At 72.0% G+C, this 113,215-nt stretch carries 102 protein-coding genes and 1 pseudogene (1 of these 103 running past the window's edge); 44 read left to right on the forward strand and 59 right to left on the reverse strand.

The genetic code is table 11. The annotated features are described in order from the left end of the window. Positions 1–10, reverse strand: the beginning of a protein-coding gene (locus tag AS97_RS04695) for an FAD-linked oxidase C-terminal domain-containing protein (protein WP_247204767.1). It extends 1,322 nt beyond the left edge of the window; the window shows 10 of its 1,332 coding nt (coding positions 1–10); it begins with the start codon at positions 8–10; the stop codon falls past the left edge of the window. 250 nt (positions 11–260) lie between these two features. Between AS97_RS04695 and AS97_RS04700 the strand changes: the two genes are divergently transcribed. Beyond that, positions 261–734, forward strand: coding sequence for a nuclear transport factor 2 family protein (locus tag AS97_RS04700; protein ID WP_059144797.1), 474 nt, complete (start codon positions 261–263; stop codon positions 732–734). A gap of 44 nt (positions 735–778) precedes the next feature. Beyond that, positions 779–1,333, forward strand: a complete 555-nt coding sequence (locus tag AS97_RS04705) for a TetR/AcrR family transcriptional regulator (protein WP_185929652.1) — start codon at positions 779–781, stop codon at positions 1,331–1,333. 11 nt (positions 1,334–1,344) lie between these two features. Here AS97_RS04705 and AS97_RS04710 read toward each other — a convergent pair whose 3' ends face one another. Together AS97_RS04710 and AS97_RS48450 are read right to left on the reverse strand one after the other, a co-directional pair. Next, complete coding sequence (locus AS97_RS04710; RefSeq protein WP_125755408.1) at positions 1,345–2,853, reverse strand: cryptochrome/photolyase family protein; 1,509 nt, start codon at positions 2,851–2,853, stop codon at positions 1,345–1,347. A 142-nt stretch (positions 2,854–2,995) separates the two neighbouring features. Continuing rightward, positions 2,996–3,124, reverse strand: coding sequence for a hypothetical protein (locus AS97_RS48450; RefSeq protein WP_260612961.1), 129 nt, complete (start codon positions 3,122–3,124; stop codon positions 2,996–2,998). A 338-nt stretch (positions 3,125–3,462) separates the two neighbouring features. Between AS97_RS48450 and AS97_RS04720 the strand changes: the two genes are divergently transcribed. The 3 genes from AS97_RS04720 to AS97_RS04730 all read left to right on the forward strand — a co-directional run bounded on the left by AS97_RS04720 (position 3,463) and on the right by AS97_RS04730 (position 6,500). After that, on the forward strand, positions 3,463–4,512 hold the full coding sequence (locus AS97_RS04720) for a histidine kinase (RefSeq protein WP_247204768.1): 1,050 nt from the start codon (positions 3,463–3,465) through the stop codon (positions 4,510–4,512). Further along, a complete protein-coding gene (locus AS97_RS04725) occupies positions 4,509–5,219 on the forward strand; it encodes a response regulator transcription factor (protein WP_059144801.1) in 711 nt (236 codons plus the stop codon). Before AS97_RS04720 ends, AS97_RS04725 begins: the two co-directional genes overlap by 4 nt. A gap of 117 nt (positions 5,220–5,336) precedes the next feature. Next, positions 5,337–6,500 carry a serine hydrolase domain-containing protein gene (locus AS97_RS04730; RefSeq protein ID WP_125755406.1) on the forward strand — a complete coding sequence of 388 codons (1,164 nt, stop codon included), beginning with the start codon at positions 5,337–5,339 and terminating at the stop codon, positions 6,498–6,500. A gap of 109 nt (positions 6,501–6,609) precedes the next feature. On the opposite strand, the gene AS97_RS04735 is transcribed toward AS97_RS04730, so the two are convergent. The 6 genes from AS97_RS04735 to AS97_RS04760 form a co-directional block, all read right to left on the reverse strand. After that, positions 6,610–9,141 carry an FtsX family ABC transporter permease gene (locus tag AS97_RS04735; RefSeq protein ID WP_125755404.1) on the reverse strand — a complete coding sequence of 844 codons (2,532 nt, stop codon included), beginning with the start codon at positions 9,139–9,141 and terminating at the stop codon, positions 6,610–6,612. 149 nt (positions 9,142–9,290) lie between these two features. Next, entirely contained in the window at positions 9,291–10,058 is a 768-nt protein-coding gene (locus AS97_RS04740; RefSeq protein WP_210567140.1) for an ABC transporter ATP-binding protein, read from the reverse strand. Positions 10,059–10,248: 190 nt separating this feature from the next. After that, the gene (locus AS97_RS04745) at positions 10,249–10,899 is read right to left on the reverse strand and encodes a response regulator transcription factor (RefSeq protein ID WP_059144804.1); all 651 of its coding nucleotides are present in this window, start codon (positions 10,897–10,899) and stop codon (positions 10,249–10,251) included. Beyond that, positions 10,896–12,191 (reverse strand): histidine kinase, encoded by a 1,296-nt coding sequence (locus AS97_RS04750; RefSeq protein WP_125755400.1) that lies wholly within the window; start codon positions 12,189–12,191, stop codon positions 10,896–10,898. Before AS97_RS04750 ends, AS97_RS04745 begins: the two co-directional genes overlap by 4 nt. Before the next feature lie 18 nt (positions 12,192–12,209). Next, complete coding sequence (locus AS97_RS04755; protein WP_210564383.1) at positions 12,210–12,452, reverse strand: hypothetical protein; 243 nt, start codon at positions 12,450–12,452, stop codon at positions 12,210–12,212. Positions 12,453–12,522: 70 nt separating this feature from the next. Beyond that, complete coding sequence (locus AS97_RS04760) at positions 12,523–13,503, reverse strand: hypothetical protein (protein ID WP_210564384.1); 981 nt, start codon at positions 13,501–13,503, stop codon at positions 12,523–12,525. Between the two features lie 576 nt (positions 13,504–14,079). Here AS97_RS04760 and AS97_RS04765 point away from each other — a divergent pair. Beyond that, positions 14,080–15,366 (forward strand): cytochrome P450, encoded by a 1,287-nt coding sequence (locus AS97_RS04765; RefSeq protein WP_079059428.1) that lies wholly within the window; start codon positions 14,080–14,082, stop codon positions 15,364–15,366. Positions 15,367–15,421: 55 nt separating this feature from the next. On the opposite strand, the gene AS97_RS04770 is transcribed toward AS97_RS04765, so the two are convergent. Further along, the gene (locus tag AS97_RS04770) at positions 15,422–15,637 is read right to left on the reverse strand and encodes a 4-oxalocrotonate tautomerase family protein (RefSeq protein ID WP_210564385.1); all 216 of its coding nucleotides are present in this window, start codon (positions 15,635–15,637) and stop codon (positions 15,422–15,424) included. A gap of 62 nt (positions 15,638–15,699) precedes the next feature. After that, a complete protein-coding gene (locus AS97_RS04775; protein WP_210564386.1) occupies positions 15,700–16,113 on the reverse strand; it encodes an SDR family oxidoreductase in 414 nt (137 codons plus the stop codon). 186 nt (positions 16,114–16,299) lie between these two features. Between AS97_RS04775 and AS97_RS04780 the strand changes: the two genes are divergently transcribed. Both AS97_RS04780 and AS97_RS04785 read left to right on the forward strand, forming a co-directional pair. Continuing rightward, the gene (locus AS97_RS04780; protein ID WP_210564387.1) at positions 16,300–17,172 is read left to right on the forward strand and encodes a helix-turn-helix transcriptional regulator; all 873 of its coding nucleotides are present in this window, start codon (positions 16,300–16,302) and stop codon (positions 17,170–17,172) included. Positions 17,173–17,375: 203 nt separating this feature from the next. Continuing rightward, entirely contained in the window at positions 17,376–18,257 is an 882-nt protein-coding gene (locus tag AS97_RS04785) for an aldo/keto reductase (protein WP_059144810.1), read from the forward strand. A gap of 82 nt (positions 18,258–18,339) precedes the next feature. Here the strand turns inward: AS97_RS04785 and AS97_RS04790 are convergent, their stop codons facing one another. The 3 genes from AS97_RS04790 to AS97_RS04800 form a co-directional block, all read right to left on the reverse strand. Continuing rightward, positions 18,340–19,005, reverse strand: coding sequence for an SDR family NAD(P)-dependent oxidoreductase (locus tag AS97_RS04790; RefSeq protein ID WP_125755392.1), 666 nt, complete (start codon positions 19,003–19,005; stop codon positions 18,340–18,342). Positions 19,006–19,105: 100 nt separating this feature from the next. Next, positions 19,106–19,483 (reverse strand): DUF2255 family protein, encoded by a 378-nt coding sequence (locus tag AS97_RS04795; protein ID WP_059144812.1) that lies wholly within the window; start codon positions 19,481–19,483, stop codon positions 19,106–19,108. A gap of 128 nt (positions 19,484–19,611) precedes the next feature. Next, positions 19,612–20,205, reverse strand: coding sequence for a TetR/AcrR family transcriptional regulator (locus tag AS97_RS04800; protein ID WP_247204238.1), 594 nt, complete (start codon positions 20,203–20,205; stop codon positions 19,612–19,614). A gap of 136 nt (positions 20,206–20,341) precedes the next feature. Here AS97_RS04800 and AS97_RS04805 point away from each other — a divergent pair, with 136 nt between their 5' ends. From AS97_RS04805 to AS97_RS04815, 3 genes are all read left to right on the forward strand, one after another. Further along, positions 20,342–21,112, forward strand: coding sequence for an SDR family oxidoreductase (locus tag AS97_RS04805; protein WP_059144814.1), 771 nt, complete (start codon positions 20,342–20,344; stop codon positions 21,110–21,112). 322 nt (positions 21,113–21,434) lie between these two features. Beyond that, complete coding sequence (locus AS97_RS04810) at positions 21,435–22,043, forward strand: 3'-5' exonuclease (RefSeq protein ID WP_059144815.1); 609 nt, start codon at positions 21,435–21,437, stop codon at positions 22,041–22,043. Positions 22,044–22,170: 127 nt separating this feature from the next. Next, positions 22,171–22,926, forward strand: a complete 756-nt coding sequence (locus AS97_RS04815) for a dienelactone hydrolase family protein (RefSeq protein WP_086706176.1) — start codon at positions 22,171–22,173, stop codon at positions 22,924–22,926. A 54-nt stretch (positions 22,927–22,980) separates the two neighbouring features. On the opposite strand, the gene AS97_RS04820 is transcribed toward AS97_RS04815, so the two are convergent. Together AS97_RS04820 and AS97_RS04825 are read right to left on the reverse strand one after the other, a co-directional pair. Further along, positions 22,981–23,883, reverse strand: coding sequence for a serine hydrolase (locus AS97_RS04820; protein ID WP_086706175.1), 903 nt, complete (start codon positions 23,881–23,883; stop codon positions 22,981–22,983). Continuing rightward, the gene (locus AS97_RS04825; protein WP_125755388.1) at positions 23,880–24,782 is read right to left on the reverse strand and encodes a LysR family transcriptional regulator; all 903 of its coding nucleotides are present in this window, start codon (positions 24,780–24,782) and stop codon (positions 23,880–23,882) included. The genes AS97_RS04820 and AS97_RS04825 overlap by 4 nt, the downstream gene beginning before the upstream one ends. A 171-nt stretch (positions 24,783–24,953) precedes the next feature. Here AS97_RS04825 and bla point away from each other — a divergent pair, with 171 nt between their 5' ends. Beyond that, positions 24,954–25,913, forward strand: a complete 960-nt coding sequence (gene bla / locus AS97_RS04830) for a class A beta-lactamase (protein ID WP_125755386.1) — start codon at positions 24,954–24,956, stop codon at positions 25,911–25,913. A gap of 48 nt (positions 25,914–25,961) precedes the next feature. On the opposite strand, the gene AS97_RS04835 is transcribed toward bla, so the two are convergent. After that, positions 25,962–26,714: a sulfite exporter TauE/SafE family protein gene (locus AS97_RS04835; RefSeq protein WP_079059429.1), complete on the reverse strand. Its 753-nt coding sequence runs from the start codon at positions 26,712–26,714 to the stop codon at positions 25,962–25,964. A 93-nt stretch (positions 26,715–26,807) separates the two neighbouring features. Here AS97_RS04835 and AS97_RS48905 point away from each other — a divergent pair. Next, a pseudogene (locus AS97_RS48905) lies at positions 26,808–27,019 on the forward strand (LysR family transcriptional regulator); the annotation flags it as partial. 90 nt (positions 27,020–27,109) lie between these two features. On the opposite strand, the gene AS97_RS04845 reads toward AS97_RS48905, so the two are convergent. After that, a complete protein-coding gene (locus AS97_RS04845) occupies positions 27,110–27,568 on the reverse strand; it encodes an Rrf2 family transcriptional regulator (protein WP_236669552.1) in 459 nt (152 codons plus the stop codon). 168 nt (positions 27,569–27,736) lie between these two features. On the opposite strand from AS97_RS04845, the gene AS97_RS04850 reads away from it, so the two are divergent. From AS97_RS04850 to AS97_RS04885, 8 genes are all read left to right on the forward strand, one after another. Then, positions 27,737–28,855: an NADH:flavin oxidoreductase gene (locus tag AS97_RS04850; RefSeq protein WP_125755383.1), complete on the forward strand. Its 1,119-nt coding sequence runs from the start codon at positions 27,737–27,739 to the stop codon at positions 28,853–28,855. Positions 28,856–29,115: 260 nt separating this feature from the next. After that, positions 29,116–29,505: a TraR/DksA C4-type zinc finger protein gene (locus AS97_RS04855; protein ID WP_086706172.1), complete on the forward strand. Its 390-nt coding sequence runs from the start codon at positions 29,116–29,118 to the stop codon at positions 29,503–29,505. Positions 29,506–29,737: 232 nt separating this feature from the next. Continuing rightward, a complete protein-coding gene (locus AS97_RS04860) occupies positions 29,738–30,682 on the forward strand; it encodes a CPBP family glutamic-type intramembrane protease (RefSeq protein ID WP_210564388.1) in 945 nt (314 codons plus the stop codon). 380 nt (positions 30,683–31,062) lie between these two features. Then, positions 31,063–31,998 carry a serine hydrolase gene (locus AS97_RS04865; RefSeq protein WP_059144825.1) on the forward strand — a complete coding sequence of 312 codons (936 nt, stop codon included), beginning with the start codon at positions 31,063–31,065 and terminating at the stop codon, positions 31,996–31,998. A gap of 350 nt (positions 31,999–32,348) precedes the next feature. Continuing rightward, positions 32,349–33,311, forward strand: coding sequence for an alpha/beta hydrolase fold domain-containing protein (locus AS97_RS04870; protein WP_059144826.1), 963 nt, complete (start codon positions 32,349–32,351; stop codon positions 33,309–33,311). A 163-nt stretch (positions 33,312–33,474) separates the two neighbouring features. After that, positions 33,475–34,128 (forward strand): inositol monophosphatase family protein, encoded by a 654-nt coding sequence (locus tag AS97_RS48455; protein WP_125755377.1) that lies wholly within the window; start codon positions 33,475–33,477, stop codon positions 34,126–34,128. A 102-nt stretch (positions 34,129–34,230) separates the two neighbouring features. Then, positions 34,231–35,757: an LCP family protein gene (locus AS97_RS04880; RefSeq protein WP_210564389.1), complete on the forward strand. Its 1,527-nt coding sequence runs from the start codon at positions 34,231–34,233 to the stop codon at positions 35,755–35,757. 118 nt (positions 35,758–35,875) lie between these two features. After that, positions 35,876–36,142, forward strand: a complete 267-nt coding sequence (locus tag AS97_RS04885) for a GlsB/YeaQ/YmgE family stress response membrane protein (protein ID WP_059144828.1) — start codon at positions 35,876–35,878, stop codon at positions 36,140–36,142. An 18-nt stretch (positions 36,143–36,160) separates the two neighbouring features. Here the strand turns inward: AS97_RS04885 and AS97_RS04890 are convergent, their stop codons facing one another. Continuing rightward, positions 36,161–36,973 (reverse strand): helix-turn-helix transcriptional regulator, encoded by an 813-nt coding sequence (locus AS97_RS04890; RefSeq protein ID WP_210564390.1) that lies wholly within the window; start codon positions 36,971–36,973, stop codon positions 36,161–36,163. 71 nt (positions 36,974–37,044) lie between these two features. On the opposite strand from AS97_RS04890, the gene AS97_RS04895 reads away from it, so the two are divergent. Next, positions 37,045–37,761 (forward strand): SDR family oxidoreductase, encoded by a 717-nt coding sequence (locus AS97_RS04895; protein ID WP_059144830.1) that lies wholly within the window; start codon positions 37,045–37,047, stop codon positions 37,759–37,761. 75 nt (positions 37,762–37,836) lie between these two features. On the opposite strand, the gene AS97_RS04900 is transcribed toward AS97_RS04895, so the two are convergent. From AS97_RS04900 to AS97_RS04910, 3 genes are all read right to left on the reverse strand, one after another. Next, a complete protein-coding gene (locus AS97_RS04900; protein ID WP_210564391.1) occupies positions 37,837–39,462 on the reverse strand; it encodes an MDR family MFS transporter in 1,626 nt (541 codons plus the stop codon). 152 nt (positions 39,463–39,614) lie between these two features. Further along, positions 39,615–40,829, reverse strand: coding sequence for a glycosyltransferase (locus AS97_RS04905; protein ID WP_210564392.1), 1,215 nt, complete (start codon positions 40,827–40,829; stop codon positions 39,615–39,617). A 64-nt stretch (positions 40,830–40,893) separates the two neighbouring features. Next, positions 40,894–42,207: a UDP-glucose/GDP-mannose dehydrogenase family protein gene (locus tag AS97_RS04910; protein ID WP_125755369.1), complete on the reverse strand. Its 1,314-nt coding sequence runs from the start codon at positions 42,205–42,207 to the stop codon at positions 40,894–40,896. Positions 42,208–42,470: 263 nt separating this feature from the next. Between AS97_RS04910 and AS97_RS04915 the strand changes: the two genes are divergently transcribed. Next, positions 42,471–43,100, forward strand: coding sequence for a TetR/AcrR family transcriptional regulator (locus AS97_RS04915; RefSeq protein ID WP_236670437.1), 630 nt, complete (start codon positions 42,471–42,473; stop codon positions 43,098–43,100). A gap of 46 nt (positions 43,101–43,146) precedes the next feature. On the opposite strand, the gene AS97_RS04920 is transcribed toward AS97_RS04915, so the two are convergent. The 21 genes from AS97_RS04920 to AS97_RS05020 all read right to left on the reverse strand — a co-directional run bounded on the left by AS97_RS04920 (position 43,147) and on the right by AS97_RS05020 (position 74,471). Next, positions 43,147–44,019, reverse strand: coding sequence for a peptidoglycan-binding protein (locus AS97_RS04920; RefSeq protein WP_059144835.1), 873 nt, complete (start codon positions 44,017–44,019; stop codon positions 43,147–43,149). Between the two features lie 77 nt (positions 44,020–44,096). Further along, a complete protein-coding gene (locus tag AS97_RS04925; protein WP_059144836.1) occupies positions 44,097–45,632 on the reverse strand; it encodes a DUF6519 domain-containing protein in 1,536 nt (511 codons plus the stop codon). Between the two features lie 82 nt (positions 45,633–45,714). Then, on the reverse strand, positions 45,715–47,892 hold the full coding sequence (locus tag AS97_RS04930; protein ID WP_210564393.1) for a hypothetical protein: 2,178 nt from the start codon (positions 47,890–47,892) through the stop codon (positions 45,715–45,717). Next, the gene (locus tag AS97_RS04935; protein WP_210564394.1) at positions 47,889–51,812 is read right to left on the reverse strand and encodes a putative baseplate assembly protein; all 3,924 of its coding nucleotides are present in this window, start codon (positions 51,810–51,812) and stop codon (positions 47,889–47,891) included. Before AS97_RS04935 ends, AS97_RS04930 begins: the two co-directional genes overlap by 4 nt. After that, a complete protein-coding gene (locus tag AS97_RS04940) occupies positions 51,809–55,018 on the reverse strand; it encodes a putative baseplate assembly protein (protein WP_210564395.1) in 3,210 nt (1,069 codons plus the stop codon). Before AS97_RS04940 ends, AS97_RS04935 begins: the two co-directional genes overlap by 4 nt. After that, positions 55,015–55,413 (reverse strand): GPW/gp25 family protein, encoded by a 399-nt coding sequence (locus AS97_RS04945; protein WP_059144840.1) that lies wholly within the window; start codon positions 55,411–55,413, stop codon positions 55,015–55,017. Before AS97_RS04945 ends, AS97_RS04940 begins: the two co-directional genes overlap by 4 nt. Beyond that, positions 55,410–55,754, reverse strand: coding sequence for a DUF4280 domain-containing protein (locus tag AS97_RS04950; protein ID WP_059144841.1), 345 nt, complete (start codon positions 55,752–55,754; stop codon positions 55,410–55,412). Before AS97_RS04950 ends, AS97_RS04945 begins: the two co-directional genes overlap by 4 nt. 36 nt (positions 55,755–55,790) lie before the next feature. Then, complete coding sequence (locus AS97_RS04955) at positions 55,791–56,324, reverse strand: phage baseplate assembly protein V (protein ID WP_210564396.1); 534 nt, start codon at positions 56,322–56,324, stop codon at positions 55,791–55,793. A 21-nt stretch (positions 56,325–56,345) separates the two neighbouring features. Beyond that, a complete protein-coding gene (locus AS97_RS04960) occupies positions 56,346–57,485 on the reverse strand; it encodes a hypothetical protein (RefSeq protein WP_059144861.1) in 1,140 nt (379 codons plus the stop codon). Continuing rightward, a complete protein-coding gene (locus AS97_RS04965; protein ID WP_059144843.1) occupies positions 57,475–57,852 on the reverse strand; it encodes a hypothetical protein in 378 nt (125 codons plus the stop codon). The genes AS97_RS04960 and AS97_RS04965 overlap by 11 nt, the downstream gene beginning before the upstream one ends. Positions 57,853–57,855: 3 nt before the next feature. Next, positions 57,856–58,542, reverse strand: coding sequence for a hypothetical protein (locus AS97_RS04970; RefSeq protein ID WP_059144844.1), 687 nt, complete (start codon positions 58,540–58,542; stop codon positions 57,856–57,858). Further along, on the reverse strand, positions 58,539–59,210 hold the full coding sequence (locus tag AS97_RS04975; protein WP_210564397.1) for a hypothetical protein: 672 nt from the start codon (positions 59,208–59,210) through the stop codon (positions 58,539–58,541). Before AS97_RS04975 ends, AS97_RS04970 begins: the two co-directional genes overlap by 4 nt. A 22-nt stretch (positions 59,211–59,232) precedes the next feature. Then, a complete protein-coding gene (locus AS97_RS04980) occupies positions 59,233–65,862 on the reverse strand; it encodes a DUF4157 domain-containing protein (protein ID WP_247204239.1) in 6,630 nt (2,209 codons plus the stop codon). Continuing rightward, positions 65,859–66,152 (reverse strand): hypothetical protein, encoded by a 294-nt coding sequence (locus tag AS97_RS04985; protein ID WP_059144846.1) that lies wholly within the window; start codon positions 66,150–66,152, stop codon positions 65,859–65,861. Before AS97_RS04985 ends, AS97_RS04980 begins: the two co-directional genes overlap by 4 nt. After that, positions 66,143–68,350 carry an ATP-binding protein gene (locus tag AS97_RS04990; protein WP_210564398.1) on the reverse strand — a complete coding sequence of 736 codons (2,208 nt, stop codon included), beginning with the start codon at positions 68,348–68,350 and terminating at the stop codon, positions 66,143–66,145. Before AS97_RS04990 ends, AS97_RS04985 begins: the two co-directional genes overlap by 10 nt. An 8-nt stretch (positions 68,351–68,358) precedes the next feature. Next, entirely contained in the window at positions 68,359–69,291 is a 933-nt protein-coding gene (locus AS97_RS04995; protein WP_210564399.1) for a DUF4255 domain-containing protein, read from the reverse strand. Positions 69,292–69,295: 4 nt separating this feature from the next. Continuing rightward, positions 69,296–70,039 carry a hypothetical protein gene (locus tag AS97_RS05000; protein WP_210564400.1) on the reverse strand — a complete coding sequence of 248 codons (744 nt, stop codon included), beginning with the start codon at positions 70,037–70,039 and terminating at the stop codon, positions 69,296–69,298. Further along, a complete protein-coding gene (locus AS97_RS05005) occupies positions 70,032–70,964 on the reverse strand; it encodes a hypothetical protein (RefSeq protein ID WP_086710761.1) in 933 nt (310 codons plus the stop codon). The genes AS97_RS05000 and AS97_RS05005 overlap by 8 nt, the downstream gene beginning before the upstream one ends. A gap of 24 nt (positions 70,965–70,988) precedes the next feature. Continuing rightward, the gene (locus AS97_RS05010; protein WP_059144851.1) at positions 70,989–71,513 is read right to left on the reverse strand and encodes a phage tail protein; all 525 of its coding nucleotides are present in this window, start codon (positions 71,511–71,513) and stop codon (positions 70,989–70,991) included. Between the two features lie 7 nt (positions 71,514–71,520). Beyond that, entirely contained in the window at positions 71,521–73,368 is a 1,848-nt protein-coding gene (locus tag AS97_RS05015) for a phage tail sheath C-terminal domain-containing protein (RefSeq protein WP_210564401.1), read from the reverse strand. A gap of 530 nt (positions 73,369–73,898) precedes the next feature. Further along, positions 73,899–74,471, reverse strand: a complete 573-nt coding sequence (locus AS97_RS05020; RefSeq protein ID WP_059144853.1) for a DUF6817 domain-containing protein — start codon at positions 74,469–74,471, stop codon at positions 73,899–73,901. Between the two features lie 180 nt (positions 74,472–74,651). On the opposite strand from AS97_RS05020, the gene AS97_RS05025 reads away from it, so the two are divergent. From AS97_RS05025 to AS97_RS05045, 5 genes are all read left to right on the forward strand, one after another. Then, entirely contained in the window at positions 74,652–75,581 is a 930-nt protein-coding gene (locus AS97_RS05025) for a LysR family transcriptional regulator (protein WP_210564402.1), read from the forward strand. A 238-nt stretch (positions 75,582–75,819) separates the two neighbouring features. Then, on the forward strand, positions 75,820–76,851 hold the full coding sequence (locus AS97_RS05030; protein WP_059144855.1) for a sporulation protein: 1,032 nt from the start codon (positions 75,820–75,822) through the stop codon (positions 76,849–76,851). 207 nt (positions 76,852–77,058) lie between these two features. Further along, positions 77,059–77,568, forward strand: a complete 510-nt coding sequence (locus tag AS97_RS05035; RefSeq protein WP_059143828.1) for a DinB family protein — start codon at positions 77,059–77,061, stop codon at positions 77,566–77,568. 404 nt (positions 77,569–77,972) lie between these two features. Continuing rightward, complete coding sequence (locus AS97_RS05040) at positions 77,973–78,506, forward strand: hypothetical protein (protein WP_210564403.1); 534 nt, start codon at positions 77,973–77,975, stop codon at positions 78,504–78,506. Further along, entirely contained in the window at positions 78,503–79,342 is an 840-nt protein-coding gene (locus AS97_RS05045; RefSeq protein WP_059143831.1) for an MBL fold metallo-hydrolase, read from the forward strand. The genes AS97_RS05040 and AS97_RS05045 overlap by 4 nt, the downstream gene beginning before the upstream one ends. Positions 79,343–79,366: 24 nt before the next feature. Here the strand turns inward: AS97_RS05045 and AS97_RS05050 are convergent, their stop codons facing one another. Continuing rightward, positions 79,367–79,909 carry a hypothetical protein gene (locus tag AS97_RS05050; protein ID WP_059143832.1) on the reverse strand — a complete coding sequence of 181 codons (543 nt, stop codon included), beginning with the start codon at positions 79,907–79,909 and terminating at the stop codon, positions 79,367–79,369. A 185-nt stretch (positions 79,910–80,094) separates the two neighbouring features. Here AS97_RS05050 and AS97_RS05055 point away from each other — a divergent pair, with 185 nt between their 5' ends. Together AS97_RS05055 and AS97_RS05060 are read left to right on the forward strand one after the other, a co-directional pair. After that, positions 80,095–81,015, forward strand: coding sequence for a glycosyltransferase (locus AS97_RS05055; RefSeq protein WP_210564404.1), 921 nt, complete (start codon positions 80,095–80,097; stop codon positions 81,013–81,015). Then, positions 81,005–81,316, forward strand: coding sequence for a hypothetical protein (locus tag AS97_RS05060; protein WP_210564405.1), 312 nt, complete (start codon positions 81,005–81,007; stop codon positions 81,314–81,316). The genes AS97_RS05055 and AS97_RS05060 overlap by 11 nt, the downstream gene beginning before the upstream one ends. A gap of 117 nt (positions 81,317–81,433) precedes the next feature. On the opposite strand, the gene AS97_RS05065 is transcribed toward AS97_RS05060, so the two are convergent. Both AS97_RS05065 and AS97_RS05070 read right to left on the reverse strand, forming a co-directional pair. After that, positions 81,434–82,699 (reverse strand): APC family permease, encoded by a 1,266-nt coding sequence (locus AS97_RS05065; RefSeq protein WP_059143834.1) that lies wholly within the window; start codon positions 82,697–82,699, stop codon positions 81,434–81,436. 3 nt (positions 82,700–82,702) lie between these two features. Further along, entirely contained in the window at positions 82,703–83,089 is a 387-nt protein-coding gene (locus AS97_RS05070) for a metalloregulator ArsR/SmtB family transcription factor (RefSeq protein WP_059143835.1), read from the reverse strand. Between the two features lie 104 nt (positions 83,090–83,193). Between AS97_RS05070 and AS97_RS05075 the strand changes: the two genes are divergently transcribed. Together AS97_RS05075 and AS97_RS05080 are read left to right on the forward strand one after the other, a co-directional pair. Then, positions 83,194–85,239: a heavy metal translocating P-type ATPase gene (locus tag AS97_RS05075; protein WP_210564406.1), complete on the forward strand. Its 2,046-nt coding sequence runs from the start codon at positions 83,194–83,196 to the stop codon at positions 85,237–85,239. Positions 85,240–85,294: 55 nt separating this feature from the next. Beyond that, positions 85,295–85,654 carry a metalloregulator ArsR/SmtB family transcription factor gene (locus tag AS97_RS05080; RefSeq protein WP_059143837.1) on the forward strand — a complete coding sequence of 120 codons (360 nt, stop codon included), beginning with the start codon at positions 85,295–85,297 and terminating at the stop codon, positions 85,652–85,654. 55 nt (positions 85,655–85,709) lie between these two features. Here the strand turns inward: AS97_RS05080 and AS97_RS05085 are convergent, their stop codons facing one another. From AS97_RS05085 to rpmG, 5 genes are all read right to left on the reverse strand, one after another. After that, positions 85,710–86,720 (reverse strand): cation diffusion facilitator family transporter, encoded by a 1,011-nt coding sequence (locus tag AS97_RS05085; protein WP_086710755.1) that lies wholly within the window; start codon positions 86,718–86,720, stop codon positions 85,710–85,712. A gap of 265 nt (positions 86,721–86,985) precedes the next feature. Next, positions 86,986–87,228, reverse strand: coding sequence for a 30S ribosomal protein S18 (rpsR, locus tag AS97_RS05090; RefSeq protein ID WP_059143839.1), 243 nt, complete (start codon positions 87,226–87,228; stop codon positions 86,986–86,988). A 45-nt stretch (positions 87,229–87,273) separates the two neighbouring features. Continuing rightward, positions 87,274–88,440, reverse strand: a complete 1,167-nt coding sequence (locus tag AS97_RS05095) for a GTP-binding protein (protein WP_210564407.1) — start codon at positions 88,438–88,440, stop codon at positions 87,274–87,276. After that, positions 88,437–88,694: a type B 50S ribosomal protein L31 gene (locus AS97_RS05100; RefSeq protein ID WP_059143841.1), complete on the reverse strand. Its 258-nt coding sequence runs from the start codon at positions 88,692–88,694 to the stop codon at positions 88,437–88,439. Before AS97_RS05100 ends, AS97_RS05095 begins: the two co-directional genes overlap by 4 nt. A gap of 5 nt (positions 88,695–88,699) precedes the next feature. Next, the gene (rpmG, locus tag AS97_RS05105; RefSeq protein WP_059143937.1) at positions 88,700–88,864 is read right to left on the reverse strand and encodes a 50S ribosomal protein L33; all 165 of its coding nucleotides are present in this window, start codon (positions 88,862–88,864) and stop codon (positions 88,700–88,702) included. Positions 88,865–88,953: 89 nt separating this feature from the next. On the opposite strand from rpmG, the gene rpmB reads away from it, so the two are divergent. Next, positions 88,954–89,190 (forward strand): 50S ribosomal protein L28, encoded by a 237-nt coding sequence (gene rpmB, locus AS97_RS05110; RefSeq protein WP_059143842.1) that lies wholly within the window; start codon positions 88,954–88,956, stop codon positions 89,188–89,190. Beyond that, on the forward strand, positions 89,190–89,495 hold the full coding sequence (gene rpsN, locus AS97_RS05115) for a 30S ribosomal protein S14 (RefSeq protein WP_059143843.1): 306 nt from the start codon (positions 89,190–89,192) through the stop codon (positions 89,493–89,495). Before rpmB ends, rpsN begins: the two co-directional genes overlap by 1 nt. Positions 89,496–89,643: 148 nt before the next feature. Here the strand turns inward: rpsN and AS97_RS05120 are convergent, their stop codons facing one another. After that, positions 89,644–90,696, reverse strand: coding sequence for an enoyl-CoA hydratase/isomerase family protein (locus AS97_RS05120; RefSeq protein ID WP_125758683.1), 1,053 nt, complete (start codon positions 90,694–90,696; stop codon positions 89,644–89,646). 178 nt (positions 90,697–90,874) lie between these two features. On the opposite strand from AS97_RS05120, the gene AS97_RS05125 reads away from it, so the two are divergent. From AS97_RS05125 to AS97_RS05140, 4 genes are all read left to right on the forward strand, one after another. Continuing rightward, positions 90,875–91,246, forward strand: a complete 372-nt coding sequence (locus tag AS97_RS05125; RefSeq protein WP_059143844.1) for a VOC family protein — start codon at positions 90,875–90,877, stop codon at positions 91,244–91,246. A gap of 108 nt (positions 91,247–91,354) precedes the next feature. Next, positions 91,355–92,809, forward strand: a complete 1,455-nt coding sequence (locus AS97_RS05130; RefSeq protein ID WP_059143845.1) for a serine hydrolase domain-containing protein — start codon at positions 91,355–91,357, stop codon at positions 92,807–92,809. 125 nt (positions 92,810–92,934) lie between these two features. Beyond that, positions 92,935–94,461 (forward strand): FAD-dependent oxidoreductase, encoded by a 1,527-nt coding sequence (locus tag AS97_RS05135; protein WP_210564408.1) that lies wholly within the window; start codon positions 92,935–92,937, stop codon positions 94,459–94,461. Between the two features lie 152 nt (positions 94,462–94,613). Beyond that, positions 94,614–94,862 carry a DUF5133 domain-containing protein gene (locus AS97_RS05140; RefSeq protein WP_059143846.1) on the forward strand — a complete coding sequence of 83 codons (249 nt, stop codon included), beginning with the start codon at positions 94,614–94,616 and terminating at the stop codon, positions 94,860–94,862. A 40-nt stretch (positions 94,863–94,902) separates the two neighbouring features. Here AS97_RS05140 and AS97_RS05145 read toward each other — a convergent pair whose 3' ends face one another. Next, positions 94,903–95,805, reverse strand: coding sequence for a DUF1396 domain-containing protein (locus AS97_RS05145; RefSeq protein WP_210564409.1), 903 nt, complete (start codon positions 95,803–95,805; stop codon positions 94,903–94,905). A gap of 241 nt (positions 95,806–96,046) precedes the next feature. Here AS97_RS05145 and AS97_RS05150 point away from each other — a divergent pair, with 241 nt between their 5' ends. Together AS97_RS05150 and AS97_RS05155 are read left to right on the forward strand one after the other, a co-directional pair. Continuing rightward, positions 96,047–98,506: a SpoIIE family protein phosphatase gene (locus tag AS97_RS05150; protein WP_210564410.1), complete on the forward strand. Its 2,460-nt coding sequence runs from the start codon at positions 96,047–96,049 to the stop codon at positions 98,504–98,506. A 158-nt stretch (positions 98,507–98,664) separates the two neighbouring features. Then, positions 98,665–99,969, forward strand: coding sequence for a GAF domain-containing protein (locus AS97_RS05155; protein ID WP_125761399.1), 1,305 nt, complete (start codon positions 98,665–98,667; stop codon positions 99,967–99,969). Positions 99,970–100,063: 94 nt separating this feature from the next. On the opposite strand, the gene aspA is transcribed toward AS97_RS05155, so the two are convergent. The 4 genes from aspA to AS97_RS05175 form a co-directional block, all read right to left on the reverse strand. Then, positions 100,064–101,470 carry an aspartate ammonia-lyase gene (gene aspA / locus AS97_RS05160; protein ID WP_210564411.1) on the reverse strand — a complete coding sequence of 469 codons (1,407 nt, stop codon included), beginning with the start codon at positions 101,468–101,470 and terminating at the stop codon, positions 100,064–100,066. Positions 101,471–101,511: 41 nt separating this feature from the next. Continuing rightward, positions 101,512–102,546, reverse strand: a complete 1,035-nt coding sequence (locus tag AS97_RS05165) for an asparaginase (RefSeq protein ID WP_210567141.1) — start codon at positions 102,544–102,546, stop codon at positions 101,512–101,514. A gap of 147 nt (positions 102,547–102,693) precedes the next feature. Then, complete coding sequence (locus AS97_RS05170) at positions 102,694–104,133, reverse strand: amino acid permease (protein WP_210564412.1); 1,440 nt, start codon at positions 104,131–104,133, stop codon at positions 102,694–102,696. Continuing rightward, positions 104,130–104,885, reverse strand: a complete 756-nt coding sequence (locus AS97_RS05175) for a FadR/GntR family transcriptional regulator (RefSeq protein ID WP_079059333.1) — start codon at positions 104,883–104,885, stop codon at positions 104,130–104,132. Before AS97_RS05175 ends, AS97_RS05170 begins: the two co-directional genes overlap by 4 nt. A 183-nt stretch (positions 104,886–105,068) precedes the next feature. On the opposite strand from AS97_RS05175, the gene AS97_RS05180 reads away from it, so the two are divergent. From AS97_RS05180 to lnt, 3 genes are all read left to right on the forward strand, one after another. Continuing rightward, positions 105,069–106,082: a sugar ABC transporter substrate-binding protein gene (locus AS97_RS05180; protein ID WP_210564413.1), complete on the forward strand. Its 1,014-nt coding sequence runs from the start codon at positions 105,069–105,071 to the stop codon at positions 106,080–106,082. A 125-nt stretch (positions 106,083–106,207) separates the two neighbouring features. Then, positions 106,208–108,649 carry a SpoIIE family protein phosphatase gene (locus AS97_RS05185; RefSeq protein WP_210564414.1) on the forward strand — a complete coding sequence of 814 codons (2,442 nt, stop codon included), beginning with the start codon at positions 106,208–106,210 and terminating at the stop codon, positions 108,647–108,649. A gap of 155 nt (positions 108,650–108,804) precedes the next feature. After that, positions 108,805–110,328 carry an apolipoprotein N-acyltransferase gene (lnt, locus tag AS97_RS05190; RefSeq protein ID WP_059143941.1) on the forward strand — a complete coding sequence of 508 codons (1,524 nt, stop codon included), beginning with the start codon at positions 108,805–108,807 and terminating at the stop codon, positions 110,326–110,328. Here the strand turns inward: lnt and AS97_RS05195 are convergent. Both AS97_RS05195 and AS97_RS05200 read right to left on the reverse strand, forming a co-directional pair. Then, the gene (locus AS97_RS05195) at positions 110,240–111,205 is read right to left on the reverse strand and encodes a Gfo/Idh/MocA family oxidoreductase (RefSeq protein WP_210564415.1); all 966 of its coding nucleotides are present in this window, start codon (positions 111,203–111,205) and stop codon (positions 110,240–110,242) included. The two genes, lnt and AS97_RS05195, sit on opposite strands and share 89 nt — an antisense overlap. Positions 111,206–111,227: 22 nt before the next feature. After that, positions 111,228–112,427, reverse strand: coding sequence for an FAD-dependent monooxygenase (locus tag AS97_RS05200; RefSeq protein ID WP_210564416.1), 1,200 nt, complete (start codon positions 112,425–112,427; stop codon positions 111,228–111,230). An 85-nt stretch (positions 112,428–112,512) separates the two neighbouring features. Here AS97_RS05200 and AS97_RS05205 point away from each other — a divergent pair, with 85 nt between their 5' ends. Then, positions 112,513–113,175, forward strand: a complete 663-nt coding sequence (locus tag AS97_RS05205; RefSeq protein ID WP_236669489.1) for a TetR/AcrR family transcriptional regulator — start codon at positions 112,513–112,515, stop codon at positions 113,173–113,175. Positions 113,176–113,215: the final 40 nt, after the last annotated feature.

Below are 113,215 nucleotides of genomic sequence, written 5' to 3' on the forward strand. Positions count from 1 at the left end.
CCTCGACCATGCGGCCGTCCGGCAGCTCCTGCCGCAGATCATCGATCAACACGCCCGGTCCCCTGCCTCGTCGTCGAGCACGGTGCTTCCGCTAGCACGGTACCCGCCCCCCGAGAATGTCTGATCACCACCCCCGCCACCAGGGAGGCCGCAGGCCGGTCCTTGCGCGAGAACCATCGTTCTCCTACACTCGCACCAGAAGGGGAGAATGTTCGTTCTCCCTTTCCCCGCCCCGCTCCAACGACCCACAAGGAGACGCTGTGACCGACGCCCCACGTCCTCCGTTCCCCCCGTTCACCCGGGAGACCGCAGTCCAGAAGGTCCGTCTGGCCGAAGACGGCTGGAACTCCCGCGACCCGGAGAAGGTCGCCCTGGCCTACACCGTCGACTCGCGCTGGCGGAACCGCGCGGAGTTCGTCACCGGGCGCGACGAGATCATCGCCTTCCTCACCCGCAAATGGGCGCGCGAGCTGGACTACCGGCTCATCAAGGAGCTGTGGGCCCACGACGGCAACCGCATCGCCGTGCGCTTCGCCTACGAATGCCACGACGACTCCGGCAACTGGTTCCGCTCCTACGGCAACGAGAACTGGGAATTCGACGACGCCGGTCTGATGCGGCTGCGCTACGCGTGCATCAACGACCTCCCGATCAAGGAGTCGGAGCGTCTCTACCACTGGCCGCTCGGACGCCGCCCCGACGACCACCCCGGGCTGAGCGACCTCGGCCTCTGACCGACCGGCACCCTGACCGACCGGCGCACCAGGAGAGCGGCGAAATGATCAGTCCCGAGACCGCGGAGCTCCGGATCCTCGACGCGGCCGAAACCCTGTTCTACGGACGGGGGCTCCAGGCCGTGGGCATGGACGAGATCCGTTCCGCCTCCGGCGTCTCCCTCAAACGGCTGTACCAACTCTTCCCGTCCAAAGGGGAGCTCATACAGGCCTATCTGCGGCGGCGCGACATCCGCTGGCGTCAGAGGCTGGCCGCGTACGCCGATTCCCAGGACACACCTGAGGAACGCATCCTCGCGGTCTTCGACTGGCTCCACGAGTGGTTCGGCGAGCCGGACTTCCGGGGTTGCGCCTTCAGCAACTCCTTCGGGGAGCTCGGCGCCACCTCCTCGCCCGTGGCCGAGACGGCACGCGCCCACAAGGAGGCGTTCTTCGGCTACCTCGCCGAGCTGACGGCGGCCGCGGGCAAACCGGCCCCGCTCTCCGGCCACTTGGCACTTCTCGCCGAAGGCGCCATCACCACCGCCGCCATCACCGGCAGCCCCGAACCCGCGCACCAGGCGAAGGAAGCAGCACGCGTCCTGCTGGCGGCGGCCTGACGCCATCCCCCTCATGGCGGTGCGGCGCCCCGCGCCTGTGCCGTCGCGAGCACCTCGGGCAGATCGGCCAGCCGGTCCAGGCCCCGAACCGCCCTGGCCATGCGGTGGTTGCCGGAGAGCGGGCCGCGATGGCGGTGCAGGAAGGACCAGTAGCCGGTGGTGTAGGGGCAGGCGCGCTCGCCGGTGCGGTCCCTCGGGCGGTAGGCGCAGGGGCCGCACAGGTCGCTCATCCGGTCGATGTACGCTCCGCCGGAGGTGTACGGCTTGGTGGTCATCAGGCCGCCGTCGGCGTACTGGGACATCCCCACGACGTTCGGCAGCATCACCCAGTCATATCCATCGACGAAGCAGCGGTGGAACCAGTCCGTGACCGCCGCCGGGTCCCAGCCGTCCTGGAGCGCGCGGCTGCCGAGCACCATCAGCCGGGGGATGTGGTGGGTCCATCCGGTGTCCCGGACCTGTTTCAGCGCGTGGCGCAGGCAGCGGGCGGTGACCGCGTCGGCGTCGAGGTCGAGGAACCAGCGAGGCAGCGGCTCGGTGTGGCCGAGGGCGTTGTGGCCACGGTAGTCGGGGCCGAACCACCAGTAGACGTGCCAGATGTACTCGCGCCATCCGGCGATCTGCCGGATGAACCCCTCGACGCTGTTCAGGGGCGCGTCGCCGGCGCGCCACGCCCGCTCGGCCCGGTCCACGCACTCGGCCGGGTGCAGCAGCCCGAGGTTCAACGGTGCCGAGAGCAGGCTGTGGCTCAGCACGGGATCCGCCGCGAGCATCGCGTCCTCGTACGGGCCGAACCACGGCAGCCGGTGTGCGATGAAGTGGCGCAGGGATGCCAGTGCCTCCCGGCGGGTGGCGGGGAAGCACCGTGGGCCGTCGCGTCCGACGAAGGACACCCGGCCCTCGCGCTCCCAACGGTCCAGATCGTGCCGGACCTCGTCGTCGATCTCATCCTCCTCGGGGCGCCACGGGTCGGGTGCTCCGAGGGTGCGGGCGCCGTGGGGCGGGGGCTCCCGGTTCTCCCGGTCCAGGTTCCAGCGACCGCCGGCGGGCTGATCGCCGTCCATGAGCAGCTCGTGTTCACGGCGCACCCAGCGGTAGAAGTCCTCCATCCGCATCCGCCCCGGGGCGCGCTGCTCGGCCCATGTGGCAAAGGCGTCCCCCGGCGTCAGAAAGCCCCTGGCGGGCAGCACATGGACCTGGGCGAGCGACTCGACCAGGCCCAGCGCGGCGTGGGACGTCGGCCGGCAGACGGTCACCGGCTCGCGCCCGGCGGCCTCGGCCAGCCCCTCGCGGTACGTCCGCGCCCGTACGTACCGCACGCGGTCGCCGAGTTCGGCCGCGCGGTGCCGCATCGCGGACAGCAGGAGATGGGCCTTGGCGCGGTGGAAGCGACGACGGCGCAGCACCGCCCAGGACTCGATCATGATGAGCGGGGCCCGCGGATCGGGGCCCTGGTGGCGGTGGTCGATGAAGTGCGGGCCGAGTTGATCGCCGAAGAGCCAGTGCGGGCGTACGGCCATCGTGCGAACTCCTGGGAGGCGGCGGAAGGACGGGCTCCTGGCGGCGGGAGAATGGCGCCCGCCGCGGGCGGCCCGGCGGACCGGGCGCGGCGGACGCCCTCAGGCTATGCGCCACTTCCGCCCGATCCGCCCGCGACGCGCCTCAGTCCGCCTTGAGGGCCGTGAGGACGTTCAGCCGGTCCGCGCGGCGGGCGGGCCAGAGTCCCGCCACGACGCCGACGAGCGCGGCGCCCGTGGGGGCCATGGCGATGCGGCCCCAGAGGATGACCATCTCGTACCCCTGAATGCTGTCGGAGGCGAGCCTTCCGCAACTGGACGAGGGGGCTCTGGCCGAGGGCGCGCTGGAGGGACCACCGTACCGTTTCGCGGTCACCGTCCTTGGTGGACACCAGCACCGAGGTGTCCTCGATCTCCTTCAGATGGGGCTGGAGAGTGGCCGGCGGCATCATGGTGGCCGGGAGGAATTCGTCACGCGTCCTGCGGGCGGCGGCATAACGGATACCATCCTGTTTTGTGCGGGGGTGGTGGGAGCGGGGCCGGTCGCTGGGAGCAGCCCATCCTCAGGCCGTTGACCTGGGGATCGCGCTCCTGGTCCAGGCGGCCATGACGATGCCGTTCGTGGTGCCGCGGTCACCCGATCTGGAGCCGGCGACCTGGCCCGCCTACGGGCTGACCACGCTCACCGTCGTCCCCCTGATCTGGCGTCGGCGCGCTCCCCTCGCCGTGCTGATCGCCATCATCGCGACGAGCGCGCTGTACAAGCTGGCCGTGGAAGGCCCCGGACAGCCGCTGCCCTACACCGGGCTCGTCATCGTCCATACGGTCGCCGTTCTCTCACCGCCGTGGAAGCGGCTGGTCACCGCGGGGCTGCTGGCGGTTGCCGTGCCGGTGTCGGTGTGGCTGAACACCCGGACGGCGCGCGAGCTCACCTTCTCCCTCTTCGTGTTCGCGGCGGCCTATGTCTTCGGTCGGCTGACCGATGCCCGGCAGCGGGCGAACCGGATCGAGGCGGAGCGGGCCGCCGCCCGCGAACGGGCCAGGATCGCACGGGAGATGCACGACATCCTCTCCCATGCGGTGAGCCTGATGATCGTGCAGGCGGAGGCCGGTCCGGTGGCCGTGCGGACGGCTCCGGAGCGGGCCGAGGCCGCCTTCGACGCCATCTCCACGACGGGCCGGGAGGCGATGGTCCAGCTGCGCCGGATGCTGGGAGTGCTGCGCACGGGCGACGAGCCGGGCCGCGCCCCGCGTGAGCCGCAGCCGGGCCTGGCCGGTCTGTCCGATCTTCTCGACCGGGTACGGGCGAGTGGCCTCGAAGTCGTGTACGAGTCGGCGGGGGCCGTACGGCCGCTGCCGGACGCCACCGGGGCGGCCGTCTTCCGGGTCGTCCAGGAGGCACTGACCAACGTGGTCAAGCACGCGGGAGCCCGTACCGTCTCCGTTCACCTCACCTATGGTGAGGGCGTCGTGGACATCCGGGTGCTGGACGACGGGCGCGGACCACAGCCCGGTTCCGGTGGCGGCCACGGTCTGATCGGCGTCCGCGAGCGGGCCGCGGCGCACGGCGGTACGGCGGTCACCGGGCCGGGCCCGGACGGCCGGGGCTTCGAGGTAGGGGTCCGCCTCCCCGTACTCTCCCCGGCGGAGGTGGCGCGTTGACGATCCGTGTGGTGGTGGCCGACGACCAGGAGCTGGTGCGCAGCGGCTTCTCCATGATCCTTGACGCCCAGCCGGACATCGAGGTGATCGCGGAGGCGGGCGACGGGGCCGAGGCCGTCGAGGCGGTGCGGCGGCACGCGCCCGATGTGGCGCTGCTCGACATCCGGATGCCGGGTATGGACGGCATCGAGGCATGCCGCGAGATCGGTGCGGACGGCGCCTGCCGGACGGTGATGCTGACGACCTTCGACTCCGACGAGTATGTGTACGAAGCGCTGCACGCGGGCGCGAGCGGCTTCCTGCTGAAGGATGTGCGCAGGGACGACCTGGTGCACGCGGTACGGGTGGTGGCGCGGGGCGACTCGCTGCTCGCGCCGTCGGTGGCCCGGCGTCTGGTGGAGCAGTACACCCGGGCGACCACCCGGCCACGGCGGCCCGATCCCCGCCTGGACATGCTGACCGCACGGGAGCGGGAGACACTGCTGCTGCTCGCGCGCGGCCTGTCGAACGCCGAGATCGCGGCTGAGCTGGTCGTCAGCGATCACACGGTCAAGACGCATGTCGGCAATGTGCTCGCCAAGCTGGGGCTGCGGGACCGGATCCAGGCGGTGATCTGCGCGTACGAGACGGGCCTGATCACGGCCGGAGACCCCCTGCCCGGGGGAGCGTCCCGGCCCGGTTCCTCCCCCGCGTCGGCGAGGGACTGACACCCGGAACACGCTCGCGCGGGCGATCCGCGGCAGACCGCCGGTCACCAGGATGGAGCCATCGGGAACAACGGCTCATACGGCGCTCATATCGCGCCCCTGTCACTGGAGTTGACCATGCAGGGCACCAGACGCACGCTGCTGGCCGCAGCGCTTGTCCTGGGCGTCGTGGCGGGCCCGGCGGTACCGCCGGCCCTCGCGGCCACCTCGTCCGCGGCGGACCCCACGCGGTCCGGGATCCCGGCGCTGGAAGCCGCCATCGCGGGTCTGCCGACACGGGACGCGACGGCCGCGCTGGTACGGGTCGGGGGCTCCGAGGGCGTCTGGAGAGGCGGTTCGGGTGTGCACGACCTGAGGACCAACCGGCCGGCCGATCCGGCGGGCCGGTTCCGCGCCGGTTCCGTGACCAAGGTCTTCACGGCCGCGGTCGCCCTGCAGCTGGCCACCGAGGGCACGCTCGACCTGGACCGCAGCGCCCGTTCATATCTGCCGGAGCTGATCCCGGCGTCGTACCGGAAGGTCACCGTCCGGCAGTTGCTCAATCACACGCACGGCATCCCGGCCCCTGACTTCCCCGGGGACACGGTCGAGGAGTGGTACGCCGACCGCTTCCGGATCCATGACCCCGAGGACATGGTCCGCTCGGCGACCTCGAAGAAGCGCGAGTTCCGGCCCGGCGAGAAGCAGCACTATCTGAACATCGGCTACACCATCGCCGCTCTGGTCATCGAACGGGTCTCGGGCGACTCGTACGAGCACCAGGTGGCCCGCCGGATCCTGAAGCCGCTGGGGCTGCGCGGCACCTGTCTCCCGGGGGCCGATCCGCGCATCCTCGGCCCGCACAACCACGGCTACCAGACAATGCGGCTGGACGACGGCACGACCGGTCTGCGCGATGTGTCGGTGTGGGGGGCGACGGACGGCTGGGCGGCCGGTGACCTCATCTCGACCACGGCGGACCTGGAGCGGTTCACCAGGGCCCTGTTCCAGGGACACGTGGTGCGCGGCCCGCTGCTGCGCGAGATGTTCACCCTGCCGAAAGTGGCGGACTGGGGAACCGGCGACCCCGCCGCGTACTCGGCCGGCCTCTCGATGAAGAAGCTGGGCGGCCGTGAGGTGTGGGGCAAGACGGGCGGCCGCTGGGGCTACAACGCCGGCATCGCCTCCACCCGCGACGGCTCGCGCACCCTGGTCTACAGCGTCAACTCCACGGACGCCAAAGGCCAGGAGATGAACGAGGTGGCGCGGAACATCATGGTGGCCGCCTACGGCAACCCCTGAGCACTCAGGCGGGCAACCGCCGAGCGCTCGGGGGAAGGCGCCGGGTGGCACCCGTGGCGGTGGCGGCACCGGTCCGACCGCCGCCCGGGTCCAGGCCGTCCCGCGTGCCTCAGTCCGCCTTGAGGGCCGTGAGGACGTTCAGCCGGGCCGCCCGGCGGGCGGGCCAGAGTCCCGCCACGACGCCGACGAGCGCGGCGCCCGCGAGGGCCACGGCGATGCGGCCCCAGGGGATGACCATCTCGTACCCCTGGATGCTGTCGGAGACGAGCCGGCCCGCGGCCCAGCCGAGGAAGATGCCCGCGCCGATGCCCAGAAGAGCCCCGAACAGCGAGATGAGGACGGACTCCAGGTGGATCATCCGCTTGGCCTGCTCGGGCTGGAGCCCCACCGCGCGCAGCATCCCGATCTCACGGGTGCGCTCGAACACGGACATCGCGAGGGTGTTGACGACTCCCAGGACGGCGATCACCACGGCCATGGCCAGCAGCCCGTACAGGACGTTGAGGAGCAGGGTGATGGCCTCGCCGCCGGCGGACTCGGCCAGGTCGTCGGTGTTCCGCAGCTGGATGAGGGGGTTCTGGTCGAGGGCGCGCCGGAGGGACCGGCGTACCGTCTCGCCGTCGCCGTCCTTGGTGTGCACCAGGACCGAGGTGTCCTCGATCTCCTTCAGATGGGGCTGGAGGGTGGCCAGGGGCATCATGGTGGCCGGGAGGAATTCGTCGTCGCGGTAGATGCCGCCGATCCGCAGGGTGCCCCCGCTGCCGTCGCCGTAGACCACCGGCACCCGCTGTCCCATGGTCCATCCGTGGATGTCGGCCGTGGAGGTGTCGATCAGCAGGTTCTTGCCGCCGTCCGCGCCCAGTGCCGCGAGCGACCCCGATGCGAAGCTCGGGTCGAGGAGGTCGCCGATGCTCCGGGGGTCCACACCGGTCAGGTTCACCTCGTCGCCGCTGATCCGGACGGCGCTCTGGCGCTGTGGGCTGGAGGAGGTCACGGCCGTGGACTTCGCCAGGGTGTCATGGACCGACGCGGGCAGGTGGCCGCTGCTCCTCGACGAAATCTCGAAGTCGGCCGTGACGGTGTTCTCCGCCCGCTGGTGCAGCGATGTCGTGGCGGACACCGCGACCACCGTGAGGCCGGTGACCATGGACAGCCCGATCATCAGGGCCGAGGCCGTGGAGGCGGTGCGCCGGGGGTTGCGCCGGGCGTTGCGCGGGGCCAGCGTGCCCGGGACACCGAAGCGGCGCAGCAGGGGCCCGGCCAGGGCGATGGCCGGGCCGGAGAGCGCCGGGGTCACCACGATGATGCCGATGAGCAGCAGAACGGCCGGGAAGAGGACGGTGGTCCGGCCCCGCTCACCGCTGGACGCGGTGTACAGCACGCCGAGCACACCGATCACGATCAGGGCGACACCGATGGCGTTGCGCCTGCGGAGGCTGCGGATCGGCGGGGGTGTGTGGAGCGCGGACATGGCGGCCACGGGAGGCACGGCGGCGGCGCGGCGGGCGGGCAGATAGGCGGCGAGCATGGTGACGACGACGCCCACCAGGAACGAGACCAGTACGGTGCCCGGGGCGACGACCAGCGGCCCGTCGGGGAAGCCGGATCCGGTGGACGCGAACAGCTGCCGGATGCCCATGGCCACGCCGATACCGAGGAGGAACCCCGCGGCCCCCGCGCACAGCCCCAGCAGGGCGGCCTCGATGAGGACGGAGCGGGTCACCTGGCGGCGCTCGGCGCCGACGGCCCGTATCAGGGCCATCTCCTGCGAGCGCTGGGTGACCAGCATGGTGAAGGTGTTGCCGATGACGAAGATGCCGACGAACAGGGCGATGGCCGCGAAGACGAGCAGCACCTGGCTGAGCCCTTTGGCCCCTTCGGCGGCATCGGCCTGCTGCTGCGCGCGCAGTTGGGCCCCCGTGTTGATCTCGGAGTTCTCGGGCAGCAGGTCGCGCGTCTCGGCCGCGAGCTGCTCCTCGGAGGTGCCGCGCTCGGCCTCGAGGGAGACTCCGTCGTACTGGCCGGGCTTCAACAACAGCTTCTGCGCGGTCGCGTCGTCGAAGAACACCGAGGTGCCGCCGGAGCCGGAGGTGTCGTCGGTGCGGACGATGCCGACGAGTCTCTTGTGCAGCACCGGTCCGTCGACGGCCAGCCGGACGGTGTCGCCGACCTGGTAGCCGCCCTGGTCGGCGGTGCTGGTGTCCACCAGCACCTCGTCGGGCCCGGCGGGAGCGCGTCCGACGGTCAGCGGGTGGCGGTTGTCCTTGCCGTCGGCCTGGGGGAAGTAGTTGCCCGCCATGGTCACGTCGTCCTCGCCGAGAGGGTGGCCGTCCTTCGCGGCCACGGCGGCGGACCCTTCGACGGAGCCGGTCACGGACGCCACGCCGGGCAGCCGTTGCAGACGCCGCAGCGTGTCCTCCCCCACGGTTCCGGGCTCGCCGGCCTTCTCGTCGAACGGCGGGGTGGCCTGGACCGAGACATTGCGCAGGGTGGTGAGGTAGCGCTCCTTGTAGGCGTTGCCGACGGTGTCGGTGAAGACGAGGGTGCCCACGACGAAGGCAACGCCGAGCAGAACGGCGAGCATGGTCATCAGCAGGCGGGCTTTGTGCGCGAGGACGTTGCGCAAGGCGGTGCGGAACACGGGCGGCCTTCCGGGAGGGTGCCGGGTGAGGGGTGCTCGGGGAGCGGGGAGCGGGGAGCGGGGCGCGCGTCAGGCGCGGAGCGTCTGCGTCAGGCGTGGTGAGCGGACGTCAGGCGCCGGGCGCCTGTGTCAGGAGCGGGGCCCGGACGTCAGACCTGGTGCGCCGGCGTCAGGCGTCCCATTCGCTCCAGGACGGCCTCGGCGGTGGGCGCGCGGAGTTCGTCGACGATGCGCCCGTCGGCGAGGAAGACGACACGGTCCGCGTAGGAGGCGGCGACGGGGTCGTGGGTGACCATGACGACGGTCTGACCCAGCGCGCTCGTGGAGCCGCGCAGGAACTCGAGGATCTCGGCCCCGCTGCGGGAGTCCAGGTTGCCGGTGGGCTCGTCGGCGAAGACGATGTCGGGCCGCCCGGCCAGCGCGCGGGCGATGGCGACGCGCTGCTGCTGGCCGCCGGAGAGCTGGCCGGGCCGGTGGTAGAGCCGGTCGGCCAGGCCGACGGTCTGGATGATGCTCTCCAGCCAGGCCCGTTCCGGCTTACGGCCGGCGATGTCCATGGGGAGGGTGATGTTCTCCACGGCGCTCAGGGTGGGCAGCAGGTTGAACGCCTGGAAGACGAAGCCGATGCGGTCGCGGCGCAGCCGGGTGAGCTGACGGTCGTTCAGGGAGCCGATCTCCGTGTCGCCGAGGCGGACCGATCCGAAGGACAGCGAGTCGAGACCGGCCATGCAGTGCATCAAGGTGGACTTCCCCGACCCGGACGGACCCATGATCGCCGTGAACTGGCTCCGGACGAAGCCGACCGTGACCGTGTCGAGGGCCACCACACGGGTGTCCCCCGTGCCGTACACCTTCGTCAGGTCGGTGGCGTGGGCCGCGTAGCTCTCCGGGGCGGAAGGGGGCAGGTTTGCGTGCATGCCGATCCTCGGTGGACGCTCGGTGGATTGCCCCTCGTGGCAGAGGGTGCCGCCGCTGATGGCGACGTCCATGAGCCTCCCGCCCGGCCACCCTCGTGCGGATCCCCCGAACATCCGGTACCGCATCCTCCGATCGGGGGAGATCGCGGCGGGACGGCCCTTCCGGCCGGACACTCCTACGGCGGGACCGCTATTCGGCACGCCCCGTGCGGAACGCCCAGGCCGCGACCTCGACCCTGTTGCGCAGGCCCAGCTTCGCCTGGACCGACCCCAGATGGGTCTTGACCGTGCTGGGCGCGATGTACAGCTCGGCGGCGATCTCCGGGTTGGTCAGTCCACGGGCGATGCCCTGGATGACCTCCTCCTCGCGGTCGGTCAGCGGATCGGTCGGCTCGGACGCGCCGCGTCGCCGCGCCTTGGTGAAGTGCTGCAGCAGACGGAGGGTGATCTGCGGGGCGACCATGGCGTCCCCGCGGACGGCCGCCCGGACGGCCTCGGTCAGCAGCGCAGGACCGGCGTCCTTGAGGAGGAAGCCCGACGCTCCGTTCGACAGCGCCGTATACACATATTCGTCGAGGTCGAAGGTGGTGACCACGACCACTTTCGGCGCTCCTGGATGACCGCTGCCGGCCAGTCGGCGGGTGACCTCCAGACCGTCGGGCGGAGGCATCCGGATGTCCACGAGGCAGACGTCCGGCCTCGTCTCGCGGGCCAGCGACAGGGCCGAGGCCCCGTCGGCGGCCTCGGCCACCACCTCCATGTCGGACTCGGCCGACAGCACCATGCGGAACCCGGCCCGCACCAGGTGCTGATCGTCCGCGACCAGGATGCGTATGGTCATGTCGTCCTGCCCTCCCGTAGCCGCAACCCGGATCGTACGGCGTGCCGCCCGCGCGCACGGGCGTTCCGTGAAGCCTCGTCGGGGTGCAGCGGCACGGAGGCGTGGACACGCCACCCGCCCTCGGGGCGGTGCCCCGCTTCGAAGGCGCCGCCGAGCAGCTCGATCCGCTCCCGCATGCCCATGATGCCGAAGCCGCCGCCGAGCCGGCCGAGGCTGCCGCGGTGTCCGGACGGTGAGCCTTGTCCGTCGTCCTCGACGACCAGTTCGGCGTGTCGCGCCGCGACCCGGGCGGACACGTCCACCGACCGCGCTCCGCGCGCATAGCGCTGGGCGTTGGTCAGGGCTTCCTGCAGGACGCGGCTCAGCCCGCCGGTGACCTCCGTGGGGACGTCCTCCGGCAGGTCCCGTCCGAGGTCCAGCCGGATCGGCAGCCCCGTCGCCCGTGCCTCGTCCACGATGCGGGTCAGCACCTCGCCGAGGTTCTCGGGATGCCTCGGGGTCTCGTCACCGCGCATCGAACCGACCAGACGCCGCATCGACGTCAGCGCCTCGCCGCCCGCGTTCTCGACGGCCTCGAGCATCTCGTTCAGAATCCGCGGGTCGGGGGTGCCCCGGCCGGTGACATGGCGCACGGCCTGTAGCTGCACCACGATCGCGGTCACCTGATGGGCCACGGTGTCGTGCAGGTCGCGGGCGAGCGCGAGCCGTTCCTCCTGCCGGACGAGCTGTCCGGTGCGTTCCTGCTGGATGTCGTAGAGGCGCAGTACCAGGCCGCAGACGAAGGCCAGGGCCAGGGCCAGCACGGTGCTGCCGGAGATGTCGCCGGGATCCGAGTCCCGCAGCAGCGGGACGGAGAACACGCTGATGCCCAGGGCCGCCACGACCACCGGTGCCCACCTGGGCGTGCAGCGGCGCACCGCCACGGCGAGGAGGACCAGCAGGCCCATGAGTTCGCTGCCGCTGCTCTCGCTGGTCACCATGTTCACCGGCAGCAGGTGGTAGGCAACCGTGGCCACGAAGGTGCCGGCGCAAGCCACCAGCGCGGCCCGCGGGACCCAGCGGGAATCGCGCATCACGGCCAGCACGGCCATCGCCCCGGCCAGGGCTCCGGAGCAGACCGGCACCCAGTCCCCGACGAATGCCTCCGTGTCGAAGGTCGGGTCGAAGACGATCCGCTCCGTCACGTCCTCATAGACGGAGAAGAGGGACAACAGCGCCAGCGCCGAGATCAGGATCCGCCCCGGCCAAGGTCGGTATCCGGCACGGCGGCCGGAGGACACAGCTATTCGCACCCGCGCCACCCTACGCACCTATGGCGGCGATTGCCGCCCGCCTGCCGCGCGCGGGTCGGTGGGCATGGGCGCGGGCCGGGCGTCGCGCACCCGCTCCGGTGTCCAGTACGAGGGGTCCGGCGGATCGGCCCGGTGGGTCCGCGGGGTGTCCGGGGCGGGGGGATCGACGGCGTCCTGGCCCCGGGCGGTGACGGCGAGGGCCGCGACGATGCCGGTTGCCGCGATCGCCGCGGTGAGGAGGGCTGCAGTGAGCGGGCGCATGGCGTTCTCTCCCGATGCCGGAGGCCGGGACCCGTGGGTGCGAGGGCCCCGGCCGAATGCGGTGTGATGCTCAGCCGTTGGCGGTGTTGTCGTAGATCGTCTGGATCTTGTTGTCGAAGTAGGGGCTGTCGATATAGGCGGGCGGATCGGTCCGGGTGCTGGTGACCCCGATCTCGGTCCCCAGTCCCGTGGTCTCGTTGTAGTCCCGCAGCCAGGGGCCGCCGCTGGCGCCCTCGACCATGGTGCACCCGTTCTGCACCCGGGAGCCGTCCTGCCAGGTGCCGATGTTCTGGCACACGTAGGGCACCTCGCCGTCGTAGCCGAAGGCGGCCGGGTAGCCCCAGACGGTCACGGTGTTGACGTACCCGTAGTTGTAGCCGAGCCCCATGCCGCCGACGGTGTTGACCAGCTTGCTGGAACCGTTGTCCCAGACGTTGGCCACGCCGATGTCGTAGTTCAGGTCACTGCTGTTGATCCAGCCGTTGAACGAGGTGAGCGTCTTGGCGGACCAGGTTCCGTACGGCCGGGAGCCGTTGTAATAGGCGGGAACGAACACCCAGTTGGTCGCCCAGGTGCCGCCGGCGCCACCGTGGACGCAGTGCCCGGCGGTGAACACCATGTTCTTCGTGGGATTGTTGACCGCCGCGGCGGAACAGGCGTAGTCGCCGCCGTTGGTCGGGTTGTGGAAGAAGACCTTCCCCTGCACGATCGAGGTCGCGATACGGATTCCGCGGGCCTTCTTCGATGTGGTCGCCTTCTGCGGTTTGGCGAGCTGAGAGGGTTTGGCCGTCGCGTCGACGGCCGCCTTCCGGGACGCCTTGGCGTCGGCGGGCGTATCGGCCTCGACGGCTCTGCGCATGCGCTGCGGAGTCCAGTAATTCTCGGCGGACTCAGCGGATGAGCGGGACGCCGCACTCTTGTGTGCGGACACCGCGGTATCCGCGGTACGTGTGACGGTGCCGTGCGAGTCGGCGGACGCGGCCGCCGGAATCGTCAGGGCGAACGCGAAAACCACTCCGCTCGCCGCTAAAACGACCTTGCGTATCTGCATCAGTCCCCCCAAATTCTGATCGGGACAGGGAGCGGATGCCCCCGGTGAAATCCCGGCCGCACCGTATCGCGCGCTGAAGTGCGCACGCCAAGGACCTAGGGGTGGCGAGCACGGTATCCGGCCAGGCATTACGGCCCGGGGCGGGACGGAAAATCACTTCGCGGCTCCTGGGCTGCCCTCCCCGGCACAAGCGGAATGGGTCTTGTACCGCATTGAACGAGAAATTCCGGCACGTCGACGCGCGTCAACGCACGACACGTCCCACCGCCGTCTCCGTGGCGACGGCCGCCCCACTCCCACAGTGTCCGGAATTCACATTCGCATTTATCCGGCTGAATTCATGGAGGGGGCATTCATATATGCACAGCAGCCCCGCACAGCGCGATATGCACCGCCTACCGCAGCTGATACGGGAGCACGACGGACCGCCCGCCACCCCACCTCGTCCGCGACCCGCCCGGCGCACCACGGGGAGCCGCCGAGGAATCGTCACCGCAGGGAAGTTGGCCTGACGCGATCACTTCGTTAGCCTCCCGGCAGCCCCGCAGATCCACCGCTCCCGAGGAAGACAATGCAGTGACGAACCCCCAGGACGACCAGGACACGCAGGCCCCGCACCCCACACCGGACGCACCGCCCCCGGGCTGCCCGGCCCACGCCGCACGGCTGTACGGGCCGGACTTCCGGCACCGGCCGGCCGAGACCTACCAGCGGATACGGCACGAGAGCGGACAGGTCGCCCCCGTCCTGCTCGAAGGCGACATCGACGCCTGGTTCGTCCTCGGCTACCGCGAGACGCGCCAGGTACTGTCCGATGTCGAGACCTTCGGCCGGGACCCGCGCCGCTGGAACGGCTGGGACACCGTGCCACCGGACTGGCCACTCCTGCCATGGGTGGCGTACAGCCCGATGATGGCCTTCACGGAGGGCGAGGAGCACCGGCAGCGCGCGACGGCCGCCAGCGAGGCCCTCGCCACGATCGACCCCTTCGTGCTGCGCGGGCACTGCGAGCGCTTCGCCGACCAGCTGATCGACAAGTTCGCCGCGAGCGGCAAGGCGGACCTGGTGTACGACTACATCTACTCGGTGCCCACCCTCGCCACGGCCGAGATGTTCGGCCTGTCCGACGACGAGGCCGGGCTGGGGGCCCTGGCGGGAGGGCTGACCGTCTCGTTCCTCTCCAACGAGGGAGCCATCGCCGGCCAGCAGCAGGTCGCCGCGTACGTGGCGGAGCTGGTGAAGGCCAAGCGCGAGGCGCCGGGCCCCGACCTCACCTCGCAGTTCATCCTGAACACCCCGGACCTCACCGAGGAGCAGCAGACCGCCGACCTGATGGCGCTGATGGCGGCCGCGCTGCCGCTCACCTCGTACTGGATCGGCAACACCCTGCGGCTGATGCTCACCGACGAGCGCTTCGCCATGACCCTCTCGGGCAACCGCCGCAGCATCGGCCAGGCCATGAACGAGGTGCTGTGGGCGGACTCCCCGCTGCAGAACCTCATCGGGCGGTACGCCACCCGCGACACCGCCCTCGGGGGCCGGCGCATCCGCACCGGCGACCTCGTCGTCCTCGGCCTGGCCGCCGCCAACGCCGATCCGCTGCTGTGGCCCGACACCCCCGTCGGCCACGGCGGGAACCACGCGCATGTCAGCTTCAGCGGCGGTGACTACGGCTGCCCGGTGGGCGGTCCCGAGACGGCCAGGATCATCGCGGAGACGGCGATCGAAGTGCTGCTGGACCGCGTTCCGGACCTGACGCTGGCGGTCGCGCCCGAGGAGCTGAGGTGGGCGGACTCCTTCTGGTACCGCTGCCTGGAATCGCTGCCCGTCACGTTCAGCCCCACAGCGGTCAACGCGGGCTAGCACCCGGGACTCCCCGGCGCCGGGCGGCGCCGGGGGCCGTGGGTGTCCGCCGGTGTCAGTGGCCGGGCGGCTGCTGGAGCATGGCGAGGGTCAGGACGTTGCCGCCGATGCCCCAGCCACCGTCGGTGACCTCCTCGACCACGACCAGGGTGTTGGCACGGGCGCGCTCGCCGTAGATCTCGACGTACAGCTCGGTGGTACGGGTGACGATCTCCTGCTTCTGCTTCTCGTCGAGGGATCCGGCGGGGACCTTGAAGGTCGCGAAGGGCATGGTCGTTCTCTCTCCTGGCGGGGAAACGGGGTGGAAAGCGGTCGTGCGGTGCGCCGTGGCGGTCAGACGATGCCGCCGTTGGCGCGGATGACCTGGCCGTTGACCCAGTGGCCGGCCGGGGAGGCGAGGAAGGCGACGACCTCGGCGATGTCGGCGGGGGTGCCGAGCCGCTCCAGCGGGGGCTGGGCCGCCATCCGGGCGATGGTCTCCTCGTCCTTGCCCTCGAGGAACAGATCAGTGGCGGTGGGGCCGGCCACATCGGCACGGACGGCCACGGCCCGGCCACCGGCGGCGGCGATGTCCTGGGCGGCGGCTTCGGCCGACTCCCGGTGGCCGGCATATCCGACCACCACGGCGTATCCGTCGGCGGCCAGCCGCTTCACCGCCTCGTGGCCGATGCCGCGGGAGCCGCCGGTGACGACGGCGACGCGGGGCCGGCCGGCGGGGTGCTGCGGTGCGGTTGCCTGGGGTGACATGCAGACTCCTGGAACGGGGTACCGGCGAGCGGATGCCACATGGTGTGGCCGTGCCCGGAGCGTCGGCGCTGTCGCCACCGACGCCGTGAGGGTGTCTCCACTCTGGGCCCGGGTCTCCGGGTCAGCCAGGGCTGTCCCCACCCAGGGGTTGTCAGCCCCTGGCTCGGGCCACCGGCACAAGCGACCATGGGGCGCGTGAACCACTCCGAATTCGCCGCGTTCCTCAAGTCCCGGCGCGACCGCATCCGCCCGGCCGACGTCGGCCTGCCCACCGGGCCGCGGCGGCGGGTGCCCGGGTTGCGCCGCGAGGAGGTCGCCCAGCTGGCCGGGCTGTCCGCGGACTACTACACCGAGCTGGAGCGCGGACGCGGCGCTCAGCCCTCGGCCCAGGTGCTGACCGCCCTCGCCCGGGCGCTGCGGCTGAACGGCGACGAGCGCGACCATCTGTTCCACCTCGCCGACCGCCCCGTTCCCCCGGTGACACACGGTCCGGCCGCACAGGTCCAGCCGGCCCTGCTCGGCCTGCTGGACCGGCTGGCCACCACCCCCGCCCAGGTCATCACCGACCTGCACCAGACGCTGGTGCAGAACGAGCTGGCCACTGCGCTGGTCGGCCGTCCCCCGGCGGTCCGCGGGCCCGCGGCGAGCTTCGTCCACCGCTGGTTCACCGATCCGGACGCCCGTGCGCTCTACCCGCCCGAGGACCACCCCCACCACTCCCGGGTCTTCGTCGCCGACCTGCAGGCCGTCGCGGCCCGGCGTGGCGGCGACACCGAGGTACGGCGGATGGTGGCCGCGCTGCGACGCCACAGCGAGGAGTTCGCCACCCTCTGGGACACTCACGACGTCGCCCTCCGGCGGACCGACCACAAGCGCGTCGTCCACCCCGCACTGGGCGTCATCGAGCTGGACTGCCACTCCCTGTTCAGCGAGGACGGCCGCCAGCGCCTGCTGTGGTTCAGCGCCCCGCCCGGCACCGAGGGCGCCGCGCAGCTGGAACTTCTCTCGGTCATCGGCACACAGGACATGACGGCCGACGAGACCAGCACATCACCGTGATCCCCTGTCGTACGGCGCCGGGGCGGCGGCCTCCGGGGCCGGGCACGGCGCTCTGATCGCGCCAACGTGGTGACGTTCGGGGTGCGGAGCGAGCACACGGCCCATCATCGGGAACCCCTGTCGCAGTACGAGCGGGCTTCACCCCGTGCCGGGGCACGGCACCGGGCGGGCCCGCCGGTCTCCGACGCACACAAGGATCCCGTATGACTGGACCAGCCCCTCTTCTGACCCTGAACAACGGCGTGCGGATGCCCACCCTGGGCCTCGGCGTCTACCAGAGCCCGCCCGACGAGACCATCCCGGCGGTGACGACCGCGATCGAGAACGGCTATCGCCTCATCGACACCGCGGCCGCCTACGGCAACGAGAGGGAGGTCGGTGAGGGCATCGCCCGCTCGGGCATCGGCCGCGAGGACATCTTCGTCATCACGAAGGTGTGGATGACCGACTACGGCTACGACGCCACCCTCCGTGCCTTCGACACCAGCCTCACCAAGCTGGGCCTGGACCATCTCGACCTGTATCTGCTGCACTGGCCGGCCCCGTCCGTGTTCGACACCACGGTGGCCTCGTACAAGGCGGCCGAGAAGCTGCTGGCCGACGGCCGGGTGCGGGCCATCGGCGTGTGCAACCACACGCCCGCACACCTGACCGATCTCATGGCGCGCACCGACGTCGTGCCCGCGGTGAACCAGGTCGAACTGCATCCGTTCTTCAGCCAGCCCGAGCTGCGCGCCTTCGGCGTCCGCCAGGGCATCCACACCCAGTCCTGGTCACCCATCGGCGGCGTGAACCGCTACGGGGGCGAGAGCCCGGACAAGGTCAGGGACCCGCTCCAGGAACCCACCATCACCGGCCTGGCCGAGAAATACGGCAAGAGCCCGGCTCAGATCATCCTCCGCTGGCAGGTCGAACACGACCTGTGCGCGATCCCGAAGTCCGTCAAACCACACCGCATCGCGGAGAACATCGCGATCTTCGACTTCTCCCTCACCCCCCACGAGGTGGCCGCCATCGACGCGCTCGACACCGGAGCGCGCGGCGGTCCCGACCCCGACCATGTCGGGCCCGACACCTTCTCCTGAGACACCGCTTCTCGCGAGACACCGCGCGGGGCGGCCACCGGGCCGCCCCGCACAGCTCACGGGACACCTCCCCCGGGCCGGGTCAGGACTCCAGGTCGTCGGCGAAGTGCCGGAAGCCGTGGCGATCCTGGTGCAGGGTCCACAGGGTGTCCGCCAGCACGGCCGGGTCCTTCTTGCCGTGCCCGGGAACGATCGCACCCGGGATGATCAGCTGCGCCACATGGATGCCCTCGTCGGCGAGGGCGTCGTGCAGCAGCCGGCCGTACGCGCTCTCGGCGGCGAAGGCGATGGAGGTGCCCGCGCGCTCGGGGTGCGGCACCACGGCGGTGCCTCCGTTGACGAAGAGCACCGTGCCGCGGCCCAGGGCACGCATACCGGGGAGCACCTGCCGTACGGCGGTGACGGGGCCGTATACGGAGAACTCCAGCGGGCCCGTGAGGTCGTCGGCGGTGGTGTCCAGGACCGGCAGCATGAATTCCCGCTGCGGCACCGGGCTGTACTGCAGGACCTCGATCGGCCCCAGGGCCGTGGCCGCGGCGTCCAGGGCGGCGGCGAGGGCCTTCGGATCGCGTACGTCGGCGGCGAGGCCGCGCGCCGTCACGCCCTCGCCGGTGAGGCCGGCGGCCAGGGCGTCGAGCCGGCCCTGATCGCGGGAGATGAGGGCGATGTCGTAGCCCTCACGGCCGAAGCGGCGCGCGACGGCGGCGCCGAGACCGGGGCCGGCTCCGATGATGGCAAGGGTGGTCATGGGTTCTCCGGGTGCTCGGGCGCCTCAGGGGCCGGGGTGTCTCGGTGACGGGGTGGCGGCGTGGGGTGGAGGCGGTTGTCGGCGGCCGGTTCGCCCACCGTCACCGGGGCAGGAGCCTGAGCGTCGTGGCACGCGCCGTGTCCGCGACCATGGGCTCCACGTAGGTTCCGCTGTAGCGGCTGTACTTGGAGCGGTACGCGTCGTCGACCCGGTCGTTGACACCGGGGTCGCCCTCCTCGACCAAGGTGACGTCCCGGTCCACGCCACCGGAGCGGATGTGGCCCTCGTGGCTCCCATGGGCGGTGCGCCACCAGGCGCCGTCGGTGCCCCGGTAGGAGCGGACGTAAAGGTCGTCGCCGTCACGGACGACCCAGATCGGCACCGCCGTACGCGGTGTGCCGTCGCCCCGCAGCGGCGCCATTTCCAGCTCGTCCGTCGTCGCGATCCGGTTGAGTTCGTCGCTCGTCCATGTCGTCATCGTCTGCCTCCTTCACCAGTAACCGAAAGCGGAGAATTCCATCTCGGGAGGAAAGCAACCAGGGCGAGAACCTTCCCCCCGGGCGGCCGGCGAACGATGCCCCACCGACCAGTATGCCGAGCGGGAGGTCACCCGGCGAGGGCGGCGAACGCCTCGTCCAGGAGGGCGGTGAGGTCGGGGCGGCCGTCGGAGGCCGACCAGTGGTCGAGGGCGATGTTCAGGCAGCCCAGAGCGGCGGCGGCCTTCACCGACAGGGCCAGGGCCGTGGCCCGCGGAGCGTCGCCGGGCCGCTCGGCGAGGGCCCGGGCCAGCATGGGCCGCCAGCCGTTCTGCTTCTCCAGCAGCCGGGCGCACAGGGCGGGGGTATTCCGGACCAGGCGGGTCGTCGCGAGGGCGCGGACCGGGTCCCGGCGGTGGTACGCGATGACGACGTCCAGTGCGCGCCGCAGCGCCGTCCAGTCGTCCTCGTCGGCGGGTCCGGCCCGCAGGGCGTCGGCGGCCTGCTCGCCGTAGGCGTCGAAGGCGCTCAGGACGGCCTCTTCCTTGCTGCCGACGTAGCGCAGGAAGGTGCTGCGCGAGACACCGGCGGCCGCGGCCAGGTCGTTGATGGTGACCTGCTCGAAGCCCTTGCTCCGGAACAGGCCGGACGCCACCTCGGCCAGTTCGGCCCGGATGGCCGCTCGCGCGATGTCTCTCGTGCTCGTACGCGCCGCTCCGTTCACCCCGCGATCCTACCGCCGAGCTGAACCACGATCGCAATGATGAGATCGGGACCCTGTTGTGACACCGAGTTCCATGCTAGGAATGCTGCTTCACGGCGATCCTTCGGTTCCAGACCTCGGTGAGCGGGAGAGCGGCATGCGGGGACTTCAGGGCAAGAGGATCGTCGTCGCGGGCGGCGCCACCGGGATCGGCGCCGCCACGGCAGAGCGGCTCGCCGAGGAGGGCGCCTCGGTCGTCGTCGGCGACATCAACCTCGTGGGCGCGAAGGCCACCTCCCAGCGCATCGGCGAGGCCGGCGGCACCGCGGTCGCCGTCGCGTTCGACCTCGCCGACGAGGAGTCGATCGGTGCGCTGGTCGACCGGGCCACCGCCGAGTTCGGCGGGATCGACGGGCTCTACAACGTCGGCGCCGACCTGTCGGACGACCACCTGGGCCGGGACACCGACCTGCTGGAGATGGACCCGGCGGTGTGGCGGCGCACCCACGAGGTGAATCTGCTCGGCTACGCCCTCACCTGCCGTGCGGTCATCCCGCGACTCCTGGCCCAGGGCGGCGGCGTCATCGTCAACACCTCCTCCGGCGCGGCCTGGGGAGGGGAGCCCCGGCGTCCCGCGTATGCCGCCTCCAAGGCCGGGATCAACGCGCTGACCCGCCATATCGCCTCCCGCTGGGGCAAGGAGGGCATCCGCTGCAACGCCGTGGCGCCCGGGCTGGTCATGGGCGACACCCAGAAGCAGCGGGACGACCAGCGGCTGCAGGCCATGGCGCTGAAGATCGCCCGCAGCCCGCGGCTGGGCGAGCCCGCGGACGTGGCCGGCACCGTGGCCTTTCTCCTCTCGGACGACGCCGAGTGGGTCAACGGCCAGGTGTGGTCGGTCTGTGGCGGTATGAGCCTGCGCGACTGAGACTCCCCCGGGAGCCGGTCTCGGCCAGGGCACTCTGCGGCGGCCTACGGCGGCTAGGGCGCGGACACCCGCCAACGCAGGTCATCGGCCCACGACGTGGCGCGTCGAAGGCGTTGGATCCTCCGTTGGACGCGATTCCGCACCGCCTTGTCACCCGGCGTTCGGACGCCGTTGGGCGGCAATCCCGCCACTGTCCCCGGCCTCGACATCGCTCAGCGGCCCACCGGGATCCCGGACCGGGAAAGGCATTCGGAGAGGAGTAGTCTCCTGCGCAGCGGCTCGTACGGTTCGTTCGCCCCACGCCCACACGAGGAGAGACCGGTTGTCGACGTTTGTCGTGTTCGACCTTGAGTTCACCTCATGGTCGGGATCGCTCGAGCGGGATTGGTCGGAGCCGGGGCAGCTTCGCGAAATCGTCCAGATCGGCGCGTTGCGCATCAGCACCGGTCATTCCGCTGACGACCACTCCGTTGTCGAGGAATACGAGGCGCTGGTCAGGCCGGTGGTCAATCCGCGGCTGTCCCCGTTCTTCACCGGCCTCACGGGCATCGACCAGGAAACCTTGGACCGCGAGGGAGTCGCCCCCGCCGAGGCGCTCAGTGACTTCCTGGCGTTCTGCCGCGGGCAGTCCGTGCTCTCCTACGGCAACGACATGGTCGTCCTCGGGGAGAACGTGGGGTGGGCCCGGGCGCGCGGGGAGGAGATCAAGAACGGCTTTCTCAGCGCCGGCTTCCTGAATATCCGCCCATGGCTGAACACCATCGCCCCGATCACGGCATCGGCCAACTCCGGTCGGCTATGGGAAGCGCTCGGCCTGCCCAAACCCATGGCGGGCAGGGAGCATTCAGCGCTCTTCGACTGTTATTCGATCGCCGCGGCGATCAGACACGTCTGCGCCGGTGGGGCCGCCCTGCCCGAGGGCTGCCTCTAGCGATGGGGCGAATCGGCCATCGCGAGCGTGTCGTCCGACGCGCCGCCGGTGAGTGGCGCGATGGCCCGGAGATCTTGGTCGGCGGCGCCCCTGCGCGTCGTCCGGTAGGTACGAAAGGAACCCCCTTATGACCGCGGTGCGCGGAACAGCCGTCGACATCCCCACCCGGGACGGCATCGCCGACGCCTATCTGGTCCATCCCGACGACACGGACCGCCACCCGGCCGTTCTGCTGTACATGGACGCCTTCGGCCTCCGACCCCACCTGCGGGGGATGGCCGACCGTTTGGCCGCGGCCGGTTACACCGTGCTGGTGCCCAACGTGTTCTACCGCCACGGGCGTGCTCCCGTGGTGGAGTTGCCCGACTTCCTCGACTCGGCGGCGCGTCCGGCGATCTTCGAGCACATCGGCCCGATCGCGCAGGAACTCACTCCCGAGCGCGCGATGAGCGACGCCGGCGTCTATCTCGACTGGCTGGCCTCCTGCCCGCAGGCCACCGACGGGCCCGTGGGCCTCACCGGCTACTGCTTGGGCGCCGGGCTGGCCCTGCGGACCGCCGGAACGCACCCCGATCGCGTCGCCGCGGCGGCCGGTTTCCACGGTGCCTACTTGGCCACGGAGGCGCCGGACAGCCCGCACACGGTGGCCGGGCAGGTCACCGCCGAGCTGTACTTCGGACACGCGGACCAGGATCACGCCCTTCCGCCCGAGCAGATCGAGCGCCTGGACAAGGCCCTCAACGAGGCCGGTGTCCGCCACCGCACCGAGGTCTACCCGGGCGCTCAGCACGGCTACACCCAGGCCGACACCTCCGCCTACAACGCCGAGGCCGCCGAACGCCACTGGGAGGCCCTGCTCGACCTCTTCGGCCGCACCCTCTGACCATGGCTGGTGACCAGCCGCCTCGGGCTGGTCACCAGCCTCCGGCGACCGGGCCTAGAGCTGCCGGAGATGGTCGCGCAAGGTGCGGGCCACCTGCGCCATGAGGGCGTCGGCTCCGGGCTGGGTGCTCGCGGGCACGAGTGACTCGGTGAGCACGGCGATGGCGAACGCCTGGCCGTCGGAGTGCTCGACGATGCCGACCTCATGGCGGAGGTTGAGCAGGGTGCCGGTCTTGGAGGACCAGGTGGTGGCGTCGGAGCTGAAGTCCGGGGCGAGCCGGTGCCGCAGCACGTTGTGGGCCATGAGGTCGCGCACGTACAACGCCACGTCGGGATGGATTTTCGACGGTGTCCACAGGGCCTGGAGCAGGTCCACCCAGGCGCGTGCGCTGCCGGTGTTGGCGCGGGTGGTGTCGAGTTGCGGCACCCGGTGGCCGCGGCCGCTGGTGCCGGCGTCGATGGCCAGCGCGTGGGCGAGATGCACCTGCTCGGCGTCGAAGCGCTCCACGGGGGTTTCGGTCAGTTCGCGCATGCCGTGCCGGACGGTGATGCCACGCAGCCCGAGTTCCTGGAGGATCTCGGCGACCTGGGCGGGCGGGGTGAGGTCGAACAGCGCGTCGGCCGCCGTTCCATCACTCACACATGTGCTCAGGTAGAGCAGATCCTCGATCGCGATCCGGGCGGGGTGGCGGAACCGGCTCAGCCCGGTGGGGCCGGGCGTGGTGATCCGCCCCGGGGGTACATCGAGCAGCGTCGCTCCGTCGAGTTCGCCGCGCCGGACGCGCTCCGCCGTCGCCAGCGCGAGCGGGACCTTGACCAGGGAGGCGGATGGCAGCTGGGTGTCCGGGTCGATGCCCAGCTCGTCCCCGGTGTGGAGATCCCGTACGAGCAGGCAGCCGTGCAGTCCGCCGTCGCCCAACTGCTCGCGCAGATCGCGCAGCAGTGTCTCGGTGCTCACGCTTCCGTTCCTTCCTCGGTGCCCGCCCGGGTGTCCGCGCCGAGGCAGCGGGCGATGGCGCCGCCCAGGCGCCCTTCGATGAGCTGTGGATTGCCGTCCGCGGCGGCGACGAGAGCGAACCCCCGGCCGAGCGTGATCTCGCCGATGGGCCGCCACTTCAGGGCGAGTTCCGCGGCCTGCGCGGGGGAACACAGCAACAGGTCGCGGGTGCACAGGACTTCGGCGGCCGCGGCCGTCAGGTCGGTGGCGGCCACGAGCTGGGCGGGCCGCAGACCGACCGCGTCGCGCAGCCGGGTCAGCGGGTCGCGGATATGCGGCACATCGTCCTCCGGCTGGATCCAGATTCGGCGGGCCGGACCCGGAGCGACCCGGCCGACCCGCAGCGTTTCGAGATAGACCCGCCGCACACCGGGATCCTGGACTCCGGCGAGCCCGAGTGGCACGGACCACGTGGCCTCGTCGGCGGGCACCGCGAGCAGGGCGGCCCGCACCTGCTGCGCGTGGATGAGCTCCAGGCGCTGCGCCGGCACCGCGACGCGGAGATCGAGCGTGATCCCGTGCCCGCGTGCCTCGGCGACGAGGCGGGCCAGACCGGCCGTTGAGCAGATGCCGGGCACCGCGAGCCGCCACGGCTTGCGCTTGGCGGCCTCGGCCTCGTGCAGCAGCACATCGGCCGCCTGTACGAGCTGTCTGGCCACCGGCAGCATCTCCCGCCCGAAGGGGGTGAGGACGGCCCGCCGTGAGGTGCGTTCGAAGAGCTGCTCACCGAAGCGCTCCTCCAGAGCGGCCACGCGGCGGCTGGCCACCGACTGGGACATCCGGGCCGCGGCCGCACCGACGGTGAAGCTTCCACGCTCGCTCACGCTGACGAACGCGCGGCACGCTCCCACCAGATCCACCCCCGCACTCTATGCCAGATCAGCATGAAGAAGCGCATGAGCGTATTGGACCGCATAGCCGCCCGGCAGCGAAGGTAATCCCGATGCCCACGGCCGCGCCCCGGTAAGGGGCCCGGTCGTTCCATCCCCTGTGCCCCCTGCGTGACGGGGGCCCAACCGGAGGTCAGGATCATGCGATTCCCCCGTGCCCGGCACACCGCCCTCGGCGCGCTCACCGCGCTCACGCTTCTCGTCCCGCTGACGGCCTGCGGCCAGGACGGATCCTCGGACTCGTCGGGGTCGTCGAGCGCATCGAGTTCGCCGTCCGCATCCACGGATCTGGCGGCGAAGGCGGGCAAGGACGCGGCGTCGTCGACCGGCGAGTTCAAGAAGCTGGAGCGCTCCTACGACGCGCGGCTGGGTGTCTACGCCATCGACACCGGCACCGGACACGAGGTGGCCTATCGCGACGGCGAGCGGTTCGGCTACGCCTCGACGTTCAAGGCGCTGGAGGCCGGTGCCGTGCTGCAGAAGGTCAAGCTGGGCGGGCTGGACCGGGTGATCACGTACTCCAAGGACGATCTCATCGACAACTCCCCGGTGACCGAGAAGCACGTCGACACCGGGATGAGCCTGGCCGCGCTGTGTGACGCCGCCGTCCGCTACAGCGACAACACCGCGGCCAACCTGCTCTTCGACCAGCTCGGCGGGCCCAAGGGCCTCGACGCCATGCTCGAGAAGATGGGCGACGACGTCATCCAGATGGAGCGCCGCGAGCCGGAGTTGAGCCGATGGGTCCCCGGTTCCACACGGGACACGAGCACCCCGCGGGCGATGGCCGAGGATCTGCGCGCGTTCGTGCTCGGCGATGTCCTCGGCGACGGAGAGCGCGCACAGCTCACGAAGTGGCTGCGGACCAACACCACCGGGGACGCGCTCATCAGGGCCGGGGTGCCCAAGAACTGGCAAGTCGGCGACAAGACCGGAACCGGCAGCTACTACGGTGGCCGCAATGACATCGCGGTGGTGTGGCCGCCCGACTCCGCTCCCATCGTCATGGCGATCATGTCGAACCGCGGTGACAAGGACGCCACGTCCGACGACAAGCTGATCGCGGACGCGGCACACGTCGTGGCCGACCAGCTTTCGTAGCACCCCTCCCGCTGCCCATCCGCTCTTCCGCGGGGCTGCGCCATCCGCTCAGCCCCGGAGGAAGTACAGGACGGTCATGGTGACGGCGGTGGTCAGCACGACGCTCCGCAGCAGCCACGCGGGGAGACGACGGGCGACATGCGCTCCGGCCACCCCGCCGGCCACCGCGCCGACCAGCATGGTGATGAGCACAGACGGTGCGCTCAGCGCGTCCGAGGCGATGAGGAACAGCCCGGTCGCGCTGAGATAGATGGCGGCGATCTGGGCGACCCGCATCGGGTTGCCTGCCGAGGTGTCGAGGCCGAGGCCGATGCTCCACACGGCCAGCATCATGATGCCTACGGCACCGCCGAAGTAGCCGCCGTACACGGCGAGGAGGAACTGGCCGATCAGGACGGTCCGGGGGCTGATGCCGACCGCACGGCCCTTCGCGTCGCTCAGCACACGGGAGACGTGGCGCCCGAAGGCGAGGATCACCGTGGCGAAGGCGAGCAGCCAGGGCAGCGCGGCGTCGAACGACACCGCGGGCAGCGTCAGCAGCAGACCGGCACCGAGCCCGCCGCCGATCACACTGACCCCGGTCAGCGCCCGCGTGGACGTGCCCCCGACCGGGGCGAGATCGCGCCGGTACACCCAGGCGCTCGCCACGGTCCCGGGTACGAGGGCCACGGTCGAGGACGCGTTCGCCGTCACGGGGGACAGACCGGCCGCGATGAGGGCGGGGAGCGCCACGAAGGTGCCCCCGCCGCCGACGGCGTTCAACGCCCCGGCGGCCACGCCCGCCAGCAGAACAATCACCATCTCCGACACCCGCCGAGCATCGCCCCACGGCCCGTGGGCGCACAATGCGTGATCCACATAGCCTGCGCAAGGCTGTGCCATAGGCTCGACAGGGTGCGTGATGACCGGGACGACCTGCGGCTCTTACTTCACATCGTGGCGGAGGGCTCGATCACGGCGGGCGCCCGCCGGACGCATCTGAGCCTCCCGTCGGCCAGCGCCAGGGTGCGCTCGCTCGAAGCACCACGGGCGTGGCCCTGCTGATCCGTGGCCGGCGGGGGGTGCGCCCCACCCCGGCGGGGACGGCGCCGGCCCGCCACGCACGGTTCGCCGAGCACCTGCGCCGTGCGGCCGTGTCCGAGCCGGAAGGGGGCACGGGCGTTCCGGCGATGTGAACGCGGGACGCAGGGGCCGGATCAGCGCTGTCGCGCGTGTCCCGTATCGAGGCGGCGCAGTTCCAGCACACTGTCCGCGAGCGTGCGGTCGCCCAGCGATTCGAGCACCGCTTCCTCGGCCTCCGCGGTAAGCGTGGCGAAGTACTCACCGGCGTGTGCGGTCACCTGGCACACCGGCTCCACCCCGGGCGAGCAGGCCCACAGGGGCTTGTCGCCGACGGCGCAGCGGTAGATCTCCGCCAGGGTGATCCGGTCGGTCGGCCGCCCCAGCCTGGCCCCACCGGTACGGCCCTTGACGCAGACCACCAGCCCCTCCTCCGTCAGCGGAACGAGGAGCTTGCGGACCAGGCTCGGGTTGGTGTTCAGCACGCGGGCCAACTCGGCGGAGCTCAGCGGCGCGGAGTCGTCCTCGGCGGCGACCGCGAGGAAGAGCATCAGCTGCAGCGCACGGGAGAACCGGATGTCCAACAAGGTCTCCACCTCCGTGCGCAGATCGTGGCACAGCCTACTCGACCGCGCCGTGTCGCCGTTCCCCTAAGTGCAATCGATACAGTTGCAGTTTACGGCATAAAAACTGTACCTTTCAGATTCACACTTTCGGGCTCCGGGGGAAGCCACCCCGGAACGACACGACAGGAGAGCGACACGGTGAACACCAGCGTGGCCACGGCACTGTCCCGCCCCTTCGCACTGGGCTCGGCCAAGCTGCCGAACAGGATCGTCATGGCACCCATGACCCGCGGACACTCCCCCGACGGCATTCCCGGTGAGGACGTCGCCGCCTACTATGCGCGCCGGGCCGCGGCGGGGACCGGCCTGATCATCACCGAGGGCACCACCGTCGACCACCGGTCCGCCGGTTATCACGACAGCGTCCCGCGGTTCCACGGCGAGGCACAACTCGCCGGATGGCAGAAGGTCGTTGACGCCGTGCACACCCACGGTGGCGCGATCATGCCCCAGCTCTGGCACGTGGGAATACAGCGGCCCGCGGGAGCGCCGCCGTTCCCCGACGCCCCGTCCGTGGGCCCGTCCGGGATCGCGCTGGACGGCACGCCCGGAGCGGGCGGGACGATGACCCTCGCCGACATCGACGACGTCATCGGCGCCTTCGCCAAGGCGGCGCGGGAGGCCGAGCGGATCGGCTTCGACGGCGTGGAACTGCATGGCGCGCACGGCTATCTCATCGACCAGTTCCTCTGGGAGCGCACCAATCGGCGCACCGACGGCTACGGCGGCGACCTGGCCTCGCGCACCACGTTCGCCACCGACCTGGTGGCCGCCATCCGCGAACAGGTCGCGCCCGACTTCCCCATCGTGCTCCGGTTCTCCCAGTGGAAGTCCGAAAACTACGACGCCCGGCTCGCCGAGAACCCCAAGGAACTGGAAGCCGTGCTCACCCCGCTGGCGGAGGCCGGGGTCGACGCGTTCCACGCGTCCGGACGCCGCCACTGGCAGGCCGAGTTCCCCGACACGGGATCGGAACTGAACATCGCCGGATGGGCGAAGAAGGTCACCGGTAAGCCGGTCATCACCGTCGGCTCGGTCGGTCTGGACACCGTCTTCCAGTCCGGCTCCCTCTCCGGTGCGAACGCGGCCGTGGACACCATCGAGGGGCTCCTCGACCGTCTGGAGCGGGACGAGTTCGACCTCGTGGCGGTCGGACGCGCACTGCTCGCCGACCCCCAGTGGGCCGAGAAGGTCCTGAACGACCGGATGAGCGAGCTCATTCCGTTCAGCCAGGACTCGGTGGCGTCCCTGCACTGAGCCGAGTCCCCGTTCGGAGACGCGGCGGGGAGGGGATCGGCGCCGACCGGAACGGGGGGTTCCGGTCGGCGCCGAGCACGGGGTGTGGTAGGTAGTTTAACATTCCACGACCACCTGGCATCGGGCCGGGTCGGCATGGGCGGTCCGGCCGAGTCCGGCGATCCCGAGGGGAGCGCTCCCATCCATGGCATCGCACACCGAGACGCCAAGACTTCCGGCGTGAACCGGAATGCGGACGGGGGCGCCGAGGTTATGTCGGCATGAGCGATTCATCCCGCAATGGCGCTCTGTCTCCGGCCGAGCGCGCGTCCATCCGTGAACGGCTGGTGGCCGAGCATGCCGGCACCAGGGAGCAGATCTCGGCCCTGAACCGTGAATTCGAGGGGATCGTCGCGTCGAACGCCCTGGTGGCGGTCGACGACGAACACGATCCGGAGGGGTCGAGCACCGCCTTCGAGCGGGCACATGTCGCTGCCTTGCTGGCCCAGGCACGCGATCAGCTGACCGCCCTGGACGAGGCGCTGGAGCGGCTGGACCGCGACGACTACGGGCGGTGCGCGGTGTGCGGCGAGCAGATCCCGGCGGAGCGCCTGGAGGTGCGCCCGGCGGCGGACACCTGTGTACGCTGCGCGGCCGCCCGCCCCCGCTGACCGGCGCGGCGCCAAGCGGCACCGAGCGGCACCGAGCGGCACCGAGCGGCACCGAGCGGCACCGACGATCGGACGGTGGCTCGCGGGCGGCCCGCCCCGGCCTCTGGGCTCAGACCACCGACGCGCGGTACGCCGAAGGATGTATGGGCGGTTTCATCAGTGGCTACGACCCTCGTGGCGATGTGGGACGTGAGGATGGCGGGAGTCACCGCGCCTCCCGGAGGACCTCCCCATGACCGAGCCGCACACCGGTATGCCCGCCCCCTCGACCGCCGCCGCGCTGCTCCGGGCGCTGACCGGTGGTCTGGTGATGGCCACGGCACTCGGTGTCGGCACGGCCGTGGGTCCGGTCGGCGCCGATGCCCTCGGCCTCACCGGCTTCGCGGCCCGGGTGTTCCCGGGAGCGCTGGTCACCGCGCTGGCCGTGCCACTCGCGCTCCTCCTCGTACGCCGGGGGCGCCGCTCCCCGGCGTGGCTCGGGTTGGGCGGGGCGGACGCGAGCCTGCGTGCGCTGCTGACCGGGGTGGGGGTGACGGCGGCCGCGGCCGCCCTCGTCCTCGGTGCGGGTACCGCCGCGGGCATGCTGCGCTGGTCGCGTATCGAGCCCGCCACCCTCGCCGGGTTCATCCTCTCGAACGGGGTGGTCGCCCTTCTGCTCGAAGCCCTGCCGGAGGAGACGACCCTGCGTGGCTACGCCTGGACGTCATTGCGCACCCGGTTCGGCGCTGCCGTGTCGGCCCTCGGTACCACGGCGGTGTTCCTGCTGGTGCCGGGGGCCTCGACCGTCATCGGGGCCGCGACCGCGCAGCTGACCGGCGGCGATCCGGGACCGATCGGGTTCGCACCGGACGGGCAGAATCCCGCCGACTATCTGATCCTCCTGACCGTGTTCGGACTGACGCTCGTGGCGGCCCGGACGGCCGTGAGCCGGGCTCCGCTGTGGGCCGCCATCGGCACCCATCTGACCTTCCTGACCGTCAACCGGATCGTGCTGGAGGGCGACCGGCGCGGCGCGGGCTGGCACACCGAACAGACGACACCGGACGCGGTGCTGCTCGTCCCCGCCTATCTGCTGCTGGCCGCCGCCGGTTTCGCGGTGTGCCGACGGGCCGCGCGACGGCGTGGCGCCGAGTCGCCGCCGGCGGTGGCAGAGCGGGCAGAACGGGCCCGCCCTTGAGCCGCTCGGCGCCCCAGATGTCGTTGCCCAGGACGTCGATAGCGCCGTGATCGTGGCGGATGCGCTGGGCCGGCCGCCCGACCTGCGCGGAGTCGAGATGGCCGGTGCGGATGGCGATGCCGGCGCCGCGGATCGCCCCGGCGACGACGGCGACACGTCCGCGCACTGCATCGTGATCGAGTGTCCCGCTCACCCGATGAGTGTCGCAGAACAACGGGTACACACACCGGACCGCACGGCGGTGGCGGATCAACCGTGCTGGCCCGGGGCGTAGTTGTTCCCCCGATGCCATCGCTCGGCCGATACCCCGAAGCGGGGGCGCGTTTCGCCCGGTGAGACGATGCGGTCCCCCAATCTTCAACAATCGAAAAGGAGCGCGAATGCATAAACGTCGTGGAATCGTGACCCCCCGCTGGAAAGTCGCGGCGGTCGCGTCCACGGTGGCCGTAGCGATCGCGGTTCCGGTAGCGATGGCCCAGGCTTCGGCCGAGCCGCCACCGGAGGTCAGCGCCCAGGGCGCGTACCTGCTCGACACCGGTTCCAACAAGGAGCTGATGGCCAAGGACGCCAACACCAAGCGTCCGATGGCGAGCACCACCAAGATCATGACTGCCCTCGTGGTGCTCGAGACCCGAGGTCTGGACCTCAACCAGCAGGTCACCGTCAAGCAGGAATACCGCGACTATGTCACCAAGGCGGGCGCCAGCACGGCGGACCTGCAGACCGGTGACAAGCTCACCGTCAACCAGTTGCTGTACGCGCTGATGCTGCCGTCCGGCTGTGACGCGGCGATGGCGCTGGCCGACACCTTCGGCACCGGCGACACCACCGCCGAGCGCACCAAGTCCTTCATCTCCAAGATGAACGCGAAGGCGCAGGACCTGGGGCTGGCCAACACCAACTACGACTCCTTCGACGGTGTCTCGGCCGACAGCGACAACTACTCGACGCCCCGTGACCTGGCGCAGCTGACCCGCCGCGCCATGGACAACGCCACGTTCGACACGGTCGTCAAGTCGGTGTCCACCAAGCAGGAGGCACCGGCGGCCAACGGCCACACCCGGTACTACTCCTGGGACAACACCAACCAGTTGCTGGGCTCGTACCAGGGCGCCATCGGCGTCAAGACCGGGACCACCACCCCCGCCGGACCCTGTCTGGTGTTCGCCGCCAAGCGCGGTGACAAGGAGGTCGTGGGAGTCGTGCTCAACGACGCGGACCGCTACCCGGACGCGAAGAAGATGCTCGACTGGACGTACGACACCACGACCGAGGTGAAGTGGCGCCAGCTTCCCAAGGGCGCCCAGCGGGACTGATCCACAAGCCCCGCAAAGGCGACAGCACGGTGCCCGGGCCGGACTCGTTCCGGCCGGGGCACCGGTGCCCGGGCGCCCGCATCCTCGGGTTCCGTGGAGTACGGGAGCGGACGCGGGGAAGGCGCCGGTTGGGAGAGCCGAGGGTCAGGGGCGGGCACACCGAGGGGAAGGGGCGCCCGCCCCGGAGGCTCCCGCCGTGCCACGGGAGTCTTTCCACGGCCGCCCCGGACCGCGGCCATGCTGGGCTTCCGCGGCCGCAGCCGGGCTTCTGTACCGGCTCTCGAGCGCAACTCAGCAGCCTTTGAGGACAGTTGGGGTAGCCACCCCGCCGTCCTCGAACGGAGTCGACCATGGCCTTCACCCTCGACCCTGAGCTCGCCGCGGTGCTGCAGGCCCTCGCCGAGCAAGGTGGCCCCACTCCCCCGCCCGCACGCGACGACTGGCGGACGCTGCGCGCCAGGGGCACGGCCTCGATGCGGTGGCTGGCCTCCCTGCTCCCGGCCTACCCCTCCGGCTTTCCCCTGGTGAAGGCGGACTCGCACAAGGTGCGGTCCGCGGACGGGGCGGAGATCCTCGTCCGCTGGTACGAGAAGGCCGACTCCACGCCGGGTTCCGCGGTCGTCTACGCCCATGGCGGAGGGATGATCGCCGGCAGCGTCGACCTCTACGACTCCGTCGTCGCCGGATACGTCCAGGCGACCGGAGTGCCGTTCCTGTCCGTCGACTACCGCCTGGCTCCCGACGCGGCCACCGGCACCGGCCCCGTGGAGGACGTGTTCGCCGCGCTGACCTGGTTGGGCGGCCAGGCGGCCGAGCTGAGGGTCGACCCCCGCCGCATCGCCGTCATGGGTGACAGCGCCGGGGGCGGGCTCGCCGCGGGCACGGCGATCCTCGCCCGTGAGCGGGGAGTTCCCCTCGCCCGCCAGGCGCTGCTGTATCCCATGCTGGACGACCGCACTCTCACCCCGGACCCACGGCTGACCCCGTATGTCGCCTGGACCTGGGACGACAACTGGACCGGCTGGCACGCCCTGCTGGGCACGGTATTCGGCACCGACGCCGTGCCGCCGGAGGCGGCGCCCGCGCGCGTCGCCACCGTCGCGGGCCTGGCACCCGCCTATGTCGAGGTCGGAGAGCTCGACATCTTCCGCGCCGAGGCCGTCGCCTACGCACAGCGGCTCGCCGAGGCCGATGTCTCCACCGAACTGCACGTCCACAGCGGGGCCATCCACGAGTACGACCGCCTCGCCCCCGCCTCCCGGCTCGCCCGCCGGGCCATGGAGGACCGCAGGCGGGTGATCTCCGCACTGTGAGGGCCCGTTATGAGCCGGAGCGCAGATCCGGCACCACTGGCCCGCCCGCGTCGATCAGGCCGGTCGAGCAGGATGCGTCCCGCGAACCCGTCCCCGCCATCAGCCGGCCCCACCGCCACGTGGCGATCCGCCCGGGCCGAAGCACGCGCTTCGGCCCGGGCGTGTGCTCCGGGTCACCGAAGCCGTTCGCACCGCCGGCGAACTGCTGCGAAGGCGCCACTCCCCACAGGCCCACGGCGTGTCCCTGGACGAGATCGTCACGGAGATCCACGCCAATGACGACGCCGCACTCGACGTCCTGAGGGCGCCGCTGATGGCCGCGAGGCCCGGCGCGCGCTGGGCCGAGGACGAGCTGGAAGGCGGTGCGCTGCCTCCGGGCGAGTGGTGGATCGTCGACCCGGCCGAGGGCAACATGAACCATGTGCACGGCATGGACGACTGGGCCGGGACCGCCACCCTCGTCCGCGACAACCACCCGGTCCTCACCGTCGTCCACCTTCCGCCGACCGGCGACTGGTACACCGCGGTGGCCGACCACGGCGCCCATCTGAACGCCGCGCCGCTGCGGGTGTCGGCCAACATGACCAGCATCGGCATCCTCGGCACCGGACGCGTCGGCAGCGGTCTCGCCCGCGCCCTCGCCACCGCCGACCACCAGATCACCCTCGGCCACCGGCAGCCGCGCCAGGAGGCCGAGGTCATCGAGGACCTCGGTGACATCACCACCGCCCGCGCGACCGAAGCCCTCGTCCTGCTCGTGCCCCATGTGCTGCGCCGCCACGGACTCCGGCCGTTCGCCGTCTCCCTGGCCCGCTGAACCTCCGCGCACCAACCGCAGAGCCTCCGCGCGCCAACCGCAGAACCTCAAGCCAACATCGTTCGTCTTCTCCTTCGAACAGCCGCCGGACGAAGGACGCGCATGACAGGCAGAGACGGGGAGACGACGGGGAGCCCCACCACGGGGCCGGCCGACCGTGGCGGGCAGCGCAAGGGGCGCCGCCCGCTGCGGATCGCTCTGCTGATCGTGGTGTCGTTCCTGGTGCTGCTCGGCGGCGGGGCCGGCTGGCTCTACTTCAAGCTGAACGGCAACATCACCACCTTCGGGGCGGACGGGCTCTCGGACAATCGGCCCGAGGGCAACGCCGCCGGCCAGAACGTGCTGGTCATCGGATCGGACACCCGGTCGGGCGACAACAGCAAGCTGGGCGGCGGCACCGGAGACGTGGGCCGTTCGGACACCGCCCTCCTGCTGCATGTCTACTCCGATGGCAAGCACGCCGTCGGGGTGTCGATACCCCGCGACACCCTGGTCGACATCCCGTCCTGCCGGCTGCCCGACGGCAAATGGACCAGGACGCAGCGGAACACCATGTTCAACTCGGCGTTCTCCGTGGGCGAGACCGCGCAGGGCAACCCGGCCTGCACCCAGAACACCGTCGAGAAGCTGACCGGCCTGCGCATGGACCACACCGTCGTCATCGACTTCGCGGGCTTCGCGCGGATGACCTCGGCGGTCGGCGGGGTGCAGGTGTGTGTGCCCCAGGACGTCTACGAACGCGATTTGAGCCCCCATCGCGGCACCCGCGGCAAGCGCATCTTCAGCAAGGGGGTGCAGACGGTCTCCGGGCAGAAGGCGCTGGACTACGTCCGCATCCGCCACGGCATCGGCGACGGCTCGGACATCGGACGCATACAGCGGCAGCAGGCCTTCATCTCCAGTCTGTTCAAGAAGGTGAAGGGCCAGGGATTCGCCCCGACCACGCTGTATCCGCTGGCGGACGCGGCCACCAAGTCGATGACCGTGGACCCGGGGCTCGGATCGGCCAAGAAGCTGATGTCCTTCGCCATGTCGCTGAAGGACATCGATCTGCACAACACCAAATTCCTCACCATCCCCTGGCGCTACCAGGGCGAACGCGTGGCCGTGGTCCAGCCGGACGCCGATGCGCTGTGGGCCGACATCAGGGCCGACCGCACCATCGACGGGAAGGCGGCCGGTGGCAAGAAGGACGGGCATCGGCCCTCCGCCACCCCGAGCGGCACCCCGAGCGCCACGTCCACCGTGGCGGGCGCGGGCATCAGCGTCACCGTGTACAACGGCACCACCACCCCGGGGCTCGCCGCACGCGCCGCGGACACCCTCAGGACACATGGCTTCACCGTGGCCGGCGCCACGAACGCCGGCAGCCAGGACCATGCCACCACGGTGGTCGGCTACGGCCCCGGCGAGCGGGACAGGGCCCAGACCGTGGCCCGGTTCTTCCCCGGCGCCGGACTGCGGCCCGCCACCACCGCGGGCATCAGCCTCACCCTGGGGCAGACGTACCTCACCGCGCCCTCTCCCGGCGCCTCCGCGCCCTCCACGCCCTCCGCGCTGCCCTCGAAGGTGGCCGAGGACGCCCGCTCCGCCGACGACGACCCCTGCTCCAATCTGTCCTACGGCTGACCGGCGTTCTTCACGCACTGTTCAGGCATGGCGCACGCTCTCCCGGGCATCCGGAGATCAAGCCGCTCCACCCCGGCACGGCACGACCGCACCAGAGCACAACGAAGGGGACGACAACGTGGGCATCGTCAGCTGGATCATCCTCGGCCTGCTGGCCGGAGTCATCGCCAAGATCCTTCTCCCCGGGCGTGACCCCGGCGGGCTGGTCGGCACCACGATCATCGGCATCGCGGGGGCCTTCGTGGGCGGCTGGATCTCCGCACAGTTCTTCGACCGGGAGGTCCAGAAGGAGTTCTTCGACCCCGCCACCTGGGGCGCGGCGATCGGCGGCTCGTTCGTCCTCCTCGTCCTGTACCGCCTGCTGTTCGGCAATTCACGGGACTGACGGCGCGCGGGCCACGCCTCAGGACGCCGCCGCGCCCGCGAGCCGGCGGATCGTGCGGGCGGAGGGCGACCCGGGGTCGGCCGTGATCAGGACCACCTCCTGGTCGTCCTCGGGTACCAGCAGGACGTCGCAGTTCACCTGGAGCGCTCCGGCCGTGGGGTGGTCGATGGTCTTGGTCCGGTGGCCGGGCGCATGGACCGGTCGCTCGTCCCAGATCTGCCGGAACTCCTCGCTGCCGGTGTGCAGGTCGCCCAGCAGCGCGGTGAGCGCCGTGTCATGGGGGTAGCGGTCGGCGGCCCGGCGCAGCCGTGCCACCACGATGTGGCCGAACTCCTCGGCGCTGGAGCTCTCGTACACGTGGCCCCGGGCCAGGAAACGGCGGCGGGCGAGATTGCCGTGCCGGCCGAGGTCGTCGCCGAGCAGGGCCTGTGCCAGCGGGTTCCAGGCGACCACGTCGTAGGCCGCGTCGGTGACAATCGCCCCGGTGTCGGGCAGCCGCCGCAGCATCTGGGCGATATGCGGGCGGACCCGCCGCACCGCCCGCACCCCCGGGGGCTCGCTCGTCCCCGCGAGCCGGAACAGATGGCTGCGCTCGGCGGGCGCGAGCCGCAGCGCCCCCGCCAGCCCGTCCAGGATGCGCGGCGAGGGCCGAGGGCCCCGGGCCTGTTCGAGGCGGGTGTAGTAGTCGACCGACATATGGGCCAGCTCCGCCACCTCCTCCCGCCGCAGACCCGGCGTACGGCGGTGCGGGTCGGCGGGCAGACCGATGTCCTGGGGGCGCAGCCCCTCGCGGCGGTCCCGCAGGAAGCGGGCCAGTTCGTGCCTCGCCATGCTGCCTCCTTCGGCTGCCTGGTACAGGTTGTCCCTGGCAGGGTGGCCGTGGCCGGGGAACCCTTGATGTCATGAACGATCGCACAGCACTGGTCACCGGTGCCAACAAGGGCATCGGCAAGGACATCGCACGTCAGCTCGGAGCCGAGGGGATCACCGTCTACGTGGGCTCGCGCGACGCCGAGCGGGGGCGCCGGGCCGTCGAGGAGATCGGCGGCGGCGCCCGGCTGATGGTGCTCGACGTGACCGACCCCGAAAGCATCGCCTCGGCCGCCGCGCGGCTGGACCGGCTGGACATCCTGGTCAACAACGCGGGGATCATGGTGGACGGCGCCACGGCGCCCGAGGCGGATCTCGAGGGTTTCCGCCGGACCTATGAGACCAACGTCTTCGGTGTTCTCGCCGTCACCAACGCCTTTCTTCCGGCCCTGCGCCGCTCGCCCGCGCCCCGGATCGTCAATGTCTCCAGCGGCACCGGTTCGCTGACCTGGAGCGCGGACCCGGAGCAGCCGTTCGTCTTCTCCGCCGGATCGGGTGCGGCCTATCGCTCCTCCAAGACGGCCCTGAACGCCCTGACCCTCTACACCGCACAGGCTCTGGCCTCCGAAGGCTTCAAGGTCAACGCACTGGCCCCCGGGCTGCGCAGGACCGATCTGAACGCCCGCGCCGCCGAGAGCGACGGGGATCCGGCCGAGGCCGCGGCGGGCGCGGTCCGGCTCGCCCTCCTGCCGGACACCGGGCCCACCGGCGGGTTCTTCTCCTGGGACGGCACGCCGGTGCCCTGGTAGGCCCCGGTTCGCACGGGCCGTACGGTGGCGGCTCCCGCCCGCCGCCTCGGCGTCCGCCCGCTCCCGCCGACCGGATCAGTCGGCGGAGAGCTGGGTGTTCGGCACCCGCCAGGCGGCGATCACGAAGGCGATCAGGCCCACGGCGGCCCCGGTGAGGAACACCACACGCAGGGCGCTCACATAGCCCTCCAGGAACGGCTGCGCCACGCCCGGATCGAGGTGGCGGAGGAAGGCCGAGTCCTCCAGGTTCACCCCGCCGTCGGGCCGCAGCACGCCCTTCAGCGCCTCCGCGTTCGCCGGTTCCCCGGCCAGCCGGCGGAACGACGCGTCCTGGGAGGCCACGGCCAGGCGCTCGCCGATCCGCGAACCGGCCAGGGAGAAGAGGATGGACAGGAAGGCCGCGGCGCCCACCGTGCCGCCGTTGGAGCGGAAGAAGTTCACCGACGCGGTGGCCGCTCCCATGTCCCGTCCGGGCACCTCGGACTGGGCGAGCGTAGTGATCGTCTGCATCGCCGCGCCCAGGCCCGCCCCCATGAACACCATGCCGATGGCGACGTACCACAGCGGGCTGTCGTCCCTCAGCGTGGCGAACACCAGCATCGAGAGGGTGAGGGAGCCGACTCCCGCCACCAGATGGACCTTGAACCGGCCCGTCCGTGACATCAGCCGGCCCACCGCCAGGGTCACCGTCACATTCGCCGCCATGGTGGGCAGCGTGGCCAGGCCCGCCTTCATCGGGCTCATGCCCTTGGCGAGCTGCAGATACAGCGGAAGGGTGGTCATGGCGCCGAACATGGTGATGCCCACGGTGAAGTGCAGCACGGTGCCCAGCCGGAAGGCGCGGATGCGGAACAGCTTGACCGGCAGCAGCGCGGCGTCCGCCATCCGCCGCTCCAGCAGCACGAAGGAGACCAGCCCGACCACTCCCACCGCGTACATCACCAGCGCCCGGGGAGAGCCCCAGCCCCAGCTCCGCCCCTGTTCGGCGACGATGAGCAGAGGCACGATCCCGACCGCCAGCGTCAGCGCCCCGCCGTAGTCAAGGCGGTGTCGTACGGGCTGGTGGGGCACGTGCAGCACCCGCAGGATCACCACGATGGCGAGCGCCGCCAGCGGTACGTTGACCAGGAAGATCCAGCGCCACCCGTCGAGTCCCAGCAGAGTGGCGCGCCCGGCGAACACCCCGCCCACCAGCGGGCCGACGACACTGGAGCCGGCGAACACCGCCGTGATGTAGCCCTGGTAGCGGCCGCGCTCCCGTGGCGAGGTGATGTCGGCGATGATCGTCATGGCGAGGGACATCAATCCGCCACCGCCGAGGCCCTGGACCGCCCGGAAGGCCGCGAGCTGGTGGATGGACATGGCGAATCCGCACAGCAGCGACCCGAAGGTGAACAGCACGATGGCGGTCAGATAGACCGGCCGGCGGCCGTAGATGTCCGAGAGCTTCCCGTACAGCGGGGTGACGATGGTGCCGGTGACGAGATAGGCGGTGGTCACCCACGCCTGGGCGGTGAGGCCGTGGAGATCGTCGGCGATGGTGCGCAGCGCCGAGGAGACCACGGTCTGGTCGAGCGCGGCGAGGAACATGCCGAGCATCAGTCCTGACAGCACGGTGACGACCTGGCGGTGGGTCAGCCGGGCGGGGCTCTGGGGCTCGGTGGGCTCGGTGGGCTCGGTGGTGGTGGATGAGGACGACATACGTACCTGCGAACCTTCTCTGCCGCGCGTGGGGGCCGGGGAAAGCCGGGGCTCGAAGCCCGGAGCGGGGAGTCGAAGCCGGAGGCCGGGAACAGCGGAGGCCGGGGAGGAGCGGAGCCCGGGCGCGGGGCCCGGGCTCCGGGTGCCGGGTGTTATCCGGCCATCTTCTCCAGATCGGCGACGGCACTGTCGATCTCCGGCAGCGCCAGCATCTCCAGCCGCGCCCGGCGAGCCAGGGCGCGGCAGTCGTCGTCGGCCAGCAGCTCACGGCAGACGGTGGTGATGCCGTCCGGCGTGGGGTCGGTGATGTGCCGGCCGAGGCCGAGTTCCTCGACCCGCTGTGCGTTCCCGGGCTGATCGCCGAACTGGGGCAGTACCGCCATCGGCGTGGCCGTGCGCATCGATTCGCGGATGCTGTTGAAGCCGCCGTGGGTGAGGAAGAGGTCCACGGATTCCAGCAGCAGGGGCTGTGGCAGCCGCTTGGTGAGGTGCACATGCGGCGGCACCCCGTCGGTGTCCACGGGGAGACCGGCGGTGGCGAGGACGACCGTGCACTCCTCCAGCCGCGACACCCCCTGGATCATGGCGCGCAGGGTGTCCACCGGGTCCGGCAACGGCATGGGCGACGCGGGGATGTCCGCCTCGCTGTTGCCGTGGAACATGGGGATCGCAGTGCCGATGGCGGCGAACATCAGGGACCGGTCGGTGGGCAGTTCGGCGACCCAGCGCGGCAGCACGGCACCGCGTTCCACGTCCACCGTCTGCCGGTAGGACCAGGAGGCCGGCAGATGCCGGGCGAAGGAGAAGGCCGGTGGCACGTAGTCGATGCGCCCGTGCGGGATGAGCGACAGCGGGTCCTCGGCGGTGGCCAGTCCCTGCCGTGTCCGCAGGGCGTTGAGGCCCGGCAGTATGCCGGCCGGGTCGAAGGTGTTGGAGGCCCCGGAGGGGGTGGACAGCTGAGGTATGCCGAGCGCCTCGGCGATGACGCAGGAGGCGAGGTCCATGCCGTCGCGCAGGATCAGGTCGGGGCGGAAGGCGTGTGCCACGGGGAGCAAGGTGTCCAGCAGCATCGTGGCCATCGGGCCGGACACGGCCTTGGTCATGAGGCGCAGTACGCGCGCCTGCGGCGGCTCGCCGCCCGCCTCCGGCGGACCGCCCTGGGCGTTCTCCTCGGCCAGTACGGTGCCGAGGAAGGCGGATGGGCTGAAGTCGCCGATGGCACTCGTCACCCGCACCTCCTCCCGCTCGAACACGAAGGCGAGGGCAGGAGTGGTGACGACCAGCACCTCATGGCCGGCGGCCGCGAGGGACCGGGCCAGGGGAAGCTGGGCCCGGCCGTGGGAGGGGCTGCCGAGCGTGGTGAACATAACCCGCAACGCAGGGGCCTTTCTGTGGGAAGGGGTCTCGTACGGCGAGAGAGGGCCGGGGCGCTCAGCCCGCCATCGCGAGCGTGCGGCCGATGCCCTCGCAGGTCAGCCCGGCGCGGCGGAGCCGGTCCGGGTCCAGGAGGTTGCGGAAGTCGTAGACGTGCGGGGATGCGAGCAGTCCGGCGATGTGCTCCCAGTCGAGGTCGCGGAACTCCGGCCACTCGGTGAGCACGAGGCAGGCGCGCGCTCCCCTCAGGGCCTCCTCGGGGGTGTCGGCGAGGATGAGCAGATCGCTGAGGTCGGGGCGGGTCTCGCTGAGGGCGGGGTCGTAGGCGTGCAGCTCGGCGCCCCGCTCCTTGAGCAGCCGGGCGATGGCCAGAGCCGGTGAGTCGCGCAGGTCGGAGGTGCCCGCCTTGAAGGCCAGGCCCAGCACGGCCAGCCGTACGCCGCGCAGCGAGCCGTCGCCCGGTGTGCACCCGGCCACCACCCGCTCGACGAGCCGCCGCTGGTGCTCGACGTTGGTCTCGATGGTGGCGCCCAGCAACGGGAAGTCCACTCCCGACTCCTGGCAGATGGTCAGCAGGGCGTGGGTGTCCTTGGGCAGGCAGGAGCCGCCCCAGCCGGGGCCCGGCCGCAGGAACGCCGAGCCGATGCGGGGGTCGTGGCCGATACCCGCGAGCACATCGTCCACATCGGCGCCGAAGTGCTCGCACAGCGTGGCGAGGTTGTTGGCGAAGGAGAGCTTCATGGCCAGGAAGAAGTTGGCCGCGTATTTGGCGAGTTCGGCGCCAGCGGCGTCGGTGAGCACCAGCGGGGCGTCGAGCCCGGCGTACAGGCCGGCCACCCGCCGCGCCGCGTCCTGGTCCGCGGCGCCGACCACGATGCGGTCGGGGTGGAGGAAGTCACGCACCGCGTAACCCTCCCGGAGGAACTCCGGGTTGCTCACCACGGCCACGTCCGGACGGTTCAGCAGCGCGGCGACGCGCGCGGCGGTGCCGACGGGCACGGTGGACTTGTTGACCACCACGCTGCCGTGCGGCAGTTCGTCGCGGATCTGGTCCGCCACGGCCTCGACGGCGGCCAGGTCGGCGGCGCCGCCGACGCCCATCGGGGTCGGCAGGCACAGGAACACCACATCGGCGGCGGCGACCGCGGCCCGGGTGTCCCGGATGAACTCCAGCCGCCCCGAGTCCAGTCCCTCGCGGACGAGTTCGGGTAGGCGGGGCTCGAGGATGTCGACCTCTCCCCGCCGGAGCCGCTCGACCTTGTGGCGGTCGGTGTCCGCGCACACCACTCGATGGCCGAGGGCGGCCAGACAGGCGCCGGTGGTCAGTCCGACGTATCCGGTGCCCACCACGGCAACGCGTCGTATCTGCACAGGGTTCACCACTTCTGCTGGGGGTCAGATGCGGGCACGTGGCAAGGGTCGGCCCGGCGGCCGCCCAGTCGCGGACGACCGGGCCGGACACGCTCGTCCGGCCGGGACCGCGCGGGCCGGCGACCAAAGTCACCACGCGTTGACAAAACATAACGCGTTGACCCCGATCTTGGTCAACAAGTGATGACAACGGTGGATGACTTCTGGACATGCGAGGCTGAATCGGCAGCATGTACGGCACGGTCCAGGCGGAGGTACGACAAGTGAACCGGGCAAGCGACCCGCGAGGGTGCGACGATCTTTCCCCGCGCGCCCGCAGATACGACGCGGCGGGCACGCGCAGCGCACTGCTGGGTGCCGCCGCGCTGCGTTTCGCCAGGTACGGCTACGACCGCTGCAGCGTGCGCGACATCGCCAAGGACGCGGGGGTGGACGCCGCTCTGGTCTACCGCTATTTCGGCTCAAAGGAGGCGCTGTTCGACGCCGTCTCGACCAGCACCGGCCTGTTCGAACCGCTGCGCCATCTGCCACTGGACGAGGTGTCGGCGTGGATCTGCGATGTGGTCTCGATGGGGCCCACCGAGGAAGAGGCCCCGCATCCGCTGCTGACCAAGCTCCGCTCCTCCAGCCGGGAGGAGACCGTGGGGCGGCTGCGCGAGGAGGTCACCGAGGTGTTCTCGCAAGGGTTCGCGCGGCGCCTGGAGGGCGAGGACGCCGAGCTGCGGGCCGAGTTGCTGGCCGCGTGGCTGATGGGCATCACCCTGCTACGGCTGGCCATCCGCTCACCGGCGCTGGCCGCCACGCCGGACGACACGCTGCTGCGCTTCCTGCGGGCCGGTATCGATCCGCTGCTGGACGCGGACTGCCCCGGGCGCGGAAGCGAGGACCGCTGATCCTCTCCTCGCTCCGCCCCCGGGGCAGGGGAAACCCGTGCCGCGGCTAGACGTTCGGCACGCGCAGCTTGTCCCAGCTGGTCTTGCCGGGGATGCCGTCCGCGTCATCGCCGGAGTAGCCCAGTTCGCGCTGCCAGGCCGCGTAGGACTTGCGGTCCGCCTCGGTCCAGTCGGGGCTCGGGCCCTCCTCGTAGCGTCCGCAGCCCTCGGCCACCAGCCGCTTGCCCATCGCCGTGATGATCTTGCTTACCCGGCCGGAGCGGAAGAAGTCGGCGCCCGGGAACGGCTCATAGGTCGCCGGCGGCTTGGAGGCGGGGCCGTCCGGCTTGGCGTCGAGCCGCTTGGCGATGCGGCCGCGTATGGAGTCCATCGTGAAGCCACGCGGGTCGATCTTGCCCGGCTGCCACTCCAGATGGCCGATCACCGACCGCTGGGTCCAGCCGTGGGCGCGGCAGATGGCCGCGGACACCTTCTCGATCGCCAGCTTCTGCGCCTCCGGCCACGGGTCCTCGCCATCGCCGAGGTTGATGCACTCGAAGCCGTAGAAGTGGCGGTTGCCGTCGGTGTCCGCCTCGTTGTCCGGCGGCAGCGCGGATTCGTCGACGACGGCTCTGAGCACGTCGCTGTCGCCCAGCCCCGCGTGGTTGGCGCGGCCGTGGCCGACCATGTGGACCGCGCCGGCCTTGTCGATGACGCCGTGGCACAGCGGTCCCGGCAGTGCGGCGTGTCCCTCGTAGCACAGCTCCACGGAGGAGTCCGTGCCCTTGGTGACGGTGTGGTGGATCATCACCCCGTTGACCGGGCCCCAGGGGCCCTTGGAGTTGCGGTTGTGAGTGCGCCAGTCGCGGTACTCATGGACTTCCAGTCCCTCGTCGCGAAGCGCCTTGAGCAGACGGTCGGCGGTGAGCGGCGTGGCCATGGATGTGCTCCTTAGGGATTCGGCAAGGTGATGTACGGATGCCACGGTCACGGAACTCAATGGGCTCCGGACCGAGCCTACGCTTCCGGTTCGGCGCCCTTCCCGGCCCTGGTCTCGGCATCCGCCTCGGCCTCCGCCGCGAGCGCCCGCGCGTCCGCGGCCGGGGCGGGCGTGGCCAGCGGCCCGAACACCATCCGCAGATCCAGCTCCGCCTGTTCGGCCGTCACCCACGCCAGCGGGGCGTAGTGCACCCGGATCCCGGCCGGGGCCTGGAGCAGCGGGGTGCGGGCCGCGTTCACCGGCCACTCCACGGTGCCGGTGGCGGTGCGGGCCGGGATCAGCCAGTGGTCCCCGGAGCGGTAGGCGCCGTCGGGGGCGAAGTACACCTCGACGCCGTCCTCCAGCGGCAGCCAGCGGCCCTCCTCGACCTTGAGCGCTCCGCGCTTCAGCCGCGCGGCAGCGCCCTTGCGCGGGCGCCGGGCGCTCTCCCGGTGGTCCCAGCGGCGCAGGAACGGCCGCAGCTCCGGGCGGCGTCCGACGCCCGGCTCCGGCTCACCGGACAGCCGCACCCGACGCCCCGGCAGGTCGACCTCCTCCACCCGCAGCAGCGGCAGCGGCTCACCCCGGCTGGTGTAGGCGGTGTCCACGAACTCCACCAGGTCCCCGACGCCCAGATCCAGCTTGTCGTCGCCGCCCAGTGACGCCAACTCCACCCAGGTGCCGTCGAGTTCATCGACGGGGAAGACCACCGAGCCGTTCTCCCGGGACCATTTGAAGGTCGCCTCCTTCGCCGTACCGCCGTCGTGGATCTCCACCCGGTACAGCTGGTTCTCCGGGCCCCGGTAGCGGGCGTCCGGCCGCACCAGGCAGGGGTCCTCATCCGCGTGTTCCGGCCGCTCGCCGCGGGCCGCCAGCCGGGACCCGGGCGCCGACGCCTTCCGCGCCCACGCCTCGAACGCCTTGCCGACCTGGTCCTTGTCCGCCCCCTCCGGGTTCTCCAGCTCCAGGGCCGAGCCCTCCAGCGGCAGCACCTGCCAGACCACCTTGACCCGTGCCGCGGTGTCCGGCATGGCCGAGCCGAGGGCCACCTCGCGCAGCGCCGGGTCCTCGGCGGCGGTGACCGACCGCTCCCACACCTTGAGGCAGACCAGGAACGGCCGCTGCTCCGGCAGCCGGTCGCCCGGTCGCTCCGGGTCCCGGTAGGCGTCGGGCTGGTCCCAGTAGGTCCAGGTGGCGGGCGGCTCGTCCGGCTCGGGTGCGTCGGCCTCGCCCTCCTTGGCGGTGGCCCCGTCCGTCGCCTCGTCGTCGACCGGCACACCGGGCAACGGCCGGGTCGCCTCGCACAGGATGCCGTCGACGTAGTAGCGGCCGCCCTCGATGATCAGGTCGTCCAGATCGCGGCTGCCGCCCTTGAAGGCGATGTGGAATCCGGCGTCCGCGGACGGGCCGCCGTGCTGCCCGATCAGGTCGGCGGCGAGCGTACGGGCCTGGTGGAGCTGGATCGCGGTCTGCTCGTTGGCGTCGGCGTCGAGCTGTACGCGGCCCTGCTGGGCGACGACGGCGGAGTAGCGCCGGTCGGGCCGGAAGGTGAGACGGGAGAGATCGGCGTGCATGGAAGGGGTCCCCCTCGAAAGGTTCGGAAGTCTGGCGGGCGGGGGCCCGGACGAGCGGGCCGGGGTGTCGGGTCACGTCGGGTCATGTCACGGCGATGACTCCCGCGTCCGTGCCCGCCGGGGCGTACTCCGCGAGCCGCGCCCGCAGGCTGTCCTCGCGCTGCGGCTGGTACAGGTCGTGGAAGGCGCCCATCTCGGCGCCGTCCTCGGCGCCCCGGCGGATCTCCTCCGCGCAGCCGGCCGCCAACTGCCCGTACACCGGTGTGCCGTACCGCTCACCGCTGAACAGCGGCCGCACCCGCCACGCCTCCTCGGCCCCCACCAGATCCGGCTGGCAGCGGTAGCGGCGCGGGGTGCGCGAGCCCGGCGGCACATAGCTGAAGCGCAGACATCCGGCCCCGCGCCGGGCCACGTGCATCCGCCCGGTGAAGAGGCTGTTCTCACCAATCTGGACGGCGTGGGTGTGCACTTCGCCGATGACGGTGGTGCGGTGGGCGTGCAGCACGGCGTGGGCGTGGCGGCAGTCCGGGGCGGACAGCGCCGGGCGGTCGTGTCCGGTGGCGTCCAGGATGGAGTCGCGGATGTGGAGGGCGAGCGGGTCGGTGTGCACCTCCTCGCCGATGACCTCGATGGTGCCGAGGATGCTGCGCTCGATCTGGACGCATGCGGTGGTGCGCTCCAGGACCAGGCTGGGCTCGTCGGGCGAGCGCGGTTCGCACTCCGGCTCCAGGGACCAGCCGGGGACGAGGGTGCAGTGGCGCAGCACCACGGCGCCGACCGGCCCGGTGACGTTGAGGCCGCGCCCCGCGATCAGCAGCCCGTCCAGGACGATGCGCGGCGCCTCGCCACCGGTGTGCCCGGTCTCCTCCCGCGCCCGGATGTTGAGCGCGTCGGGGCGGTTGCTGTACCAGTCCAGCAGCCGGATCACCGGCCGGGTGCCCTCGGCGGCGCGCAGTTCGAGGCGGTCGCCCGGGTCCAGGTCGAAGTCCAGTTGCTCCTGGTAGGCGCCGCTGTGGGTGATCTCGATGATGCCCTCGGGGCCGCACCGCCCGCCCCGCCGGTCGTGCTGCCACTGCCGGTAGGCGTCCAAGATCCGCTGATGGGCGCAGCCCGGCCCGACCCGGTAGACCTCCGCCGCCGGGGAGGTCTCGCGGTCGTCCCGCTCGTACTCCCCGCCGCCCATGTCGTCGGGGTACGCGTAGTGGTAGGTGACCCAGACGCCGTGGCGCGGCGCCGCGCGCGAGCCGAAGGCGATCCGGCCGCGCTCGGGGTCGATGACCACCTGGCCGCGCTTCGCCCGGTAGCGCCAGTCGGTCAGATCGGCCACCACGATGTCCGACGGCGGTACGGGCTCGTCGTGGCCGTCGCGCCAGATGGTGAAGCTCTTGCCGGGTCCGTGGGAGTCGAGGAGATGGTCCGCGAGCTGCCGGCGGCCGATGTACGCGGGCACATTGTCCATAGCGGCGATGTGTGTCGCGGACGGTTCGGGTTCGGGCCGGGTCACCAGCGGGGTGTCATTGCCGAGGATCGAGAAGGTGTAGAGGTTGCGGGCCCGGTCGACGCAGTACGCGGGCGCCTTGGTCACCTGGTACGGCTTCAGCCGCCAGACGAACAGCCCGACCCCGGCCGGAGTGTGGCCGCCCTGCCTGCGGCGGGAGCCCGCGCGCCGTACGTCCACCGAGCGCGCCACCGTCCCGAACGGCCCGCCCGCCAGGTCCAGCGCCGCCCCGTCCCGCAGATCGGCGAGCCGGCCCCGGGAGAGCCTGCGTACGTCCGCCGCCGCGCCACCTGTCCCGCCGTACAGCTTGACCGGCTGCTGGTGCGCGGTGAGCCGGGAGAACTCCACGGCGCGGGCGGGCCATCCGGCCACCGACGCGGAGAGCTCCTCCAGCAGCGCGAGCGTGCCCTTGCGCCGCCGGTTGGCCACGGTGGCGGCGACGTCGCGGCGCGGCGCCAGTGCCTCGGCCAGCCGCGCCCGGGACGCGTCCGGCGGCCCGCCGTCGCGCAGTCCGGTGGCCAGGACCCGTTCGTAGCCGGGCAGCGGACGGTAGCCCACCAGATCGCCGAGGTAGGGCAGCACCCATGCGGTGGCGGTCTCCACGAACCAGTCGTCGTACTGTCGCTCGGCCCCGTCGCGTACGCGATCGACCTGCTCGGCGATCACGGCGAGCAGGGCGCGCAGGGGCTCGCCCGCCTCGCCGTCCCTGAGGCGATGCCACTGCGGAAGCAGCTCGGCGAGCCCGTCCGGCTCCCTGGTCATGAGGTGACCTCCGTAAGGATCAGCGTGTCCGGGACATCGGGTGAGAGCAGCGCGAGCCGCGCCGGGCGGATGCCGCGGAAGACGGACACCGAGCGGCCCTTGGCGAGCCGGCGGGTGTCGGTGATGTCGGGGTTGAGGCGCAGCAGTTCGGCGAGCGGGATGCCGTGGCGCCCGGCGATGTCGGTGAGTGTCTCGCCGTCCGTGGCGGCGACCCGGTAGGTGTCCTCGGCATACTCGGCGGGCCGGGCGGGGACCACGGCGCCGGGCTCGGCGAGCCGGCCGGCCAGGCCGGCCAGCTCCTGCGGGGTGCTGGAGGCCGGGACGCCGGTGAAGGCGTCCACGTCCACATAGTCCACCCCGGGCACCGACTGGGCGGTGGCCAGGACCTCGGAGAGCACCGCAGGCTGCCCCAACTCCCGCCCTGGATAGCCGAGTTCGCTCAGCAGGGCCTGGCGCAGCCGGGGTTCGACCAGCTCCCAGGAGTGGTCCGGCGCCACCTTCACCCGCGCCACCAGCACCAGCAGCACGAGCTCGCGGACATCCACCCGGACCGGCAGCCGGGTGTCCCCGTAGGCGGCCAGCGAGGTGCGCAGGGCGCGGAGCACCTCCGCGTCCTCACCGATCGGCGCGTCGTCCACCCCGGCCACGGTGACATGGAGCACCTTGCGCCGCCCGTCGAACAGCTCGCGGGCCAGGGCCCGGCCGATGCCCGCGCGGGATCGGGCGAAGTCCTCGTAGTCCTGGAGAGAGACCAGCCGGTCGAGCGCGGAGACCGCGAGCGGGATGGTGCGCCGGGTCATTCCCGGGCCGTCGCCGTCCGCGCCACCGGTGGCGGGCTGCGGATTGGTGACGGCGGTGACGCCGAGGGGCCGGGTCAGGGCCTGGGTGATGCGGTCCGCGGGGACGTTGGCGGCCTCGCCGGTGCCGAAGCGGTAGCGGGCCCGTACGTTCTCGTGGCCGCTGGGCAGCCGGGCGCCGTGCACCCCGTCCCCGAAGGTCACCGTGGTCCGCCCGTCGCCGGTGGTCCCGGTGACGTACACGCGCTCATGCGGTCCGCGTCCGGCGAGGCTGTCCACCCGGTGCCACAGCAGCCCGTCGACGCGGATGTCGAGGGCGGGGGTGGCGCCCAGCGGGTTGTCCGCGGGGAGCCAGGTCAGTGGCGCCTGCCACAGCGCGAAGGTCTGGTTGGCCAGGGCGGGATCGCCGCTGCCGATGGGCTCGTCACGGCTCTCGCCGTGGGTGGCGGGCACCACGTTGCCCTGGACGCGGACCGTCTCCCGGCGGTAGCGGTAGGCCAGGTCGGCGGTGAGGGTCAGGGTGGTGTGGACGTGGTCACCGGGCAGTTCGGGATCGACGCGCTGGTCCACGGCGGCGATCACCGCCAGCTCCGTGCCCCGGACCCCCGTCGGGCCGCCCGGCCCGGCCGGACCCGGGATGTCGGTGCGCTCGCCGGAGACGACGATCCGGCGGCCCGGCCGCAGCCCGTCGTACAGTTCGGCGAGCTCGATCTCGTTGCCGTGCACATCCTCGCCCAGCGGCTCGTCCGCCGGGCGCAGCGGCTCACCGCCCGCGTGCACGGTGGTGTCGCGGATCGCGGAGAGCAGCACATCGTGTTCGTCGAGCCACGGGTCGGCGAGCGTGAGCTGGGTGCCGCGGCCGGTGATGCCGTAGTTGGTGTACGCGGCGGTGCGCACGGCGACGACGCGGGTGGTGACGCGAGCCAGCCTCTCGTCGCCCGGGATGCCGTCCGGCTCGCCGGAGCCCTTGCGGGGGCGCTCGATGGCCACCCAGCTACCGACGGTGAGGGAGTTCTGGACCGAATCCAGCGGCAGGACATAGCGGTTGGCGGGCTCCGGCACGGTCGCGATGCCGATCTCCACGGCCGGGGGCTCGCTGCCGGGGGTGAACCGCAGCGTCAGTTCGTAGGTGCCGTAGGGGATCTGCTTCGGGGGTTCGCCACGGCTCAGCATCCACTGCTGCGTCTCCCCGTTGTCCACGACCACATGCACCCGGCCGTCCTCGGCGGGCCGGGACACGAACAGGGTGAGCGGCGGCAGTCCGGGCAGCAGAGTGGCGGTGACACCGGGCTCCTGCGAGTCGGTGGGACGGCTCCTGAGCCAGCCCAGGTCATGGTCCTGGCCGAGGCGGGTGGACAGCTGGACCTTCCCGGGGCCGAGGTCGAACTCGGCGCTCTGCGGCAGGTTCTCGGTGCGCTGCCACGACGTCCCGGTCTCGATGTGCTGGAACTCCGCCTTCACCGGCACCTTGCCCGCCGTGTCGTACACGATCCGTACGGCGGTCAGCTCACCGCCGGTCAGCGGCCAGTCGGTCTGCCGGATGACCCGGCCCCGGTCGTCCTGCACCGGCTTGAGCGGCGCCATCGCCCCGAAGGGCGCGGCCGTCACCCGCATCGCCAGCAGCTCGCGCAGCAGCGGGACGGTCCCCGGCGGGGCGGTGGCGGCCGGGGCGGCCCGCCGCCACGCCGCGTACATGCCGTGGGCCACTCTCGGGTCGAGGGCGCAGAGCAGCCCGGCGGCCAGGTCGGAGCCCGGCCCGAAGAGCCGTAGCGGATCGTGCCCCGCCGCGGAGCGGGCGCCGGAGGGGGGCCGTACGACGCGGGTGCGCAGGGCGGGGAGGACGGCGCCGAGCGCGCGTACGGCGGCGGAGCCGTGAGCGGCGCCGGGGGACCCGGTGGCGCTGTCGGCCGCGGGCCGGTCCTCGGCGAGCTGAGACCTCAGCCGCACCTCGCCGCCGGGCCCGGAGGAATCCAACTCAACCGCCCGTTCGCGCAGCAGGCCGATCACCGCCTCCAGCCGCTCGAACCAGGCGGCGACCTCCTCGTACGGGGCGGCCAGCACCTGCGCCTCCGCCAGCCGGTCATGCGGTTCGGCGAGCCGCCGGGCGAGCTGCGCGGGCGTGCTGATCCCGTCCAGGTCGGCTCGTAGCGGCGCCAGCACCTGCGCGTCGAACTCCTCGATCAGACGGCTGACGGGACGCGGATCGGGGTGGTCCGGCGCAGGCTCGGCGTCCCCCCAATCGTCCGGGTCCTCACCCGCCTCCGGGTCGGTGATCCACCGGCGTACCTCGTCCACCAGCTCCTTGAGGGACGGTGGGGCAGACTCCGGCAGCCCGATCGCGGTCACGTCCTCCTCGCGGTCGACGGTCACGCGCGCGACGGGCAGCAGCAGCCTCCCCCAGCTGCCGCCGGGAGGTGCACCCTGACCACCGCTCCCCGACTCCGCCGTCCCGCCGAAGACGAAGAGCAGCTTGTCGCCGACGGTCAGCCCGAGCGAGGTCCCCGAGACCAGCAGTTCCGGCCTTCGTCGCAGGTCGTCGGGGCCGATCAGAGCCGGGCGACGGCGGCGCACCGCCAGTTCGTTCCAGGCCCAGCGGGCGGCCAGGTCCTCGCTCGTCTCGAAGGTCTGCGACTCCTCGTCGGAGGCCGCCGGGACGCTGTGGCTGATGGCCCCGCGCGGGATCGTCACCACCACGTCCTCGGCGCGCGGATCCCGGTCCAGGGTGTACGCGAGGTGGGTGTCGGCGGCCACGCCAGGCCGCGGCACATGACCGACCAGCCGCCCCAGGAGGGCGAGCGAGCGGTGGTCGTGGGCGGTGCGCAGATAGCCCTCGTCGGCGATGCGCTCGGAGTGGAAGGTCAGCAGGTCGCCCAGGACCGCCCAGGCGTCCAGCAGCCCGATGGCCGGGTCGTCCGGGGTGCGCACGGTCAGGCCGCGCAGCGCGGGGTAGGCGGGCGAGGCGAGCCGGTCGAGCATGGCGGCCAGGAAGGAGCCGTAGTCGCCGACGCGACAGTCCAGGGCGGTGCGGCCGGGTGGGTTGTGCGGGGCGCCGGGGGCCCGGCGCTCGTCGTGGCCGCCGCCGCAGCCGCCACCGGAGTTGACGTGGTCGGGGTGGTCGCTCATCGGGCCCCCTTCAGCTCGATGACCAGGCGGCCGTTCTCGGGCCGGTCGGGGTCGTTGTCGCATTGGGCGATCTCCAGGGGGCCGAGGCGCAGGATGCCGTCCTCCAGCGCCTCGCCGTGCGAGGTCTCGTACGAGGTGCCGTCATCGGACCCCTTCGGTCCCTCCAGCCCCTCGTGCCACAGCCGTCGCAGCCGGGTGACCTCGACGCTCAGCACGCCCGGCACCGCCGCGGCGACGGCCACCAGCCGGCTGAGCCGCACCGGTTCGCCGAAGGTCAGGGCGTCGGGGTGGAAGAAGCCGAGCCGCCCGCCGGAGAACCGGCGGCTGCCCAGCGCCCGGTACAGCTCGGCGAGGATCTGCCCGTGCTGATGCCCGGGCGCGGCGCACACGGCGAGCGCGATGTCCAACGGCACGGCACGGGCCGGACCGACCACCAGGTCGTGTCCGATCCGGCGGTAGCCCTCCAGTGCGTACGCGACCGAGTCGAGGAGGGCGGGGGGCGGCGCCCCGGTCCCGTACGCGTCGATGGCGATGTGTGCCTCCTGCACACTGCCGGTCCAGCGGATCTCCGCCGCCGCGCGCTGCACACCGGGCAGCCCGGAGGCGAGCGCCGCGTAGTCCTCGGCGGTGATGGCCCGGTGCCGGGTGCGCTTCAGGTCGAGCGGGGCGAGCTGGCGGACCCGCTCGACCGGCTCGGGCTCGGTGCCGCCGACGGCGGGCAGCGGATTGCGCACCCCGGCCACGGGCAGGGGCCAGGTGGCAGCCTTCCCCGCGCGTTCCGGATCCCGGCACAGCACCAGGTGGTTGATGGCTTCGGGGCCGACGTTGCCCGCCGTGCCGCCGCCGACCCGGTAGTGGACCGCGAGCCGCGCCCCGGGCTCCGGCTCCGCGCCGTACCGGCCGTCGCCGAAGCGCAGCGCGATGCGGCCGTCGTCCTCCAGCTCCCCGACGACGTGGCGGTCCCGGGGGCGGGAGCCCAGCAGGTCGCGGCGCGGTGTCCAGGCCGCGCCGTCGGCTTCGATCCGTACGGCGGGGAGCGCGGCCCGTGGATTCTGGACGAGGGCGGCCGCCGGCCCGTGCAGCACCGGGTCCTCGGGGCGCAGCCCGGCCGCGTAGGCCCGGCCCCAACTGTGCGCGATCTCCCAGGCGATGCGCCCGTCCAGGACGGTGCCGGCCCGGGCCCTGGCGGTCAGTGCGCGAAGGCGCGTCAGCTTGGCGTCGAGCAGCCGGTCGCAGCGGTGCAGCAGTTCGCGCAGCGCCCGGACGGGGTGGCGGGCCAGTTGGAGGCGCTCCAGGACGCGCAGCCCGAACAGGACGGTCAGCTCGGCGATCTCCTCGTCCGAGAGCCCGTCGCGATCGCGGGCGCCGCGCCACAGCTCGGTGAGCCGCTGCCGCACCCGTCCCGGGATGGCGGCCAGGTGCTCGGCCTGTCCGGCGGCGATATGGCGCGGGTCGGGAAAGGGCACGGCCTGGGTGACGGGCGCCTGGTGCAGTACGGGCCGCAAGCGCGGCCCGATCCCCGGGTAGACGGACTGGGCGAGAAGCGTCCGCAGGGCCTCGGCCTGGGCGTACGCGGTGCCGGGCACGACCTTCTCGCGCCGCTGCCCGGCCGACTCCAGACCGATTCCGGCCCGGCCGGTCGCCTCGAGGCCGACGGTGGTGAACAGCTCTCGTACGTCGTCGGCGGCCAGCGGCCGCCCGTGGCGGGCCCGGTCCAGCAGGGAATCGATGAGCCGTGCGGGCGCGTTGCCGGCGTCCTTGTCGAAACAGCCGAAGGCGGGGGGTTCACACGAGCCTACGACGGCGGGGACCGGCGGCACGGTGAAGGTCTCCGGTGTGCCGCAGCAGAAGGTCAGCGAGCGCCCGTGGTCGACGAGCACCACATTGCCGCGCGCCACGCTGACGTCCTCGATGGGCACGCAGTCGGTACCGCCCCGGGTGGCCAGGCACAGCGGGAAGGCCAGTGCGTCCTGCGGCGCCCAGGTGACCTCCAGCACCGGCTGTTCGGCGAGCCGGTCGACGGCGGGGGTGACGGAGGTGAGGCGCACGGCCTGCCGGTGCGAGGGGTCGGCGTCGCCGGGCGTCCCGGAGCGCGGCCCCCGCACCTCCTCGAACAGCAGCAGATCGCCGGGATGCAGGTCGATCGTGCGGGTTTCGCACTTCTCGTCGGCCCATGCGTCGCGCAGCGTGGCGGAGGTGGCGCCGACGGGCAGCGAGCAGACCTCGCCACCCCAGGTCCACAGGCGGATGCGGTGGTGTTCCGGCCGCAGGTGGAGGGGTTGATCGGTGACGACGGGCTCGAACACCTCCACCGACCCGCGCTCGTCGAGCACGGCCAGCTCCCGGTCGTCCAGCACCGCCCCGATGTCCGGCCGGTCCAGCGGGCCGAGGGTACGGACGTCGACGGCGGCGAAGCGGTACTCCCCCGGGTCCAGGGTCAGCGGCTCGACCGCCTCCACGGTGACGAAGGCGCGGGCGTTGCAGCCGTCGTGCATCGCGTAGTCGATGAGCCGTACGTGGCGGCGTACGGACACCCGGCGGCGGGCGGTGTCGAGATACGCCTCGGTGGCGACCGCGTCCTGCTGGTAGCTGATCTGGTCGGCGGTGTAGGCGAGCAGCTCGACCAGGGTGGTGCCGAGGTCGGCGGCGTTGCGCTCGATCCAGTCGGAGGTGGTGAGGCGGAGCCGGTCCAGGACGACCTGGCGAAGGGTGTCGTAGTCGCGGGCGGTGTAGTCGATGACGGGGGCGGGCCCGGTCCGGAAGGTGGCGGGGAGGTCGTCGCCCTCCTCCTTGCAGTCGAAGGGGGCGGGGCAATCGGGCCGGAAGGTGAACTCGGCGGAGAAATACCGCTGGTCGAAGCCAGGGAAAGGCTCGGTGCCGGGCCGCCCGCAGGGATCGGTGTCCACGACGGAGAGCCGGTAGACGGAGGTGTCCCCGGCCCGGTCCACGGTGACGTACAGCTTGTCGTCGAGCTCCGGGTCCTCCTCGCGCTCGACGGAGATCTCGAGGACCTCGATGCCGGTGATCCGGCGGCCACCGTCGATGCGTACGTTCTCCGGGCACAGACCGTGCGGGGCCTTGCCGAGGAAGGTGACGGTGAGAGTGGTGCCCTGTTCCGTGCTGTCCCCCACCTCGACGGCGTCGACCCCGTTGAGATGGACGGCCCTGATGAGGTCGCGCCGTGACCCGGCGGCATGCTGACTCACGCGGATCCCCTCCCCTCGAACACCTCGTCGCGCAGACTGGCGGTGGCGCGCACCACATACCGCAGATGGACACGCACGACGTTCTCCTCGCTGACCACGTCCAGGGACGCCACCTCGATCAGCTCGCCGAGCCGGCGCTGCAGCGACGCCTGGACGGACAGCTCGACGGCGGAGGCCAGTTCGGGGCTGTTGGGCGTGAAGACGAGGTCGAGGAGGCCGCATCCGAAGTCGGGCCGCATGACGCGCTCGCCGGGGCTGGTGAAGAGCAACTGCTCGATCAGATCGCGTATGTGGTCGTCGTGGTCCGCGTGCGCGGTGCGCCCGCGCCGGTCGATCCGGAACGGAAAGGCGATGTCGGTCCGTACCGTGCGGGTCCTGCCGGTCCGTGTCCTCATCCGCATCTCACCCCTTGCCGCGCGGCGGAGACGACGGGTGGCCCCTGTGGCACGAGCCCCGCGCTGAAGCACTGTGCCGAGGAGGTGTCGAGCAGTACGGGCACGCCATCGATCAGCACCGTGTCGCGGTCCGGAGTCCACCGGACGGTGGTGCACGGCAGCGGGACGCGGTCGACGGTGTGCGGGCAGCCGACGACCGTGAAGACGTCGTCGGCGGATGGCATGGGCTGCCCGTCGAGCCGCACACCGGACGACGGAACGGATACCGCCCGTACGCGTCCGCCGTGCGGGCAACTGATCACGGCGGTATGGCTGACGAGATTGCCGGAATTCCCGGACACGTCGCTTGTCCCTCCCCGTTCTCGTGCGCCGGCTGGTTATCGCTTCTTGGGCACGGTCAACCGGCCCTCGTTCAGATCGACTTGATCGCCGACCAGGGAGACCGACGCCCCCTGGCCGTTGTCGATATGCACTCCGGTCGCGTCGATCTTTACGAACGCGCCGCCGGGCGCCTGCAGCAAGATGCCTTCGGCCGGAACGTCGGACATCACGATCTTGTGCTTCCCCGGTGTCTGGATCACCACGGGGTGCGCGGTCGCCGGATCGGTCCGCGCGTCCTCCGGTAGCTGCTCCCTGGCCCCGAACCAGCACCCCGTCCAGATGGGGAAGCTGGGGTCCCCCTGCTCGAACTCCACCCACACTCCGGCCCCGGCGGAGGGCACGACATACTGCCCGGCGGGCCGTAGCTGATCCCCCGTGAAGGGAAAGCAGGGCATGGCCCAGGTCGACGGCTCATCGCCGAGGACATCGGGCACCTCGACGGTGATCCGGCCTATTCCGAGCGGGTCCTGGTTGTCCCGCACCCGGCCCCGGAATTTCCCGAGGTAGCGGTTGTTGGGCGTGGCCGCCATAGGGGCTCCTGATTCTTGTCCTTAGGGCCGAACGGTGTCGCTCCGGGCGATCAGCCCTTCGCGGGTGAGCGTGAAGTTCTGCTGGAAGGAGCCGGGCCGGAGATGGTGGGTGACGGACTTGACGTAGTACTCGCCGTCGTAGGTGGCCCCGGCGCCCCGGACGCCGACGAGCTGACGCGGCTGGAGGATGTACCCGTGCCGATTGACGTCCAGCGAGCCGGAACCGGAGATGGCGTCGGCGGAGACGGCGGCCCGCGCCAGAGCCTCGGCCTCGGCCTGCGCCCGGTCCTTCTTGGCCGTGCCGGAGAGCGTCTTGCGCTTGAGGGCGGGGGTAGCTCGTTTGCCCAGCGGCGGGCGGAGCGGGCTGATGTCGGGCTGGGCGAGGAGGGTGGAGGTGCGAGTGGCCGGGTCCTGCCAGCGGGCCTGGGGCTCCTCGCGCGCGGTCCCGTCGTAGGCGAAGGTCAGCTGGTCGACGGTGGAGTTGACGTCCATGTTGACGCTGAGGGCGTGCTGGGGTGTCCCGATGCGCTTCTCGGGACCCCAGTAGGCGGTGGAGACCCCGGCGACGGGCCCGGGGACGAGGTAGAAGACATAGCCGTTGGCCTGCGCGAGATCGGTGACGTATTGCAGGTCGGTGCCGGTCTGGCAGTCGACGCGGCGTTGTGCGTTGGGCGGCTGGAGGATCTTCTCCTCGACGACGTCCGCCTCGATCCCGTAGTCGGTGTACTTCGAGAGGATGCGGGCGACGCGCTTGAAGGGCGGGAGGTTGGGATAGCGGTCGGTCCGCTCCTCGAGGTCCATGAGGAGGGTGAGGTCCTCGCCGGTGACGGTGAGGGTCGTCTGCCCCGGCTGATTGCTGGCCCCCACCTCGTGGCGCACGATGAGCCCGTCGAGGAGGACGATCGGCGTGCCCTTGACGGCGGCCGTGACGACCACGCGGGTGCGGGGGTCGAAGAACCCCTCCGGGAGCAGCCGGTCGATGATCGCGCCCTTTTTGGTGAGGTCGAACGCCATCTGGAAGCCGCTGCGTTCGCCCGCGCTCGTGGTGATCTGCGCGGACAGCAGCGCCTCGGTGACCTCGGGGGGCACGGGGCGGGTGAGCTTGGGCCCCATCCGTAATTCGAGGTGAATGGGCCCCTGCCCGACAGGCTCATCGGCCATGGCGCCCACCGCTTCCGCCCGGGAACCCGTTCGGGATCTCGATCTCCTCACCCGGCTCGGCGGTCAGCTCGCGAGGGTCGAGGACGGGGTTGGCGTCGGCGATCCGCCACCAGGCGGCGGGGTCGCCGAAGTAGCGCTGACCGAGGTGGTCGGGGCGCTCGCCGCTGCTGACGGTGTGTGTGGTCTCGGCATCCTCGGGGGAATCGCCGAGGGGCGGCAGCAGTCGTCGCTTGACGTACCGGACGGGGGTGCCGTCGGGCTGGGTGTGGATCCCGATCTCGGCGTCGTGGTAGCGGCTGGAGCGGGGGTAAGGGTGTGCCCCCGGAATCGCGTCGAGCGCGCTTTCGTACGGCTGTGGCTCTGTCATCCGCTAAACCCTCCCCAGCCCGATGTCCCCACTGTTCAACCCCAGCGCGCTGAGCGCCCCACCACGCGCCGCCGCCGCGAGCCGCTCCTTCTGCGCGAGATGCGCGAGATAGAGCTCGGCGCCCCGGTGGCCGGCGGGCAGATCGCTGACGGTGAGCACCTTCAGCCCGATGCTGAGGGATGCGCGGATGGGGTTGAGGTTGACGTCGAACGCCGATTCGTTGATGGACAGTTCGGTGATGCGGACCGGCATGACGCGCTTGCTGCCCCATGTGAAGAGGGTCAGCGGCATCTCGATCGGGCTGATCTCGATGGTCCCCTTCTTGGACAGCCGCATGGCCTCCCGCAACTTGGCCGTGGTCGGCTGCACAAGCATTTCGAGCGTCGCGAGCTGCGGGTGTATCCCGTCGGGCGCGGCCACCTCGAACTGATCGGTCGCGTCGATCTCCGCCGTGAACTTCCACGTCTCCTGTGCTGGGCCCTTGAGGCGCAGGGCCTCGTTCTTGTCCCCGCTTCCGCTGCCGCCTCCGCCGCTGTCGGCTTGGTCGCCGGCGGATTGGGGGGAGAGGGAGCGCTCCAGGGTGTCGGGGTTGAACTGGAGGATGATGATGCGTTGGGGGGTGCCGCGGTCGGGGTCGACGAGGACTATTCCGGAGCGGATGGGTTTGGGGATGTCGGGGTAGCGGGTCACAGGCGGGCCTCCCAGCGCTCCCGAAGAGGTGTGCAGTCACGGTCTGGAAAGATCTGTGGAAGCGCGTCGAGCATGTTCACGATCCGGTCAGTTACCCGCCGGAACTCTTCCTCTTCCAGTGGGGCTTGAGTGAAGAGATGCTGCCAGCCGAATGCACCCTTGGTGAGACGGAGGAAGTCGACATATGTACTGTAGTCCAGGTCCATTCTCCACAAGCCCCGCAGATGGTCGGAAAACCACAATTCAGGGTCGGTCGACCCTGGATGCAGTCTGATCGCGGTGAAAGATCCGGCCCCCGTGAAAGGGGTATCGTCGATAACACGGAGCCCCTGTCCGATACGCTGTTCATCGTCCGAATAGAAGGAGGATGTGAAATCGGGTGGATCTTCGCGCACCGCCTGTTCAAGGGGGGTCAGAAAGAATTCACCGACGACGAATGCATACGGCTCCACCGTCTGCCACTGGCTTCCGATCTCGGAGAACCGAACAGACCGCTCGAAGAGAGACGGGGCAAAATGTGGGCCTCCGCCGGAGTCTCTTGCGTTTGACAGGATATCCTCTTCCAGAATATCCCCCCGGACCTCCTGGAGGACCTGCACCCCCGGACTTTGACGGAGATCTTCCTGGATCTGGACCCATTCCTGCTCCCAGGGCGTCAGGTTCACCATTCTGAATCATCCTCACAATCTCCTAGAAAGTAAGTCGCCCCTTCTTGGCGGCCTTTTTGATCCTGGCCAGGGCCTCAAGCCTATTCTTGTGGCTGCCGCCCGTGCGGGTCTCGTCGGACTCCCCTGGGGATAGGTGCTGGCCTTTGTTGAGCGCCCTTGTCAATGCGGCCATGTTGGCGAACGTTTGCGACCTTCCCCGGTTTGGCTCCGTCATGCGGGAGATTCGCTTGGCGAAGTACGCACTGATTCCAGTCGCAAGGCGAATGGCGTGCGCGTCATCGTGATTCACGTTGGCGACGGGTGATGACGGAATATCGTCCTTATTTGGAGGTGGCTGGAATCCACGTGACCAGATTCCGGTAGCGGGATCCCGCTGCCAGTGGCCACGAGGATGGTCGTACCCGCCCCAAGTGATGGTCATTGAGCTCGGGAACCCTGGGAATTTATCGTCATCGTAGTAGGATACGTTGACGTCGTACCAGATCATCTTATTGATCTTCCCCCGCCATGGGGATTTTCGGATTGGGTTGCCAAGTGACCTGATGGCGGGATGCTCAATTTCGTTGGCGGCGTCTTTATTCTGAGTTCCGCGGGCAGGAACGAGGTTGGAAGTTGTTGCTTCGCCCCCCAATTGCGCAGGAAGCAGATGCATGCGCACCCACGCCCCACCTTTACTGTATTTCGGTGAGACCGCATCCCAGCCCTTAGGCAATGCATTCGGCCTTTCGTCCGCCTCCGTTCCCTTCGGCGTCGATTTCTTGATGTGATGGGCTTTGAGGCTCGGCGCCTTTTCTGGCCCGTCCTTGAATGTCGGAAGTTTCGTCGGCGGAAGGGGAGGCTCCTCCTGCCGCTCATCGAAGTCGACCTGTTGCCCCTGCGTCGCCCCCTGCTCCTGATGCAAGTCCTCGAAGCGCCTTGTCGGGCTGAGACCGGCGTGCAGTTGGATTTCTGGAGCACCAACGCCGTAGAGTCGCTTCAGCCTATAGTGCAGGAGCATTCCCGTAAGCATGGCACGGGTATCGGAGTCGAGCATCCCATGCTTCGTCTTGCGCTTGATGATCGGCCTGATCCGAGCAATGATCAGTGCCAAACGCTTGGATTTTTCGCGGTCGGATTTCTCCTCGTTCTTCCTATCGCGTTTGGCCTTCGTGCTCTTCGGCCTGCCGGGCATGTCACGGTCGTTGTCGTGGTCACCCTTGGAGTGCTTGCTTCTCTTTCCGCCGCCGTCCTTCTTTTGCTTGCCGTGGGCACCTTTCTTGCCCGGGCCGCCCATGTCCTTCTTCCCGCTGCCACCAACGTCCTTCTTACCCTTGCCGTCCTCGTCGGGCTTGGGCCTCTTCGGGTCGTCCTTGCCGGGCTTGGGCTTGGTGGGGTCCTGATCCTTGGGGTCCTTGGTTGAGGGCTCGTCGTCGTTCTTCGGCCGGTCCTCCGGGCCCTTGTCGTCCTTGAGGGTGCCCGGGGTTTTGTCGTCCTTATCCGGCTTGGGCCTTGTCTGCGGTTCGGGCTTGGGCTTGGCCGGGGGTTCCGGCTTGGGCTTGGGTTTCGGGGATGGGGTCGGGCGGGTGTCCGGGTGGGCTTCCTCGGGCTTGGGCTTGCCGTTCTTGTCCTTCGTCGTGGGGGCTGGGGTCTTGGTGCCGGGTGTTGTCTTGGACCTGCCGGGGGTGTCCGCCTTCGTTGGTTTGGTCTGCGGCTGCGTTGTGGGTTTCTTGGGCGTCGGTTCGGCGCCCGGCTTCGGCTTCGTGGTGGTTGGCGTCGGACGCGCCGTCGTTTTCGGTGCCGTCGGCTCCTGCGGCTTTTCGTCGGGCTTCGGCTTACCGCCCCGACCGTCCGCGCCCTCCCCGTCCGCGCCACCCTTCCCGCCCGTTGCACCCTTGCCACCCTTGCCCTGGCCCAGCTTCGCCGCGATGGCCTTGAAGCGCCGGCCCACCTTCGCCACGTACTTGCCGATCCCCGACAGCAGCGCCTGGTAGGCCAGTTCGAGGAGTGCCACGATGCCCGCCGCGACGGCCTTCGCGAAGAGGAGGCCCGCGCCGCCCATGCGGACGAGCTTCAGCCAGTCGAGGACCGCGCCCATCGCGCGCAGGATCGCGCCGAGCGCGCCGATGGCCGTGCGGATCGCGTCGATGACGGCCATCACCCAGCCCGCCCCGGGGATCAACTTGGCGATGACCTTGGTGATGACGATCTCGCCGATGATGAAGGGGAGTTGGGGGACGATCGCGTCCCACGTCTCCTTGACGATCTGCTCCAGCGTGAAGCCGCCCTTGAACAGCTTGTCCAGGATCGCCTTGGGGACGCCGATGATCTCCTGGATCTTGGACTGGAACCACTCCTTGACGGCCGACTTCACCTCGCGGAAGAGGTGGTTCTTCGCGCCGTCCACCGCCGAGTTCTTCGCACCGCTCAGCCAGCCGCCGGGGTCGGAGAGGAAGTCGACCGCGATGAGCATGAAGTCGCCGAGCGCGCCCAGCAGCTTGGAGGCGAAGTCCAGGACCGCCTTGACCGCGTCCACGACGGCCTTGACGACGTCCTGCAGCATCTTCTTGAGGACGTCCAGGATGCTGCTCAGCAGCTTGCCGAGGGCGTTCAGCAGGTCGGTGATGGCCTGCTTGAGCATCGTGGCGAGCTTGTTGACGAGGGCGATCGCGGCGTTGATCAGGCCCGTGATGAAGTCCCGGACGCGCTTGGCCAGATCGATCACGGCCCGCACCATCGCCTTGGCGAACTCGATCAGATCGTTGATGAAGTTCTTGATCGCGTCGACGATCGCCTTGCGGGCGTCGTTGATCCAGCGCTCGACGGTCTCCTTGAAGTTCTTGATGAAGTTGACGACCGCGTCCCGCGCCTCCCTGATGACGCGGACGATCGCTTTCTTGATCTCGATGACCTTGTTCTTGATCCATTCAAAGGCTTTCGAGATCCAGTTGCCGGACTCCTGGACGCTGTCGTCGCGCTTCTTCTCGGCGTCCCGTTCGGCCTGGTCGCCCTTGTCCTGGATCTTCTTGTCGCTGTCCTCCTTCTCCTTGTCGACGTCCTTGTCGGTCTGCTCTTCCTTGTCCTTGACGTCCTTGCGGATCTTCTCGTGGCGCTCGGTCTTCTTGTCGCCGAGCGACTGGAGCTCCTTGTCCTGCTCCGTGCGCCAGTCCGCGCGCTTGGCGGTGACCTCCGTCATCGCCTTCTCGCGCTCGTTCGCCTGGCTCTTCGTATTGCCCGCGACCTCGGCGTCGACCTGCTGCTTGTGCTTCTGCTGACCGTCCCGGAAGTCGCGGTCCTTGGTCTGTCGCCCCTCCGACATGCCCTTCTGGCCGTCGGTGAACGCCGCCTGGAACTGCGGTCCGCGTTCGTGCTCGGCCACTTCCGACGCGGCCTCGGGAGGGACGGCCCCCGTCGTCGCGCCGCCGCCGGGCGCACCACCGCCCCCGCCGCCCCCCTGCCCGGGGACCTTGGCCGCCATCTGCTCCTTGGGCGCGTCGGGATAGACCTGGTCCTCGCCCATCCCGCGGCCCGCGTCGTCGCGGCCCGTCGCGACGGTCTCCTGGCCCTTGGTGTCGACGGCGGAGCCCTGCTCACCGGCCGTCTGGTCGGCGTCGCCCCGCATCTGCACGCCCGGCGCGTTGCCCGCCTGGGCCTGCTTGAGCGCTTCGTCCTTGGTCGGCAGCCCGGCGAACTTCGCAGCCAACTCCTGCGGGTCCACTACGGGTTCGTCGGCGCCGAAGAGGCTCGCGACCCCGTTCACGATCTTGCCGCCGATGAAGCCCAGGGCCATCTTGAAGGTGTCCCAGCCGCCGGGCTCCTCGGCCTTCTCCGCCTCGATCTGCCCCTCGGGCTCCTTGGCGCCCGTGACCTCGGCATCTTCCTGCTCCGGCGCCTCGGACTTCTGGGCCGGATCCTGCGAGTACTGGGCCGCGGCGTCGGTTGCCGGTTTGCCCTGGAGGGTCTGCGGGGCGCCCGCCGGGCGCTGCATCGAGGGCGGGGCGGCGGCGAGCGCCTTGTGTTCGTCGCCGACGGTGCGGTCCACCGAGCCGCTCACACCGGTCATGGCCTGCAGCGCCACATGGGGCTTGAGCTTCGAGGCGGTGGACAGCCCCGCCTCCGGGGACACCTGGGAGAGATTCGGGGCCGGGCCGGAGTCCTTCTTCTTGCCCTTGGCCGGGGCGGAAGCCCTGCCACCACCACCACTGCCACCGCCGCCGCGCGGTGTCCTGGCGGACGGTGCGGACTTGGGCGCCGCGGCCTTCGCGCCCGATGCGGCCTTGGGCGCCGGTGTCCCCTTCGAGGGCGCGGGCGCGGGCGTGGGCTGAGCGGTCTGCTCGGGCCCGGCGGTCTTCGTGGGTTCCGGAGCGGACGACGCCGACTCCGCAGCCGGGGCCTCCGTACGCTCTGCCGGCGCGCTCTGCTCGCTCTGCGCTCCGCTGCTCGCCCCGCCGGGCGTATCCGCGTTGGACCCGCCCGTGACCTGGGTGTCCCTGGCGGGTGAGGGGGAATCGGCGTCCGCCGTGGGTTCGCTCTTGGCCGCCGCCGGCTCCGCGTCCGTCTTCTTCTGCTCCGCCCTGGCCGCGGGCTCCTGCGCCGCCTGACCGCCCACCGCCTGCTGGGACGCCTTCTCCTGCGCGCCGCCCGGCGCGTCACCCGCCGCAGGTGTGCCCTTCTCCTCCTTCGCGGCCTGTTCCGTGGCTTCGCTGCCGTCCTCCGACCTGCCCGCGGCCTCCTGCACCGTCGTCTGGGCGACGACGGGCCCGTCCTTGGGATCGGCACCGCTCTTCGGGTCGCGTGTCACGGCCGGTCCCGGTCGGCTCTCGGCGGCCTGCTCCACGGCGAGATCGCCAAGCCCGCCGCCTACCGCCGCCGCGCCGTCGTCCGCCTCCACCGACGGCTCGGCCTCGGCGCCCGCGTCCACGGTGTCCTCGTCGGGTTCGGCGTCCGCCGCCTCGTCCTCGGCGTCCTCCGCGTCCCGTTCGGCCTGCACCTTGTCGGCCTTGGTCACCGGTGGGGCGGGGAACGACGGGACGGGAGGGGTGGCGGACGAGGCGGGGTCGAGCGTGTCCGCGGTCGGTACGCCGGACACATCGAGGTCCTGCTCCGGCAGGAAGTCCTCCGGCTGGAGCTTGGTGTCCCAGGCGCTCTTCTCCTCGCCCCCGACCTCGACCTCCGACTCACTGCCGGAGCCGAACGGATCCTCCTCGGCCCGCTCCTCCGGGCCGTCCAGGTCCTGGGCGCGTACGCCGTCGAGGGTGGAGAACGCGCCGGGCGACTGGGTGTCCTTGCCCGACACCGTCGGCGAACCGGTGGGTTTGTCGGTGCCCCGCTTGTCCTGCTGCTTCAGCTGCTGGCCCGCCACAAGCGCATCGGCCGCGCCCGGACGGTTCTTGGCCGCCGACTCCTCCTTGCTCGCGGTCGCGACGCCCTGCTGCTCCTGCCCTTCCTTCCCCTCCCTCTCCTTCCCTTGCTTCCCCTTCTCGGAGCCCTCGGCCGTCTTCTCGCCACCCCGCTGCCCGCCCCCGGGCTTCCCGCCCGACGGCGAGGACGACGACGGCTGCTGGGACGGGGGCGCGGCGGCCGGTGCCGCCGAGGCCGCACCGCCCGACTTGCCACCAGACGAAGCGCTTCCGCCCTCGCGCCCCGCGTCCGCGCCCGGCCTCTGTTCCTGGCTCCCGCCGTGGCCCTCCTGCTCGGGCGCGCCCCCACCGTTCTGCGGCGTACTGCCCGGTGCGCCCTCCTCCGCGTGCTGGTCCTTCTCCGGACCCGGCGCGGGCACGGGGCGCTGCTCCTCCTCGCGCCGCTCCTCCGCCCTCCGCCGGCCCGTCTCGCGCTCGAACAACAGCTCCTCGACCGAGTCCGGCTCGACGTCCGGGGCGGCCAGCGACTCCCGCTCCAGGCCGCCGTCCGCCTCGATCTCGTCGACGAAGTCGAGCACCCGCTCGTGCTCCGAGCTGAGGAGCCTGGTCTCCAGCCGGTCGAGAACGGCGTCCCGCACCTCGTCCGGCATCCGCTCCAGTTGCACACGGGTGCGCTGGGAGCGGTCCTCGGGGTCGCCGCGCAGGGAGCGGATCACGCCGTTGGCCAGGCGGTCGACCAGCGTCGCCGGGTCCAGCTTCTCCATGCGGTTGCGGTCGGCGTCGACCGTGGCGTAGCGGAGCCAGCCCGGGGTCGCGGACGTCTGCGGCTCCGTCTCGGTGTCCGGCCGCCCACCGCGGACCAGTTCACGCGCCGCGCCCTCAGCCTCGCGCTCCATCGCGTCCTGCGGAAGGCTCACCGCGCCCAGATCGCGGCCCGCGCGCAGGGCGCCGAGGCCGTGGGGGTTCTGGACGGTGTGCAGCAGTTCGTGGGCGAGGAGCCGTTGGCCGTCCGTCGTGCCGGGGCGGTAGGTGTTCTCGCGGAAGAAGATGTCCTGGCCGACCGCCACCGCGTCCGCGCCCAGCAGTTCGGTGAGGTGGCCGGCGTCGCGGTCGGTGTGCAGGCGGACCTGGCCGAGGTCGTGGCCGAGCTGTTCCTCGAGGTCACGCCGGACGCTCGGGTCGAGGGGCTGTCCCGCGCCGCTGACGATGTCCTTGGGCTCGGGCGCACGGGCCTTACCGGTCCGCTCCTTGCGCTTGCGGCGCTTGGCGGACTGGGACGCGCGGTCGTCCTGGGTGGCGGCCGGTGTGTTGCTCATGTCCCCTCCCGCCCCCTTCCGGACAGGCCCGCGTGCACGGCTCGGGCCAGGGCCTCGCCCAGCCGGGCCGGGGAGGTGGTGGCGGGGAGCGGGGGCAGATCGGACAGGGCCTCGATGGCCGTGCCCTCCCCGGCCGCCGCCAGCGGTACGCCGCGCTCCCGCACCAGCCGGGCCAGTTCCGTCTGGAACGCCGCCGAGACCCGGTCCGGGTCGATCCCGGCGCCGAAGCCGGTCAGCGCCAGCTCACCGATGTCCACCCGGACCGCACGCGGTTGATCGTTCAGACCCATCCGTGGACCTCCGAGGGCGTGAGCGAACGGTCCAGCTTCTGATACTCGGTGCGCGCCGCCGCCAGCATGTGGCGCATCTGGAGGCGGTCGCCCTCCTCGGCGGCGAGGAAGGCGCCCGAGAGCGCGATGTTGCGGATCGAGCCGCCCGCCACGGTGAGTTGGGCGAGGCGCAGGGGGTCGATGTCCTTCATCGGCGCCTGGGCGGGGAGCACCCGGCGCCAGATCTCGGCGCGCTCGCTCTCGCCGGGGAAGGGGAAGTCGACGACGAAACGGATCCGGCGCATGAAGGCCGGGTCGAGGGCCTTCTTCATGTTGGTGGTGAGAATGGCCAGGCCCCGGTACGCCTCCATGCGCATCAGCAGATAGCTGACCTCCAGGTTGGCGTATCGGTCGTGGCTGTCCTTGACCTCGCTGCGCTTGCCGAACAGCGCGTCCGCCTCGTCGAAGAGAAGCAGTGCGCCACCGCGCTCGGCGGCGTCGAAGACCTTGCGCAGATTCTTCTCTGTCTCGCCGATGTATTTGCTGACCACCTGGGAGAGGTCGATGATGAAGAGGTCCAGGCCCAGTTCCTTGGCCATCACCTCGGCGGCGAGGGTCTTGCCGGTGCCGGAGCCGCCCGCGAACAGGGCGGTGACGCCGAGGCCGCGGCGGAGTGTCGCGGCGAAGCCCCACTCCTGGTGGACGGTGGCGCGCTGCCGCACATGGGCGACGACCTCGCGCAGGATCCGCGACTGGTGGTCGGCGAGCACCAGATCGTCCCAGGCGGCCTCCGGTTCGATCCGCCGGCCCAGTTCGTCCAGGCCGATGCGCGCCTCGATGAGCCCGGCCCGCCAGGCGAGTTCGGTGGGGTCGAGTGCGTCCGTGTCCGCGCCCGTGTCCGCGTCGGGGAGGTCACGGAGTACGGCGGCGGCCGCGGAGCGGATGACATGCGGCGGCAGCTGGAACTGGGCGACCAGCGACCGCAGATGGCTCTTCTGGATCCGCGGGATGTCGGCGAAGGCGTCCGCCCAGAGGGCGAGTTGTTCGGTGTCGTCCAGCCCGGGTACGGTGACGCGCTCACCGCGCGGGCGGCCGGTCGGGCGCGGGTCCGGGCTGGAGATGACGAGGGGTACGGCGGCGGCGTCGATGAACGCGTCGGTGGCGGCGGTCTGTTCCCGGTCCATATCGCCGACCTCCAGCAGGAGCGCCGCGGGCAGCAGGACGGCCTCGCGCTGCCAGAGGCGGGCGAGGCGGTCGCGTTCGGCCGCGTCGGTGGGGACGTCGTCCGAGGCCATGACGTACAGGGCGAGTCCGGTGCGGCGGGCGGCCGTGGCGGCGATGTCGGTACGGGTGGTGAGGTCGCCGCCGACGAGCTCCACGCGCAGCGGGGCCTCCGGGCGGGACTCGTTCCAGCCCGCGGCCACCCGGTCCGCCGCGCGGCCGTAGGAGGCGGGCAGGGTTTGCGGGGGCCGCGCGCGGCGCAGCAGACCGTGCAGCCGGGCGTCGAGGTAGGGCGATCCGGCCAGGAAGTGCAGGATGCGCTCGTCGATCCGCAGCCGGGAGGTGGTGAGCCGGGTCTCGTCGTCGAGCTCCGTCAGGCGCCAGCGGCGGAGCGGGGAGACGGGGGTGAGCGCGCTCCAGTGCGGTTCGTCGAGCGTGGCGAGGGCGAGCGAGAAGGTGGGGTACGTACGGGTCGGGTCGCCGCTGGCGGCGGCGCACCGCGCGGCGGCGGTGGGGTCCAGTTCGGCGGCCGCCGCCAGCAGGACGAGCTGGCGCTCGAAGGTGCTGAGGCCGAAGCAGGCCACGAGCGCGTCGAGGGTGGCGGGGCCGGAGATCGCCTTCGGGGTGAGGGCGGGCTGGGTGGCGGTGTGCCGCTCGCGGGCTCGTTTGGGGGGCGTCTGGGCGGCGGGGGTGGTGGGCCCGTCGGTGGTGGCGGCATCGCGGGGTGCGGCGGCTCCGCCGGAGGGGGAGGCGCCGGGCCGGGAGCCGTTGGAGGTGGCGCGGCGCGCGTGGGCGTCGACGCGGGCCAGTACGGCCTGGACGGCGGCGGCCAGGGCCTGTCCGTCCTCGCCCCCGACGGAATCCCGGCCCTCGTTGGAGTCGCCGCCCTCGTTGGAGTCCCCGCCCGCGAGGGCATCCCCGCCCGCGAGGGCATCCGCGGCCGCCGATGCGTGGCCGTCCCGCGTACCCATGCCGTCGTCCACCCCCTTCTCCCCCATCGCGTGCCTCAGCTCTCCGTGTCCTCGGAGCGCTCGCCGCGGCGCCGGGGCGTGGCCCTGCGCGTACGGGCGGGCGAGGCGGCCGACTTGGCGGCGGCGGTCTTGGTGGCCTTGCTCGCGGCCGACTTGGTGGCGGCGGCTTTGGCCGTCTTGGCAGCAGCGGTCTTGGCGGCGGGCGTCTTGGCAGCGGCCGTCTTCGCGGCGGCGGAACGCTTCTTGGCGGGCTTGGCGGGGGCCGCGGTCTCGTCCTCCGCCGCCGCCTCCGCCCGGGCGGGCTCCTCGGGCCGCTGCGGATCCGCCCCCGGCAGGGTGGGTGGGTCCGGCGCTCCCGGCGCGCCGAAGGGCAGCACCCGCACCGTGGGCCGTTCCACCGGCTTCGCCGGGACCGGCTGCTCGCGCCCCTCGATCAGGACCAACGAGCCCTGGTAGCAGACCGACAGCACATACGGGGTCTGGTAGAGCATTCCCCAGAGCTTGGAGGTCTCGTCCACGTCCATCTGCGTCGGTGTGAAGCGCACCCGCTGCAGCGACTCGGCCAGGTCGCTGCCCGTCAGATAGGAGCGCCGGGCGGCCTCCTCGATCACGTCCTTCGGCAGCATCGGTAGCTCGTGCAGGGTGCGCACCACGCTGCCGATCAGGCGCTGCCCGACCAGCTCGGACTCCTCCCCGTACGCGCTGATCAGATAGTGCAGATCCATCGCCGCGGCCGGTCGCTTGAGCAGCGTGCCGTCCGAGGCCCGGGTGGGCAGGTCGGTGGAGCGCAGCGAGGCGTTCGGGGTGACCTGGTAGAGGAAGATGTTGATGGTCGGTTCGGTGGGCGGCTCCGTGGGGGGCCTACGGGTGTCCACCGTGACCGCGATGTCGATCTCGGGCCGCAGATTGTTCGCGATCAGCAGCGCGAGGGCCTGGGTGACGGTCGCGAACGCGAGTCCGTTGCTCATGAGGTCAGTCCCTCCTCTCGCCGCGCGCCAGGTAGTCGTCCAGGCTCAGCGCGGGTGCGCGCCGTCCCGTCGGTCCGGGGCGGGCGGCCGCGGCGCGGTCGGCGCCGGGCGGGGCGGCGGCGGTGACCTCCAGCCGCCCGATCTGGACATGCACCGTGCGCTGGGCGGTGCGGCCGCGGCGCCGCCCGGCGGGGAGCCGCGCGGCATCCCGGCTCATGGCGGCGTCGGCCGCGCGGGGCGGCAGTGGCGCGGCGGCCGCCGCGGGCCACAGGCCCCCGGACGGCGGGCCTGGCCGGGGCCCGGCGGCGGCCGGTGCGGCGTCGGGCGATGGGGTGGCCGTGTCGCCCAGCCGGGTGGCCGGGGGGTCGGGGGCGGCCGGTCGCGGCCTGACGGTGATCTGCGTGCTGGGGAGCAACAGCGGTGCCGGGGCCGGGGGTTCGGCGTACCGTTCCACGTCCTCGTACGGTGTGGGCTCGGCGCGTATGACGGTGTGCCGGTCGGTCCTGACCTCGCGCTCGTGGCGGACCACCTCCTGGTGGCGGTCGGCCGCCGGTGGCGGGGCCACCCGAGCAGCCGCGGACTCCTCCAGCAGCGGCTGGTCTCCCCCCAGCGCCTCGATCCGCTCGTACGGGCCGGGCAGCCGCGGCCGTGCCCGGACCGGGCGGTCGCCGGCGCCGCCGCCCGCCGCCGGCCCGGGCGCGGGCACGGGGGCGTGCCGCGCGAGCAGCCGGTCGAAGAAGTCAGCCATCTGCGCACAGCTCCAGGTAGTAGCGGCGCCGCAGCGGGCTGAGCGCCAGGATCTGAGGCTCGCTCCAGCCGTATGCGGTGGCGAGCAGGTGGACATCGAGGAGCAGGTCCCGTGCCCAGTGGTCGAGTTCGGCCCACAGGTAGGAGGCGATATCCAGCTCGGCCCGGGTGGCCTCACCGCATGCGGGGCAGGCGACGTTGAGCGTCACATCGGCTGCCGGGTCGGCGCGTTCGGCGGCCTCGGCGAGCTTCCGCTGCACCGGCTCGGGAAGTTCGGCCACCGGGAGGCGGTCGGCCGGGACGGGCTGCCCCGCACGGTGTACGGAGACGAGGCAACGGGCGAGCAGGGCCCGCCGGGCGCGGGCCGCGGCCGTGGAGGCGACGGCGGCGTCGCCGCCCTCCGCGGCCATGAACGCTTCGGCGGCCTCGTCGCCATCCGCGGCCACCGGCCCGCCCACACCCACGTCCTCACCCAGGAGTCCGTCCCCGGCCCCGCCCGCTCCGGACGCCGCGTGCGCGCCCGCTCCGGCCACCGCACGCCCGTCCGCTCCGGCCACCGCGTGCGCGGCCGCCTCGAGGTCGGCGACGGTGGGCAGCCGGAACTCGACCGTCCACTCGCCCTCCGCCACCCGGAGCGGCCCGTCCCGCTTCCGCGGACGCACCCCCAGGTCGCGGGCGTCGAGGTCGAACTCCATGGCCTCGCCGCACGCACCGCACTCGGCCCGGATCTGCATCCGCTCGCCGAAGAGCGCGCGCCGCAGGGCGTACAGGTCCGCCTCGCGCTCGCCCACCGGCAGCGACAGCAGTTCGTCCGCGGCGGACTCCGGGCGGGCCGCCCGGTGCAGCAGCAGGGCGCGGCCGGGGCCGTGGTGCGCCAGCCCCGCCTCCCAGATGGCCAGCAGCTCCGCGGGCCCCGTGTTCCCCATCTCTCAGCGCCGTCCGCTTCCCGCCTACGCGGGGTGGGTGAACGAGGGCTCTTCCGGCTCCGGCACCTCGTAGTCCCGCTCCCAGCCCTCGCACTCGAGCTTCAGGCTCTGGATGGCGACCGCGTTGGCGTTGGCGTCCAGCTCGCCGAGCACCTGGTACTCGCTCGGCCAGGTCCGGTAGAGCTTGTGCGAGACGGCGACCTGGCCGGCCTCGTTGAGGACCTGGATGACGATGTCCTTGCGGAAGTCGGCGAGCGAGACCTCGGAGCCGAGCCCCGCGCCGACCTGCCAGACCTTGTTGGCCCAGCGGTCGAACTCGGGGTCGTGGGTGACACCGCGCTCCAGGGTGATCCCCTCGAACTCGGACCGGCCCGGGGACTTGCGGGGCGAGCTGGGATCGCCGCCGTTGCGGTGCTTGACGACCTCGGTGGTGCGCTTCAGCGGACTGATTTTGCTGATGCCCGCGACCGTACGACCGTCCCAGAGGACCAGAAACTTGAAGTTCTTGTACGGGTCGAAGCGATGGGCGTTGACCTGGAACTCAGCCATCACATTCCTAAATCTCGAACTGTCCGGCCATCTGCTGGATCTTGACGATCACGAACTCCGCGGGCTTGACCGGCGCAATACCGACCACGACATTCACGATGCCGTTGGCGATGTCCTCGTCCGTCGTCGTGTCCTTGTCGCACTTGACGAAGTACGCCTGACGCGGAGTGCCACCCTTGAACGCGCCCTTCTCGAACAGCGTGTGCAGATAGCCGGCGGCGTTCAGCCGGACCTGCTGCCACAACTGCTCGGTATTGGGTTCGAAAACGACCCATTGCAGTCCGCGGCGCAGGCTCTCCTCGATATGCAGCGCCAGCCGCCGTACCGGCACGTACTTCCATTCGCTGCTCTGCGCGTCGGTCCCCCGCAGCGTGCGGGCGCCCCAGACCAGCGGGCCGACCACCGGGAAGGTGCGCAGGCAGTTGATGCCCAGCGGGTTGAGCAGTCCGTTCTCGCGGTCGGTGAGCTGGACGGCGAGCGAGTACACCCCGGCCAGCCGCGCCTCGGTCCCGGCCGGCGCCTTCCACACGCCGCGCTCACCGTCCGTACGGGCGATGACGCCCGCGAGCGCCCCGGAGGGCGGGAAGGCGCGCAGCCGCCCGGTGAGCGGGTCGGTGAGCCGCAACTGCGGGAAGTACAGCGCCGCGTGGTCGCTGCGGACCGGCTCGAAGGCGCCGATCCCGGCGCGGGCCGCGTCCACGCTGCCCCAGGCGGAGGGCGCGTCGACGAGCAGGAAGATCCGCCGCTCCCGGCACAGCCGGTCGGCCGCCGACAGCACGGTGACCACGTCGCCGACGGACTCGTACGAGGCCAGCTCGGGCAGCGACAGCAGGTTGACGTCCTCGATGTCGCGCAGCGCCTGCAGGCCGGTCTTGTCCGCCTCGCTGCCGATGAGGTCGCGGGACCCGGGCGGGGCGCCGTCCTCGCCGCCGGACAGCGGGAAGACCGGCGGGTTGACCGATGCCTCCAGGCCGAGATCATTGGCGCATTCGCCCAGGAAGCGCACCACGTCGTCGGGGTCGATGGAGCCGGCGACGACCTGGAGGCGGCGGCCGAAGGCGGTGACCTCGGTGCCCGCGAAGGCGTGCTTGCCGGGCGCGTCGGGCAGTGCGCGGAGCTTGCGCTCCAGAAGCAGGGCCAGCTCGGTGACCTCGCACGGAGCCTCGCCGTCGCAGTCCGGGTCGTACAGGGTGAACGCGCGCTCCACCTCGCCGATCTTGACCGTCAGCTCGACGGCCAGATCGGGGAGTTCGCCCGCGAACGGCTTGGAGACCGTGCCCGAGGGGTCCGGTCGGCCCTCGCCGACGGCCTTGACCCGGATCAGCGCCGAGCCGGCGTTGATCACGGTCTCGGCGTGGCGGCCGTGGGCGGGGTCCATGGACAGGTTGGTGAAGGACTCCCGGGAGGTGCCCCGGGCGTCGAGCACATGGAGGTTGAAGGTCTCGTCCGGGCACGGGGTGTCGTAGTCGACGGCCAGCCGCAGGCCCGAGCCCCAGTGGCCGGGCTCCTTGGCGTGCACCTCCAGCACGGGGCATGCGCTGTGGCCCTCGGTGGAGTCGAGGGTGACGCAGGCGGCCTTGCCGGTGCCGGCCTTGGTCACACGGACGACGACCGCCACGGTGCCGCCGTTGCCGAAGAACTGGTGCACCGCGTAGCCGACCGCGCTCTGCGAGGTCAGCCCCCCGAAGCGGCGCTCGAAGTCGGCGAAACTGGTGATGCGCACCGGAGTGTTCAGCGGGCCCCGTCGGGTGTGGCCCACGAACGCGGTCACCGAGGTGGTGACCGAGGCGATGGTACGGACACTGCTGGGAAGCTCTTCGATGTAGACACCGGGATAGCCCGCGGGCGTCGGCATTCCCCCTCCATTCTCTTCGCGCATCAAGAGATGAGGAGGGGAAGTGAAGATCACACGTGCGGATTTGCCGCCGTGTGCACACTTTATCCTTACGCTTCCCCCGGTCGCACGCCCCCGCGAAACCGGTATCGCAGGATTCGGAACGTCGCTTGCGGCTCCTGATGCGTGAGTGCGCTTTGAGTCTCCGCGCCGGGCACGATTGCGGTCAAGGCATTGATTCGGTCATCTCTTTCCCGGTGAATTACTAGATCGTTTTACGGTCTGCACAGAGTTGACCAAGCCATTATCGTGCGCGAACACTCCTGGCAATTCGTGATCACAAAATTCCGCGTGGAGCGCACGGACGACGAGAACGAGCCGAAAAGGCGAACGGTGCGGCGCGTCGTTTTGCGGTCCTGCGCTTGGCGCGTTATCGCACCCGCGCCCGCGGGTCCCACGCCTGGTGACCTGGGCGCCTGCCGTGCGCGAGGGCCTCAGCCGTGCGCGAGGGCCTCAGCCATGCGCAAGGGCCTCAGTCGCGTGCGAGGGCCTCAGTCGTGCGCGAGGGGCGACGGCGCGAGGACCGCGCGCCCGTCCAGCCAGGCCGGCCGGCTGAGCAGCGGGCGGAAGTGGGTGAACAGGGCGAGGAGTTCGGGCCCACGGCGTTCCCGGAGGGCGGGGTCCCGGCGGGCGAGGTCGAGTTCATTGGCGGCCGACAGCTCGGCGAAGTCCCGGAGCAGCCGGGGTTCCGGGGCGTACGCACGGCCGCTGAAACGGTCGTGGAAGACCACGTCGGCATCCCCGAGCGCCCGACACGTGGCCTTACGGTCGCAGCTCGCGTAGAGGTACACGATGGCCTCGGCTTCCGCGCCGATCACCGCCACGAGCTCGCCGCGACGCCCGAGGGGCAGCAGGGTCACGGGGAAGCCGTCGGTTCCGTAGAACGCGTGGCACAGCCCGGCGAGTTGGAGTTCCGGACGGGCTCCCCAGGCGGCGAGCCGGGCCCGTACGCGCTGGAGGTGGGCGAGGAGGGTGCCGCCGGGGTGGGCGATGCGCGCGGCGCCGAGCCGGCGCAGAAGTGTGACGGCCCGGTCGGCGGCGGCAGGAGGGGGAGCAGCAGGCACAGGTCGGGTCCTTTCGGTGCTGGGCAGGTCGGCACCCGTACCGCACCGGCACCCGGTCCGGATCCTCGTGCGAGCGCCGTACGGGTTGCCGCCTGAGCCCTACAACGATCGTCGCCACCACCTGCCACCCCAGTCAATCCTGGGGATCGCTCACCAACTCCAAGCTCTAACTTGGAGGTCATGACTCTGGATGATCTGCGGGTGTTCGTGGCCGTGTGCCGCGCCGGAAACCTCAGCGCCGTCGCCCGGGAGCTGACCTGCACACAGTCGGCGGTGAGCCAGCGCGTGAAGCGGCTGGAACGCGAGACCGGCGTCAGCCTGCTGGAGCGCCAGCCGCGCGGTGTCGTACCCACCCCGGCCGGACGCATTCTGTGCGAGGCCGCCGCCGACGGGATCACCGGGCTCGATCTGGCGCTGCGCCGCCTGCGCGACCTCGTGCACGGGGAGAGCGGTTCCGTGCGGATCACCACCGGCAGCACCACCGTGCGGCACTTCATGGCCGAGGCGATCGTCTCCTTCCGCCGTCGCTATCCGAACGTGAATCTGGAGTTCCAGACCGAGAGTTCCAGCCGTGGCTGCCTCGACGCCCTCATCGCCGGCCGGCTGGATCTGGCCTGGATCACTCTCGGCGCCCCGGTGCGCGGTGTCGAGCAGCGGCCCGTGGCCGAGCTGCCCTGGGTGCTCGCCACGCGGGCCGGGGACCCGCTCGCGGCCCGGTCGCACGTGGAGGTGTCCGACCTCGCCGCTGTCCGTCTCTTACGGCTGCCGCCGAACTCCACCTCCGGCGGGCGCCTCCACGCCGCCCTGGCCGAGCTGGGCATACAGGCCGGCTCCGATACCGGCGTCGCCGACTGGGACACAGCCCTGCTGCTGGCCGAACTCGGCCTGGGGCGCGCCGTGGTACCCGCCCTGCCGGGGCTTCCGGTGCCCGGGGGCGAGGGGCCGCTGCGGCTCGTCCCGATCCCCGCGCTGCCGCCGCTGCCGGTCGGCTGGGCCGCACGCCGCTGGGACGCCCTGCCGCCACTGGCCCGGGCCTTCGCGGACATGGTGGCCCACACCCTGAGCGAAGACGCCTCCGCCGAACGGCACTCCGCCCGACCCGCCGAGTGATCATTTTCGGACTTCCCCCGCCAACGCGCGGAGATGGTCATCTCGAGGAGGCGCACACCCCTATGCTTCTACATGCGTGTAGAAATACGGAGGGTGGACGCACGGAAGAACATGCGATGGGCCGGGAACGTTCCGCGGTCCATGGCCCGTTGTCGCGCGACCACTGTCCTCCGCCGCACGCGCCCGTAACCCCCACGCTCACGCGTGCAGTAGGCATAGCGAAGGAGTGAACGCCACGATGGTGTTCAAACGACTGCTCGGCTCGCTCGGTGTCGGCGGGCCCACCGTGGACACGGTACTGGACCCCGGCCCGGTACGCCCCGGCGGGCCGCTGACCGGTCAGGTCCATCTCCGGGGCGGCACGGCGGACTTCGAGATCGAGCAGATCACGCTGGAGCTGGTGGCCCGGGTGGAGGACGAGCACGGCGAGGAGGAGCGGGAAGGGGTCGTCCTCTTCGACCGCTTCACCGTCGGCGGCGGCTTCCGGCTCGCCGAGGGCGAGCAGCGCAGCCTCCCGTTCACGGCCCACCTCCCCTGGGAGACGCCGATCACCGAGCTGTACGGGCAGCCGCTGGGCATCATCCTCGGGGTCCGCACCGGGCTGGAGATCGCGGGCGCGAAGGACAAGGGCGACCTCGACCAGCTGACCGTGGATCCGCTGCCGGTCCAGGAGGCCGTTCTGGAGGCGCTGGGCCAGCTCGGTTTCGGCTTCAAGTCCGCCGATCTGGAGCTGGGCCATGTCGGCGGCACCGGGCAGCGGCTGCCGTTCTACCAGGAGATCGAGCTCACCCCGGCCCCCCAGTACGCCCACGCCATCAACGAGCTCGAGGTGACCTTCCTGGCGAGCCCGGGCGGTATGGACGTCGTCCTGGAGGCCGACAAGCGCGGCGGGCTCTTCTCCGCGGGAGAGGACGCCCTCACGCTCTTCACCGTCGGCCATGAGGGCGTCGAGCACCGCGACTGGAACACCGAGGTCGACGCCTGGATCCGCCACCTCGTCGAACGGCGCGCCGCGTACGGCTCGTCCGGCTCCTACGACTCCTATGGCCACGGTGAGTACGGCGCGCCCGGCTACGGCCACCACGACGCTCACGGCCACGGCCACGGGGACCACCACCATGACGGCGGGCGGCGCTCCGGCCCGAGTACCGCGGCGATCGTCGGGGGCGTCGCGGCGGGTGTCGCGGTCGGCGTCGTCGGCGGAATGGTCGCCGCGGAGGTCGTCGACGAGATCGGCGACGCCTTCGAGGACGAGGAGGACGAGGACTGACGGCCTCCCCCGGCCCGGGGCCTCCCCCGGGCCGGGGCCTCCCCCGGGCCGGGGCCTCCCCCGGGCCGGGGCGGTCCCCGGGCCGGTAAGTCCGGTTCCCTGGCGGGTGTTGGGCCGCCCGGCGCGGCCTCGGCCCAACGGCCGTGGTCCTATGGGGCCACATCGCCAGCCGGCGACCGGACCTGCCGTCGAGGAGGACGCACCACCATGACCGCCGACAGCCGCCCAGAGCCGCCCCACCTCGGCGACGAGCGCGCGACCCTGCGCGCCTTCCTCGACTACCAGCGGGCGACGCTCGCCATGAAGTGCGAGGGGCTCGGCGACGAGGAGTTGCGGCAGCGGTCGATGCCACCCTCGACGCTGACGCTGCTGGGCCTGGTGCGGCACATGGCCGAGGTGGAACGGGCATGGTTCCGGCGGGTGTTCGAGGACCACGACGCGCCGATGGTCTGGGCGCCGACGATCGACTTCCAGGCGGCGTACGACGTGAGCGAGTCGTCCAGGGCCGAGGCGTTCGCGGCCTGGGAGGCGGAGGTCGAGACCTCCCGCCGGATCGAGCGGGAGGCGGAATCGCTCGACCTGGTGGGCTATCAGCCGCGATGGGAGGAGGCGGTGTCGCTGCGGATGGTGCTGGTGCATGTGCTGCTGGAGTACGGCCGCCACAACGGGCACGCGGACTTCCTGCGCGAGGGTGTGGACGGGGCCGTGGGGGCCTGATCGGCAGGCGCGGGCGCGGGCGCGTTGTCCGGCACACCCTGCCCCGGCCTGGTCCCGGCTGATCGCACCGCCCGCACACGTGCCCTGGGCCACGCCGGGGCGCGACGGGCGCCCTCTCCGGCCCGGTGAGGACGGCGATGTACGCCCTCCACGGTGATCGCGCCCAACCTGACCTCCGGCAGCGGACCGCGCCCTCGGCTATGAGCGTGGCGGCGTCGTCCGGTGCCGCATATGCCGTCGGCGGCTGGTTCCGGCGGGCGGCCTGCGGCTGGCTCTGGACGGCGGCTGAGGCCGCGCGGCCCGGGTGGGGCGACGAGAGCGCGGGGGCTGGTTGAGGCGGCCGGGGCTGGGCACTCCGTGGGCGCGTGGCCTGATACGACCTTGCGGAAGCCGGAAGGACGATCATGAGCGAGCCCAGGACCTCCCCCCGCATGCTCGGCATCTACCTCAATGACCACCTGGCCGGAGCGACGGCCGGAATGGAGCTGGCCCGCCGCGCGGCCCGTGAGCACCGGCGGTCGCCCTTCGGCGGCGAGCTGGAGGACCTCGCCGTACAGATCATGGAGGACCGTGCGGCGCTCCTGTCCCTCATGGCCGACCTCGAGGTGCCCGTACGCCGCTACAAGGTCTACGGGGGCTGGCTGGGCGAGAAGGCGGCGCGGCTGAAGCCCAACGGCCGCCTGCAGCGGCGTGCCGGGCTCAGCTCGGTCGTCGAGCTGGAGTCGCTGCGGATCGGCGTGGAGGGCAAGGCGATGCTGTGGCATTCGCTGCTGGCCGCGACCGGCGAGGACACCCGGCTGGACCCCGATCGGCTGACCGAGCTGCTGACTCGCGCGCGGCGGCAGCGCGAACTGCTGGAGTCGCTGCACGACGGCGCGGCCACCACGATGTTCACCCCCGATCGGGCGCAGTCGCGAGAGGCGGTGGTCGGGTCATGACGCCTCCGCCGGACGGCGCCGCCGAGTTCCACTTCGTCGGCAATGCCACCCTCCTCATCCGCTACGGCGCGCTGACGCTGCTCACCGACCCGAACTTCCTGCACCGGGGCCAGTACGCCTATCTGGGCAAGGGGCTGATGTCCCGACGGCTGACCGAGCCCGCCCTGACGGTCTCCGGCATACCGTCCGACCTGGACGCCGTGGTGCTCTCGCACCTGCACGGCGACCACTGGGACCGGGTGGCGCGACGGCGGCTGGACCACTCACTGCCCATCATCACCACCCCGCACGCCTCCCGGCGGCTGCAGGGCGTCCATGGCTTCAGCCGGGCGACCGGGCTGCCCACCTGGCACGATCAGGTCCTGGTGAAGGATCACAGCCAGGTCCGGGTCACCGCACTGCCGGGCAGACACGCCCCCGGCCGGTGGCAGAAGCTGCTGCCACCGGTGATGGGAAGCCTGCTGGACTTCGGCGAGCCCGGGCAGCCTCCTCGGCTGCGGGTCTACATCACCGGCGACACGCTGATGTTCCCGGGCATCCATGAGATCGCCCGGCGCTACCCGGAGGTGCATCTCGCCGTGGTCCACCTGGGCGGCACCCGGCTTCCGGGCGGGCTCATCGTGACCATGGACGCGCTCCAGGGGGCGGGGCTGGTCAAGGCCGTACGGCCGGAGCGGGTGCTGCCGGTGCACTACGACGACTACGCCGCCTTCAGCTCCCCGCTCTCCGCGTTCCTGGAGGAGAGCCGGAGCCCGGACTTCCCGTCCACGGTGGTCCACTGCCCCCGCGGGGAGCGCGTCACCGTGAACGCACAAGGGGTGCTTGCGACGCCGTGAAGCCCGCCGTTGCCGTCAGGGCGCTCAGACCGCGCTGGTGGGCGTCTGATCGTCGCTGTGCAGCCACCGCAGACGTTCCACCAGCTGCGGACGGTGCAGGTCCACGACGAGCGCCGTCAGATCCGGATGGCGCAGCAGCGGTGCGGCCCGGCAGTCGAGCGCGTCGGGGGCCGTGAGCCGCCGCCACTCCCCGGGGGACCCGCCGCCGTGCTCGCAGTCACCGAGCGCCGCCACAGCCTGGGACGCCAGCGTGGAGCAGGTGAGCAGGGCCGCCGCCCAGCTCGCCACGACCTCGTCCACCCAGGTGCGCCAGACGCCGTCGGGGCCGCTGATCTCGTACGGCTCCGCGTCCACGAGCCAGTCCAGCCGGAAGGAGCCGTCCGGTCCGGCGAGGGGCGCCAGGGGGCAGTCGGTGGGGGTCGCGTAGCGCAGCAGGGTGGCCAGCGTCACGGCCTGTCTCGCCTGGGCCTCGGCGAGCGCCGCGTTCATCGCTCCGTCGGCCGCCGGGTAGGCCCTGATCAGCCACTGCGTGGTCGCAGCGATAACGGATGACAGGTCCAGGGACAAACGACGCCGCTCCTTGTACGCGATAGATGTCAGCACCGTACCCGCGGAACGGCGATGTCTAACATGACGTAGATCACGTTGACGGGCTCCGGCATGACGCAGATCACGCCCTACGTCGGCGCGCCGAGCCCCGCGTAGCCGGCCGCGCACCGCATAGTGGCCAGTTGGCCGGGTACCTGGGACCCATGAACGCGCCGGGCCCCGCCGTCGGCGTGGTCGTCGCCACCCGCGACCGCGTGGAAAGTCTCGCCACGGCTCTAGAACACCTCACCGCCCTGCCGGAGCGGCCACCGGTCGTGGTCGTGGACAAGGGCTCGACGGACCACACCAGGGCCATGATCGCCGAACGGTATCCCCACGTGCGGGTCCTTGCCCCGGGGGAGGACCACGGGCCGCTCGCACGCAACGACGGCGTACGCGCCATCGGCACCCCCTACGTGGCCTTCAGCGACGACGACTCCTGGTGGCACCCCGGCGCCCTGGCACGGGCCACCACCCTGCTGAACGGCCATCCGCGGCTGGGGGCGCTGGCCGGCCAGCTGCGGGTCGGCCCGGCGGAGCGGCCCGCTTCGCTGAACGCCACACTGGCCGCCTCCCCCGTCGGCCACGCCGAGGACCTTCCCGGACCGGAGGTGTACGACTTCCTCGCCTGTGCGGTCGTGGTACGCCGCGGCGCCTTCCTGGAGGCGGGCGGCTTCCATCCGCTGGCCCTCTCCGGCGGCGAGGAGACCCTGCTCGCCTACGACCTCGCGGCGATGGGCTGGGGCGTCTCGTACTGCCCCGAGGTGGTCGCCCACCACGAACCGGCCCCCTCGCCGTCCGAGGAGCGCACCGCAGCGATGCGGCGCGACGAGCTGATCGGCTGCTGGCTGCGCCGCCCGCTGCCCCTCGCGGCCCGGCGCACCGCCGCACTCCTCACCGAGGGCGGGCGGGACCCGGTGGCGCGCGCCGCGCTACGCGGTCTGCTCGCCCGGCTGCCGGCCGCACTGCGGCTGCGCCGCCCGCTGCCGCCATGGATCGAGGAGGCCGCCCGGCGCGTGGACGGGCAGCGCGCGGACGAGGGGCTCGGGCGGGACGAGAGGCAGGTCGTCACCCATGACCGATGACGGGGCCGCCCGGCGATGCGACCCGACGGCGCCCGGGGCGCGGCAGGCACTGGGGGCGCGGCACGCACTGGAAGCGCAGCACGCACTGAAGGCGCGACACACGCTGGAGCGGCGACACGCACTGAAGGGGCGACACGCGCTGAAGGCACGTCAGGCCCTGGGGCGCGACACGCACTGGAAGCGCGACACGCGCCAGAAGCGCAGCAGGCACTGGGGGCGCGGCACGCGCCCGAGCCGCGGTCCGGGAACCGCTGATGGTTGCACGACGGTCGCCATGACCACCCGCGACCGGCAGGCGTAGCCGCCGCGCAGCCCGGATCGGCCGGCCGAACGGCCGAGCCGCCGCCCGTGATCGTCACCGACAGCGGACCGGGGACGCACGGGCGGCAGGCCAGCGGCCCACCGGCGGCGAAGCCGCCTACCTGGTGGCCACGCGCCGCACGCCGTAGGCCGCCGCGCCCAGGGCCAGCACCGCCGCGCCGGAGACCACCGAGGAGACGGGCAGGGCGAAGGCCAGCAGCAGACAGCCGGCCAGACCGAGGCCCGGCACGATCCGCGGTGGGCGGCCCTCGGCCTCGGTGAGGGTCCAGGCGGAGGCGTTGGCGACGGCGTAGTAGGCCAGCACCCCGAAGGAGGAGAACCCGATCGCACCCCGCAGATCGGCCGTCGCCGCGAGGACCGCCACCACCGCGCCCACGGCCAGCTCGGCGCGGTGCGGCACCGCGAACCGGGGGTGCACGGCGGCCAGCGCGGGCGGGAGGTGCCGGTCGCGGGCCATGGCCAGGGTGGTCCGGGAGACGCCCAGGATCAGCGCGAGCAGCGACCCGAGCGCGGCCACCGCGGCGCCCGCCCGCACCACCGGCGTCAGCCACGCGAGCCCGGCGGCGCGCACCGCCTCGGCCAGCGGGGCGCCCGCCGCGGCCAGCCCGCCGCTGCCCAGCACGGTGAGCGCGGCAATCGCGACCGCGGCGTAGACGGCCAGAGTGATGCCGAGCGCGAGCGGGATGGCGCGCGGAATGGTGCGTGCCGGGTCGCGGACCTCCTCGCCGAGGGTGGCGATACGGGCGTATCCGGCGAAGGCGAAGAACAGCAGGCCGCCCGCGCGCAGCACCCCGCCGAGGGTGGCGTCCCGGCCGATCTCCAGCCGTGCCGCGTCCGCCTCCCCGGAGGTGAGGAGGGCGACGACCACGGCGGCCAGGACCGCGAGCACGACGGCCACGATGGCCCGGGTCAGCCAGGCGGCCTTGTGCACCCCCACGTAGTTGACGGCGGTCAGCGCCACCACGGCTGCCACCGCCACCGCGGATGCGTGGGCGGGCCAGACATAGGAGCCGACGGTCAGGGCCATCGCCGCGCAGGAGGCGGTCTTGCCGACCACGAACCCCCAGCCGGCCAGATACCCCCAGAAGTCGCCCAGCCGCTCACGGCCGTAGACATAGGTACCGCCCGAGCGCGGATAGCGGGCGGCCAGCCGCGCGGAGGAGGTGGCGTTGCAGTACGCCACCACTCCGGCGGCCACCAGGCCGAGCAGCAGCCCCGACCCCGCCTCCCGCGCCGCGGGCGCCAGCGCCCCGAAGATGCCCGCGCCGATCATCGATCCCAGGCCGACCACGACCGCGTCGAAGACCCCCAGGCGACGCCGCAACTCCCCCGGTCCGGACGGGGTGTTCGCCGTGTCGCCCACCGCTCAGCCCCGGTCCGTGTCGAGATCGGTCTTCGCCGGCGCCGGCAGATCGCGCGCGCCGAGCCGCAGATGCTCGATGTGGTAGACGGCCTCGTCGAGGAGCTGGGCGACGTGGTTGTCGTAGAGGCTGTAGACGATCCGGCGGCCCTGCCGTGAGCCGGTGACCAGCCCGAGGGCGCGCAGCAGCCGGAGTTGGTGGGAGACCGCGGACTGCTCCATGCCCACCGCCTCGGCCAGTTCGGTGACCGCGCAGGGGTCCTGGCGGAGGCGGGTGAGGATCATCAGCCGCGAGGGGGTGGCCAGGGCCTGGAGGGTGGCGGCGATGGTGGCGGCGGAGTCCGCGTCCAGATGCGCTGCCGGGGTGGTCTGACTGTCGGCTCCGTGTCCCATGGCGTCATCCTATCCACAGCAACACTTGAAGAGATCTTCATGTGTTCCAGTATGGTGGCGGGGTTCGATCATCGCCCCATCACCCGAGGAAGAGGTGTGCCCCGGTGCCCGCCGAGCTCATCGAGGAACGGCCCCCCGCCGACGCTCCACCGCCCGTGCGGCCACGCCGGACCCGCGTCCGCGAGCTGCCCGAGGTGCGGTGGGCCGCACTGGCCACCGCCGCGTTCCTGCCCGCCTTCCCGCTCGACCTGGCGGGCGCCCCCGCGTGGCTGTGGGGCCCGCTCTACGCGATCTGCTACGCCGCCGGCGGCTGGGAGCCGGGCCTGGCGGGGCTGCGCGCCCTCAGAGAACGGACCCTCGATGTCGATCTGCTGATGGTCCTGGCCGCGATCGGGGCGGCGGCGATCGGGCAGTTCCTCGACGGCGCGCTGCTGATCGTCATCTTCGCCGTCTCGGGCGCGCTGGAGGCGTTCGCCACCCGGCGCACCGCCGACTCCGTACGCGGACTGCTGGATCTGGCACCCGAGACCGCCGCGCGGATCACCCCCGGCGGCGCCGAGGAGCGGGTGGACGTCAGCGCGCTGCGCGTCGGCGACACCGTGCTCGTCCGGCCCGGTGAGCGGCTGCCCGCCGACGGCACCGTGCGCGAGGGAATGAGCGACGTCCAGCAGGCCGGGATCACCGGCGAGCCGCTGCCGGTGGACAAGGGGCCCGGCGACGAGGTGTTCGCGGGCACGCTGAACGGAACGGGCGCGCTGCGCGTCACGGTGGACCGGGACGCCTCCGCGTCGGTCATCGCCCGGATCGTGGCCATGGTCGAGGAGGCGAGCGAGCGCAAGGCCCCCGGCCAGCTGTTCATCGAGAGGATCGAGCAGCGCTACGCCATCGGCGTGGTGGCCGCCACGCTCGCCCTGTTCGCGGTGCCGCTCGCCTTCGGCGCGGACCTCACCGAAACCCTGCTGCGGGCCATGACCTTCATGATCGTGGCATCCCCGTGCGCGGTGGTGCTCGCCACCATGCCGCCCCTGCTGTCCGCCATCGCCACCTGCGGACGCCACGGCGTGCTGGTCAAGTCCGCCGCGGCCATGGAGCGCCTGGGAGCCGTCACCCGAGTGGCACTGGACAAGACCGGAACGCTCACCGAGGAGTCGGCGCGCGTCGGCGGGATCCGGGTGCTCCCGGGCAGTGGCCTCACCGAGGACGAGGCCCTGGCCCTGGCCGCCGCGGCCGAGCGGCCCAGCGAGCATCCGCTGGCCCGCGCGGTGGTCACCGCCGCGCGGGAACGCGGTCTGCGCCTGGAGCCCGCGGCCGACTTCGCCTCGGCACCGGGGCGGGGCGTACGGGCGGTGGTCACCGGCCACACCGTCCAGGTGGGCAGCCCCACGGCACTGCTGGGCGGCGCGGCGGCGCCGCCGGAGCGCCCCGCCACCTGCCGGGACGGCTCGGTCCGGAGAGCCATCACGAGCCGCTGCCCCGTCCGTGCGGCCGTCGCGGAGGTCGAGGACAGCGGCGCCACCGCCGTCGCCGTGCTCGTGGACGGCCGCCCCGTCGCCGTCCTCGCCATCGCCGCTCCGCTCCGCGCCGGGGCCGCCGAAGCCGTCGCCGCGCTGGGCCGTCTCACCGGCACACCACCGGTGTTGCTGACCGGCGACAACAAGCGTGCCGCCGCACGGCTGGGCGAGGAGGTCGGCATCACCGACGTACGGGCCGGGCTGCTGCCGCAGGACAAAGTGGCGACCGTACGGGGATGGGAGGACGCCGGGGAGCGGGTGCTGATGGTCGGCGACGGGGTCAACGACGCCCCGGCACTGGCGGCGGCGCACAGCGGTGTCGCCATGGGGCGGGCCGGTTCCGCGCTGACGGTGGAGACCGCCGATGCCGTGGTCGTCCGCGACGAACTGGCCGCCGTGCCCGCGGTCGTGACCCTGTCGCGGCGCGCCCGCCGCCTGGTGGCGCAGAACCTGGTCATCGCGTGTGTGTGCATCGGCGCGCTGGTGGTGTGGGATCTGCTCGGCCATCTGCCGCTGCCGCTCGGCGTGGCGGGCCATGAGGGCTCCACCGTCCTGGTGGGCCTCAACGGTCTGCGGCTGCTGCGCAGCTCCGCCTGGCCGGGCGCGGCGCGGGCCGGCCGCCGGGACGCCGGGAGCTGAGCGCGGTGCGGGCCGAGCGGGGTCTCCCCTCGGCCCGCCGCCCTACGATGGGGACATGCCGGTCAGCGAACCCTCCTCAACTGCGACCCGGTCGCATACGCATCGCAGCGGCGCGGCGCAGTTCTCCACGGCCGCCAATGTCTTCTCGCTGCTCTCCGACCCGACCCGGCTGCATCTGGTGTGGTCCCTCGCCCGGGGCGAGGCCGATGTCAACACCCTCACCGAGGCCAGCGGGGCGGCCCGCCCGGCGGTGAGCCAGCATCTGGCGAAGCTCCGGCTGGCCGGGCTGGTCCAGGTGCGCAAGGAGGGCCGCCGCTCGGTGTACTCCCTTCACGACGGCCATCTGCGCCGACTGGTCACCGAGGCCGTCAACCACGCGGACCACATGGTCACCGGGGCCCCGCCGCACGACTGAGCGCCGGGCATGGTGGACGCCGACCACACCGGCTCCCCGGCGTCGCCGAACCTCCTCACCCGGTGTGATGCGCCAGCAGGTGATGCGGGTCCTGTGCGCCCGGTCCAGGGGCCGGATCGGTGTGCACCAGCGCGGCGGCCAGCCGGGGCACCGTGTGGCGGAGGGCGTGTTCCGCCTCGACCGCCACATCGTGCGCCGCGCGCAGCTCCAGGCCGCCGTCCACCTCGACCGTGACCTCGGCGCGCAGCCGGTGGCCGATCCAGCGCATCCGCAGTTCGGTCACGCGCAGCACGCCGGGGACCGTGCGCAGGGCGGCCTCGCCCGCGTCGACCATCGCCGGGTCGACGGAGTCCATCAGCCGCCGGAAGACCTCGCGGGCCGCGTCCTTGAGCACGAGCAGGATCGCGGCGGTGATGGCCAGGCCGACGAGCGGATCGGCCGCCTGCCAGCCGAGCGCCACACCGCCCGCGCCCACCAGCACGGCCAGTGAGGTGAAGCCGTCGGTGCGGGCGTGCAGTCCATCGGCGACCAGGGCCGCCGAGCCGATCCGCCGCCCGACCCGGATCCGGTGGCGGGCCACCCATTCGTTGCCGAGGAACCCGAGGACCGCCGCGACCGCGACGACGCCCGGATGGGAGATGCCGCGCGGGTGCAGCAGCCGGTCCACGGCCTCGTAGGCGGCCAGGGCCGCCGAGGCGGCGATGGTCAGGACGATGACGATCCCGGCCAGGTCCTCGGCCCGGCCGTAGCCGTAGGTGAACCGGCGGTTCGCCGCACGGCGCCCCAGGACGAACGCCACGCCGAGCGGCACCGCGGTCAGCGCGTCGGCGGCGTTGTGGACGGTATCGCCCAGCAGCGCCACCGAGCCGGACAGCAGGACGACCCCGGCCTGGAGCACCGCGGTGGCGCCCAGCACGGCGAGGGAGAGCCACAGGGCACGCATGCCCTCGGCCGATGACTCCAGCGCGGAGTCGACCTTCTGCGCCGACTCGTGGGAGTGCGGTTTCAGCAGATGCGCGAGCTGGTGCCGCCGATGGGACCAGCGTCCGTGATGACGGGACTCCATGACGCCATTATGTGCATACACGCGCACCCATGCACCCGTCGGGGTCCAAGGGTCCCAGGGGGTGTCTCGCCGATCATGCCGGGCTCCCGACGCCTCGCACGGCACCTTCCGACGCCTCGCACGGCATCTCGCGGCGCCGCGCCCGTCGCACGCAGCGCCGCTGCGCTCTCCTCACGTGACATGCGATGCACCGCACCAGACGCCGCTCGCTGATCGGCCTCATCGGCCTCATCGGCCTGATCGGCCTGATCGGCAAGACGGCCCCCTAGCGCGACCCGTAAGGCAACAGCGCCATCTCCCGCGCGTTCTTGACGGCGCGGGCCAGCCGACGCTGCTGCCGCGCGCTCACCCGGGTCACCCGGCGGCTGCGTATCTTGCCGCGGTCGGAGATGAACTTCCGCAGCAGCTCGGTGTCCTTGTAATCGATATAGGTGATCCCCGCCTTGTCCAGCGGGTTCACCCGGTTGCGCCGGGCGTCTGGGCGGGTGCGGTCGAGGCGTCGGGCCATCATCGGGTCCTTGTCTACGTGGGGCGTGCGGTGTCCGTGCGCCGGTCAGGACACCTGGTCGAGCAGTTCGTCAAAGGCATGCGGCAGCCGGCGCCAGGCATCCGGCCCGGCCGCGTACTCGGCGTCGGTCAGCAGACACGAGTCGAGCAGCGCCAGCAGCCCGTCACGGTCGAGGCCGGGCGAGGTGAAGGTGAGGTGCTGACAGCGGTCGCCGTGGCCGGGATGCCAGTCGAGCGCGGCGGCGACCCGCCGCTCGGCCGGGACCATCTCCCAGGCGGCGTCCGGCAACGCGGCGAGCCACGGCCCGGCCGACTCCACGCACAGCGCCCCGCCCGCCGCGTCCCACGACAGCAGGGTGTCGCCCCGGTCCGCCAGCCAGAAGCGGCCCCGGCTGCGGGCGGCCGCGCAGGTCAGGTCCTCCAGCGCGGCGTAGAGCCGCCCCGGATGGAAGGGCCGCTCGCGCCGCCAGACGAGGGTGGCCACCCCATGGTCGTCGCCGTCCTGCGGCAGCAGCGCGCACGCCGGATGCTGACGGGCGGCCGCCGCCGCGATGTCGAAGCCCTGGAGAAGGGCGGGCCCCAGGCCCCCCTCGCCGAGCCGCTTGTGCCGTGCGCCCGGGGTGAGGTGGGTGAGCAGGGCCAGGTCCCCGTCGTCCGCGGACTCCTCGGACGACTCGTCCTCGGCGACGGCGATCACGGTGGGGTACTCCAGCTGCCGGGCGAAGGTGTCCGCGATGGTGCGCTGGTCGGTCGGGGCGGCGGCGAGACCGGCCTCGGCCAGGTCGTCGCCGTTGGCGAGGTACGGCACCATCAGGGCCGGGTCGACCGCGGTGGCCACCCCGGTCAGCTCCAGCGGCGCGCCCTCGGCCGCGATCACGGCGGCCATGGCCCGGGGCTCGACCGAGTCCCACAGTTCGACGACGGCGAGCCGGTGCCCGCCGCCCATGGCCAGCCGTAGCAGCTCGGGGACCATGTCCTCGCGCAGGGCACAGCACGCGCAGTCGTTCACCAGCGGCGCCTCGCCACCGCCGAGCGGCCCGGAGGCATCGCGCACGGTCCGGCGCACGGCGCGGTCGGTGGCGGCGGACAGGTCGTGGTGCAGCGCCACGGAGCCGGGCACCGTGCGCAGGATCTCCTCGACGGCGGCGTGGCGGGCGTCGGCGTGCAGTCCGCCCACGACCGCCACGGCCAGCCGGTTCTCGTCCGCGGTCACCGGCCCCTCCGCCCGCCTCCGTAGCGCCGCTCGAACCGTTCGACGCGGCCCGCGGTGTCCATGACTCGCTGGGTGCCGGTGTAGAAGGGGTGGCTCGCCGAGGAGATCTCGACGTCGATGACCGGGTAGGTGTTGCCGTCCTGCCACTCCACCGTCTTGTCGCTGGTGGCGGTGGAGCGGGTGAGGAAGGCGAAGTCGGCGGACCGGTCGCGGAAGACGACGGGCCGGTACGCGGGGTGAATGCCGGGCTTCATGGCGGTCAGCGCTCCTCACGGAAGTCGACGTGGCGGCCGGCGACCGGGTCGTACTTGCGGAGGGTCATCCGGTCGGGGTCGTTCCGCCGGTTCTTGCGGGTCACATACGTGTAGCCGGTGCCCGCGGTGGACCTCAGTTTGACGATCGGGCGTAGTTCATTGCGTGCCATGAGCCACAGCATACACGGTAGTGGTTTTCATTTTCATCTAGCTGCTACGCTGCCGCGACATCCACACCACACCACCGAACGGAGGAAGCATGTCCGCCCACTGCCAACTCACCGGCCGGCAGCCCGGCTTCGGGCACCACATCTCCCACTCCCACCGCCGCACCAAGCGCCGGTTCGACCCCAACGTCCAGCGCAAGCGCTACTGGCTGCCGAGCGAGGGCCGCCACATCCGGCTCACGCTCAGCGCCAAGGCCATCCGGACCGTCGACGTGATCGGCATCGAAGCGGCCGTGGCCCGTATCCGCGCCCGGGGAGGAAAGGTCTGATGGCCAAGAAGAGCAAGATCGCCAAGAATGAGCAGCGACGGGTGATCGTGGCGCGTTACGCCAAGCGCCGCGCCGAACTGAAGGCGCTCATCGCCGACCCCCGGACCCCGGAGCAGGAACGGCTCGACGCCCAGCGGGAACTGCGCCGCCAGCCCCGCGACGCCAGCGCCACCCGGGTACGCAACCGCGACTCCATCGACGGCCGCCCCCGCGGTCATCTGCGCGCCTTCGGCCTCTCCCGCATCCGGCTGCGCGAGATGGCACACGCGGGCGAACTCCCGGGGGTGACCAAGAGCAGCTGGTGATCCCCCACCGCTCCGGGCCACTCCGCCGGGGCGTGCCGCCTGGCACACTATTTATGCTGTCGGACACCGAACGGTTCGCCCATCGGCGCCGACGGACTCGCCCTTCGGCGCCGACAGGGCATCCGTCGGCGCCGACAGGGGCATCCGGCTACGGGGCGTCGGCGAGGCGGAGCTCACCGTCGGCGGGCGGTGCGAAGAAGCCGGCCACCTCCGCGTCGGTGACCTCGGCGAGAGCGGCCGGGGTCCAGCGGGGGCGGCGGTCCTTGTCGATCACCTGGGCGCGGACGCCCTCGACGAAGTCCGGGCAGGACAGGGCCGCGCACGAGACGCGGTACTCCTGCTCCATGACGTGCTCCAGGGAGTCGAGCGCCCGGGCCCGGCGCACGGCGGCCAGCGTGACCTTCAGCGCCGTGGGCGACTTGGCGAGAAGGGTCTCGGCGGTCTCCTTGGCGGCCGGTTCCCCGACGGCCATCAGCCGGTCCACGATCTCCTCGACGGTGTCCGCCGCGTAGCAGTGGTCGATCCACTCCCGCTGGTGGTCCAGGGTCCCGGCCGAGGCCTCGGCCGCGTACCGGGGAAGGACATCCGCCACCGGGTCCGCGGCCAGGTCCCGGGTCAGCGCGGGCAGCAGCTCGGAGGGGACGACATGGTCGGCCAGCCCGCAGCGCAGCGCGTCGGCTGCGCCCACCGACGCTCCCGTGAGCGCCAGATGCGTGCCCAGTTCGCCCGGTGCGCGGGACAGCAGATAGGTGCCGCCGACGTCCGGTACGAAGCCGATCGTGGTCTCGGGCATGGCCACCCGAGAGCGCTCGGTGACGATCCGCACGCTGCCATGGGCCGAGACCCCGACGCCCCCGCCCATCACGATGCCGTCCATCAGGGCCACATACGGCTTGGGGTAGCGGGCGATCCGGGCGTTGAGCGTGTACTCGTCGCGCCAGAACGCCCTCGAGGCCGCGCCGCCGCCCGAGGTCACATCCCGATGGATCATGCGGATGTCGCCGCCCGCGCACAGCCCGCGCTCCCCCGCCCCGTCGATCACCACGGCCTGGACGGCCGGGTCCCGCTCCCAGGCGGTGAGGGCCCCGGCGATCCGGGTGACCATCGGATGGGTCAGTGCGTTGAGGGCGCGGGGCCGGTTGAGGGTGAGATGTCCGGCGCGGCCCTCGGTGCGCGTCAGCACGGCGTCGTCGTCGTTCACGGAGTCGGTCAAAGAGTCGGTCACGGAGTCGGTCACGCGGTCGGTCACGGAGTCGCTCACGGGGTGTTCGGTCCTTCCGGCGTCTGGTGCGTTCGCGGATCACCACCGATCCGTCACCACCGATCCTCTCAACGCGCCATCGGCCCGGGACAGCCGCGCCCTCTGCTTGACTGGTCACATGCTGTCGATCGGTTCCGTGGTAGTGGGAGTCTCGGACGTCCGGCGCGCGGCGGCGTTCTGGACGCGGGCCCTGGGATACGTCCCGCGTGGGGAGATCGAGGACGACTGGGTGGTGCTGGTGCCGCCGGACGGGCGCGCCGGGACCGGCCTGTCGCTCGGCCGCAGCGATACCCCGGTCCAGGGGCGCCCACGGGTCCATCTGGATCTCTACGCGCGGAACGCGGCCGATCAGGCCGCCGAGGTCGAACGGCTGGTGTCGCTCGGCGCCCGGCGGGTCCGCTGGGAGCTGTATCCGCCGGACGCCGATTTCATCGTCCTGGCCGACCCGGACGGAAACCGCTTCTGCGTCATCGACACCGGCCGCGGCTGAGACCCGCTCCCCGCACCGCGAGCGCCGCGGCACAAAACGCGCTGGACACCCGCCGCCTTGCCGGGAAAGGTGGGCGCGGCCCATCACTGACCCCCGAGGACCCGTCTGATGACTGCTCATCCGCTGCCCACCAGCACCCCCGCCGCCGAGGGCGTGGACGCGCGGGGCGTCCACGCCTTCCTCGACGCCGTCGAGGGCGCGCCGGACATCGAGCCGCACAGTGTGATGATCCTGCGCCATGGCCGGCTCATCGCCTCCGGCTGGTGGGCGCCGTACACCGCCGAGCGGCCGCATCTGCTCTACTCCCTCAGCAAGAGCTTCACCTCCACGGCGGCGGGGCTGGCCGCCGCCGAGGGGCTGCTGAACCTCGACGATCCCGTGATCTCGTACTTCCCCGAGTTCGAGGCGGAGATCACCGACCCGGGCAGCCGCGCCATGCTCGTCCGCCATGTCGCGTCCATGGCCAGCGGACATGCCGAGGAAACCGTGGAGCGGGCGTTCGGCGGCGACCCGGAGGAGCCTGTGCGCGGCTTCCTGAGGATTCCGCCGGATCACGCGCCCGGCACCGCCTTCGCCTACAACCAGCCCGCCACGTACACGCTCGCCGCCATCGTCCAGCGGGTGACCGGGCAGTCGCTGACGGAGTATCTGCGGCCGCGTCTCTTCGATCCGCTGGGCATCGGCGACACGGCCTGGCTGCAGGTGCCGGCCGGGCGTGACCTGGGCTTCAGCGGGCTGTTCGCCGCCACCGACGCGATCGCCCGGCTGGGGCTGCTGTATCTGCGGGGCGGCGCGTGGGAGGGCGAGCGGCTGCTTCCGGAGTCCTGGGTCGCCGAGGCGACGCGGGAGCACATCGCGACCGAGGAGGCCATGGCCAATGGCTCGGGGCCGGACTGGCGGCGGGGATACGGATTCCAGTTCTGGATGTCCCGGCACGGGTACCGGGGCGACGGGGCGTTCGGGCAGTTCTGCCTGGTGCTGCCCGAGCATGACGTGGTGATCGCCACGACGGCGGAGACGGAGCGGATGCAGGCCGTTCTGGACGCGGTGTGGGAGCATCTGCTGCCCGCGTTCGGCGAGGCGCCGCTCACCGGCCGCGAGGACGAGGACGCCGCGCTGGAGCGGCGGCTGTCCCGGCTCGCCCTGCCGCCCCTCGCGGCGAAGCCCGCGCCGCTCACGGACCCCGGCGCCTGGTCGGGCGCGGAGTTCGGCCCCGCGGGCGGCGCCTGCGCGGATCAGCCGACTCTGACGGGGGTCACCGTGGCCGAGGACGGCTCCGGCGGGTGGACCGTCTCGCTGGCCGAGGAGGCGTCCCGGCTGGACCTCGGGTTCGACGGCGCGGGGTGGCGGGTTCACGACGGGCCGCGGGCGACCGTCCCCACGGCGGTGAGCGGGGGCTGGACGGACCCGGACACCCTGACCGTGGACGTGGCGTTCCTGGAGACCCCGCATCATCTGGTGGTCACCTGCTCCCTCGCGGACCGCCTCTTCACCGCCCGGTGGCGCACCGTTCCGCTGCACCGGGCCCCGCTGCACGTCATGCGCGCTCCGAGGCCGCGTTGACGCGTTCCGCCGCCTGAAAGGGTGGGGCCCTGGTCCGGGGCAGCCCCGGGGATGGGCCAAGGCCCCCTTGCGGGCGGGCTCCGGTCCGCCCGCTTCAGTCGATCGGCGGCGGGCACTCGGGGATGATGAATGACCTTCCTGGTGTGCCCGAGTCGTACTGGCTGGACACCGCACCGCCCGGCACCCCCCACCCGGCCCTGACCTCGGACCTGGAGGTCGATGTCGCCGTCGTCGGCGCGGGCATCGCGGGGCTGAGCACCGCATGGGAGCTGACCCGCGCCGGGCACCGGGTGGCGGTGCTGGAGGCGGATCGGATCGCCGCGGGGGTCACCGGCCACACCACCGCCAAGCTCACGGCGCTGCACGGGCTCATCTACGACCGGCTGCGGCGCACCCGCGGCCCCGAGGGCGCACGGATGTACGCACGGTCGCAGTCCGACGCCGTCGAGCGGGCGGTGGCGATCACGGCCGAGCTCGGTATCGACTGCGATCTGGAGAACGTCCCGGCCTTCACCTACACCGAGGACCCGGCGCGCACGGACACCATCCGCGCCGAGGTGGACGCCGCCTACGAGGCGGGGCTGCCCGCCTCGTATGTGACGGAGACCGGGCTGCCCTATCCGGTCGCGGGCGCGATCCGGGTCGAGGGAGGGGCGCAGTTCCATCCGCGCGGCTACCTCCTCGCGCTCGCCGAGGATCTGCGCGCCCACGGCGGGCGGATCCACGAGCACACCCGCGCCACCGGCCTGGTCGAGGGCTCCCCCTGCCGGGTCACCACCCAGAGCGGGGCGGTGGTGACGGCCGGGGAGGTGGTGATCGCCACCCACTACCCGGTGTTCGACCGGGCGCTGCTGTTCACCCGGCTCTCGCCGCGTCGCGAACTCGTCGTGGCCGCGCCCCTCCCCGCCGAACAGGACCCCCGGGGCGCGTACATCACCCCGGAGCATCACACCCGGTCGGTGCGCACCGCGCCGTACGGCGACGGGAAGCGGCTGCTGATCGTGACCGGGGAGTCCTTCACACCCGGCACCGGGGACACCCCGGAGCGCTTCGAGCGGCTGGCCGACTGGACCCGGGAGCGCTTCCCCGGTGTGGAGATCACCTACCGCTGGGCCGCCCAGGACATCGACCCCACCGACAGCGTGCCGATGGTCGGCCCCTTCCACCCCGGCGCGCGCCACACCTACGTCGCGACGGGCTTCGCCGGCTGGGGCCTGAGCGGCGGCATCATGGCGGGCCGGCTGCTCACGGCGCTCATCGGCGGTGAGCGACCGCCGTGGGCCGGGCTGTACGACCCCCGGCGGCTGCGGACCGCGCTGCGCGAGGCCCCGGCGCTGCTCGGCCACCAGCTCCAGGTCGGGCGGCATTTCGTCGGCGACCGGCTGGGCGCCCCGCAGGCCGCCTCGGTCGACCGGATCGCCCCGGGCACCGGGGCCCTGGTCCGCGTGAACGGGCGGCACTGCGCCGTCTACCGGGACGAGGACGGCACGGCCCACGCGCTCGCGGCCCGCTGCACCCATCTGGGCTGCCGCGTCGCGTTCAACGCCGCCGAGCGGACCTGGGAGTGCCCCTGCCACGGCTCCCGCTTCGGAACCGATGGCCAGGTGCTCCAGGGCCCGGCCAACCGGCCCCTGGAACAGCGCGACATCTGACCCCCGCCTGCCCCCGCGCGACGCCTGAACTCCGCGCCGCCCGGCCCCCGCGGCATCCCCCGGCGACGCCTGAGGGAAAGACGCACATGGCCTCGGGCCATGGGGGTATACGCGCTGGCGTCCCCCCCTCCGGCTGAGAAAGGACCACTGCCGTGCTGATGGCCCACCCGGTCGTACTTCAGAACCTCATCGAGCAGTACGAGACGCTGCGCATGCTGCACGCCGAATCGGGCGGCACCGAGGTACGACAGCGGATGGACGACCTCGCCTACACCCTGTGCGTCTCCACCGGGACGCGGGATGTGGACGCCGCCCTCATCGCCGCCCGGCACCAGCTGCCCGGCGCCCGCGTGGAGGACGACTCGGCCCTCACGGCCGGGGCGGGCACAGCGGGCGGCTGAGCCCGCCGCGCCGCCCACCGTGGAGGCGCCACCGGCCGGATCAGCCCTCGGCCCCCTGAGCCAGCCCGGCGAGGTCCATGGTCTGGTTCGCGGGCGGCGCCTTCACCGTGACCGGCTCATTGAGGCCGGAGAAGGTGATGGTCATGTCGAGCGGGCCCTTGTCCCCCTCGCCACGCATGCGGAACCGCTTGGTGTGGCCGTCCCGGTCGATCCACATGTCCATGGACAGCCGGTCGACCCCCATCTTCTCGTACTCCTTGAGGTTCTTCTCGCGGCGCTCGCGGGTCGCCGCGTCCTCGTCCTTGAGGCTCTCGCGCATCTGGGGAACGGTGATGGTGCCCCGGTAGTGCGTCGTGCGCACCCCGTCGATGGTCTCCTCGCCGACCCGCTTCACATCGTCGGCGCCGGAGAGGAAGGCCGAGTCGTCGGCCGGGTTCTTTTCGGCCTGGCGGGAGAGCGAACCGCCGCCCAGCGCGCCGGTCGCCTTCTCGCCCAGGACCGAGAGGTCCAGCTTGAGCCAGCTCTTCCCGTTCAGCTCGCCGGCGGCCTCCTTGCCCCCGTCGAGGTACATCGCCCCGTCCACCAGCCGGATCTCCACCGCCGCGTCGGCGCCCTGGCCGAGTGCGCGCATCGTCATCCGGACCGCGACGGGCTTGGTGCTCATCGCCGCCTCGCCCTCGATCCGCCCGTCCTCGGGGGTGCGCCCGGTCATCCGGTAGCGGAACGAGGTGAGCTTCTCGCTCTTCTTCGCGGCCGCCCGCACGGCCGCCGCCGGGGCCATCCGCACCTGCTCCGAGGACTTCTCCCCCGCCGTGCCCTCCGGCTTCCCGTCCGCCCCGGACGAACCGCAGCCGACCGCACCGCCGCAGAGCAGCACGGCGGCGAGCACGGCACCGGCCGCGCGAGCGCCTCTGCCATGTCCCCCATATACGACCATGGCCATATATCCCACCCCTTGCAGAACTTCTGTTCGTTTCTCTGTGATCCGGGACAGTACCAGCAGCGGGTGACAGCCGACTCCCGACGGTCATGCGCACACCGCGCAGCGTGTGCCGACCCCTCTCGGCGTGGGCATACTTGAAGGCGCGACGATTGGTTCACTCTCCGCCAAGGGCGCCACGGTGGAGCCGCCACCTCGTACACGCGCTCATGGCGGACGACCCGGGCAAGGGTGAGATGACACCATGACGCGACCGGACAGCCCGCGGGACGAACGGTCCGTCCGGTCGGACGTTCTCCCCGGCAAGGGGGCCACCGCCAAGGCCACGGTCGACGGGCACGGCATCGTCACCCAGTGGAACGAGGCGGCCCGCGGGCTGCTCGGTTACCTCCCGGCCGAGATCGTGGGCCGGCCGGCGGCCGATCTGCTCCATGACGCCTCGCCCGCCCGCGCCGAGGTGTCGGCCGCGCTGTGCTCCCCCTCCCCGCCCACCCGGCTGAACGGGCGGGCCACCCTGCTGCGCCGCGATGGCTCCACCGTGGAGCTGGGGCTGCTGGCACACCGCCGTGCCTCGACCGCCGGGCCCCCCGAGTGGCTGGTCGTCTCCGCCATTCCGCGCCCCGTGCACGCCGTCGAGGACGAGGAGCTGATGCGGCGTGCCCTCCTGCAGGGGCCCTGCACGATGGCGGTCTACGACTCCGGGCTACGGCTGCACTGGGCCAATGACGACCTGCGGCAGGTGCTGGGCCTGGACCACGAGGAGATGCGCGGGCTGCGGCTTCCGGAACTCCTGCCCGGCCCCGACACCGAGGCGGCCGAGCGGACGATGCGGCGGGTGCTGGAGACGGGCGAGCAGCGGGAGCTGGATCTGACCACGCCCATACCCGGGCACCCCCGCCCCCTCACCTGGTCCATCGACATCGCCCCGCTGCTCGACGACGAGGGCCGGGTGGCGGGCGTGATCCTGTCCGCTCATGACATGACCGGCCCGCGGACCGCCCGGCAGCGGCTGACGCTGCTCAACGAGGCCAGCGTCCGGATCGGCAGCACGCTGGACATCGACCGGACCGCGCAGGAACTGGCCGAGGTGGCCGCCCCGGCGCTCGCCGACTTCGTGACGGTCGATCTGCTGCCCACCGTGCACGACGGGGGCGAACCGCGCCCCGGCTCGCCGGGCGACCATGTGCTGCTGCGCCGGGTCGCCGCCCAGTCGGTCTTCCCGGGCTGCCCGGAGGCCGTGCTGCGGCCGGGGCAGGTGGCCGCCTACCCCGACCTCTCCCCCACGGCCGAGTGCCTGAAGGCGGAGCGGGGGCTGCTGCGCCAGGGGATCGACCCCGCCGTCGCCCGGTGGGCCGACGGGGACCCGGCCCGGGCCGCCGTGGTCCGCCGGTTCGGGTTCCATTCGACGATGGCCGTTCCCCTGCGGGCGCGCGGCATCACCCTCGGCGTGGCCAACTTCTCCCGGCACCGCCGCCCCGAACCCTTCGAGGAGGACGATCTGCTGCTCGCCGAGGAGATGACGGCCAGGGCCGCCGTCTGTGTCGACAACGCCCGGCGGTACACCCATGAGCGGCACACCGCGCTGGCCCTGCAGCGCAGTCTGCTGCCGCGCACTCTGCCCCCGAGCGCCGCGGTGGAGCTCGCGTCCAGCTATCGGCCGGCCGCCTCCCGGTCCGGGGTGGGCGGCGACTGGTTCGACGTCATCCGGCTGGCGGGCGCGCGGGTCGCCCTGGTCGTCGGCGATGTGGTGGGCCATGGCGTCCGGGCGTCGGCGGCCATGGGGCGGCTGCGGACGGCGGTGCGCACCCTCGCCGACGTCGATCTGCCCCCCGATGAGCTGCTCACTCATCTGGACGATCTGATCAACCATCTCACCGCCGAGTCGGAGAGCGGCGCCGGCGATCCGGACGCGGCGGAGGCGGCCTACGCACAGGTCGGCGCCACCTGTCTGTACGCGGTCTACGACCCGGTCTCCCGCCGCTGCTCCCTGGCCCGAGCCGGGCATCCGCCACCCGTGCTGGTCACGCCCGACGGCACCGCCACCCTCCTCGACCTGCCCGGCGGACCACCGCTGGGGCTGGGCAGCCTGCCGTTCGAGGCGGTCGACCTCGAACTGCCGGAGGGCAGTCTGCTGGCCCTCTACACCGACGGTCTGATCGAGACCCGCTGCCAGGACGTCGACAAGGCGATCGACACGCTGCGCCGCACGCTCGCCCGGCCCGCCGACTCGCTGGACGGCCTGTGCCGAACGGTGCTGGCGAAGCTGCTTCCGGGCCATCCCGCCGACGACGTCGCCCTGCTCCTGGCCCGCACCCGGGGGCTGGGCGCGGACCAGGTGGCCACCTGGGAGCTGCCGGACGACCCCGCCGTGGTGGCCCGGGCCCGCCGGGACGCCGCCGAGCGGCTGGCCGCATGGGGCTTCGAAGAGGCCGCCTTCACCATGGAGTTGGTCGTCAGCGAGTTGGTCACCAACGCCATCCGGCACGCCACGCCGCCCATCAGGCTGCGCCTGATCCACGACCGGACGCTGATCTGCGAGGTCTCCGACAGCAGCAGCACCTCACCGCATCTGCGCCGGGCCCGCGCCTTCGACGAGGGCGGCCGCGGGCTGCTGCTGGTGGCCCAGCTGACCGAGAGCTGGGGCACCCGGCAGACCGCCACCAGCAAGACCATCTGGGCCGAGCTGGCCGTGCCGACGCCGTAGGAGCGTCGTGTACGGAGGTCCTTCAGGGGCCCATGGCCCAAGGCCGCACGACGGCCGCCGCCACCGGTCGGCTTCACGGCAGCAGCTCCCGCCGCACGGCTTCACTACAATCGCGGAGCAACGAAGCCCCGCTCAGCAGAGGCTGAAGGCTGCCATCCATGTGTTCCCAGCACCCACGCGACGCCGGTCCCCTGGCCGCGCTGAGCCCCGCCGAATCGGCCCGTCTCATGGCGGTGATCCGCGAGGCGGCGCTGAGCCGGGGACGGCTTCCGCTGCCCGCCCGCCCCATCATCGGCGCCTCCTGGGAGCGGATGCTGCGCCTGGGCCTCGACCCGGACCGCGGCCGTCCCCCGCGGCCGCTGGGTTTGGACGAGCTGGAGCTGCGGAGGCGGCAGACCCGGCTGGCCGAGGTGCTGCCCACCCTGCACAACGGGCTGCTGGAGGCTGCGGAGGCGGCAGGGCACATCATGATCATCGCTGATGCGGAGGGCCGGATCCTGTGGCTCGACGGCCATCGGGGCGTCCGCCGGAAGGCCGACGGCATCGCGCTCGTGGAGGGTTCGCACTGGGCCGAGGACGTCGCCGGGACCAGCGGAATCGGCACCGCGCTGGCCGTGAAGACCCCCGTACGGGTGCACTCGGCGGAGCATTTCGTGAGCGCCTTCCACACCTGGAGCTGTGCCGCCGCCCCCGTCCACGACCCGCGGGACGGACGGCTGCTGGGCGTCATCGACGTCAGCGGCCCCGCCGGGACCGCCCATCCGACGGTGCTCTCCCTGGTCACCGCGACCGCCCGGTGGGCCGAGGGCGAACTGCGCCTCGCCCACAGCCGGGATCTGGAGGGTCTGCGCGCCGTCGCCGCCCCGCTCCTGGCGCGGATCCGCGGCAAGGCCGTCGTGGTCGATCATCACGGCTGGATCGCCGGGGTCACCGGGGTGACCCCGCGCGAGCGCCGGCTGTTGCTGCCGAAGGCGCCGTACGACGGACCGGTCTGGCTGCCGGCGCTCGGCGCGTGCGCGGTGGAGCCGCTGCCCGGCGGCCATCTGCTGCGGGTGCTGGACGGCGAGAGCGCCGAGGAGGGCGGTCCGGCCGGCTGGGGCGACCTGCTGCTGGACGTACGCCATCCGCACCGCTGGACCCTGACCTTCTCGGGCCCGCCGGGCGCCTGGACGCATGAACTCAGCGCCCGCCAGGCCGAGGTGCTGCTGCTGCTCGCCGCGCACCCCGAGGGGCGTACGGCCGCGCAGCTGGCCGAGGACCTGTTCGGGGACCCGACGCGGACGGTGACCGTACGGGCCGCGATGTCCCGGCTGCGCGGGCGCATCGGGGCGGTGCTGGCGCACCGCCCCTACCGGATCGCCGACTGCGTCCGCATCGACGTGGCGAGCCCGGACCACCCCGCCGAGCTGCTCCCCTTCAGCTCGGCCCCGGCCATCATGCGGCTACGCCGCCCCCCTCTTTGAGGCTCGTTCGCCTCCGGGGCGCAAAAGTCTCCCCCAGCTACCGCTGGGAGGTGCCCCGGCCAGAACCCCCAAGCGCCCGGAGGCGAACCGGGCCTCAAAGAGAAGGACTCCCCGCGATCTCCTCCGGGCGCAGCACCTGGGCCAGCCGGTCGGCCGGCAGCAGGCCCTTCTCCAGGACGAGTTCGGCCACGCCGCGACCCGTGGCCAGCGCCTCCTTGGCGATGCTGGTGGCCGCGTTGTAGCCGATGTACGGGTTGAGCGCGGTGACCAGGCCGATGGAGTTCTCCACGGAGGTGCGCAGCCGCTCGGTGTTGGCGGTGATGCCCGCGACGCACCGCTCGGCCAGCACCAGGCAGGCCGCGCGCAGATGGGTGACGCTCTCGGAGAGGGAGTGCAGGATGATCGGCTCGAAGGCGTTGAGCTGGAGCTGTCCGGCCTCGGCGGCCATCGTGATGGCGACGTCGTTGCCGATCACCTCGAAGGCGACCTGGTTGACCACCTCGGGGATCACCGGGTTGACCTTGCCGGGCATGATGCTGGAACCGGCCTGCACCGGGGGCAGGTTGATCTCGTTGAACCCGGCCCGCGGGCCCGAGGAGAGCAGCCGCAGGTCGTTGCAGCTCTTGGAGAGCTTGACGGCGATGCGCTTGAGGACGCCCGACAGATGGACGAAGGCGCCGCAGTCCTGCGTGGCCTCGACCAGGTTGGCGGCGGTGACCAGCGGCAGTCCGGTGATGGCCTCGAGGTGGTGGCGGGCGGCTTCCGCGTAGCCCTTGGGGGCGTTGAGGCCGGTGCCGATGGCGGTCGCGCCGAGGTTGATCTCGTGCACCAAAGTGGCGGCCTCCAGCAGCCGGCTCTGGTCCTCCTCCAGCATCACGGCGTACGCCGAGAACTCCTGGCCCAGCGTCATGGGCACCGCGTCCTGCAGCTGGGTGCGCCCCATCTTGAGGACGTCGCGGAACTCCTCGGCCTTGGCGGCGAACGCCTGGCGCAGCGTCTCCATGGCCGCGTGCAGCTCACGGACGGCGATGATCGTGGAGACCTTGACGGCGGTCGGGTAGACGTCGTTGGTGGACTGGCTGAGGTTGACGTCCTCGTTGGGGTGGAGGTGGGCGTAGTCGCCCTTCTTCTGGCCGAGGAGCTCCAGCGCCCGGTTGGCGATCACCTCGTTGGCGTTCATATTGGTCGAGGTCCCGGCGCCGCCCTGGATCACATCGACGGTGAACTGGTCGTGCAGGGCGCCCCGGCGTATCTCCTGGCAGGCGGCCGCGATGGCGTCGGCCTTGGCGGAGGTGAGCAGCCCCAGGTCCTCATTGGCGCGGGCGGCGGCCTCCTTGACCGCGGCCAGGGCGCTGATCAGGTGCGGATAGGCGGAGATGGGGGTGCCGGTGATGGGGAAGTTCTCGCCGGCGCGCAGGGTGTGGATGCCCCAGTAGGCGTCGGCGGGGACGTCGCGGTCGCCGAGCAGGTCGTGTTCGCGGCGATGGCCGGTGGCAGTCATGGCGTGCGGTCTTCCTTGGTTCCTCGGGGAGGGCGGGAGGGTCAGGCGGCGGGCGGGGCGAGGGCGTCGGTGGGGTGCACACCGCCGACGGTGACTCCGCCGCCGTACACCGGCGTGGTGGCGAATTCGGTGAGGACACCGGGGTCGATCCCGCAGTGGGCGAGGGCCGCGGCGGTCACCGGCATCCGGGCGCGGTCCGCGCCGTCTGCGATCTTCACGGCGACGGCCCGGCCGTCGGGCAGCGCCGCGATCTGTACGCCCTCGAAGCCGTCCTTGGCGATCAGGCCCGGTACGGCGCGCATCAGGCGGGCCACGTCGCGGTCGGGGCCGGATGCCGTGTCCGGGTGGGCGCGCAGGGCTGCCGCGACCCGGCCCTCGGGGGTGTCCATGGCGCCCGAGGCGATCCGGGCGGCGGCCGTCGCGAGCCCGCGCAGCGAGACGGAGAACAGCGGCGCTCCGCAGCCGTCGACCGAGATCTGGGCGACGCGCTGTCCGGTGAGGTCCTCCACGGTCTCGGCGATCAGGCGCTGCAGCGGATGGGCCGGGTCGAGGTAGTCCGCCAGCGGCCAGCCGCGCAGCTGGGCGGTGAGCAGCATCGCGGCGTGCTTGCCGGAGCAGTTCTGGGCGAGCCGGGTGGGCTGGCCGCCGTCCCGCAGCCAGGCGTCGCGCTCGGCGGCGCCGTACGGCAGGTCGGGGACGTTGCGCAGATCGGCCTCGGTGAGCCCGGCCTGGTCGAGGATGCGGCGCGCGCCGTCCAGATGGCGCCGCAGGCCGGAGTGGCTGGCGGCGGTGAGCGACAGCAGCTCCCCGTCCAGCGGCAGCCCGGCCCGCAGCAGGGCGGCGGCCTGGACGGGCTTGAGCGCGGAGCGCGGGTAGAAGGCCACATCGATGTCGCCGGCCTGGAACGCGACCCGGCCGTCGGCGGCCAGGACGACGACAGAGCCGTGGTGGACGCCCTCGATGACCCCGCCGCGTACGACATGGGCGAGCGGCACATGGCGGGGTTCGCGGAGGGCGGGGGGCTCGGCCGGGGTGCGGCGGGTCGCGTCGAGGGTCCGTCCGAGGGGGGTGTTCATGGTGGTGCTCTCGTGCTCGGGGGTGTTCACGGGGTGGGATTACTCCAGGAGGTGGTGGAGGGGCAGGGCGGCCGAGGGGTGGCCCCGGCCGCGCGGAGAAACGATTCCTCAGTGGGGATTCGACAGCGGGGGTTCACCGGCGCGGGCTCAGCGGGGGTCCTTCATCCGGCCGCGGGACGCGAACCAGCCGATGACCAGCGCCGCCAGGATCGCCGGAAGCGCCATCACGGTGAGTCGGCTGGGTCCGCCGTCCGCCCACATCAGGACGAGGACGGAGGCCAGGAAGCCCAGGGTGACGATCTCGGTGTACGGGGAGCCGGGAAGCCGGTAGCCGGGGCGGGTGAGCTGACCGGCCTGGGCACGCCGCCAGAACAGCAGATGACAGAGCATGATCACGGCCCAGGTCGAGAGGATGCCGATCGCGGCGAAGTTGAGCACGATCTCGAACGCCTTGTCCGGCACCACATAGTTCAGGCCCACGCCCAGCACACAGAAGAAGGCAGTGAGCAGGATGCCTCCGTAGGGCACCTGGGTACGGCTCATGGCGCCGGTGAACTTGGGCGCGGAGCCGGACATCGCCATCGAGCGCAGGATCCGGCCGGTGGAGTAGAGACCGGAGTTGAGGCTGGACATCGCGGCGGTGAGCACGACGAGGTTCATCACGCCGCCGGCCGCCGGGACACCGATCTTGGACAGCACGGTGACGAACGGGCTCTGGTCGCCCGAATAGGAGTCGGAGGGCAGCAGCATCGAGAGCAGCACCACGGAGCCGACGTAGAACAGGCCCACGCGCCACATGATGGAGTTGATCGCCTTGGGCATGATCTTCTCGGGGTTCTCGGTCTCACCGGCGGCCACGCCGACCAGCTCCACGGAGGCGTAGGCGAAGACGACGCCCTGGATGACCAGCAGCATCGGCAGCACACCGTGCGGGAAGACGCCGCCGTGGTCGGTGATCAGGCTGGGCCCGGTGCTGGTGCCGGCCACCTGCTCGCGGGTGACCAGCAGGAAGATGCCGATCGCCATGAAGACGACGAGCGCGCCGACCTTGATGATCGCGAACCAGAACTCCAGCTCACCGAAGATCTTCACCGAGATCAGGTTGACCGTGAGCACCACGGCGAGCGCGATCAGGGCGATCACCCATTGGGGGATCTCGGTGAACATCCCCCAGTAGTGGGTGTAGGTCGCCACGGCCGTGATGTCGGCGACCCCGGTGGTGGCCCAGTTGAGGAAGTACATCCAGCCCGCGACGAAGGCGCCCTTCTCGCCGAGGAACTCACGGGCGTAGGAGACGAACGCCCCGGAGGACGGCCGGTGCAGCACCAGCTCGCCCAGGGCCCGCACCACCAGGAAGGCGAAGATGCCGCAGACCGCGTACGCCACGGCCAGTGACGGCCCGGCGTCCTTGAGCCGCCCGCCGGCGCCGAGGAAGAGGCCGGTGCCGATGGCGCCGCCGATGGCGATCATGTTGACATGCCGGGCCTTGAGGGACTTGCTGTAACCGGCGTCGCCCGCGTCCACATGCGCGGGGGGCCCGGCCTGCTGCTGTTGGCGGTCTTCTTGCCGGAGGGACTGCTCGCTCACGCCTGCTGTCCGCCTTCCGTCGGTACTGTCGTCCGGTCGTCCGCCGTGGCGGGCCGCACGATGGAGGTCAGGGTGGTCTCCACGCGTTCGAGGTGGTGGGTCATCGCTTCCACCGCGTCGTGCTCGGACCCGTCGGCGAGCGCCTCGACGATCGCCCGGTGTTCTCGGTTCGACTGCTCACGGCGGCCGCCGAGCTCGTTGAGAAATGCCGACTGCCGGGCCAGGGCATCGCGGATCTCCTCGATGACCCGACGGAAGACCGGGTTCCGGGCCGCCTGGGCGACGGCGAGATGGAACAGCGTGTCCATCGCCACCCATGCGGTGGTGTCGGTCTCCCGCTCCATCCGCTCGAGCAGATGGGACAGATGGTCGAGGTCCTCGGCGGAGCGGCGCAGCGCCGCGTAGCCCGCCACCGGGATCTCGACGTGCCGGCGCACCTCCAGGAGGTCACTTGCGGCGTAGTCGCCGAAGGTGGGATCCTCCACCGGCCCGCCGGAGATGACGAAGGTGCCCTTGCCGGTGCGTGAGGCGGTCAGCCCCATGGTCTGCAGGGCCCGCAGGGCCTCGCGGAGCACCGGTCGGCTGACCTCCAGGCGACGGCACAGCTCCGCCTCGGAGGGGAGTTTGTCCCCCACCGCGTATTCGCCGCGCTCGATCGCCTCGCGGAGGTGGGTGAGGACCGCTTCCATCGCACTGATGCGGCGAGGGACGTCGGACCCTGAACCACCTGTCTGGCTGTCTGACAAGTTCACGCGGCGATCCTCAGGCGTACACCAGAGGGTTGTCAAGGGCCGGCTTTCCCCTCCCCGCCGACCGTTCTGTGTTGATATGAGGTATTCATCCCGGATGCCGAAGACCGTCGAGCCCGCGGCCGACGACCAGGGCGCGGCGTCCCAGGCCGTTCCACCGAGCCGGATTCAGGAGCCGAGAGCACCATGCGCCACCGCCTCACCACCGCCACCGCGGCCCTTCTCCTGCTGTGTGCCCCCGCCGCCGCGGGCTGCGGCGGCGGGGCGGACCCGGGCCGGGTCGGCGTGGTGCTGCCGCTGCTGACCTCACCCTTCTGGGAGGCGTACAACCAGGACATCCCGAAGCAGGCCGCCAAGGCGGGCGTACGGATCCTGCCGACGGTCAACTCCAATGACCAACCGGGCAAACAGATCACCGATATCAACAATCTGCTGGCCCAGGAGGTCAAGGGCCTGGTCCTCACGCCGGTCGACTCGGCCGCCATCGGCCCCGGCCTGAACGCCGCCCAGCGCGCCCATGTGCCGGTGGTCGCCGTCGATGTGGCCCCGGACCGGGGCAAGGTCGCCATCGTGGTACGGGCCGACAACCGCGCGTACGGCGTCAAGGCGTGCCGGAGCCTCGGCGGCGCCGTGCGGCGGGGCACGGTGGTGCAGATCCAGGGCGATCTGGCCTCGATCAACGGCCGGGACCGCACGGTCGGCTTCGACCGCTGCATGGCGCGGCACTACCCGGACATCAAGGTCCTGGACATCCCGGCGGCCTGGCAGGCGGAGCGGGCGGCAGCCGGTCTGGAGGCCCTCTACAGCGCCCACCCCGACATCAAGGGCATCTACCTCCAGGCCGGCGGCGTCTATCTGGCCCCCACCCTGCGCACCCTCCAGAGCCACCATGCCCTGGTCCCGGTTGGCCGCCGCGGCCACATCAGCATCGTCTCCAACGACGGGATCCCGCAGGAGCTGACCGCGATCCGCGAGGGTCTCATCGACGCCACCGTCTCCCAGCCGGCGAACCTCTACGCCGCCTACGCCATGCGCTACATCAAGCAGGCCATGGCCGAGAGACCCTTCAAGGTGGGGCCGACCCGCCACGACAGCACGATCGTCCGGCTGCCCGGCGGCAATCTGGAGGATCAGCTGCCCGCCCCGCTGGTGACCCGGGCCAATGTCGACAGCCGCTCCCTGTGGGGCAACCAGGTGTGACCGAAGAGCCGCCGGCGCCGGCCGAGGCCCGTGGGATCAGCGCACTCGTCGTCGCACGGCTCACCACCAGGGAGTCCAGGAGTCATAGTATTAAGGGAAATGTATCCGCAGATGGGACGGGTGCAATGGCCATCCCCCGGGGAATCGCGCCGACCGAGGCGCATGTCCCATTCGACATGGCGGATGCGGCCTCGGCGCTGATCGACGCCACGGGGATCATCATCGGCTGGACCCCGGCGGCGGAGAGACTGCTGGGCTATCCGGCGGCCGACGCGATGAAGCAGCCGGCCAGGATGCTGCTGGTGGCACCCGAGGACGCGGCGCAGGCCGGGGCGATCGGCTCGTGGTGCCAGGCGCACGACGACTGGGGCGGCCTGGGGCGGCTCCGGCACCGGGACGGCCGCCGGATCGAGGTGGGGCTGCGGGTCTGCGCGATGCGCGTTCCGGGCGGCGACGTCTCCTGGCTGGTCTCCGGGATCGATATGGGCTCCGCCCCGGCCTGGGCGCTCAGCGGCTCGCTGCTCCAGGCGTTCCTCACCCGGTCACCGATCGGGATGGCCGTGCTCAGCCCGGATCTGCGCTATGTGTGGATGAACGACACGCTGGAGCGCTACGGCGGGCTGCCGCGCGAGCAGCGGATGGGGCGCCGGATGGCGGAGTGCCTGCCGGGGCTGGACACCGAGGCGCTCGAAGCGCAGATGCGGCAGGTGCTGAAGACCGGCAGGCCGGTGATCGACTACGAGTACCGGGGCTGGACGATGGCCCATCCGCACCGCGAGCACGCGTACTCGACCTCCTTCTTCCGGCTGGACAACGCCGAGGGCCATCCGGTGGGCGTGTGCTACATGGGCATCGACGTCACCGACCGCTGGCGGGCCCGGGAGCGGCTGGCGCTGCTCAACGAGGCCAGCGCGAACATCGGCAGCACCCTGGACGTCATGCGCACCGCCCAGGAGCTGGCCGACTTCGCGGTGCCGCGGCTCGCCGACTTCGTCACCGTCGATCTGCTGGACTCCGTACTGCGTGGCGAGGAGCCCATGGAGAGCGCCGGCGACACCCTGCCCGCCTTCCGCCGCGCCGGTCAGGCATCGGTCCGGGAGGGCTGTCCGGAGTCCATCGCGAGGTTGGGGGACGCGGTCGCCATCTCCGCCACGTCCCCCTTCGCCTGCTGCTTCTTCTCCGGGGAGGCCCTGCTCGACCCCGTGATGGACAGCTCCATCAGCGCCTGGTCCGGGGAGGACCCGGCGCGGACGGCGAAGGCGCGCGAGTTCGGGATGCGGTCGCTGATGGTGGCGCCGATCGGGGCACGCGGCGCCCTCCTGGGCGTGGCCTCGTTCGTCCGCTCCCACCATCCGGACCCGTTCGAGGGGGACGATCTGCTGCTCGCCGAGGAGCTGGTCGCGCGGGCCGCGCTGAACATCGACAACGCCCGCCGCTACAGCCGTGAGCACGCCGCCGCGCTGGCCCTGCAGCGCAGTCTGCTGCCGCACGCCCTGAGCGGCGGCCAGGCCGTCGAGGTGGCCTCGCGCTATCTCCCCACGGACGCGCGCAACGGAGTCGGCGGCGACTGGTTCGATGTGATCCCGCTGTCCGGTGCCCGGGTGGCGCTGGTGGTCGGCGATGTGGTCGGGCACGGCATCAACGCCGCGGCAACCATGGGGCGTTTGCGCACCGCCGTGCACACGCTCGCCGATATGGACCTGCCGCCCGAGGAGTTGCTGGCCCACCTCGACGACCTGGTCATCCGGCTCACCGAGGAGGAGACCGGGCAGGAGGGCGTGGCGGCCGCGGTGCTCGGCGCCACCTGTCTGTACGCGATCTACGACCCGGTCACCCAGCAGTGCACGATGGCGCGGGCGGGCCACCCGACCCCCGCGATCGTGGATCCCTCGGGCGAGGTCTCCTTCCCCGAGCTGCCCGCCGGTCCCCCGCTGGGCCTCGGGTCGCTGCCGTTCGAGTCGGCGGAGCTGACGCTGCCCGCCGGAAGCCTGATCGCCCTCTACACCGACGGACTGATCGAGACCTGCGACCAGGACATCGACGTGGGTCTCGGCCGGCTGAGCAACACCCTCGGCCAGGCCGCGCTGCCGCTGGAGGAGCTCTGCTCCCTGGTGGTCGACACCCTGCTGACGTCCCCGCAGACCGACGATGTGGCCCTGCTGCTGGCCCGTACCCGCGCGCTGGGCGCCGGGCATGTCGTCTCCTGGGACCTGCCCCGCGATCCGGCCGTCGTGGCCAGCGCCCGCTCCCTGGCGATGCACCAGCTCGCCGAGTGGTGTCTGGAGGAGGTGATGACGACCACGGAACTGATCGTCAGCGAGCTGGTCACCAACGCCATCCGCCATGGCGTCGGCCCCATCCGGCTGCGGCTGATCCGGCACGACGTGCTGATCTGCGAGGTCGCCGACACCAGCAGCACCTCACCGCGGCTGCGCCACGCCCGCACCACCGACGAGGGCGGCCGCGGGCTGTTCCTCGTCGCCCAGCTCACCCGCCGCTGGGGAACCCGCTACACCGAGGGCGGCAAGCTCATCTGGGCCGAACAAGACCTCCCGGAACCGGCATGAAGCACGCTCCGACGCGCCCCCGGCCTATTCATGATCGGCCGACTCCCGCACACTGGCCCTGGGCCGACAGGAGGGGAGCGTCGAAGGTGCGGAGGCCGGTCGACGGCGAGGATCGGTGGGGGCGGCGGGTCGCCTCCCCTTGGTGGCGCGGCGCGATGGCGCTGCTGGCGGGCGCGCTGCCCGCGCTGGCCTTTCCCGCGCCCTCGCTGTGGTGGTGGGCGTATGTGGCCCTGGTGCCCTGGCTGCTGCTGATGCGCTCGGCGCCCACCGGCCGCCGGGCGGTGCTGGACGGCTGGCTGGGCGGCGCCGGGTTCCTGCTCGCGGTGCACCACTGGCTGATGCCGAGCCTGCATGTGTTCATCGTGTTCCTGGCACTGCTGCTGGGGCTGTTGTGGGTGCCCTGGGGATGGCTGACGCACCGGCTGCTGCACGGCCGCCCGGGCTCCGGGCGGGTGGCGGCGGCGCTGGTGGTGCTGCCGTCCGCCTGGCTGATGGCCGAGCTGGTGCGCTCCTGGCAGTATCTCGGCGGGCCCTGGGGGCTGCTGGGCGCGAGCCAGTGGCAGGTGGCGCCCGCGCTGCGGCTGGCCTCGGTGGGCGGGGTATGGCTGCTCGGCTTTCTGCTGGTCATGGTGAACGTCGCGGTGGCCGTGCTGATCGCGGTGGCCCGGGCCCGTACGGTGGCGCTGGCCGGGCTCACCGCGTGCGGCGCCGTGGCGGCCGGGGCGTGGGCCTGGGTGCCGCAGGCCAAGGAGCCCGGGACGGCGCGGATCGCGGTGGTGCAGCCGGGGGTCATCCCGGGGCCGGGGCCGCGCTTCGAGCGCAGCGCGGAGCTGACCCGGCAACTGGCCGGCCGCCATGTCGACCTGGTGGTGTGGGGCGAGAGCAGCGTGGCCCAGGATCTGACCACCCACCCGGAGGTGCGCGGGCGGCTGGCCGCGCTGTCCCGGACGGTCGGCGCGGATCTGCTGGTCAACGTGGACGCGCGGCGCAGCGATATGCCCGGCATCTACAAGAGTTCGGTGCTGATCGGGCCGAACGGCCCCACGGGGCAGCGCTACGACAAGATGCGGCTGGTCCCCTTCGGGGAGTACATCCCGGCCCGGCCGTTGCTGGGCTGGGCCACCTCGGTGGGGAAGGCGGCCGGTGAGGACCGCCACCGGGGCACGAAGCCGGTGGTGATGACGCTGCCGGATTCCCTGCGGATCGGGCCGCTGGTGTGTTTCGAGTCGGCGTTCCCGGACATGAGCCGGAACCTGGTGCGGGACGGGGCGCGGGTGCTCGTCGTCCAGTCCTCGACCTCGACCTTCCAGCAGAGCTGGGCGCCCGAGCAGCATGCCTCGCTGGCCGCGCTGCGGTCCGCCGAGACCTGGCGGCCGATGGTGCACGCCACGCTGACCGGGGAGAGCGCGGTGTTCGGGCCGCGCGGCGAGCCGGTGGGCCCCCGGATGCCCACCGATGCCAGCGCGGCCACCGTCTACACGGTGCCGCTGGGACAGGGCACCAGCCCGTATGTGCGGATCGGGCCCTGGCCGGTGTACGGGGCGATGGCGGCGCTCGCCGTCTTCTGCGCCGCCGAGGGGGGCCGGGCGCTCAGACGGCGGACGGACCGGCCGTCGGATCAGGGGCCGGACCGTTCGTCGGACCAGCGGACAGACCAGCCGACTCCAGGGCGTCCCTGACGACCCGTTCGCACAGCTCATGGGTGCGCAGCGCGTCCTCGGCGCCGATCCGCCGCCCGGAGCGCACCGCGTCCAGGAAGGCGTCGGTGATCTGCTCGATCCCGCGCTGCCGCGCCACCGGCACCCAGTCGCCCCGGCGGCGCACGCTCGGCTGGCCCTTGTGGTCGATGACCTCGGCGAGGTTGAGCACCTGCCGCTTGGTGTCCTGGCCGGAGACCTCCAGGACCTCCTCGGTGGAGCCGCTCATCCGGTTCATCACGCCGAGCGCGGTGAATCCGTCCCCGGACAGCTGCAGCAGCACATGGTGTATCAGCCCGTCGCGGATCCTGGCCCGCACATCGATGTGGTCCACCGGCCCGGGCGCCAGGAAACGCAGCGTGTCGACGACGTGGATGAAGTCGTCCAGCACCAGGGTGCGCGGGTCCTCGGCGAGGCCGACGCGGTTCTTCTGCAGCAGGATCAGATCGCGCGGATGGTCCAGGCACTGCGCGTAGCCGGGCGCGTAACGCCGGTTGAAGCCGACCATCAGGCTCACCCCGCGCTCCTCGGCGAGCCGCACGATCCGCTCGCTGTCGGCGAGGTGGTACGCGAGCGGCTTGTCGACGTAGGTGGGCACCCCGGCCTCGATCAGCCGGGTGACGAGGTCGGCGTGGGCGTCGGTCGGGGCGTGCACGAAGGCCGCGTCCAGCCCGGCCGCGAGCAGCGAGTCGAGGTCGGCGTGGCGCTGGGCGTCCGGGACGCGATAGGTGTCGGCGACCTGCCGCAGGGTGGCGGGGGTACGGGTCTGCAGATGCGGCTCCAGGCCGGGGCGGGCCATGAGCACGGGCAGATACGCCTTCTGCGCGATGTCGCCGAGCCCGACGCAGCCGACCCTCATATGTGCTCCCCGCAATCCTCGGTCATGCCTTTCGCTGTGCCCCCGAAGGATACGTGCGGGTGGGCGGATGCCAGTCGGCGATGCCGTCGAAGGAGCGGAGGGCCAGACCGGGGACAAGGCGGCCGACGGCGGCGATGGCGACGTCGCGCAGGGCGACTGCCGGGGCGCTGGTGAGGGTGATCATGCGGGCGGTGCGCGCCGAGCGGCGTACCACGTCCATCGTGCGGGGCAGCCGGTGGCGGGTGTAGGCGGCCAGGGCGGCGGAGGGGTCGGCGGTGTCGGGAGCCAGCTGGTGGGCGAGGACGACGGCGTCCTCGATGGCCTGGTTGCCGCCCTGCCCCATCGTGGGGGCCATCGCGTGGGCGGCGTCGCCGAGGACGGCGACCCGGCCCCGGTGGTAGGCGGGCAGGGGCTCGGCCATGTACCTGATGTCATGGCGCAGTACGTCCTGGGGCGCGGCGGCGGCGAGGATGTCGGGGACGGGCCGGTGCCAGTCGCCGTAGAGCCGCAGGAGTTCGGACCTCTCGTCGTCGGGGGCGCGGCCGCCGGGCGGGGTGACGGCCGCCGCGTAGGCGTAGACCCGGCCGTCCTTGAGCGGCTGGGTGCCCCAGATCCGGCCCCTCCCCCAGGTCTCATGGGGCTCGAACGGCCGGCCGGGGTCGGGGATGACGACACGCCAGGTGGTGAATCCGGCGTAGCGGGGCCCGGGGTGGTCGGGGAAGAGCGTGTGGCGGACGGCCGAGTCGATGCCGTCGGCGCCGATGACGAGGTCCGCCTCGTACGCGCCGTCCTCGGTGGTGACCCGCGCCGGGCGGTCGGCGCCGCCGGGGTCGGCCAGCCGGGCGGCGGCCCCGGTGCGGACCACGCCCTCGGGCAGCCGGGAGACGAGCAGGTCGACAAGGGTGGCCCGGTGGAGGAGGACCAACGGGCCGCCGAACCGCTCGGCCGTCGCCGCGCTGTCCATCCGGGAGAGCCAGCGGCCGCCGGGGGTGCGCAGTCCGCCGCCGCCCTGCCAGGCGGCGAGCGCGCGCACATCGTCGCCGAGGTCGATGGCGTCCAGGGCGCGCTGGGAGTTGGGGGCGAGTGAGATGCCGGCGCCGACGGGCTCGAGGCGGGCGGCCCGCTCCAGGACGGTGAGGGACCAGCCGCGGCGGTGCAGGGCCGCGGCGGCGGTGAGCCCGCCGACTCCGGCACCGATGACGACGGCACGGGGCTGCTGCATGACTCCTCCAAGGCAACTACAGGTGTAGTACTCATCACGTTACTACATTTGTAGTGCGTGCGGCGGATGGGCTTAGGTTGGCCCCATGACCGCTGATCGAACCGCCGCCTCCGCATCGGCCGCTCCCGTCTCCGCATCGGCCACGTCCGCGTCCGCCGCCTCCCGTGCCGAGCTGATCGCCGACACCGCCCTGGGGCTGCTGGCCGAGCGCGGGATGCGCGGGCTGACGCACCGTGCGGTGGACGAGGCGGCCGGGCTGCCGCTCGGCTCGACCTCGAACCACGCCCGGACCCGCGCCGCCCTGCTCAAGGCGGCGGTCCGGCGGCTGGCCCAGCGGGAGGCGGCGGTGCTGACGCCCGACGAGATGCCGCGCTCGGCCGGCGCGGCGCGGAACGGAGCCGATCCGGTCGCGGAGCCGGCCGACGCGCTCTCGCTCGCCCTGCACCGCTCGCTCACCGCCCAGCGCGATCTGCTGATCGCCCGCTACGAACTCGCCCTGGAGGCGACCCGCCGCCCCGAGCTGCGGGAGTTCTACGACGCGACGGGGCGCGGCTTCCGCGAGCCGCTCGAAGCGATGATGACGGCGCTCGGCTCCACCGAGCCCCGGCGGCACGCACGGTCACTGGTCGCCTGGTGCGAGGGGCTGATGTTCAGCTGCGCCGCGGGCGCCGACCACGACGCCGTACCCGACCGCGCGACGCTGCGCACCGGCTTCGCGGAGCTGCTGCGCGGGATGCTGAACGAATAACGCGTGGCGGGCCGAGCGGCCGGACCGCCATCATGACCGC

This window comes from Streptomyces sp. AgN23 (assembly GCF_001598115.1).
In the GTDB taxonomy this organism is placed as follows: domain Bacteria; phylum Actinomycetota; class Actinomycetes; order Streptomycetales; family Streptomycetaceae; genus Streptomyces; species Streptomyces antimycoticus.

Excerpts from the sequence above, each read along its gene's own strand:
- AS97_RS48450 (WP_260612961.1), bottom strand. The coding sequence starts at position 3,124 with ATGGTCATCCTCTGGGGCCGCATCGCCATGGCCCCCACGGGCGCCGCG.
- rpmB (WP_059143842.1), top strand. The coding sequence starts at position 88,954 with ATGTCCGCCCACTGCCAACTCACCGGCCGGCAGCCCGGCTTCGGGCAC.
- AS97_RS05070 (WP_059143835.1), bottom strand. The coding sequence starts at position 83,089 with ATGGGACACGGAGCCGACAGTCAGACCACCCCGGCAGCGCATCTGGAC.
- AS97_RS04980 (WP_247204239.1), bottom strand. The coding sequence starts at position 65,862 with ATGAGCAACACACCGGCCGCCACCCAGGACGACCGCGCGTCCCAGTCC.
- AS97_RS05025 (WP_210564402.1), top strand. The coding sequence starts at position 74,652 with ATGACTCTGGATGATCTGCGGGTGTTCGTGGCCGTGTGCCGCGCCGGA.
- AS97_RS04720 (WP_247204768.1), top strand. The coding sequence starts at position 3,463 with ATGCCGTTCGTGGTGCCGCGGTCACCCGATCTGGAGCCGGCGACCTGG.
- AS97_RS05060 (WP_210564405.1), top strand. The coding sequence starts at position 81,005 with ATGACCGATGACGGGGCCGCCCGGCGATGCGACCCGACGGCGCCCGGG.
- AS97_RS05165 (WP_210567141.1), bottom strand. The coding sequence starts at position 102,546 with ATGAACACCCCCCTCGGACGGACCCTCGACGCGACCCGCCGCACCCCG.
- AS97_RS04955 (WP_210564396.1), bottom strand. The coding sequence starts at position 56,324 with ATGGCGGCCACGCCCAACAACCGCTACCTCGGGAAATTCCGGGGCCGG.
- AS97_RS04710 (WP_125755408.1), bottom strand. The coding sequence starts at position 2,853 with ATGGCCGTACGCCCGCACTGGCTCTTCGGCGATCAACTCGGCCCGCAC.
- AS97_RS05055 (WP_210564404.1), top strand. The coding sequence starts at position 80,095 with ATGAACGCGCCGGGCCCCGCCGTCGGCGTGGTCGTCGCCACCCGCGAC.
- AS97_RS04855 (WP_086706172.1), top strand. The coding sequence starts at position 29,116 with ATGAGCGATTCATCCCGCAATGGCGCTCTGTCTCCGGCCGAGCGCGCG.
- aspA (WP_210564411.1), bottom strand. The coding sequence starts at position 101,470 with ATGACTGCCACCGGCCATCGCCGCGAACACGACCTGCTCGGCGACCGC.
- AS97_RS05145 (WP_210564409.1), bottom strand. The coding sequence starts at position 95,805 with ATGGCCATGGTCGTATATGGGGGACATGGCAGAGGCGCTCGCGCGGCC.
- AS97_RS05035 (WP_059143828.1), top strand. The coding sequence starts at position 77,059 with ATGACCGCCGACAGCCGCCCAGAGCCGCCCCACCTCGGCGACGAGCGC.
- AS97_RS04890 (WP_210564390.1), bottom strand. The coding sequence starts at position 36,973 with ATGGCGAGGCACGAACTGGCCCGCTTCCTGCGGGACCGCCGCGAGGGG.
- AS97_RS05085 (WP_086710755.1), bottom strand. The coding sequence starts at position 86,720 with ATGGAGTCCCGTCATCACGGACGCTGGTCCCATCGGCGGCACCAGCTC.
- AS97_RS04995 (WP_210564399.1), bottom strand. The coding sequence starts at position 69,291 with ATGAGCAACGGACTCGCGTTCGCGACCGTCACCCAGGCCCTCGCGCTG.
- AS97_RS05080 (WP_059143837.1), top strand. The coding sequence starts at position 85,295 with ATGCCGGTCAGCGAACCCTCCTCAACTGCGACCCGGTCGCATACGCAT.
- AS97_RS05010 (WP_059144851.1), bottom strand. The coding sequence starts at position 71,513 with ATGGCTGAGTTCCAGGTCAACGCCCATCGCTTCGACCCGTACAAGAAC.
- bla (WP_125755386.1), top strand. The coding sequence starts at position 24,954 with ATGCGATTCCCCCGTGCCCGGCACACCGCCCTCGGCGCGCTCACCGCG.
- AS97_RS04985 (WP_059144846.1), bottom strand. The coding sequence starts at position 66,152 with ATGGGTCTGAACGATCAACCGCGTGCGGTCCGGGTGGACATCGGTGAG.
- rpmG (WP_059143937.1), bottom strand. The coding sequence starts at position 88,864 with ATGGCACGCAATGAACTACGCCCGATCGTCAAACTGAGGTCCACCGCG.
- AS97_RS05205 (WP_236669489.1), top strand. The coding sequence starts at position 112,513 with ATGACCGCTGATCGAACCGCCGCCTCCGCATCGGCCGCTCCCGTCTCC.
- AS97_RS04975 (WP_210564397.1), bottom strand. The coding sequence starts at position 59,210 with ATGGTGAACCTGACGCCCTGGGAGCAGGAATGGGTCCAGATCCAGGAA.
- AS97_RS05150 (WP_210564410.1), top strand. The coding sequence starts at position 96,047 with ATGACGCGACCGGACAGCCCGCGGGACGAACGGTCCGTCCGGTCGGAC.
- AS97_RS04775 (WP_210564386.1), bottom strand. The coding sequence starts at position 16,113 with ATGTCACCCCAGGCAACCGCACCGCAGCACCCCGCCGGCCGGCCCCGC.
- AS97_RS04795 (WP_059144812.1), bottom strand. The coding sequence starts at position 19,483 with ATGACGACATGGACGAGCGACGAACTCAACCGGATCGCGACGACGGAC.
- AS97_RS04870 (WP_059144826.1), top strand. The coding sequence starts at position 32,349 with ATGGCCTTCACCCTCGACCCTGAGCTCGCCGCGGTGCTGCAGGCCCTC.
- AS97_RS04900 (WP_210564391.1), bottom strand. The coding sequence starts at position 39,462 with ATGTCGTCCTCATCCACCACCACCGAGCCCACCGAGCCCACCGAGCCC.
- AS97_RS05100 (WP_059143841.1), bottom strand. The coding sequence starts at position 88,694 with ATGAAGCCCGGCATTCACCCCGCGTACCGGCCCGTCGTCTTCCGCGAC.
- AS97_RS04790 (WP_125755392.1), bottom strand. The coding sequence starts at position 19,005 with ATGACCACCCTTGCCATCATCGGAGCCGGCCCCGGTCTCGGCGCCGCC.
- AS97_RS05040 (WP_210564403.1), top strand. The coding sequence starts at position 77,973 with ATGAGCGAGCCCAGGACCTCCCCCCGCATGCTCGGCATCTACCTCAAT.
- AS97_RS04880 (WP_210564389.1), top strand. The coding sequence starts at position 34,231 with ATGACAGGCAGAGACGGGGAGACGACGGGGAGCCCCACCACGGGGCCG.
- AS97_RS04905 (WP_210564392.1), bottom strand. The coding sequence starts at position 40,829 with ATGTTCACCACGCTCGGCAGCCCCTCCCACGGCCGGGCCCAGCTTCCC.
- AS97_RS04865 (WP_059144825.1), top strand. The coding sequence starts at position 31,063 with ATGCATAAACGTCGTGGAATCGTGACCCCCCGCTGGAAAGTCGCGGCG.
- AS97_RS04935 (WP_210564394.1), bottom strand. The coding sequence starts at position 51,812 with ATGAGCGACCACCCCGACCACGTCAACTCCGGTGGCGGCTGCGGCGGC.
- AS97_RS04740 (WP_210567140.1), bottom strand. The coding sequence starts at position 10,058 with ATGCACGCAAACCTGCCCCCTTCCGCCCCGGAGAGCTACGCGGCCCAC.
- AS97_RS04755 (WP_210564383.1), bottom strand. The coding sequence starts at position 12,452 with ATGCGCCCGCTCACTGCAGCCCTCCTCACCGCGGCGATCGCGGCAACC.
- AS97_RS05045 (WP_059143831.1), top strand. The coding sequence starts at position 78,503 with ATGACGCCTCCGCCGGACGGCGCCGCCGAGTTCCACTTCGTCGGCAAT.
- AS97_RS04990 (WP_210564398.1), bottom strand. The coding sequence starts at position 68,350 with ATGGGGGAGAAGGGGGTGGACGACGGCATGGGTACGCGGGACGGCCAC.
- AS97_RS04920 (WP_059144835.1), bottom strand. The coding sequence starts at position 44,019 with ATGGCCACGCCGCTCACCGCCGACCGTCTGCTCAAGGCGCTTCGCGAC.
- rpsR (WP_059143839.1), bottom strand. The coding sequence starts at position 87,228 with ATGGCCCGACGCCTCGACCGCACCCGCCCAGACGCCCGGCGCAACCGG.
- AS97_RS04815 (WP_086706176.1), top strand. The coding sequence starts at position 22,171 with ATGACCGCGGTGCGCGGAACAGCCGTCGACATCCCCACCCGGGACGGC.
- AS97_RS04805 (WP_059144814.1), top strand. The coding sequence starts at position 20,342 with ATGCGGGGACTTCAGGGCAAGAGGATCGTCGTCGCGGGCGGCGCCACC.
- AS97_RS04770 (WP_210564385.1), bottom strand. The coding sequence starts at position 15,637 with ATGCCCTTCGCGACCTTCAAGGTCCCCGCCGGATCCCTCGACGAGAAG.
- AS97_RS05030 (WP_059144855.1), top strand. The coding sequence starts at position 75,820 with ATGGTGTTCAAACGACTGCTCGGCTCGCTCGGTGTCGGCGGGCCCACC.
- AS97_RS04835 (WP_079059429.1), bottom strand. The coding sequence starts at position 26,714 with ATGGTGATTGTTCTGCTGGCGGGCGTGGCCGCCGGGGCGTTGAACGCC.
- AS97_RS05125 (WP_059143844.1), top strand. The coding sequence starts at position 90,875 with ATGCTGTCGATCGGTTCCGTGGTAGTGGGAGTCTCGGACGTCCGGCGC.
- AS97_RS04895 (WP_059144830.1), top strand. The coding sequence starts at position 37,045 with ATGAACGATCGCACAGCACTGGTCACCGGTGCCAACAAGGGCATCGGC.
- AS97_RS05015 (WP_210564401.1), bottom strand. The coding sequence starts at position 73,368 with ATGCCGACGCCCGCGGGCTATCCCGGTGTCTACATCGAAGAGCTTCCC.
- AS97_RS05135 (WP_210564408.1), top strand. The coding sequence starts at position 92,935 with ATGAATGACCTTCCTGGTGTGCCCGAGTCGTACTGGCTGGACACCGCA.
- AS97_RS05200 (WP_210564416.1), bottom strand. The coding sequence starts at position 112,427 with ATGCAGCAGCCCCGTGCCGTCGTCATCGGTGCCGGAGTCGGCGGGCTC.
- AS97_RS04780 (WP_210564387.1), top strand. The coding sequence starts at position 16,300 with ATGGGGCGCGTGAACCACTCCGAATTCGCCGCGTTCCTCAAGTCCCGG.
- AS97_RS05130 (WP_059143845.1), top strand. The coding sequence starts at position 91,355 with ATGACTGCTCATCCGCTGCCCACCAGCACCCCCGCCGCCGAGGGCGTG.
- AS97_RS05185 (WP_210564414.1), top strand. The coding sequence starts at position 106,208 with ATGGCCATCCCCCGGGGAATCGCGCCGACCGAGGCGCATGTCCCATTC.
- AS97_RS05005 (WP_086710761.1), bottom strand. The coding sequence starts at position 70,964 with ATGGGGAACACGGGGCCCGCGGAGCTGCTGGCCATCTGGGAGGCGGGG.
- AS97_RS04960 (WP_059144861.1), bottom strand. The coding sequence starts at position 57,485 with ATGGCCGATGAGCCTGTCGGGCAGGGGCCCATTCACCTCGAATTACGG.
- AS97_RS05195 (WP_210564415.1), bottom strand. The coding sequence starts at position 111,205 with ATGAGGGTCGGCTGCGTCGGGCTCGGCGACATCGCGCAGAAGGCGTAT.
- rpsN (WP_059143843.1), top strand. The coding sequence starts at position 89,190 with ATGGCCAAGAAGAGCAAGATCGCCAAGAATGAGCAGCGACGGGTGATC.
- AS97_RS04945 (WP_059144840.1), bottom strand. The coding sequence starts at position 55,413 with ATGAGGACACGGACCGGCAGGACCCGCACGGTACGGACCGACATCGCC.
- AS97_RS05155 (WP_125761399.1), top strand. The coding sequence starts at position 98,665 with ATGTGTTCCCAGCACCCACGCGACGCCGGTCCCCTGGCCGCGCTGAGC.
- AS97_RS04705 (WP_185929652.1), top strand. The coding sequence starts at position 779 with ATGATCAGTCCCGAGACCGCGGAGCTCCGGATCCTCGACGCGGCCGAA.
- AS97_RS04760 (WP_210564384.1), bottom strand. The coding sequence starts at position 13,503 with ATGCAGATACGCAAGGTCGTTTTAGCGGCGAGCGGAGTGGTTTTCGCG.
- AS97_RS05000 (WP_210564400.1), bottom strand. The coding sequence starts at position 70,039 with ATGGCTGACTTCTTCGACCGGCTGCTCGCGCGGCACGCCCCCGTGCCC.
- AS97_RS04860 (WP_210564388.1), top strand. The coding sequence starts at position 29,738 with ATGACCGAGCCGCACACCGGTATGCCCGCCCCCTCGACCGCCGCCGCG.
- AS97_RS04965 (WP_059144843.1), bottom strand. The coding sequence starts at position 57,852 with ATGACAGAGCCACAGCCGTACGAAAGCGCGCTCGACGCGATTCCGGGG.
- AS97_RS04730 (WP_125755406.1), top strand. The coding sequence starts at position 5,337 with ATGCAGGGCACCAGACGCACGCTGCTGGCCGCAGCGCTTGTCCTGGGC.
- AS97_RS04745 (WP_059144804.1), bottom strand. The coding sequence starts at position 10,899 with ATGACCATACGCATCCTGGTCGCGGACGATCAGCACCTGGTGCGGGCC.
- AS97_RS05180 (WP_210564413.1), top strand. The coding sequence starts at position 105,069 with ATGCGCCACCGCCTCACCACCGCCACCGCGGCCCTTCTCCTGCTGTGT.
- AS97_RS04785 (WP_059144810.1), top strand. The coding sequence starts at position 17,376 with ATGACTGGACCAGCCCCTCTTCTGACCCTGAACAACGGCGTGCGGATG.
- AS97_RS04930 (WP_210564393.1), bottom strand. The coding sequence starts at position 47,892 with ATGACCAGGGAGCCGGACGGGCTCGCCGAGCTGCTTCCGCAGTGGCAT.
- lnt (WP_059143941.1), top strand. The coding sequence starts at position 108,805 with ATGGCGCTGCTGGCGGGCGCGCTGCCCGCGCTGGCCTTTCCCGCGCCC.
- AS97_RS04925 (WP_059144836.1), bottom strand. The coding sequence starts at position 45,632 with ATGCACGCCGATCTCTCCCGTCTCACCTTCCGGCCCGACCGGCGCTAC.